Origin of the sequence: Chryseobacterium sp. PvR013 (assembly GCF_017833095.1) — a bacterium.
GTDB classification, from domain to species: Bacteria; Bacteroidota; Bacteroidia; order Flavobacteriales; family Weeksellaceae; genus Chryseobacterium; species Chryseobacterium culicis_A.
Genome location: NZ_JAFIBT010000001.1, coordinates 2,530,684 through 2,646,026, shown reverse-complemented (window position 1 = coordinate 2,646,026; position 115,343 = coordinate 2,530,684). Strand labels below are relative to the sequence as shown.

Annotated in this window: 89 protein-coding genes, 7 tRNA genes, 3 rRNA genes and 1 riboswitch (2 of these 100 only partly in view); of the genes, 61 read left to right on the top strand and 38 right to left on the bottom strand. The window is 36.7% G+C overall.

Going from position 1 to position 115,343, the window contains the following annotated elements:
- The 5 genes from JOE44_RS11895 to JOE44_RS11875 form a co-directional block, all read right to left on the bottom strand.
- Positions 1 to 604, bottom strand: the 5' portion of a protein-coding gene (locus JOE44_RS11895; protein WP_245169767.1) for a response regulator transcription factor. It extends 47 nt beyond the left edge of the window; the window shows 604 of its 651 coding nt (coding positions 1-604); its start codon is at positions 602 to 604; the stop codon falls past the left edge of the window.
- 200 nt (positions 605 to 804) lie between these two features.
- Positions 805 to 1,284 (bottom strand): OsmC family protein, encoded by a 480-nt coding sequence (locus JOE44_RS11890; protein WP_209785751.1) that lies wholly within the window; start codon positions 1,282 to 1,284, stop codon positions 805 to 807.
- Between the two features lie 163 nt (positions 1,285 to 1,447).
- Positions 1,448 to 3,007, bottom strand: a complete 1,560-nt coding sequence (locus JOE44_RS11885) for a ribonuclease E/G (protein WP_105684438.1) — start codon at positions 3,005 to 3,007, stop codon at positions 1,448 to 1,450.
- A gap of 367 nt (positions 3,008 to 3,374) precedes the next feature.
- A complete protein-coding gene (locus JOE44_RS11880) occupies positions 3,375 to 3,665 on the bottom strand; it encodes an HU family DNA-binding protein (RefSeq protein WP_002984212.1) in 291 nt (96 codons plus the stop codon).
- A gap of 317 nt (positions 3,666 to 3,982) precedes the next feature.
- Positions 3,983 to 4,654 (bottom strand): response regulator transcription factor, encoded by a 672-nt coding sequence (locus tag JOE44_RS11875; protein WP_034697153.1) that lies wholly within the window; start codon positions 4,652 to 4,654, stop codon positions 3,983 to 3,985.
- A gap of 179 nt (positions 4,655 to 4,833) precedes the next feature.
- Here JOE44_RS11875 and tssO point away from each other — a divergent pair, with 179 nt between their 5' ends.
- The 15 genes from tssO (at position 4,834) to polA (ending at position 23,750) form a co-directional block, all read left to right on the top strand.
- On the top strand, positions 4,834 to 5,370 hold the full coding sequence (gene tssO / locus JOE44_RS11870; protein ID WP_105684437.1) for a type VI secretion system TssO: 537 nt from the start codon (positions 4,834 to 4,836) through the stop codon (positions 5,368 to 5,370).
- Between the two features lie 11 nt (positions 5,371 to 5,381).
- Positions 5,382 to 5,906 carry a type VI secretion system transmembrane protein TssO gene (locus JOE44_RS11865; protein ID WP_105684436.1) on the top strand — a complete coding sequence of 175 codons (525 nt, stop codon included), beginning with the start codon at positions 5,382 to 5,384 and terminating at the stop codon, positions 5,904 to 5,906.
- A 49-nt stretch (positions 5,907 to 5,955) separates the two neighbouring features.
- Positions 5,956 to 6,867, top strand: a complete 912-nt coding sequence (locus tag JOE44_RS11860) for a PKD domain-containing protein (RefSeq protein WP_105684435.1) — start codon at positions 5,956 to 5,958, stop codon at positions 6,865 to 6,867.
- 47 nt (positions 6,868 to 6,914) lie between these two features.
- On the top strand, positions 6,915 to 9,320 hold the full coding sequence (gene tssR, locus JOE44_RS11855; RefSeq protein WP_209785750.1) for a type VI secretion system protein TssR domain-containing protein: 2,406 nt from the start codon (positions 6,915 to 6,917) through the stop codon (positions 9,318 to 9,320).
- A 392-nt stretch (positions 9,321 to 9,712) separates the two neighbouring features.
- Complete coding sequence (tssD, locus tag JOE44_RS11850) at positions 9,713 to 10,120, top strand: type VI secretion system tube protein TssD (protein WP_034697144.1); 408 nt, start codon at positions 9,713 to 9,715, stop codon at positions 10,118 to 10,120.
- Between the two features lie 171 nt (positions 10,121 to 10,291).
- Positions 10,292 to 12,217, top strand: coding sequence for a phage baseplate assembly protein V (locus JOE44_RS11845; protein ID WP_209785749.1), 1,926 nt, complete (start codon positions 10,292 to 10,294; stop codon positions 12,215 to 12,217).
- 3 nt (positions 12,218 to 12,220) lie between these two features.
- Positions 12,221 to 13,483, top strand: coding sequence for a hypothetical protein (locus JOE44_RS11840; protein WP_209785748.1), 1,263 nt, complete (start codon positions 12,221 to 12,223; stop codon positions 13,481 to 13,483).
- A 74-nt stretch (positions 13,484 to 13,557) separates the two neighbouring features.
- A complete protein-coding gene (locus JOE44_RS11835) occupies positions 13,558 to 13,845 on the top strand; it encodes a hypothetical protein (protein ID WP_209785747.1) in 288 nt (95 codons plus the stop codon).
- Positions 13,846 to 13,936: 91 nt separating this feature from the next.
- Positions 13,937 to 14,557, top strand: coding sequence for a hypothetical protein (locus JOE44_RS11830; RefSeq protein WP_245169766.1), 621 nt, complete (start codon positions 13,937 to 13,939; stop codon positions 14,555 to 14,557).
- A 50-nt stretch (positions 14,558 to 14,607) separates the two neighbouring features.
- Positions 14,608 to 15,279, top strand: coding sequence for a hypothetical protein (locus JOE44_RS11825; RefSeq protein WP_209785746.1), 672 nt, complete (start codon positions 14,608 to 14,610; stop codon positions 15,277 to 15,279).
- A gap of 264 nt (positions 15,280 to 15,543) precedes the next feature.
- Entirely contained in the window at positions 15,544 to 18,042 is a 2,499-nt protein-coding gene (locus JOE44_RS11820) for an ATP-dependent Clp protease ATP-binding subunit (RefSeq protein WP_209785745.1), read from the top strand.
- Between the two features lie 65 nt (positions 18,043 to 18,107).
- The gene (locus tag JOE44_RS11815; protein WP_209785744.1) at positions 18,108 to 18,971 is read left to right on the top strand and encodes a lytic transglycosylase domain-containing protein; all 864 of its coding nucleotides are present in this window, start codon (positions 18,108 to 18,110) and stop codon (positions 18,969 to 18,971) included.
- Between the two features lie 341 nt (positions 18,972 to 19,312).
- The gene (gene tssD / locus JOE44_RS11810; protein ID WP_105684426.1) at positions 19,313 to 19,726 is read left to right on the top strand and encodes a type VI secretion system tube protein TssD; all 414 of its coding nucleotides are present in this window, start codon (positions 19,313 to 19,315) and stop codon (positions 19,724 to 19,726) included.
- Between the two features lie 534 nt (positions 19,727 to 20,260).
- Positions 20,261 to 20,674 carry a type VI secretion system tube protein TssD gene (tssD, locus tag JOE44_RS11805; RefSeq protein ID WP_123276316.1) on the top strand — a complete coding sequence of 138 codons (414 nt, stop codon included), beginning with the start codon at positions 20,261 to 20,263 and terminating at the stop codon, positions 20,672 to 20,674.
- A 241-nt stretch (positions 20,675 to 20,915) separates the two neighbouring features.
- The gene (gene polA, locus JOE44_RS11800) at positions 20,916 to 23,750 is read left to right on the top strand and encodes a DNA polymerase I (RefSeq protein WP_209785743.1); all 2,835 of its coding nucleotides are present in this window, start codon (positions 20,916 to 20,918) and stop codon (positions 23,748 to 23,750) included.
- Between the two features lie 92 nt (positions 23,751 to 23,842).
- On the opposite strand, the gene JOE44_RS11795 is transcribed toward polA, so the two are convergent.
- From JOE44_RS11795 to JOE44_RS11785, 3 genes are all read right to left on the bottom strand, one after another.
- Positions 23,843 to 24,577 carry a protein phosphatase 2C domain-containing protein gene (locus JOE44_RS11795; RefSeq protein ID WP_209785742.1) on the bottom strand — a complete coding sequence of 245 codons (735 nt, stop codon included), beginning with the start codon at positions 24,575 to 24,577 and terminating at the stop codon, positions 23,843 to 23,845.
- Positions 24,578 to 24,710: 133 nt separating this feature from the next.
- Entirely contained in the window at positions 24,711 to 25,109 is a 399-nt protein-coding gene (locus JOE44_RS11790) for an immunity 22 family protein (RefSeq protein ID WP_209785741.1), read from the bottom strand.
- A 15-nt stretch (positions 25,110 to 25,124) separates the two neighbouring features.
- Positions 25,125 to 25,709: a hypothetical protein gene (locus JOE44_RS11785; RefSeq protein WP_209785740.1), complete on the bottom strand. Its 585-nt coding sequence runs from the start codon at positions 25,707 to 25,709 to the stop codon at positions 25,125 to 25,127.
- Between the two features lie 189 nt (positions 25,710 to 25,898).
- Between JOE44_RS11785 and JOE44_RS11780 the strand changes: the two genes are divergently transcribed.
- Positions 25,899 to 26,546 carry an MgtC/SapB family protein gene (locus tag JOE44_RS11780; protein WP_209785739.1) on the top strand — a complete coding sequence of 216 codons (648 nt, stop codon included), beginning with the start codon at positions 25,899 to 25,901 and terminating at the stop codon, positions 26,544 to 26,546.
- Positions 26,547 to 26,587: 41 nt separating this feature from the next.
- On the opposite strand, the gene JOE44_RS11775 is transcribed toward JOE44_RS11780, so the two are convergent.
- The gene (locus tag JOE44_RS11775) at positions 26,588 to 27,073 is read right to left on the bottom strand and encodes a copper resistance protein NlpE (protein WP_245169765.1); all 486 of its coding nucleotides are present in this window, start codon (positions 27,071 to 27,073) and stop codon (positions 26,588 to 26,590) included.
- Between the two features lie 268 nt (positions 27,074 to 27,341).
- Here JOE44_RS11775 and JOE44_RS11770 point away from each other — a divergent pair, with 268 nt between their 5' ends.
- The 3 genes from JOE44_RS11770 (at position 27,342) to JOE44_RS11760 (ending at position 31,624) form a co-directional block, all read left to right on the top strand.
- On the top strand, positions 27,342 to 29,480 hold the full coding sequence (locus JOE44_RS11770) for a S46 family peptidase (RefSeq protein ID WP_209785738.1): 2,139 nt from the start codon (positions 27,342 to 27,344) through the stop codon (positions 29,478 to 29,480).
- 72 nt (positions 29,481 to 29,552) lie between these two features.
- Entirely contained in the window at positions 29,553 to 30,551 is a 999-nt protein-coding gene (locus JOE44_RS11765) for a polysaccharide deacetylase family protein (protein WP_209785737.1), read from the top strand.
- Positions 30,548 to 31,624 carry a GNAT family N-acetyltransferase gene (locus tag JOE44_RS11760; RefSeq protein ID WP_209785736.1) on the top strand — a complete coding sequence of 359 codons (1,077 nt, stop codon included), beginning with the start codon at positions 30,548 to 30,550 and terminating at the stop codon, positions 31,622 to 31,624. The genes JOE44_RS11765 and JOE44_RS11760 overlap by 4 nt, the downstream gene beginning before the upstream one ends.
- Before the next feature lie 94 nt (positions 31,625 to 31,718).
- On the opposite strand, the gene JOE44_RS11755 is transcribed toward JOE44_RS11760, so the two are convergent.
- The gene (locus tag JOE44_RS11755) at positions 31,719 to 34,586 is read right to left on the bottom strand and encodes an insulinase family protein (RefSeq protein WP_209785735.1); all 2,868 of its coding nucleotides are present in this window, start codon (positions 34,584 to 34,586) and stop codon (positions 31,719 to 31,721) included.
- 1,767 nt (positions 34,587 to 36,353) lie between these two features.
- On the opposite strand from JOE44_RS11755, the gene JOE44_RS11750 reads away from it, so the two are divergent.
- The 13 genes from JOE44_RS11750 to JOE44_RS11685 all read left to right on the top strand — a co-directional run bounded on the left by JOE44_RS11750 (position 36,354) and on the right by JOE44_RS11685 (position 52,954).
- Positions 36,354 to 37,870: ribosomal RNA gene (locus JOE44_RS11750) — 16S ribosomal RNA — on the top strand.
- A 213-nt stretch (positions 37,871 to 38,083) separates the two neighbouring features.
- Positions 38,084 to 38,157 (top strand) — tRNA-Ile (locus JOE44_RS11745).
- A 97-nt stretch (positions 38,158 to 38,254) separates the two neighbouring features.
- Positions 38,255 to 38,328, top strand: a tRNA-Ala gene (locus JOE44_RS11740).
- Positions 38,329 to 38,532: 204 nt separating this feature from the next.
- Positions 38,533 to 41,290 (top strand): 23S ribosomal RNA (locus JOE44_RS11735).
- A 140-nt stretch (positions 41,291 to 41,430) separates the two neighbouring features.
- Positions 41,431 to 41,538, top strand: a 5S ribosomal RNA gene (rrf, locus tag JOE44_RS11730).
- Together the 16S, 23S and 5S rRNA genes with 2 tRNA genes alongside form the textbook arrangement of a ribosomal RNA operon.
- A gap of 592 nt (positions 41,539 to 42,130) precedes the next feature.
- Positions 42,131 to 43,453, top strand: a complete 1,323-nt coding sequence (locus JOE44_RS11725) for a sigma-54 dependent transcriptional regulator (RefSeq protein WP_209785734.1) — start codon at positions 42,131 to 42,133, stop codon at positions 43,451 to 43,453.
- Between the two features lie 437 nt (positions 43,454 to 43,890).
- Entirely contained in the window at positions 43,891 to 45,585 is a 1,695-nt protein-coding gene (gene kdpA / locus JOE44_RS11715) for a potassium-transporting ATPase subunit KdpA (RefSeq protein WP_209785733.1), read from the top strand.
- Positions 45,586 to 45,759: 174 nt separating this feature from the next.
- A complete protein-coding gene (gene kdpB, locus JOE44_RS11710; protein ID WP_209785732.1) occupies positions 45,760 to 47,799 on the top strand; it encodes a potassium-transporting ATPase subunit KdpB in 2,040 nt (679 codons plus the stop codon).
- 10 nt (positions 47,800 to 47,809) lie between these two features.
- On the top strand, positions 47,810 to 48,367 hold the full coding sequence (gene kdpC, locus JOE44_RS11705; protein ID WP_209785731.1) for a potassium-transporting ATPase subunit KdpC: 558 nt from the start codon (positions 47,810 to 47,812) through the stop codon (positions 48,365 to 48,367).
- 66 nt (positions 48,368 to 48,433) lie between these two features.
- Positions 48,434 to 49,519 (top strand): porin, encoded by a 1,086-nt coding sequence (locus JOE44_RS11700; protein WP_209785730.1) that lies wholly within the window; start codon positions 48,434 to 48,436, stop codon positions 49,517 to 49,519.
- A gap of 57 nt (positions 49,520 to 49,576) precedes the next feature.
- Positions 49,577 to 50,686: a sensor protein KdpD gene (locus tag JOE44_RS11695; RefSeq protein ID WP_209785729.1), complete on the top strand. Its 1,110-nt coding sequence runs from the start codon at positions 49,577 to 49,579 to the stop codon at positions 50,684 to 50,686.
- A 6-nt stretch (positions 50,687 to 50,692) separates the two neighbouring features.
- On the top strand, positions 50,693 to 52,408 hold the full coding sequence (locus JOE44_RS11690; RefSeq protein WP_209785728.1) for an ATP-binding protein: 1,716 nt from the start codon (positions 50,693 to 50,695) through the stop codon (positions 52,406 to 52,408).
- A gap of 78 nt (positions 52,409 to 52,486) precedes the next feature.
- Positions 52,487 to 52,954: a hypothetical protein gene (locus JOE44_RS11685; protein WP_209785727.1), complete on the top strand. Its 468-nt coding sequence runs from the start codon at positions 52,487 to 52,489 to the stop codon at positions 52,952 to 52,954.
- A 148-nt stretch (positions 52,955 to 53,102) separates the two neighbouring features.
- Here JOE44_RS11685 and JOE44_RS11680 read toward each other — a convergent pair whose 3' ends face one another.
- Positions 53,103 to 53,681 (bottom strand): hypothetical protein, encoded by a 579-nt coding sequence (locus tag JOE44_RS11680; RefSeq protein WP_209785726.1) that lies wholly within the window; start codon positions 53,679 to 53,681, stop codon positions 53,103 to 53,105.
- 23 nt (positions 53,682 to 53,704) lie between these two features.
- The gene (locus JOE44_RS11675) at positions 53,705 to 55,405 is read right to left on the bottom strand and encodes a hypothetical protein (RefSeq protein ID WP_209785725.1); all 1,701 of its coding nucleotides are present in this window, start codon (positions 55,403 to 55,405) and stop codon (positions 53,705 to 53,707) included.
- Positions 55,406 to 55,678: 273 nt separating this feature from the next.
- Between JOE44_RS11675 and JOE44_RS11670 the strand changes: the two genes are divergently transcribed.
- Positions 55,679 to 56,137 (top strand): hypothetical protein, encoded by a 459-nt coding sequence (locus JOE44_RS11670; RefSeq protein ID WP_209785724.1) that lies wholly within the window; start codon positions 55,679 to 55,681, stop codon positions 56,135 to 56,137.
- An 82-nt stretch (positions 56,138 to 56,219) separates the two neighbouring features.
- Here the strand turns inward: JOE44_RS11670 and JOE44_RS11665 are convergent, their stop codons facing one another.
- Positions 56,220 to 58,718: a T9SS type A sorting domain-containing protein gene (locus JOE44_RS11665; protein ID WP_209785723.1), complete on the bottom strand. Its 2,499-nt coding sequence runs from the start codon at positions 58,716 to 58,718 to the stop codon at positions 56,220 to 56,222.
- A gap of 100 nt (positions 58,719 to 58,818) precedes the next feature.
- The gene (ligA, locus tag JOE44_RS11660; RefSeq protein WP_209785722.1) at positions 58,819 to 60,822 is read right to left on the bottom strand and encodes an NAD-dependent DNA ligase LigA; all 2,004 of its coding nucleotides are present in this window, start codon (positions 60,820 to 60,822) and stop codon (positions 58,819 to 58,821) included.
- Positions 60,823 to 61,146: 324 nt separating this feature from the next.
- On the opposite strand from ligA, the gene JOE44_RS11655 reads away from it, so the two are divergent.
- From JOE44_RS11655 to JOE44_RS11615, 9 genes are all read left to right on the top strand, one after another.
- Positions 61,147 to 64,230, top strand: a complete 3,084-nt coding sequence (locus tag JOE44_RS11655; protein WP_209785721.1) for a carboxypeptidase regulatory-like domain-containing protein — start codon at positions 61,147 to 61,149, stop codon at positions 64,228 to 64,230.
- 168 nt (positions 64,231 to 64,398) lie between these two features.
- Entirely contained in the window at positions 64,399 to 65,145 is a 747-nt protein-coding gene (locus JOE44_RS11650) for a glycerophosphodiester phosphodiesterase family protein (protein ID WP_209785720.1), read from the top strand.
- Positions 65,146 to 65,633: 488 nt separating this feature from the next.
- Positions 65,634 to 68,597 (top strand): SusC/RagA family TonB-linked outer membrane protein, encoded by a 2,964-nt coding sequence (locus JOE44_RS11645; protein WP_209785719.1) that lies wholly within the window; start codon positions 65,634 to 65,636, stop codon positions 68,595 to 68,597.
- A gap of 11 nt (positions 68,598 to 68,608) precedes the next feature.
- Positions 68,609 to 70,057 carry a SusD/RagB family nutrient-binding outer membrane lipoprotein gene (locus JOE44_RS11640; protein ID WP_209785718.1) on the top strand — a complete coding sequence of 483 codons (1,449 nt, stop codon included), beginning with the start codon at positions 68,609 to 68,611 and terminating at the stop codon, positions 70,055 to 70,057.
- A gap of 66 nt (positions 70,058 to 70,123) precedes the next feature.
- Positions 70,124 to 71,686, top strand: a complete 1,563-nt coding sequence (locus JOE44_RS11635) for a calcineurin-like phosphoesterase C-terminal domain-containing protein (RefSeq protein ID WP_209789176.1) — start codon at positions 70,124 to 70,126, stop codon at positions 71,684 to 71,686.
- A gap of 383 nt (positions 71,687 to 72,069) precedes the next feature.
- Positions 72,070 to 72,783 carry a 3-ketoacyl-ACP reductase gene (locus JOE44_RS11630; RefSeq protein ID WP_209785717.1) on the top strand — a complete coding sequence of 238 codons (714 nt, stop codon included), beginning with the start codon at positions 72,070 to 72,072 and terminating at the stop codon, positions 72,781 to 72,783.
- Positions 72,784 to 73,367: 584 nt separating this feature from the next.
- The gene (gene prmA, locus JOE44_RS11625; RefSeq protein WP_209785716.1) at positions 73,368 to 74,195 is read left to right on the top strand and encodes a 50S ribosomal protein L11 methyltransferase; all 828 of its coding nucleotides are present in this window, start codon (positions 73,368 to 73,370) and stop codon (positions 74,193 to 74,195) included.
- Between the two features lie 23 nt (positions 74,196 to 74,218).
- Positions 74,219 to 75,058 carry an SH3 domain-containing protein gene (locus tag JOE44_RS11620; protein WP_209785715.1) on the top strand — a complete coding sequence of 280 codons (840 nt, stop codon included), beginning with the start codon at positions 74,219 to 74,221 and terminating at the stop codon, positions 75,056 to 75,058.
- Positions 75,059 to 75,175: 117 nt separating this feature from the next.
- Positions 75,176 to 75,808, top strand: a complete 633-nt coding sequence (locus JOE44_RS11615; RefSeq protein ID WP_209785714.1) for an MgtC/SapB family protein — start codon at positions 75,176 to 75,178, stop codon at positions 75,806 to 75,808.
- A gap of 444 nt (positions 75,809 to 76,252) precedes the next feature.
- On the opposite strand, the gene JOE44_RS11610 is transcribed toward JOE44_RS11615, so the two are convergent.
- The 5 genes from JOE44_RS11610 to JOE44_RS11590 form a co-directional block, all read right to left on the bottom strand.
- Positions 76,253 to 76,486 carry an isochorismatase family protein gene (locus JOE44_RS11610; protein ID WP_209785713.1) on the bottom strand — a complete coding sequence of 78 codons (234 nt, stop codon included), beginning with the start codon at positions 76,484 to 76,486 and terminating at the stop codon, positions 76,253 to 76,255.
- 5 nt (positions 76,487 to 76,491) lie between these two features.
- Complete coding sequence (locus tag JOE44_RS11605; RefSeq protein ID WP_209785712.1) at positions 76,492 to 77,772, bottom strand: MFS transporter; 1,281 nt, start codon at positions 77,770 to 77,772, stop codon at positions 76,492 to 76,494.
- Between the two features lie 61 nt (positions 77,773 to 77,833).
- Positions 77,834 to 78,433 carry a TetR/AcrR family transcriptional regulator gene (locus JOE44_RS11600; protein ID WP_209785711.1) on the bottom strand — a complete coding sequence of 200 codons (600 nt, stop codon included), beginning with the start codon at positions 78,431 to 78,433 and terminating at the stop codon, positions 77,834 to 77,836.
- 276 nt (positions 78,434 to 78,709) lie between these two features.
- Positions 78,710 to 78,783, bottom strand: a tRNA-Arg gene (locus JOE44_RS11595).
- Between the two features lie 32 nt (positions 78,784 to 78,815).
- Positions 78,816 to 78,890, bottom strand: a tRNA-Pro gene (locus tag JOE44_RS11590).
- Between the two features lie 258 nt (positions 78,891 to 79,148).
- Here JOE44_RS11590 and JOE44_RS11585 point away from each other — a divergent pair.
- The 8 genes from JOE44_RS11585 to JOE44_RS11550 all read left to right on the top strand — a co-directional run bounded on the left by JOE44_RS11585 (position 79,149) and on the right by JOE44_RS11550 (position 84,272).
- The gene (locus tag JOE44_RS11585) at positions 79,149 to 79,439 is read left to right on the top strand and encodes a hypothetical protein (protein WP_209785710.1); all 291 of its coding nucleotides are present in this window, start codon (positions 79,149 to 79,151) and stop codon (positions 79,437 to 79,439) included.
- A 25-nt stretch (positions 79,440 to 79,464) separates the two neighbouring features.
- Entirely contained in the window at positions 79,465 to 80,046 is a 582-nt protein-coding gene (locus JOE44_RS11580; RefSeq protein WP_209785709.1) for a hypothetical protein, read from the top strand.
- A 25-nt stretch (positions 80,047 to 80,071) separates the two neighbouring features.
- Complete coding sequence (locus tag JOE44_RS11575; RefSeq protein ID WP_209785708.1) at positions 80,072 to 80,455, top strand: hypothetical protein; 384 nt, start codon at positions 80,072 to 80,074, stop codon at positions 80,453 to 80,455.
- A 2-nt stretch (positions 80,456 to 80,457) separates the two neighbouring features.
- Complete coding sequence (locus tag JOE44_RS11570) at positions 80,458 to 80,796, top strand: hypothetical protein (RefSeq protein WP_209785707.1); 339 nt, start codon at positions 80,458 to 80,460, stop codon at positions 80,794 to 80,796.
- A 46-nt stretch (positions 80,797 to 80,842) separates the two neighbouring features.
- Entirely contained in the window at positions 80,843 to 81,484 is a 642-nt protein-coding gene (locus tag JOE44_RS11565) for a hypothetical protein (protein WP_209785706.1), read from the top strand.
- Positions 81,485 to 81,592: 108 nt separating this feature from the next.
- Entirely contained in the window at positions 81,593 to 82,195 is a 603-nt protein-coding gene (locus tag JOE44_RS11560) for a hypothetical protein (protein ID WP_209785705.1), read from the top strand.
- Positions 82,196 to 82,310: 115 nt separating this feature from the next.
- Positions 82,311 to 82,835 carry a thermonuclease family protein gene (locus JOE44_RS11555; RefSeq protein WP_209785704.1) on the top strand — a complete coding sequence of 175 codons (525 nt, stop codon included), beginning with the start codon at positions 82,311 to 82,313 and terminating at the stop codon, positions 82,833 to 82,835.
- Positions 82,836 to 83,213: 378 nt separating this feature from the next.
- Positions 83,214 to 84,272, top strand: a complete 1,059-nt coding sequence (locus JOE44_RS11550) for a serine hydrolase domain-containing protein (RefSeq protein ID WP_209785703.1) — start codon at positions 83,214 to 83,216, stop codon at positions 84,270 to 84,272.
- A gap of 88 nt (positions 84,273 to 84,360) precedes the next feature.
- Here JOE44_RS11550 and JOE44_RS11545 read toward each other — a convergent pair whose 3' ends face one another.
- The 9 genes from JOE44_RS11545 to prpB form a co-directional block, all read right to left on the bottom strand.
- Positions 84,361 to 85,185, bottom strand: a complete 825-nt coding sequence (locus JOE44_RS11545) for a 5'-nucleotidase, lipoprotein e(P4) family (protein WP_209785702.1) — start codon at positions 85,183 to 85,185, stop codon at positions 84,361 to 84,363.
- Positions 85,186 to 85,324: 139 nt separating this feature from the next.
- Entirely contained in the window at positions 85,325 to 86,107 is a 783-nt protein-coding gene (locus JOE44_RS11540; protein ID WP_209785701.1) for an enoyl-CoA hydratase-related protein, read from the bottom strand.
- 2 nt (positions 86,108 to 86,109) lie between these two features.
- Positions 86,110 to 86,994: a 3-hydroxyisobutyrate dehydrogenase gene (gene mmsB, locus JOE44_RS11535; protein ID WP_209785700.1), complete on the bottom strand. Its 885-nt coding sequence runs from the start codon at positions 86,992 to 86,994 to the stop codon at positions 86,110 to 86,112.
- Between the two features lie 2 nt (positions 86,995 to 86,996).
- Positions 86,997 to 88,106, bottom strand: a complete 1,110-nt coding sequence (locus JOE44_RS11530) for an enoyl-CoA hydratase/isomerase family protein (RefSeq protein ID WP_209785699.1) — start codon at positions 88,104 to 88,106, stop codon at positions 86,997 to 86,999.
- Positions 88,107 to 88,121: 15 nt separating this feature from the next.
- Positions 88,122 to 89,282 carry an acyl-CoA dehydrogenase family protein gene (locus JOE44_RS11525; RefSeq protein ID WP_209785698.1) on the bottom strand — a complete coding sequence of 387 codons (1,161 nt, stop codon included), beginning with the start codon at positions 89,280 to 89,282 and terminating at the stop codon, positions 88,122 to 88,124.
- 7 nt (positions 89,283 to 89,289) lie between these two features.
- Entirely contained in the window at positions 89,290 to 90,786 is a 1,497-nt protein-coding gene (locus JOE44_RS11520) for a CoA-acylating methylmalonate-semialdehyde dehydrogenase (protein WP_209785697.1), read from the bottom strand.
- A 65-nt stretch (positions 90,787 to 90,851) separates the two neighbouring features.
- Entirely contained in the window at positions 90,852 to 92,303 is a 1,452-nt protein-coding gene (locus tag JOE44_RS11515; protein ID WP_209785696.1) for a bifunctional 2-methylcitrate dehydratase/aconitate hydratase, read from the bottom strand.
- Between the two features lie 34 nt (positions 92,304 to 92,337).
- Positions 92,338 to 93,492 carry a 2-methylcitrate synthase gene (prpC, locus tag JOE44_RS11510; RefSeq protein WP_105683787.1) on the bottom strand — a complete coding sequence of 385 codons (1,155 nt, stop codon included), beginning with the start codon at positions 93,490 to 93,492 and terminating at the stop codon, positions 92,338 to 92,340.
- Positions 93,479 to 94,387 carry a methylisocitrate lyase gene (gene prpB / locus JOE44_RS11505; RefSeq protein ID WP_209785695.1) on the bottom strand — a complete coding sequence of 303 codons (909 nt, stop codon included), beginning with the start codon at positions 94,385 to 94,387 and terminating at the stop codon, positions 93,479 to 93,481. Before prpB ends, prpC begins: the two co-directional genes overlap by 14 nt.
- 445 nt (positions 94,388 to 94,832) lie before the next feature.
- Positions 94,833 to 95,026: riboswitch (cobalamin riboswitch) on the bottom strand.
- Between the two features lie 248 nt (positions 95,027 to 95,274).
- Here prpB and JOE44_RS11500 point away from each other — a divergent pair.
- On the top strand, positions 95,275 to 95,838 hold the full coding sequence (locus JOE44_RS11500) for a hypothetical protein (protein ID WP_209785694.1): 564 nt from the start codon (positions 95,275 to 95,277) through the stop codon (positions 95,836 to 95,838).
- A gap of 190 nt (positions 95,839 to 96,028) precedes the next feature.
- Here the strand turns inward: JOE44_RS11500 and JOE44_RS11495 are convergent.
- The 3 genes from JOE44_RS11495 to JOE44_RS11485 form a co-directional block, all read right to left on the bottom strand.
- Positions 96,029 to 96,102 (bottom strand) — tRNA-Arg (locus JOE44_RS11495).
- 32 nt (positions 96,103 to 96,134) lie between these two features.
- Positions 96,135 to 96,209 (bottom strand) — tRNA-Pro (locus JOE44_RS11490).
- A 16-nt stretch (positions 96,210 to 96,225) separates the two neighbouring features.
- A tRNA-Ser gene (locus JOE44_RS11485) sits at positions 96,226 to 96,310 on the bottom strand.
- Between the two features lie 135 nt (positions 96,311 to 96,445).
- Between JOE44_RS11485 and JOE44_RS11480 the strand changes: the two genes are divergently transcribed.
- The 4 genes from JOE44_RS11480 to JOE44_RS11465 all read left to right on the top strand — a co-directional run bounded on the left by JOE44_RS11480 (position 96,446) and on the right by JOE44_RS11465 (position 101,048).
- Positions 96,446 to 97,471, top strand: a complete 1,026-nt coding sequence (locus JOE44_RS11480) for an N-acetylmuramoyl-L-alanine amidase (RefSeq protein WP_209785693.1) — start codon at positions 96,446 to 96,448, stop codon at positions 97,469 to 97,471.
- A 72-nt stretch (positions 97,472 to 97,543) separates the two neighbouring features.
- Complete coding sequence (gene aspA / locus JOE44_RS11475; protein WP_034700201.1) at positions 97,544 to 98,944, top strand: aspartate ammonia-lyase; 1,401 nt, start codon at positions 97,544 to 97,546, stop codon at positions 98,942 to 98,944.
- A 16-nt stretch (positions 98,945 to 98,960) separates the two neighbouring features.
- On the top strand, positions 98,961 to 99,887 hold the full coding sequence (locus JOE44_RS11470; RefSeq protein WP_245169763.1) for a glycosyltransferase family 2 protein: 927 nt from the start codon (positions 98,961 to 98,963) through the stop codon (positions 99,885 to 99,887).
- A gap of 120 nt (positions 99,888 to 100,007) precedes the next feature.
- On the top strand, positions 100,008 to 101,048 hold the full coding sequence (locus tag JOE44_RS11465) for a glycosyltransferase (RefSeq protein WP_209785692.1): 1,041 nt from the start codon (positions 100,008 to 100,010) through the stop codon (positions 101,046 to 101,048).
- Positions 101,049 to 101,069: 21 nt separating this feature from the next.
- Here the strand turns inward: JOE44_RS11465 and JOE44_RS11460 are convergent, their stop codons facing one another.
- The 7 genes from JOE44_RS11460 to JOE44_RS11430 form a co-directional block, all read right to left on the bottom strand.
- A complete protein-coding gene (locus tag JOE44_RS11460) occupies positions 101,070 to 102,569 on the bottom strand; it encodes an oligosaccharide flippase family protein (protein WP_209785691.1) in 1,500 nt (499 codons plus the stop codon).
- Between the two features lie 9 nt (positions 102,570 to 102,578).
- Complete coding sequence (locus JOE44_RS11455) at positions 102,579 to 103,373, bottom strand: FkbM family methyltransferase (protein WP_209785690.1); 795 nt, start codon at positions 103,371 to 103,373, stop codon at positions 102,579 to 102,581.
- 268 nt (positions 103,374 to 103,641) lie between these two features.
- Complete coding sequence (locus JOE44_RS11450; protein ID WP_209785689.1) at positions 103,642 to 104,307, bottom strand: DUF2461 domain-containing protein; 666 nt, start codon at positions 104,305 to 104,307, stop codon at positions 103,642 to 103,644.
- A 104-nt stretch (positions 104,308 to 104,411) separates the two neighbouring features.
- A complete protein-coding gene (locus tag JOE44_RS11445) occupies positions 104,412 to 105,641 on the bottom strand; it encodes an ABC transporter permease (protein ID WP_209785688.1) in 1,230 nt (409 codons plus the stop codon).
- A gap of 20 nt (positions 105,642 to 105,661) precedes the next feature.
- Positions 105,662 to 106,411, bottom strand: a complete 750-nt coding sequence (locus tag JOE44_RS11440) for an ABC transporter ATP-binding protein (protein WP_209785687.1) — start codon at positions 106,409 to 106,411, stop codon at positions 105,662 to 105,664.
- Between the two features lie 86 nt (positions 106,412 to 106,497).
- On the bottom strand, positions 106,498 to 107,763 hold the full coding sequence (locus tag JOE44_RS11435; protein ID WP_209785686.1) for an efflux RND transporter periplasmic adaptor subunit: 1,266 nt from the start codon (positions 107,761 to 107,763) through the stop codon (positions 106,498 to 106,500).
- Positions 107,764 to 107,766: 3 nt separating this feature from the next.
- Entirely contained in the window at positions 107,767 to 109,077 is a 1,311-nt protein-coding gene (locus JOE44_RS11430; protein ID WP_209785685.1) for a TolC family protein, read from the bottom strand.
- Between the two features lie 227 nt (positions 109,078 to 109,304).
- Here JOE44_RS11430 and JOE44_RS11425 point away from each other — a divergent pair, with 227 nt between their 5' ends.
- The 6 genes from JOE44_RS11425 to JOE44_RS11400 all read left to right on the top strand — a co-directional run.
- Positions 109,305 to 111,011, top strand: coding sequence for a DEAD/DEAH box helicase (locus JOE44_RS11425; RefSeq protein WP_209785684.1), 1,707 nt, complete (start codon positions 109,305 to 109,307; stop codon positions 111,009 to 111,011).
- Between the two features lie 151 nt (positions 111,012 to 111,162).
- Positions 111,163 to 111,801, top strand: a complete 639-nt coding sequence (locus tag JOE44_RS11420) for a DUF47 family protein (RefSeq protein WP_027374906.1) — start codon at positions 111,163 to 111,165, stop codon at positions 111,799 to 111,801.
- A gap of 12 nt (positions 111,802 to 111,813) precedes the next feature.
- A complete protein-coding gene (locus JOE44_RS11415) occupies positions 111,814 to 112,956 on the top strand; it encodes an inorganic phosphate transporter (RefSeq protein ID WP_209785683.1) in 1,143 nt (380 codons plus the stop codon).
- A gap of 260 nt (positions 112,957 to 113,216) precedes the next feature.
- Positions 113,217 to 113,480 (top strand): hypothetical protein, encoded by a 264-nt coding sequence (locus JOE44_RS11410; protein WP_209785682.1) that lies wholly within the window; start codon positions 113,217 to 113,219, stop codon positions 113,478 to 113,480.
- Positions 113,481 to 113,528: 48 nt separating this feature from the next.
- Positions 113,529 to 114,302 carry a GLPGLI family protein gene (locus JOE44_RS11405; protein WP_209785681.1) on the top strand — a complete coding sequence of 258 codons (774 nt, stop codon included), beginning with the start codon at positions 113,529 to 113,531 and terminating at the stop codon, positions 114,300 to 114,302.
- An 89-nt stretch (positions 114,303 to 114,391) separates the two neighbouring features.
- Positions 114,392 to 115,343 carry the 5' portion of a polyprenyl synthetase family protein gene (locus JOE44_RS11400; protein ID WP_034697588.1) on the top strand. The gene runs 20 nt beyond the window's last position, so 952 of the gene's 972 nt are visible here — the first part of the coding sequence; the start codon lies at positions 114,392 to 114,394; the stop codon falls past the right edge of the window.

Below are 115,343 nucleotides of genomic sequence, written 5' to 3'. Positions count from 1 at the left end.
AGTTTTTCGCATTGAGTTTCAAAAGAATTCTTTTTCGGTGTGTTTCTACCGTATTGATACTAATAAATAATTTTTCAGAGATATCTTTACTGCTGCATCCGTCACAGATGAGTTTGAGAATTTCCATTTCGCGACGGGTGAGAGGTTCTTTGATGTGAGGATTGGGTTTTCCCTGTTCACTGCTGATAAAATTGATCATTCTTTCCTTGGCATGGTCACAGATATAGATCTCATTAAGAAGTAAAACATTGATGGATTTAAGAAACTCATCATAGGTGCAGTTTTTATCCAGATAAGCTTTAATACCTTTGTTGAAGAGCTTTCGGATATCAATCACATCATAAGAGCTTCCAATAATCGTAATCTTGGTATTTTTATGTTGTGTAATAATACTTTCCACCAACTTGCAGATTTCCGTAAGCATGAGCATGTTGGAGCTCATAACAAGCATTTCCGGAGGTTCTTCTTTTAAATGTTTGGAGAGGTTTTCTAAAGAATTACAAATATCTATTGTGCTGAAAATTTTGCTTTGTGTAAGCAGTCTTGATAAGCCTTCTGTATAGAGCATGGGTTCATCAAAAATGGTCAATCTTGGTTTCATCATGGTCTGTTTTATTTATATAAAAATAGGAAAAAAACTTTACATTTTGAATAAAATTGTTAAAAATTTTCAATTTATTGTGTTTTTATTAATAGTAAAATGTTATTTTTATTGATTTTTTACTAAATAATTCTCTTTTTGTGGAGTTTTTTAGAGTTATTTCTGTTAAAACATAGTGTTCATCATTGTTTTGAATGATAATATTAATGGTTTGTGGATTTAACTAACATCACGGGGATATGCTTTACCGGAAAATTAACTGAATTGGCAATGAAACAATATTCATTCGCTTTATGATGAAGCTGTTCTGCTTTTTCTACCATAGATTCTTCTGCAACAGTTACCATTGGGTGCAAAGTTACCTCTGTAAAATGACCACTTCCATTGGCTGTTTCTGCCATGATACCTGTTGCTTCATCAGTATACTCTGTAACAATAATACCTGCCTCAGAACAGAAATGAAGATACCAAAGCATATGACAGGAAGAAAGGGAGGATAAAAACATCTCTTCAGGATTATGCTTTGTCTTGTCGCCACGGAAAGCAGGATCTGATGAACCTTCGATAACAGCTTTATTTTCTGCTGAAATGGTATGGTTTCTTTCGTAGTCTCTATAACCGCTGGTTCCTGTTCCCTGGTTTCCTGTCCATTGAACGGTGATTTTGTAATGGTGATTTTTCATAGATAAAAGATAAAAGATAAAAGATGTTGCTGTTAAAATTCAATAGGGGTGGGCTTTAGCCCGGCCCACATAAACAAAAAACATCCATTGGCTTTAGCCAAAATTTAACAAGAAAAGATAATAAAAAAAACCTCCAGTACAACTGAAGGTTTTAAATTTTGTCTTAATTAGAAAATTCTATCAATTCTTCTTTTTTGGAATTGTAGATTTTATATTCTAAATATTTAAAAGAATCCCTTGGAACAATGGTTACCCATTTTTTGTATTTGATAAACCATTTCATCTGGATACTTTTGATGCCTTTTGTAAGGTAGGCTTCCACAAATGGGTGTACATGCAGGTAGATTTTTCCTTTTTCTTTCTGCAGAATGTTTCTTAAGGTTTCACCCATTCTTTCCACGATAACAATAGGAGCTACAATTTCTCCGTCTTTGTTCGGGTTTTCTTCTTTGGTGTCGATCTGTTTTTCCGGACGGTTTCTTTGTCTGGTGATCTGGATCAGCCCAAATTTACTTGGAGGAAGGATTTTGTGGCGGGCTTTATCGCGCTTCATTTCCTCTTTAAGATGCTCGTAGAGATCTCTTCGGTGATCAGAATTGGGCATATCTATGAAATCGATAACGATGATTCCTCCCATATCGCGGAGGCGAAGTTGTCTTGCGATTTCAGTAGCGGCCATTTTGTTCACTCTTAGCGCATGTTCTTTGTTGACAGCAGTTCCGGTAGTAATATTGTTTCCGGAGTTGACGTCCACAACGTGAAGTGCTTCTGTGTGTTCAATAACAAGATAGGCTCCTTTAGAACTTGGAATGTTTACGTGTTTTCCGAAGCTCTGTTTAAGCTGTTTTTCAACATTGTAATATTCCAGAAGAGGAATATGAGAATCATAAAACTGGACAATATTTTTCTTTTCAGGAGCAATTACTTCTACGTAATTTTTCATTTCGTTTACCATTTGCTCATCATCGCAGATGATATTCACGAAATCCTGATTAAAATTGTCTCTTAAAATAGCTGAAGCTTTGTCTTCTTCGCTTAAAACTTTAGACGGAACTTTATTTCTCTGGATGTTTTTGAAAGTGCTTTCCCATTTCTGAACCAGCTGGTTCATGTCATTATGAAGGTCGGCTACTTTTTTTCCTTCCGCTACCGTTCTGATAATAACTCCGAATCCTTCAGGCTTAATGCTGTCGATAAGGGTTCTCAGTCTTTCTTTTTCCTCAGAACTTCTGATCTTTTTGGAAATAGAAACTTTGTTGTCGAAAGGAATTAAAACCAGAAAACGTCCTGTTAATGAAATCTGGGTAGAAATTCTTGGACCTTTGGTAGAAATAGGTTCTTTGGTAATTTGTAATAAAACCAGGTCATCCTTGGCAATTACTTTGTCTATAGTTCCGTTTTTGTCTATTTCGGGTTGTATCTCGAAATTCTTTAAGCTCGAAGTGCTTTGTTTTTTAGAAATAGTATCTTTTAAAAACTTTCTGTACGTAAGATACTGAGGTCCCAGATCCTGATAATGCAGAAATGCATCTTTGTCATATCCGATATTGACGAATGCTGCATTCAGATTGGGGGCTAGTTTTTTTACTTTTCCTATAAACAGATCTCCAACTATAAAATCGCTTTTGTCTTCTTGCTCATGAAGTTCACATAGTCTTCCGTCTTCCAGCAGCGCAATCTTTGTAAGATCATCTTCATGCGAAACTATTAGTTCTTTCTTCATTTTTTAATAAGATAAAATTGTTAAGATTATAGGAAGTGGATGTTTTTACTGATTAATTCATCTATTAAATATAAGGATTTTGAATGAAAACCATTATATGTTTATTAAAATAATATTTGAAACCCTCCGTTTTCCGCGGAATCTTATAGTTGCAAACAAAAATATAGTTAGTGAACTTTAGAAATTTAAATCCACCAACTATATTATTATATTGTAAATCTCGAGAAAAAGAGATTATTTTTTCTTATGTCTGTTTGCTCTTCTTCTTTTCTTTCTTTTGTGAGTAGCAACCTTGTGTCTTTTTCTTTTCTTTCCGCTTGGCATAATTTTAATTTTTTAGTAACTAGTTAATATTCAGTTAATGTTCTTATTTTACTGCAACTTTAGTTTTTACTTTCTCAACAAAAGATTTTGAAGGTTTGAAAGCAGGAATGTTATGAGCAGGAATCTCAATTGCAGTGTTTTTAGAAATATTTCTTCCTGTTTTAGCAGCTCTTGTTTTAATGATAAAAGATCCAAAACCTCTTAGATAAACGTTATCCCCATTATACATAGAAGTTCTGATCTCCTGCATAAAAGCTTCTACAACTTTCTGTGTTTCATTCTTTTCTGTTCCCAACTTATTTGAGATGGTGTTTACCAATTCTGCCTTTGTCATTTCCTTATTTTAATTTTAAATTTTAGGTGTGCAAATTTAGTTAAAAAAATTGAATACTAGCAAATTAGTGGCAAAATATTTTTATTCAAAGAGTTGGACTTTTTATGTATACACTATATTAAGGCAGGCTTGTGATAATTTAACAATAAAATAATGTTACCGGATAAAGGTACAAAAATTTGACGAACAAAACTTAATAAAAGCTGATTATAACAGGTTCTGCAGGGTTTTCATGTCTTAACCGTTAACTTTTGAGATCACCTTATCTGTCCTATAAATTATCCAAAATTGAAATTTTTAAGGGAAATCAGAATTTTTTATAAACTGGAATTATAATATCCGTTTTCTACACAGAAACGGATAAGGTGAAGCTTGGTTTTTAGCCCCAGCTTTTCTGTAAGTCTGTTAATGTAAGTATCAATTGTTCTGGTACTCAGATTAAGTTTTTCAGCAATTTCTTTATTGCTGAACCCTTCATAACAGAACCTCATAAGCTGTATCTCCGCCGGTGAAAGCTCTTCCTGTCCTTTCTTCTGTCTGTCCATATATTCCTGAACGGCAAGTGGCTGCTGCTCCCATTCTTTGGAATACGCCTGATAGTCGAAGTCTTCAGAGGCTATGCTTCCTTTAATAATATCTTTTATAATCGTACTTTTTTTCTGACAATAATAGATGTTGGGAATTTTGGAAAGGATTTCGGCCATATCTTCCTGATAAGTACCGGAATAGGTAATGATAGGAGTTTCTGTATTGTTTTTCCTGATGTATTTGATGGCTTCAATTCCACTTAATACCGGCATGAAGAGTTCTATGATGAAAACATCTTCCTGTCTTCTGTAGATTCTGTTTACCAGCTCATGTCCATTGTTACAATCATTCAGAAGCATATAGAAAGGGTTTTCCATAAGGGTTTTGATCATTATTTTTTTAAAATAAAAATCACTGTCTGCAATGGAAAAACGTACGGTATTAGATAATATTTTACTCATTCTTAATATCGATTTGGCGAATGATATTTAAAATTTAGAGGTCTAATTTATGAAAAACTTATCAAAGTGAAAATTAATATTAATTTAATCAGGGTTTTCACGAAACAGGCTTGGGGAAATTACGTATTGTGCATAAAAATTTTTTTTTATATTTTCACAGGCCAAACAAATCGCAAATTATGTCTTCTAACAGGGAAAAAAAATTAAACAAATCTGACGTCAGAACGGGCATTTGGAAGTTTATTCTGTCATTTGTCGTTTTGTCGGTTGTATCTTTTGCTTGCTTATTTCTCTTCTTTAAGAGTTATGATATACAGCGGGAGGGGATTAGCCGCGAAGCTGAAGCCTATAAAGAACTGATGCTTCGAAGTGACGTGCTTAAGGATCACATTGATGATATTTACGACAAAATGAACCAGCTTAGCATTAATAAGGTGGAGAATGAGGTGTTTCTCAGAACCAGTATTATGGATAATGTGAGAGATGCCAAAAATATTATGGGTAAAGACAGCGTGCAGAGCTTTAAACATTATGCTGTACTGATGAAGCAGATTGTACCGATGATGACTTTAAAAGCTAAGATCATTGAAGTGGAATATCAGAAGAAAACGGTTTTGAGAGATCTTGATGAGTGTATGGGAAAAATCAAAGTGACTAATAATGAGCTGAGAAAAGATCCCACAAGAAATTTCACCGGAAGTAAAAGAAGAAGATAAAAAGAAAAGATATGCAAGGACAAATCACATTATCTAAGAAAGAAAGGCATTATCAGTTTTTTTATTTAATACTGATGCTGGTGACTGCAATGTTATTTTTGGGTGTCATCTTTTTAAAAGGATTTGAATCTCCCTTTTCTGATGAAGATGTAAGAGGAATTCAGAATCTTGAACAGAAAGCCGAATTTGAACAGCATCAGAAAGTTGTTCTTCCTATCATGGACAGTACGTATACCATGATTACCAAGCTGACCAATGACGGGCCGCAGCCTTTTATCGAAAATAATATTCAGCTGGGGGTGAATGACCTTAACAGCTATTTTAATAACACGGACGTTGTGGATATCCGTAAAGATGCCTATCCGCAGATCGCCAAATTCTATAAAATGTACTTTGATGACAAAAAAGTCATTTCAACAACCTCTGAAGACATTAAAATTTTCCAGAAGCAGGTAGATGAATGCAGAATCGGATTTAAAGATAAGCAGAATAAGCTCTATCAGCGCGAGCAGGATCTGAAAGCAAGAATGCAGTAAGCAAATAAATACTAGGAATTTTATATAAAACACATCACAATTATTAACTATGAATTATTTTCAAAAGAACAAGAAAAACATTATTATCGGTGTTATTGCAACGTTGCTGATCGCGGCACTGGTTGCTCTGTGGTTGCAGAAAAAAGTAATACACTCAGCCGATGATATTGTTGGGGTGGTTTATCCGTCTTCACTGGCGGTAGGAGACACGCTTTTATTCGAAGATAAAACCCAGTTTGCCAAAACCAAAAGATGGAATTTCGGAGATGGGACAACTTCTGATAAAAACAGTGGTATTCACTTCTATAATAAACCAGGATATTATCAGGTGATTTTGATCGTTGACAATAAGTACACGAAATCTTTCCCTGTAATGGTAGGCGCAAGAAGCGTTCAGAAACCAAAAGATACGGCAATGTCTAAGACCACTATCGAAGCCGTTACTCAGGCGATGCAAAATGAAAATGTAACATTCCGTGCCATTTCTGATGCCAAACAGTTTGCATGGAAATTCGGGGAATCCGGAAATACAGATGCTAAGGATAAATTTACCATCTATTCCTATAAAAAACCTGGAGAATATCTTGTAACGCTGTACACAGAGCAAAGCCAGGATCCTATCTATCACCGCATTAAAATTCTTCCGGCTTATGATGCTCTTGCAGAAGATGAAGTTTCAGTAGAAGACTCTTATGCAAAAGTAGACAACGACTTTAAATATCATTTGCAGCAGATTGCTAACGGGAACAGTTTCAACATGCACTACAATTACCTGTTGAAAACCTATCTGTGTAACAATGAAAATACAGTGGTAAAAGTAAATGACAGCAAAGTAAATAACTTTTACATGTATTGTGCAGGACTTCAGTTTGACAAAAATACGGTGATCCAGACAGTAAAAGTAAACCTGGATGATACGCAGAACTGTGTAACTAAAGTAGATATCAATCAAAGCAAATAATTTCGTCCGGTCTTACGGATGTGCCAATCATAAAAAGATTAAATAGGATGAAAAATAAATTTCCTCTAGCAGCATATTATATAGGGTTAACAGTATTATTGACGAGTTGCCAGGTAAAACTGCCGTCAAAGAAAACCCCGGAGCCTTCACAGTATGGGCAGGTGGATGCTTCCCCTGTCGTTAACGGTTATCCAAAAAAGTCAGTTCCATGGATTGTTATTTCAGACAGATCAAGAAATACGGCTTATCTGGATAAAGATGATGAGAAGTCTTACAAAGAAGTAAAATTCCTTGAACCTTTAATGGTTTTAAAACATAGAGACGGAATGGTAAAAGTAGCGGAGTATGTTCCGGATGCTTTAATGAAAAAGGTTTCATCAAAATCAGTCAAAACATATGGCTGGATTCCGGAATCAGACCTTCTTCTTTGGAATAACGCTTTAAAAAGTGACAAAACAGGTTATCCTGTAAGAGTGGCAGTAGTACCCAATAACAGCGAAGTCATCAGAAGTGCTGAAAGATACTACAAAAATGACTCTATTATGGTGTTTAATTCACCGAGTCTTATTGAAACTGCCAATGTGAAAATTCCTAACGGACAAATTGTATATGTATACAAAATGGCCGAAAACAACAAACGTTTCCTGGTAGGTAAAAAACCGTCTGTTGATATGGACAGTATCAGTAAAGGACTTTACGGTTGGGTAAGTTCAAATGTAATTTCCAGCTGGGGAGAACGTTCCGCTATCAAGCTTAAAAATACAACCGGAATTAATGATTCGGCACTGGGAATTCATGAAGGACATCCTGGCGGATCTGCTTCAGATGCAGATAATAAAACAGCCGTTCTTCTTACCGATGTAAACAAAAGAACACCGCTGGAAAATATCTTCCCTGTAAATCTTCCTTTAGAAGAAGCCCCAACTCCTGATTCCAAGACAAAATATTTCACCAATATTTTAGATTACAGTAAGAACTTTGTCTCCAATGTATTGGGTGAACCCATCTATTTTGACCGTTACAGAGAGATCACCGAAAGAGATAAAAATATCAATATTGTTTTTGCATTAGATGTAAGTGCTGCCAATGCACCTTATGCCCCTATCGTAAAATCTTTATTGCAGGATCTTCAGCTTAGATTTGAAAAACCATCCTATTTTAGCAATGTTAAATATGGAGTGGTTCTATACAAAAACAATCCTTGTGGAGAGAATATTTCAGTATCCAACTTAAGTACAGATTACAGCAAAATCACGTCATTTATTGATCAGAAAACAAATGAAATGAACTGCGCAAGTAACAATGGTTACCAGCCGGTAGGAGAGGCTCTTACTGCAGCAGGAAACCTTCTTTCAAATGTTTCTGATGAAACCAATATTGTAGTCACTGTAGGAACTTCTGCCAACCAAAGCGGAAATATGTACAGTGTAATCAGCTCTCTGACACAGGCTCAGGCAAGGTTGATTATGTTCCAGACCAGCGCAAGATCATCCGATACATACAATGATTTTGTATTGATGGCTGAAAATGTAGTGACCAACACGGCTAAAAATATTGCTGAACTTAAAAAACAAAAGATCATCAATCAATATGATGTTCTTACCAAAAATAATTTTAGCCTTGTGGAAGGTGATGCAGGTTTCTTCTCTTTAGCTTATCCTAAACAGAGTATGTCTCAGGGCTTTGTCATTTTCCCTAAAAAAGGAGATATTACCACTCCGGGATTCCTGAAAAAATCTGTTGACAGTCTTATTGCGCAGGTTACTTTAGACAATCAGACGGTTGATAAATCATTGAATGAATATTTCCATTCATCAGTAGGAGCAGGAAGAACAGATGTAGATTTAAAGTATAAATATCTGTATCCAGGTCTTACCAATCCTGTTTCTGCCGGAATTGCCGCTCAGTTGATCAACTATGGAAGTCCATTCCTTGTGAAAGGGTATATTCCAAAAGAGCTGAAAGAGTTTACACCGGGAATAGAAAAAGGAATTCTTATTTCAGAATCGGAATATGATAACTTAAAAGCTTTCTACTCGGAAGTTTACAGAAATACTCAGGCTGACCGTGCAGACTTTAATCAGGCAAGAGCCGTGAAAGAATATGTGAAGCTGTTGAAGAAATATAATCCTACGATAAAATTCTTAGATAAAGGAGCGCTTTATGAGCTGCCAATGTCTTATGCTATCGGAATGAGTACAGGATTTGATCTTTCTGAAGAAGAACTGATGGCTAAATATAAACTGAAAGGTTGGAAAAAATCTAAAATCGTTCCTAGTGAGACGGTGAAAAATTATTTCCAGCACTATAAAAATTTAGCAGACAGAATGCTTGCCAACAGAAATAACCCTGCTGTAAAAATTCAACAGAACGGGCAAACTTTCTACTGGCTTAATGAATACTTTACCCCATCAAGAATTCCGACAGAACAACCGGAGTACACGAAACACTAAGCAATTCATTTTATGATATCAAAAGCAGGAGTATATACTTCTGCTTTTTTTGTGCTGTAAAGTAAGGCAGTATATATTGATTAATTTTAAACCTTGAACATTAAACCTTAAACCTTAAACTTTGAACTTTGAACATTTTCCTCCATTAATTCTCTTTCATGTGGAAAAATATTTTTTATCTAAAAATAGAGATATAATTTAAAATGCTGTATTAATGGTTGTTATAGTGATGTGTGTAAATCCATTGTCGTAGAATTACGACAATAAATCGTAGAACTACTACAATTTTGCAGATTTATAGGGAAAAGTTTTTTTTAGCAGAAAAGAGCCTCTATATTTGCTAACACAATCACCACATCACAAAATATTACTAACGATTAAATTTACTAATCATGGCCGAAAGAAATTCAAGAGGAATCTTAAAATTTAACAACGGGGAAGGGCAAAAGCTGTTAAAAATGAATTACAGCGTTTCCAGATCTACGGACGTTTCAGGACGTGTAGCATCAGATCCTTCTAACGCACTGATCAAGGTTACAGTAGAAGCTACTGAAAAATCAGATATCCTTGAAAGCTTGTTAAACGGTAAGTACAAGCCTACAGTAGGTGAGATCACTTTCAACAAATCTCACGAAGAAGGAACACTGATTACGCTGAACTGGCAGAACGGATATGTAATTCAGCATCAGGTAGATTTCGATGCCATTGACAGCAACAGTATGCTGATCAGCTTCGTCATCAGTGCTGAAACCATTGACTACGGTACTTCTCAATACGCTGGGCTATGGCCATCCAGCTAAAATTTACACACATTATCAACATTCATAAGAAAGAAGACTGTCCCTATTTAAGACGGTCTTTTTTTGCCTGAATGAAAAAACGATACAAAAGATTTTATTTTATAAAAGGCTTATATAGTGCTTGTTATATAAAATAATATTATCTTTAAAACAAACACAAACACAAAGCATATGAAAACTGAATCGAAACCAAAAGGATCTTCCTTCCGTCCGTCACAGAATGCAGACGGAATATCCGAGAATCATCATGCAGGCATCAACCGCCTGGTTAAGTTGTCACTGGTTATAGAGGGTAAAATTATTAAGTACTATAAACATTTCACTCTTAAACAAAAAGCAAATCATCATCACGAATTCAGTCTTACCCTTGCTCACGATGCATTGGGGGACAGGCAGAGCCATACTCTTGAAGAAGCCAATAAATTTCTTGGAAAACGCCTTACAGCTGTTATGTCTTACAAAGATATAGAGAAGAGCCCGGAAAGAAATTTCATTGGAATCATTACCAAAGTAGGTTTCAGCCAGGAGAAAATGAGTCTTGGGAATATTGTCCTCTCTGGATACAGTCCAACCATTTTACTGGATGGTGCTCCACACATTCAAAGCTTTGGCGGCGGACAGCCCGTTAATATGGGAATCATAGCCAAAGAAGTAATAAAACAGGGAATAGATAAAGAACGATTCGATATAAGAGTTGATACCAATGATTATTCTCAGATCATTTACAGCAGCCAATATAACGAAACCCATTACAATTATTTGGCACGAATGGCAGAAGCTTATGGGGAACAATTCTATTACGATGGAGAAGTATTGCACTTCGGAAAACTTCCGCCACAGAATAAACCTATAAAACTGCTCTACGGAAGCAATGCAGATAACATCAGAGTAGAACTGAAAGCGGTACATACAAAACCTCAATATTATGGCTATAACAGCAGTAAAAACGAAAAGCTGACTTCCGGAGAAACTCCGGTAAATCATTTAGGTGATCTCGCCCGTACAGCGTACAGCCATAACGATAAAATATTTAAAACTCCGGCACTTCAGGTTGCTCCTATTAAAGCCACCACCCATCTGGATGTGGAACATTCCCAAAGAAGCACTTCAGGAAGTGAAGCGGTCAATGTATTTTCAGTTTCCGGTTCTACAACGGTTCCTTTCTTACATCCGGGCTGTGTTGCGGATATTCATATGAGAAAACCCGATAGTAATGAAACTTCCTATTTCACCAAGGTGATGGTAACGGAAGCTGTTCATGAAATTGATACCATCGGTCATTATACAGGAACTTTTGAATCTATTGCTGCAGACACGGGATTTCTGCCCAAACCTGAATTCACTGTACCCGCTGCACAGCCACAAATTGCAACAGTAATTTCTAACACGGATCCGGAAGGACAGGGAAGAGTTCAGGTAAGATTCGACTGGCAGATGAATGATACTACTCACTTTGTTAGGGTGATGAGCCCAGATGCAGGAGGAACAGATCAGATCACTCAAAACAGAGGATATGTAGCTATTCCTGAAGTAGGAGATCAGGTGATGGTGAATTTCGTCCATAGTCATCCCGACAGACCTTTTGTAATGGGAGGAATGTTTCATGGAGGAATAGGCCTTGGTGGCGGTGCAGACAACCGTATAAAATCTATCCAAACGAGAAGCGGCCACCGAATTGTTTTCACAGAAGATGAAAGCATCATTATTACAGATAAAAGCGGTAATGAGATTCATCTGGATACAACGGGCAGCAATATTAATATTACAGCACCGGAAACCATGACCCTGAACTGTAAGAATATGAATATTAATGTAGGGGAGAATATGACAACCACGGTGGGGATGAATAAGTTTGATAGTGTTTCAATGAATCATACGGAAAGCGTGGGAATGATGAAAAATCTTTCTGTAGGCGCCAATTTCATGACGAATGTTGTGGGTAGTTTAATGGAATTTGTTAAAGGAAATAGAGAATCCAAAGCAAAAGAAGTAAAAGAAAATTCTAAAAGAAGAGAAATTATTTCTCAGGAGAATAATGATATTCATGCACAAAAGCAGTTTAATAATAATAGTGGTGAAAATTCAAAAATGCATTAAATCATGTCTATTATACGAATTACTGAAGGTGAAAATATTACAGCAATAGAACAAAATTGGACAGTTTTTACTGATCATTTTGAAGCGTATGCAGGAAATAACAGCCATTTTACAGCTAAGAATGGTACTTTTATCGGGGAGCCGAAAAAAGATAAGTCAGAAGAAAAGAAGTATTTTGTAGAAGGATGGTGGAGTTCCGATGCAAATGGAAAAAATAGAATTATAGAAGCGTTTATTGAAGATACTGTTTATTTTAATATTATTACGCAAAGTATTCCAGATATAGATCCCATTACTAAAAAACCATCAGAAATAGCTATTCAACTATATGATGATGATGGGAGTTGGGGAAATAGCCCTGATCCAATAAATGTACGTGAAGTAAAAAAAGATCCTGTAACAGGAAAAGATATAAAAGGAGATTTAATAACTTCAAAAACAGTTACAGGTAATAGGGTAAGTTATTCATTAACTTTAAATAAAGGCCTTGTAAGCTTTATAGAAGAGGATGCAGGAGATGAAATAGAGCTTTATTTTGAGTGTGGGTATAAAAATGAAAGAAATGTTAAACTTCCTGCTTCAAGTGCAAACTATCTTAAAGTTTTTGAAAAAGAAATTAAAATAACGGTTTTGGTAGAATTGCCACATTCGAAAGAAACAGGTTGGGCAGCAAAAGGATTAGGAGGACATACTGCAATGGCAATTGGAGACAGATATTTTGACTACGGACCTGATAATAGACCTGGAACATATTCTGAAAAAGATTATGACGTAGATTTTAATGGTGATGGAGATAAAGATGATGATGTATTATTAAGAAATCCAAGTTTTGAAAATGCTCCAGGAAGACCTTGGTGGGGAAGAATGGTTGCACAAGGAAAAGGAATTCAACCAGAAGACGTAAAGTTGAACGATGTGCTATCATTTGTATTACAGCACTGGTCAATATGTAATGTATACGGAGAGGTGCATAAAATAGAATTTTACGCAAAGGGAAGTCAGAGTGAAAAAATGATAGAATGGTGGGAAGAAAGATATAAACACCTTAAGATTTATAGTGTATGGCCATGGAAAGGAGAACAATGTACAACAGCTGTTAAAACTGCTTTACAGGAAGGTGGATTTTATATTCCAGATGAAACACAAAAACCAAGTGGTATGTTGTCAGATCTAAAAGGAGTTTTAAGTACAACAAAAAATCATTTCTTAGAACGAGCGCATGAAAGCATAATTAAACCTGAAAGTTCTGATTGGAATCCTAATTAATAAAAGTTATGAAACTTAGAATATTTTTTTTAATTGTTATGTTTTTATTTTTTTCTCAATGTAAAAAAAAGCATATGAATAATACAAATAGAATTTATTATAAAACAGAAGAGTTTACATCTTTTGAAAATAATGCCCAGATAAAATATGATGAGGCCAATGCTATATTTTTGGAATATTTAAAAAAAGAACATATAAAATTGACTCCGGTATTTCTTTTTTGTGAAGGAGAAGATTATCTATTTGGTGTAACAACTGATCCCAGCCAGGATAAGATGAACAGATCCTGGAAACTATATAAATTGAAAGTAAACTCGCAATCGGGAAATACAGAACCAATGCAAGGTCAGGTAAAAGAATAATGTAGTAGATAGCGGGCTTTTATATTAATTTACATAAAATTATTATAGTATTGACAATGAGGAAAAACTGATTTATCTAAAAAAAATTATTATGAATATAATAATAATAATAATAATAATAATATTAGCTGGGTTGGGCTTTTTTACTCAATTCCAATCTCAGGAATTACAAGAGACAATGATCCCCAAAATGAGTAATGAATTTGAAAAGATTACCATACAGAACTCTAAGAAAAAAGATGATGACAGATGTATTGAAACCCCAGAAGGAAGAAAAGAAATCTTTTCTGTTTCTAAAGATGGATATGGATTAAGTATTTACTATGAGAATTCTTTTTATAAATCAGATAAATTCTATTATAAAAATGGGTACATAAAAAATAAATCATTGTCATTTAACATGGGCTCTCCCGTAGGAATATTATATTATTTTGATAAATCTGGTAAGCTTATTAAAGAAGAAAACACGGATGAAGGTTACGGCTTCAAACCTTTAGATATTATTGCATACTGTGAAAAGAATAAAATTGATCTGCCTAAAGGCTACCATGATTCTGGTTACCGGGCTAGAGTATTAAAACAGGATTTTGAAGGCAAAAAAGTATGGAGAATTTCTCATCAAATTGCAGGAGACAAAATAGAAGAAATCATTCTGGACAGTAAAACAGGAAAAGAGCTTCAAAAGAAGACAGTGCCATTTTATAACCCATAATTCTATTGAATATAGATAAAGAAAATAAACTAAATAACCTTAAAACATCAATGAACAAAATCACAGATCATCTGAAATATTTGTCCAAACTATCTGCAGTATTCATCCTTAGTATATTTAAAATTTATGCAATTGGAATCATTTCAACAATTATTGTACTTGTCCTGGGAATCTATATCTTATCAGAAAAGCTGGGGCCGTCATTAGGGCACACTGGTGCTGGAGGATTTTTGATAACCACTATTACTGCTCAACCTGTTTCAGCAAGTATTTTCTACCTGTTGATTATTATCGCCCCGTTTTTTACAATAGTTTTTGCCACAAAATATGCAATGTCTGTAGTCATTAGTAAATTGCTTCAGGACCATTCCAAAACAATTGTAAATCCGTTTATAGATAAGGTCATCAGTACATTTAAAGCCAAACAGCCTACGGTAATCCGAACCAGTGCAGACTTTGCTATTGCAAAAGTTAAACTGTTGAATGAATTCAGAAACAGCTCTGAAAACAGAATTTTGAAAAAGATATTAGGCTATGCCTTACATAAAATCAAGTTTGATGAATTGAACCTCGGTGAGGACAATGCAGACTTCTCCGAAATTATCAAAAAGACCTTGATTGAAAAATTATACGAATTAGCAGAGCCATCAGCCATGCTGTTCTATATCTACATAGGGCTTCAATGGTTCAGTCTGGTTTTATTATATTTTTTGAATATTTAAAACAAAAAGAAGGTTTACAACAGTAATTGGTCACAAAATTCTATTATCGGAACTGTCTCTGGAAACAAAAAAATACGGTTATTACTTCTCTAATTGAAGAATTAACTATCTTTATCTCGTTTAGAATAAAATTTTTAATTTTAGCTGCATAAAAAGAACAACTTTTGACTTCCTGATAAAAGGGATAAGAAATACAGATCAATACCATCAAATCTGAAGAACACTAAAACAGAACACAAATATATTAATATAAGAAAATTATAAATGGGAGTACTAGTAACCAACGAAACCGTAAAGCAACTATTTCATATTGCTCAGTCGATAGCGAAGGAAAATTATAATGGAACCTATGGAGGCCCGCATATTCTGCAGGCATTAATGCATAAAGATATCGGACTTAATGAATTCCTGAAAAGTATAGATAAAGATCCCGGCTATTTCTATGAATGGGCAGATGTCCGTATTGAAGAATATCCTAAAACCAATCACCTGCCGGATGAAGTAGGTCAGGATGATGCTATAGATACACTTATAGAAGAAGCAGATGATATCCGTTTAAAATTAGGATTGGATGAGATTACTCCCATCTGTATTCTTACCGCAATTGTAAAACCACAGGTGGTATTTTCACTTCAGCAGCTGAAATCACTTCCGCTGAGAGAACATGAAATTTTCAATCTGTACAGAAAAGATACACCATTTGCCGTTTCAGAAGACGGAGATTTTTCATCATTATTTTCAAATGGTACATCAGACTATTCAGACTCTTCATTTCCTTCCATTAAAAGCTACTGTGTAGACAGAACAGCACAGGCCAGAAAAGGAGAAATTGAAAATATCATCGGCAGAGATAAAGAATTGAGAATGCTGGTGGAAATACTTTGCCGAAGAAGCAAACCGAATGTGATCATCATTGGAGAGCCTGGAGTAGGGAAAACTGCTTTGGTAGAAGGCTTTGCTACTGAAATTATCAAAGGAAATGTTCCTGAAATGCTTAAAAACGGTACCCTTTTAGAACTGGACACTGGTGCCCTGTTAGCAGGAACTTCTTATAAAGGTGAAATTGAAGACCGTCTGAAAAAAGTTATCAATGAATGTAAAAAAATAGAAAAAGCTATTCTTTTCATTGACGAAATTCATACCCTTTTAGATCCGAAAGGAAGCATCGGAAATGTTGCCAATCTTCTGAAACCTGAACTTGCCAGAGGGGAAATTACCGTAATTGGAGCAACTACTCAGGAAGAATATAGAAAAATTATAGAGCCGGAACAGGCTTTCAACCGTCGTTTTGAAGTGTTAACCGTTCATGAACCGGATGAAAAGACTTGCGTAAAAATGATTGACGTACTTCTTGATGGCTATAAAAAACATCATGGTATTGAAGTCGAAAAAACAGCTATTCCCGAATGTGTACGTCTGGCAAAAAGATATGCAAAAGGCAAAAAATTGCCGGATGCAGCTATTGACTTGTTAGACAGAACAATGGCAGCCATCAAAATGCTTGATGAACTCTCAGAAAAAGAACTTAGCAGCTGGAAAGAAAGCTATGATGCTATTTTAACAGAAGAATATGCAGACAGCAAAGATAAAGCGGATGAACTGATCTGGACTTATAACTTACTAAGAGACAAAATAAGCCCAATCCTATGGGGTTCTTTAAGTGAACAGCCTGCGATTGACAATTCTATGCCGGTAGATCAGATTCAGAAAATCATTGAAGATACGTATGCAGAGCTTCTACAGCATGCTGCCAAAAAGAGAGAAAAAGTAGACAGGCTGGAACTGGCAGCAGTAATGGCCGCTAAAACCAATATCCCAATCGGGAAGATCCAGGCTCAGGAAAAAGAAAAACTCCTGAATATGGAATCCCTTCTACTGAACAGAGTGGTAGGACAGGATCATGCATTAAAAATCCTTTCTGATGCTATCGTGGAAAACCGAAGCGGATTGAATAAACCAGGACAGCCAATCGGGTCTTTCTTCCTTCTGGGGCCTACCGGAACCGGTAAAACAGAGCTGGCCAAATCTATGGCGGAACTGCTTTTCAATGATGAAAAGGCAATGGTACGCTTTGATATGTCAGAATTTAAAGAAGAACATTCCGCTGCGTTATTATATGGAGCGCCTCCGGGATATGTAGGATATGAGGAAGGTGGTATGCTGGTGAACAAAATCAGACAACAGCCTTATACCGTTGTATTATTTGATGAAATTGAAAAAGCCCACCATTCTGTTTTTGACGTATTCCTTCAGATTATGGACGAAGGAAAAGTTCATGACAAATTAGGGAAAGAAGGAGATTTCAGTAATGCCCTGATTCTGTTTACCTCCAATATCGGAAGTGAAGAAATTGTAAAACAGTTTGAAGAAGGAAAAATTCCGGAATCATCTTCACTGATGCAGATTATGTCAAACTCCGGACGATTCAGACCTGAGTTTTTGGCAAGAATTACAGAGATTATTCCTTTCGCACCAATCACAGAATCCATTGCAGAAAGAATCTTTAATATTCAGTTGAAATCACTTCATACCTCATTAACGAGATTAGGAATTGCTTTAAAAATTACTGATGATGCCGTAAGAAATCTTGCATTGGGAGGATTCAGCAGCAAATATGGAGCAAGACAGATCTCAGGAGTAATCCGTGCACAGCTTGCTAGGCCAATCTCCAAAATGATTGTTAGAGAAGAAGTAAAATCCGGACAGACCATTCATGCAGACTGGAATAATGAAGAAGAAAAATTAAGCTGGAAAGTAGATTAAGTATAAAGTAAGAAGGCAGATCTGCGAACCGCGTTTTGCCTTTCTTGCTTATAAATAAAATTAAAATGAAAACGATTGTCAGAAATATCTTTACAGGTTTACTATTATTGGGAACTGTTGTTTTTGTAAACGGACAGTTTCTTGCCGCTTCCGATACTTCGGAAAGCAGTGTGAAAAAGTATAAAGGTATCATTAATGCCAATAAAGATCTGGTAGAATTTATTGAACAGTTACTTCTTCAGAAAGGACTTCCCAAGCATTTGAGAAACCTGGCTCTGATTGAGTCCCATTTTGACAGAAATATTACCTCAGGAGCCGGAGCTGTTGGAGTCTGGCAATTTATGACGGCACATGCCAACCAGTATGGGCTTACAGAACAAGGCCGTACTGATCTTTATAAAAGTACCAAAACAGCGGCCATTTCTTTGAGTAATCTTTATAAAAAGTATAACAACTGGGTGACAGTAGTAGCTGCTTATAACTGTGGTGAAGGAAATATTGCCAAAGCAATGGAAGCCGCAGGTTCCTCGCAGTACCATGAGTTTTATAAATACCTTCCCGGAGAAACCGTTAATCACGTGAAAAAATACCTGAATGCATGCTATGCTACGGGAGAACTTCAAAGTGTATTGAATAACTATAATTCGTCGAGAATCAATAAGATTTTCTTTGAGGGAGACCGAAAAGAGACTGCTGCAGCGCTTTCAGAAACAGAGATCAATGCCGGATTCAATCTGAACATTGTGGCTGCTGAATTAAATGTAGATGTAGAGAAAATTCTTGCCTGGAATCCGGGAATTGTAGAAGAACTCCAGAGAAAAGGAGAAAGTGCTTTCTATCTTCCCATCGATCTTATGCCCGATTTTCTGCTGAGAAAAAATAAAATACTGGTTCGTTCCATAAAAGAAGGAGGAAAGACTCAACAGTAAAATAATGTCAGATAAAAAAAGCAATCAGTGTCACTGGTTGCTTTTTTATGATAGAAATCTGTTAAAGCTATCCTAACTTTATATTAAAGAAATCTTAATATTTCTCACTGAAGTGTAAAATTATTGTTTTTGTTGTTAATTTTCAATCAGTTAAAACCCTTTACTGATGGTCTTTCGACTGAGTTCGTTAAATCCTTTGTCGTAGAATTACTACAAGAAATCGTAGAATTACTACAAATTTTCAGATTTCCCTTCAAAAGCTTTTTTTAGCAGAAAAGAGCATCTATATTTGCTAACACAATCACCGAATCACAAAATATTAACGATCAAAATTTACAATCATGGCCGAAAGAAATTCAAGAGGAATCTTAAAATTCAACAACGGAGAAGGACAGAAGCTGTTAAAAATGAATTACAGCGTTTCAAGATCTACAGACGTTTCAGGACGTGTAGCATCAGACCCTTCTAACGCACTGATCAAAGTTACAGTAGAAGCTACTGAAAAATCAGACATCCTTGAAAGCTTGTTAAATGGTAAATACAAGCCAACAGTAGGAGAAATCACTTTCAACAAATCTCATGAAGAAGGAACATTAATTAATTTGAAATGGGAGAATGGATATGTGATCCAGCACGAAGTAGATTTCGATGCAATAGACAGCAACAGTATGCTGGTAAGCTTCGTCATCAGTGCTGAAACGATTGACTACGGTACTTCTCAGTACGCGGGGCTATGGCCTTCAGCAGGTAAATAAGCCTATTCATCATCTTAGTAAAAATAAAATTGGTACAGAACAGTACACTCTTCCGAGTATACTGTTCTGTTTTTTTGTTTAAAAGAATTTCAGAGACCATTTTCCAAAAAGAAAATGACAAGTGTATAAGGGATTCATCAATAGTTTAATCTCTTTCTAAAATTGAGAAAAGATAAAGTAACCACATTCAGAACAACCGGAAAATAACAAAAATAACCAGACCTTCAAAAGGTCTTTTTTTATATAAATAAGTAAAATCAGACCGTTGTATTTCTCTTAATGGTGTAATAATATATAAATGATTGATGCTTTTTAACGGCTTTTAAAATATTTATTTATAGAGTGTTGTATTTTTATTTAAATCTAATGTCGTAGAATTACGACATGGAATCGTAGAACTACGACACCAAATCGTATAATTACGACACTTTTTCAGATTTCCCTTCAATTGCTTTTTTTTCAAAACCAAGGGCTTTATCTTTGTTATATAATTATTGAATTACAATTTATTACTAACGATTAAAATTTACAATCATGGCAGAAAGAAATTCAAGAGGAATCTTAAAATTCAACAACGGTGAAGGACAGAAACTGTTAAAAATGAACTACAGTGTATCAAGATCTACAGACGTATCAGGACGTGTAGCATCAGATCCTTCTAACGCATTGATCAAGGTTACAGTAGAAGCTACTGAAAAGTCAGACATCCTTGAAAGCTTGTTAAACGGTAAATACAAGCCAACAGTAGGAGAAATCACTTTCAACAAATCTCACGAAGAAGGAACATTAATTACTTTGAAATGGGAAAATGGATATGTAATCCAGCACGAAGTAGATTTCGATGCAATAGACAGCAACAGTATGCTGATCAGTTTCGTAATCAGTGCTGAGACTATCGACTACGGTACTTCTCAGTACGCAGGACTATGGCCTTCTTCAGGTAAATAATCCAATCAACTTAAATAAAAAAAGGAACAGTATACCATCGGTATGCTGTTTTTTGTTTTTATCAGTCACTGAAAACATTTATAAACAAATAGTTTAGAAAAAATTCACAAGCGAAGCGAATTGACTATTCATCATCATACTCTACATCCCATATCTCAGCTCATGAAATTCACCTCCGAAACCCTTCCGCAGACTTCCAGTTTTTACTCCTATTTTCTTATATTTGTTCATTATTCAAAATATGGACGCAACACAAGATAAAAGGCTGTTTCTCATCGATGCCTATGCGATGATCTTTCGTGGTTATCACGCAATGTATAAAAGCCAGCGATTTACAAATTCAGGAATTGAAACCACTGCTATTTTTGGTTTTATGAATTCATTGATTGAATTGATCAGAAAAGAAAAGCCAACGCATTTAGCTGTTGTTTTTGATGTAGGACAGGCAAGTGTTCGAACAAACGATTACGCAGACTATAAGGCCAACAGAAGTGAAACTCCTGAAGCTATCAAGATTGGTGTTCCATATATTCATCGAATTTTAGAAGCGATGCATGTTCCACGTTTGGGAGTTGAAGGATATGAAGCTGATGATGTCATCGGAACTATTGCATGTAAGGCTGAAAAAGAAGGATATACTGTATTTATGGTAACTCCAGATAAAGATTTTGGACAACTGGTTACAGATAATATTAAAATTTATAAGCCTGGTTATAAAGGTGGTGAAATCCAAATACTTGGTGTTGAAGAGATAAAAGCTAAATATGAAATTGAAGATCCTAAGCAGGTTATTGATTTCCTGGCTATGATGGGTGACTCTTCGGATAATATTCCGGGACTGGAAGGAGTAGGAGAGAAAACGGCGATGAAATTCCTGAAAGAATTCGGAAATATCGAAACTTTGCTGGCGAACACAGATAAACTGAAAGGAAAACTGAAAGAAAAGGTAGAAGCTTCCGCAGAACGTGGTATTTTATCTAAAAAACTGGCTACCATTATCTGTGATGCTCCCGTAGAATTCCATCAGGAACAATATGACCTGGAAACTCCGGATTTTGAAAAAGTAAAAGAAGTCTTTGATGAAATAGAATTCAGAAGACTATATGAGAACCTTTACAGAGCCTTTGCTCCGGCTGCTACAGAAACCGTAGTGGTGAGTGAAGTGGAAGTGAAGCAGACTCCGGCAGGAACAGAATTGAAAGGACAGGTTATGCAACTTGATCTTTTTGCCAATTTCGAAGAACTGGAACAGGCTACTTCCACAAAATCTACCATTGAACAGAACGATCATCTTTATCAGTTTATAGATAATCCCAAAGCTCAGAAAAAACTGGTAGATAATCTGCTGCAGCAGAAAGTTGTTTGCTTTGATACGGAAACAACTTCATTAAACGAACTGGAAGCTGAATTGGTAGGAATGAGTTTCTCCTATAAAAAAGGACTTGCCTATTACATTCCTCTTTCTGAAAACAGAGAAGAGGTTTTACAGACTTTGGAGATTTTCAGACCATTTTTTGAAAAAGAAGACCTGTTGAAAATTGCTCATAATCTTAAATACGATTATAAAGTTTTACAACAATACGATATCACCGTTAAAGGGGCTATGTTTGATACCATGATTGCCCATTATCTGCTGAATCCGGACGGAAGACATGGCATGGATTACCTTTCAGAAGTATACCTGAACTACAAACCGGTATCTATTGAAACAATCATTGGGAAAAAAGGTAAAAAACAAGGCAGCTTCAGAGATGCAGATGTAAGAACGCAGACGGATTATGCCGCAGAAGATGCTGACGTAACATTCCAGTTGTATGAGCTTTTTGCACCACAACTGAAAAAAGAAAACCTGGAAGAGCTTTTCTATAATATTGAAATGCCTCTGATGGAAGTGCTGGCAAAAATGGAACTGGCAGGAATTTCTCTGGATGAAAAATGGCTGGCACAGGAAAGTGTTGACCTTGAAAATGATCTGAAACAACTGGAAGCGAAGATTTTTGAACTTTCAGAAGAAGAATTCAATATGAATTCGCCTAAACAGCTGGGAGAGATTCTGTTTGAAAAGTTACAGCTGGATCCAAAAGCTAAGAAAACAAAAACCGGACAATATGCAACCTCAGAAGATGTTCTTCAAAAGTTATCTTCAAAACATGAGATCATCAAATATATTCTGGAATACAGAACGTATCAGAAACTGAAATCAACCTATGTAGACGCTTTGCCTTCACAGATTGAGAAAAAAGATAACAGAGTACATACCAATTTCTCACAAACTACTGCTGCTACAGGCCGTTTGGCGAGTGTAAACCCAAACCTGCAGAATATTCCGATCCGAACGGTGAGAGGACAGCAGATTCGTGGAGCCTTTGTTTCAGGAGAAGGAAAGAAAATTATTTCTGCCGATTATTCTCAGATCGAACTTCGTTTGATTGCTGAAATTTCAGGAGAGGACAATATGATCAAAGCCTTCCAGAATGGAGAAGATATTCACGCTTCCACGGCAGCGAAACTCTTTAAAATTCCATTGGAAGAAGTCTCCAAAACCCAGAGAAGTCAGGCTAAAACCGTAAACTTTGGGATTATTTATGGACAGGGAGCTTTTGCGCTGGCAGAACAAACCGGATTATCGCGTACAGAAGCCAAGCAGATGATTGAAGCTTATTTCGAAACCTATCCAAAGCTGAAGGAATACATGGCAGAACAGGTGAACAAAGCTCGTCAGTTAGGCTATGTAGAAACTATTTTAGGAAGAAAACGTCACTTAAAAGATATCAATTCCAACAACTTTGTGGTAAGAGGTCATGCAGAAAGGAATGCTGTAAATGCTCCGGTTCAGGGAAGTGCCGCAGATGTTGTAAAGCTTGCCATGATTAAAATAGACAGGGAACTTGAAGAACAACAGCTAAAAACAAAAATGCTGCTTCAGGTACATGACGAATTGATATTCGAATCTCCGGTGGATGAGATTGAATCAGCGTCAAAACTGATCAAAACTGAAATGGAAAATGCCTTAAAAACACAGGTTCCGCTATTGGTAGAAATTGGAGTAGGAGATAACTGGCTGGAAGCTCATTAATCAATACTGTAAATCAAACCTTAAATAAAAAACTTCCGTCTTTTGGGCGGAAGTTTTTGTTTTTTTAATGTCAATTGGATTGTTAGAATAGTTTATCTTATCATTCTAATGATAGCCAAATCATCTGTTGGTTTTACCCCATACTGATGTTCCAGCTGTTTAAGTTTTCTGTTGAGCATATCTTCCGTTTCATTATTTTTCTGATCAATCATTAAATATTCCATAAAGTTGATAACTTCATCGGAGTCTGTCTTTTTAATTTTTGAAAAGCTTAAAATACCATCAGTCGCAATTGAAACATCCTTCAAATGATCAAAAAATATTTTCTGAGACTGAGCAGAATACCAATCTTCAAAATTTTCATGAAGATGATAAGCCAAATAATCAGGTTTATTATTACGGTCAAATTCTGTAATACTTCCATTGATACAAACAATTCCATCACCAATTGTTAAAACAATTCCATTGTCTGTTGTGTTTTCGTAAAGTAAGATAGTAAGAGTAGTCAATAGCTCTTTTTCATCCAGCATCAGATGATTTTTAACAAATAGAAGTTCTTTGAATAATCCTCTTATGATTTCTCTGAGTTCCTCTTCCAGACTATCTTGGCTGTCTTTTTTATATAATGCTTTGTATCCAGCTTCAATAATGACTTTACGTAGAATTTTCTTAATAAGTGTTGAAGCAAAATGACTATCCATAGCAGTAGAACAGCCATCCATTATGGCACATACAATTTTATCTGAACCGATTTTTTTGATGAGGAAATCATCTTCACAGTGATTAATATGATAATCCCCGATGTGTAGAGTAGAATATAAATTCATTGGACACTAAATTACTCCTATTTTTCAAGAAATCACCTTATGATTTCCATGCTGGTTATATTATAAAAATGGCAACAAGTGATTTCATAAATCATTTGTTGCCAGTGTTTGTATATCCGTTTTTCTCTAATATTTAGATATCATATTCTAATTCCCCCACATAATGCAGTGCAAAATCGTCATTTTCTACAGAAACAGGATTGGGAATAACAAATCTTGTAGCAAAAATGATCGCATTTATAGGAGTGTCCAGACTGAGTTCATTCAGTTTGTTTTCCAGAATCGGAAGCCATTGATCAGCATAGGAATATTCTGCAAATTTGTCATAAAGACTAAGGCTTTCATCCTCAAAACCATATTCTATAAAGTCATCATCAAACCACTTGATATTCTGTGATTCCGCGAATTTGGAAACATACTGATCGTCACTCTCTTCTTCTATATAATAATTTTCATCCTCTTCTACAAAAGCATAAAAATCTTCTTCATTTTTAAAATATCCTAACCAGAAGTGTGAAATTTCTTTATCCATAATTTTATATAAGTATTATTTTTTGATATTTTTTAGCAGATGGGATTTTTCACCACTGATAAGCATCCCGGTCATGATAGCGAAACCTGCTGCATCTCCTATATTAACATTGATTTTTTCTGAAAATTGCTGAATAAAATCCCCGTTATTAAGATCATAGAGCCTAAATAATGAATTTCCAAAAGTCATTCCCATAGATTGGTTAACATTGAATACAACCGGAAGCAGCAGTAAATCTGCACTGCCGAATTTTTCTTTAATATAATTCATTTCCTCAGTACTGATAATAGTGGTAAGCCTGGGAAAAATTTTTACTTCTTTAGATTTATAATCTTTCTCAGCGACTTTCTTTAAAATATCCATCACTTTTGTATCCATATTAGCGCGCAAAACGGCAACATCATTAAATTTTAATTGAAGAGTATCCTTTAAAATTTTCTTTGTAATGACATCATTGTCTTCAAAATTGTTGATAATAGGTACAAAAGCCACCGTTGACCCATCGCTTTTAAAAGAATAGTTTTCATTAAACACTTTTTGAGCTTGGAAAAATGTTATTCCGGATAGCATCGTAAACAAGGCGAAAATAAGGTTTTTCATAGGGTATTTCTATTACAGTCTCTTTGTTGATTGTCTTTGGTAATTGAGAATGGTTACTATTAAAATGTAATATTACAAAAGTTTTTTCGTGAAATAAATTTTTTGAGGTGACAACACAAATCTGCGCAGCAAAAATAGTTCCTTAATGGTATTTTATTGTAAATTTATTCTCAGTTTAAATTTAAAAAAATGGATTTTCTTCAGGATCATTATGCTATTAAAAATGAATTGCTGCTTATCCTTATTTCTGTTATTTTAGGGCTGTTCATTGGTGCTGAACGGGAATATCGTAATAAATCTGCCGGTCTCAGAACTTTTATTCTGGTATGTTTCGGTGCCTGCCTGTTTACGATACTTTCTATAAAAATAGGGGTTGCCAATCCCGATCGTCTTGCAGCCAATATCATTACGGGAATCGGTTTTCTGGGAGCAGGCGTGATTTTTAAAGGAGATAATAAAATTGAAGGAATTACTACCGCAACAACCATTTGGGCCACAGCTTCTATAGGAATGGCTGTAGGGTCCGGATATGTCTATATTGCCATGCTAGGAACGGCTTTAGTATTAATCATTTTAAGTGCTTTGACTTATTTGCAGAATTTTATTGATAATTATAATAAAGTAAGAGAATACAGAATAGCAGTCTCCAGCTCAGGGGATATTAAATATTGCGAAAATATCTTTAAGGAAAATCATTTGAAATTTCAGATGATCAGACAGCAGTATTCACAGGAAGGTTTTACAGTGATCTGGAGGATTACAGGAAAAAACACTCATCATGAAGGATTAACCAAACGGTTGGTAGATGATCCGAAGATTACCGCCTATCAGTTTTAGATGAGGTATATGCAAAAAAATAAAGGCCTGAGCCTTTATTTTTATTTTTTCTTGAAAATGTAAAGATCCTTGTTGGGACCATCAATCTCTTTTCCTTCCATATCCAGCTGGATCAGTATATTCTCTCCAACCTTATATTTATAATTGGCCGATTTTCCTTTTAACGTAATCATACTTCCTGTAGCATCCCATGCAAAAGTACCTTTATCCTGGTTCTTTGAATTTCTGTCAAGATATTCTTCAGTAATGCTGAATGTTTTATCATTGTTCAATGTTAAAGAAGTCTTGATTCCCGGACAGTCAGCACATGGAACAGTTGCTTCATAAGTACCGGCCCAGTCCAGTGCATTTTCAGAGGTGTCACCCGCTGCTGTAGGCGTTGCTTTGGTAATGCTGTCTGCGGCTACAGGCTGAACTGCTGTTGCAGAATCTGTGTTGGCCGTTGTTTCAGTGGTTTCTTTTTTAGTACATGAAGCTAAGAACAGCGTTGATACCATTCCCAACATGAGCATTTTGCTTTTCATCATAATAAGTAATTTAAGTATGTTTTTAATAATAAAGTTACTTCCAATAAACAAAAATTAAGCCAGAGGGAGGTAGGAGTTTAATGTTTAAAGTTTAATGTTGCTGGTTGATAGTTGTCGGTAGACGGTTCGGGTTTACTTTATATATTAAATGAGTTTCTGTTTTCCCTTCATTAATACATTTTACAAAAACCTGATCTTAACAACTTTTCCGCCCGTTTTATAAAGCCTATTCTTATTTTTCTTCGTAAATTGGGGCAAAATTTTGATTATGACAAAAAAGATACTTTTATCTGTATTTCTTTTGCCGGCTGCAATGGCATTTGCGCAACAATATGGAGGAATGTGGATTCCTACAGAGCTGAATGAAAAGGAAATGAAGGATTTAGGAATGAAAATTTCTGCAAAAGATATTTTCAATCCTCAGAAGCCAAGCATTAAGGATGCGGTAGTACAGTTTAACGGCGGATGTACTGCAGAAATTATTTCGCCTAAAGGACTGCTTTTAACCAACCATCACTGTGGTTTCGGTCAGATTCAGGCACATTCTACAGTTCAGAATGACCTTCTTTCGAACGGATTCTGGGCAAAAAATACAGAAGGAGAGCTTCCTAATCCGGGAGTAAAAGTGGATTTTATTGTAGATATAAAAGAAGTTACTGATCATATTTTAGAAGGAACAGATAATCTTACAGAACCTGAACTTACTAAAAAGATCAACAACAATATTGAGGTGTACAAAAACTCTCAGAAAATTGAATCTTACCAGTCGATCATGGTAAAACCTATGTATTACGGAAACAAATACTATGCGTATACCATCGAAACTTATAAAGATATCCGTCTTGTAGGAGCTCCGCCTCAAAGCATCGGGAAATTCGGAAGTGATACAGACAACTGGGTTTGGCCTAGACATACCGGAGATTTCTCTATGTTCAGAATCTATGCAGATAAGAATAACCGACCTGCAGAATATTCAAAAGACAACGTGCCTTACGTTCCAAAACACTACTTACCTGTTTCTATAAAAGATAAAAACGAGAACGATTTTACTTTTGTATTCGGATTCCCGGGAAGAACTACAGAATATCTTCCTGCAGTAGGGGTAGAGAAAATCATGAAGGATATTGATCCTGCAAGAATTGCGGTACGTGATGTTGCGTTGAAAACATTAGACGAAAAAATGCGTGTAGACAATGAAACACGTATTAAATATGCTTCAAAATATGCTTCAGTAGCGAACTATTGGAAAAAGTGGATCGGTGAAGTAGAAGGATTGAAAAAATCTAATGCTGTAGAAAAGAAAGTAATGTACGAAGGTTCTTTGGTGGCTAAAAACCCGGAGATCAAGACTACTTTGGATCAGTTGAATAAACTGTACAATGATCAGGCTCCTTATGCATTAAACAATGCTTACTATACAGAAGTAATCAGAAATGCGGAGACTTTAAAGCTTGCCGGTGATTATTATGATTTCGTAGCTTCTGTAGAAGCCGGAAGAATGGATGAAAAGGAACTTTCAAAGTTAAAATCAAAATTAACTTCTTTCTATAAGGATTACAGTGCTGAGCTTGATGCAAAAGTAACTGCAAAACTATTGGCTTTATACGTTAATAAAACAGCACCACAGTTTTTACCGGCAGCATTCAATAAATATAAAGATGAGAATGCCAATATTCCTGTAGTAGAAGATATGTCTAAAAACTCTATTATCACAGGAAGAACTGCGGTAAACGGAGGAACACTGACTGCAGATATTGAGAAAGCATTTTCTAATCAGGATAAACTGATCAAAACGTTAAAGAAAGATCCTATTTATCAGCTGTATGTTTCTATGAGAGAAACCTATATGAAAACTGCAGATCCACAGTATACTTCACTTCAGGCAAAAATTGATGCTTTACAGAAGAAGTTCATGGCACAGCAGATGCAGACGGATAAAGACAGAAAGTTCTTCCCGGATGCCAACTCTACGCTTCGTGTAACTTATGGTAAAGTAAAAGGTTCTACTCCTAGAGATGCGGTTTCTTACGGATACCAGACTCACCTTGCCGGAGTAATGGAAAAATATGTTCCTGGAGATTATGAATTTGATGTTCCAAAGAAACTGATTGATCTTTACAACAAAAAAGATTTCGGAATCTATAAAGATAAAACAGGTGATGTTCCTGTAGGGTTTACTGCTACCAACCACACAACCGGAGGAAACTCAGGAAGCCCTGCTCTTGATGCTAACGGAAACCTTGTTGGATTGAATTTCGACAGGCAGTGGGAAGGAACAATGAGTGATATCAACTATGATCCTCGTTTCAGCAGAAACATCATGGTAGACACGAAATATATCCTTTTCATCATCGAAAAGTTCGCTGACTCAAAGTGGCTTGTTGATGAAATGAAGATTATAAAATAATTTTTAAAAGTTATATCTTTAAGAATCTATTTAAACTGAGTTTTAAATAGATTCTTTTTTATTTTAAATAAGATGAAAGATAGGATCATCAATGTACTGGCAGCCTTCGAATCTGAAAATATCGGAAAATCTTTTCCGCTGGATTACTGTCTGCCACTTTATCACAGTGTTTCCGATAAAGAACTTCCTCATTTAAAACATGTGATCCGCTATAAGAATACCAGACAGTTTGAAGAAGATCTGGATCATATGGCAAAGAATTTTCAGTTTGTCGACTGGCAGGAATTCAAGGAATATAAAGCTGGAAATTTTAAACCTGCGAAAAAGATTGCTTTGCTCACCTTTGATGATGGCTTCAGAGAATTTTATGATGTAGCGGTTCCTGTGTTGGAGCGTAAGGGAATTTATGCCTGTAATTTTATCAATCCTGCTTTCATAGACAATAAAGAGATGATGTTCAGGTGCAAAGCGAGCCTGCTTGCGGATGCTGCTGAAAAAATAAAAACCATAGATCCTGAAATTTATTTTATCTTATCGTTGAAAAACGCAGACAGGAGCATTTTACAAAAGAAAATTTTAACAATCAATTATCAGGAAAAAGATATTCTGGATGGGCTTGCAGAAAAATTTGAAATAGATTTTAAAACCTATTCCCAAGAATATAAGCCTTATTTAACCACAGCAGAATTAAAAGAACTTACGCGTAAAGGCTTCGGAATTTCTTCGCACAGCTGGGATCATCCGAAATATGGAGATTTATCTCTGAAAGAACAGATGGAAACAACGGATAAGACTTTTGCTTATTTAAAAGAAAATGGCTTCCTGTACGAAAGTTTTGCATTTCCGTTTACCGATTTTGAAGTAAGGAAAGACTTTTTTGATGAGCTCTATAAAAATGAGGAAATCTACTGCAGCTTTGGATGTGCTGGGATAAAACTGGACAGTGTAAAGAAAAACTTTCAAAGAATTCCCATGGAAATGGGAGAGAGCGGAGCGCAGATATTAAAAAAGGAAATTGCTTATTTCCGACTGAAAAAGCTCATCAATAAAAACATGATTATAAGAAAATGATAACCCTGAAAACATACAACAGAAAAGAACTGGAAGATTTTATATCAACCGGAGATTTTCAGCAATATGATTTTCTTCCCATTACAAAGCATCGTGCACTGTCTCATATTCAGAATCCAAAAGCATCAGACGAGGATACACTTCTTATCCTTGCTTTTTATGAAGAAAAACTGATCGGTTATGTGGGCTGTTTTCCGGATTGTTTTATCATTGATGGAAAAGAAATCCGATATGCGTGGCTCAGTACGCTGTATGCAAACCCCGAGTACAGAAAAAAAAGACCGGCAAAAGCATTGCTTAAAAAAGTTTTTGAAGAATATGAAGGGAGAATTGCCATAACAGAATTTACCAAAGAAGCAGAAGCGCTTTACAATATAATGGGTGTTTTTGAATACATTTTCCCCAAAGAAGGAAAGCGTTATTACTTCAGAACAGATGCTGCTAAAATGATTCCGGAGAAAAAGCCGGAAACCCAGTCATTGAAACCTCTTTTTCAAATCCTTGATGCTACGGCCAACGGACTTATTTCAATAAAGAACCTTATTGTGCCAAAACCCAACTTCAAATATGAAGTTCAGGATAGGATCGACAAAGAAAGTGCTGATTTTATCAATGGATTTTCTGGCCAACGGAATGCTGACGAAATTAATGCCTTTATAGATCATCCCTGGATTTTGGAGGGTGAAAAAGATGAAAAATACCTTTTTTCCAGTTTTGCCGGTACATTTAAATATTTCTGGATTAAAATTTTTGATCAGGATCAGAAAATTAAAGCCTGTCTCTTGTTGCAGCTTCGTGATGGATATCTTAAAATCCCTTACTTTTTCCCGAATGGTGATGCAGATGAGGTTGTCCGGTTTCTGAATTACTTTATTGTTACCCACAAAGTGAAAGGTTTTACCTCTTATCAAACCGTTTTGAACAAGGAAATACAACAATCAAAAGGGTTTTCCCCTATCTACGAACGTAATTTCACAAGAGAGTATCTGTTTCATAAAAATCTTTTGGAATTACTCCCCGATAATTTTAACCCAAACTATCAGGATGGAGACGGAGATTGTATGATGACGTAAAAGAATTGTAAATGATGAGTCATGAATTATAAATTATCATTCACCATTTATAAAAAACAAACCGCCTGATAGTGTTATCAGGCGGTTTGTTTTTTTAATGTCCGAAAATATCTTTCAGGCTTACTTCTTTAAATGTTCCCATTTTATTGACAGCTTCCATATCAAGATTCTCTTTTTTACCGATAATGGCTGTATTAAAATGTATGGATTGGACTTCTGTCTGATAAAACTGTTTGATACCTTCAAACTCCAGGCTCTGGATCTGTTCATAAATATTCTTTCTGTAATCATGATGAATATTGAGCTTCTGCAGTCTTAAGGTATTAAAAAATATATTATTTCGGGTAACCCTTGTCGAAGCAATCTGCTTCAGCGCAGCATTTTTGGCATTCTCAAACTGAATAGGTACTTCAGGAAGTTCGTTCATCAGTTCGTTCAGGGTATCCACTGCAATCATTAGTTTGTCAGGTTGTGTTCCGATATAAGTGGTTACATAGTCAGGGTGCTTCAGCTCAGAGTTGGCTGCATAAGAAACATAGGCTGAGTAGGCAAGACTTTTACTTTCACGCATCTCCTGGAAAACAATTGAAGATAATCCTCTTCCAAAATATTCATTGAAAACATTGATCTTTCCAAAATGAAGCGGGTTCACTTCGTTTCCTTTACCAATCTTGCTCATTTCCATCTGAACCATATCATAGTTGATGAAATTGACATTTCCTCCTGTTGCAGGTTCCGGATATTGCTTGGCTTCCGGTATCTGAAGGCTCTCAGTTTCTATATACTGACCGATATATTCTTTGAAGTTTTCAAAATTTTTACCGTAGAAAAATACCTGGTAAGGATATTTGAAAAGCTTTTTCATTCTGTCTGTGAATACTTCAGGATTGCTGCTTTCAAGCTCTTCCCTGGAAATGACATCTGTAAAACGTGAGTTGCTGCCCAGTTTTGTGTAATTGTTTAAAGCAGTTATAATACGGTTTTTGTCTTTCTTGATCGCCTGGCGGTTTTCCAGTACGGTACCCACAAACTGATTGTAGATTTCCTGATCAGGTTTTACATCCTGCATCCAATGCTGTAAAAGAGCAATTCCTTTTTCTATATTTTCTTCCAGTCCGCTTAGAGATATAATCAACTGGTTGTTTGTTGTTTTAAAATCATTGCTGATTCCTATTTTGAAAAATTCCTTTTTCAAATCTTCCGGTGAATGGGTATCTGTTCCCAAATACTGCAGAAGTTGAGTAGAAATTCCTAGATCTCTGTCGTTATCACTTCCCAAAGGAAAAATAAAATGCAGCTGAGCAATATCGTTATACTTATTCTTTACAAAGCTTAGTTTCTTTCCGTTACGCTGATCCGTGATGATTTCTTTCTGATAATCGATAAACTCAGGTTTAATATCTTCAGTTTTATCCGCTAAAATATCTTTTAAAAACTCAGATTGTGTATCACGGTTGATTTTAACAGGAGTGATTCCCGGGTTGTCAACCCTGATCAATTTGTCATTTACCCCTTTTTCTTTATTGATAACCACATAGTTTTCTTTGAAAAAATCATGGGCAAAATTCACAATATCATCCTTAGTGAAAGAAGCATACTCATCCATTTCATTCAATTCTTCTTCCCAGGTTCTTCCTTTTATATAAGAATCATAGAGTGTGGTAGCAAGACCTTCAGCCGTTTCAAGGCCTTTCATTCTCTGAAGTTTGAAATCATTAATGATGGCGGGCAGCATCCAGTCCGGGAAATCTCCTTTCTTGATCAGTTCAATTTCGTCCAGTACCATATTCTTTGCTTCCTCCAGGGTTTGTGTTTCCTTAGGAACAGCAACGATGGAAAAATATCCATACTGTCTTAATCCCACAGAAAAAGCCTGAGCCCAAAGCATTTTCTGAGTCTGATTAATATGCAGATCCAGTAATCCGGCTTCCCCTCTGTTGCTGAGTATATTCGCTATCACATCCGCCAGCATAGCTTCTCTTGTTCCATAGCTTTCTGTTCTCCATGCCAGCTGAGTGCGTGGAGTAGTAGGGCTTTTCACTGTTCTTGTTACAACTTTTGTAATGGGCTGTTCAATAATTGGTGTCTTCTTAGGAAGTTCCTTATAAGGTAATGTACCGAAATAGTGATCAATTAACTGAATGGTCTTATCAAAATCAAGATCCCCAACCAATACCATGGCATAATTATTAGGAACATAATATTCATCGAAATATTTGTGAATAGCCTTCATTGAAGGATTTTTCAAATGCTCTGGCTTTCCCAGTGTCGTTTGCTGCCCATTAGGATGAGTAGGAAAAAGAGCATCCATCAGTTCAGAACTCACAAGCCTTGTGTCATTGTCCTGCGCCCTGTTGAACTCCTCATATACAGATTCCAGCTCGGTATGGAAAAGACGAAGTACAATTTCAGAAAACCTTTCCTTTTCTATTTTCAGCCATTTTTCAAGCTCGTTGTTCGGAATATTATTTTTGTATACTGTTTCATCAAACCAGGTGTGGGCATTGGTTCCACTTGCTCCCAGAGAAGAAATCGCTTTGTCATATTCATTGGCAATGGCGTATTGACTGGCTTCCTGAGAAACTTCATCAATCTTTTTATAGATTTCCTTTTTCTTTTCAGAATCCTGTTCTGCTTTATGCTCTTCATACAATGCTGAGATCTGGTCGAGGAGTTCCTTTTCCTTTTCCCAGTTCTGAGTTCCAATACGAGAAGTTCCTTTAAACATCATATGCTCCAGATAATGAGCCAGTCCTGTATTATCAGCCGGATCATTATTACTTCCTGTCCTTACGGGAATGAAGGTCTGTATCCTTGGAGCATCAAAATTTTGAGCAAGAAAAACCTTTAATCCATTTTTCAAAGTATAGATTCTGACGTTATTTTCGTCATGTGTTACCGTAATATATTCGTATTGGTTTTTATCCGTATGTACCGTTTCCTTATGTTGTCTGTCTGTCATATATAAAACTCATTTCATTCCTTAGAAAGCGGAATGCACTACAAATGTAAGGAATCAAAAAAAAGTGTTGACTCTTTTTTATCATTATTACATCTATTGTTACAGTTGAAAAGGTGAATCATGAGGCACAAACAGTTTTTACTAATACCGTTTCCTCTTATATCTTATATAATGTACCACCTTTATTATTTATGACTGTCTATAGAAAATGGGCATTTATTTTTTCAGGAGCTATTTCCTGCTATCCATTCATACTCCTCACGCCAGCACGCTCCCACGCTCAGACCCATCCACTCTCCAACCCAAGCTGCGGGGTAACCATTTCTATCAGGGCTAGGGGAGAAGAGGGGAGTGAATTATAAATTATAAATTATAAATTATAAATGATGAATGATGAATGATGAATGATGAATGATGAATGATGAATTCGGGGTTTGGGTTTTGAGTTACATGTTTAGAGTTTCGCATTCTGTTTTTTGATATTTGAGTTTTGTTTTTTCAGGCTTCGTATTATTACGATCCTCATTTTATATTATCCTCATCAGTATTTATATTCCATAAGAACAAGCTTTATCTAGTTTTCATAACACACTTTTTTTGTATACCTATATTATATATTATATCCAGTGTTCTCTGTGCAAGTCTGTGCCATCTGTGGGAAAAAATAACCACGCATCCCAACCAATACCCATTCTCACTACAATCATATTCAATATTAGCGTTGCTTGATCCCGTTTTCATTACACACTTTTTTTGTATACCTATATTATATCCATCATCCTCTGTGCAAATCCGTGCCATCTGTGGGAAAAAATAACCACGCATCCCAACCAATACCCATTCTCACTACAATCATATTCAATATTAGCGTTGCTTGATCCCGTTTTCATTACACACTTTTTTTGTATACTATATTATCCAGTATCCTCTGTGCAAATCTGTGCCACCTGTGGGAAAAAATCACAATGCATCCCAACCAGTACCCATTCCCACTACAATCATATTCAATAGAAACGGGCTTTAGCCCGTTTTATCAAAAATATTCCTTTCCTATGGCTTTAGCCAAAACTTACTCTTTACCTATATATAGTATATAAAAGACATCATACCTTCCATTACCCATTACCCATTACCCATTACCCATTACCCATTACTCATTACTCATTACTCATGATTCCCCCTTTCACGCTCAAACCCTCAAACTCTCCCACCCTTAAACCCTCCCACTCGTAATCCCAAACATTTGTTTAAAATTTTTCTCACTTTGTATCAGTGGCTTATGTTCAAATATTACGAGGATATAACATTTATGTTAAATAAAGTTGTTTTGCGTTGCAATAAGTTGTTATCTTTGCCCCACTGAAAAACGAGAGTAGTTCAGTAGCGCAGAAGAGCTTTTAGCTAAGCAGAAACAATATGATACTTCAAAAAGAGACAAACAAAAAACTTTAATTTTTTTATTAAAAAGAGTTGCGGGTTTAAAAAGAGTTTGTATCTTTGCAGTCCCAATTACAGGGAGCGCAGGAGTAGGATGATTGAGGGTTTGGGAGAGATTAAGGTTACTTAAAAAACTTTAAAATTTTCTTCAAAAACATTTGGTCATTAAGAAATAAATTTTTACTTTTGCACTCGCAAATACGGAGCGACACTGACAGAGAGATTGCTTCGTTACAAAGCGAAAGATATAAAGATCATTGACATACAATATAACAACCAAGTAAGGAAAAACTAAAGCGTTAAAAAACTTTGAGTGAGTCAGACAAACATACAATGGAGAGTTTGATCCTGGCTCAGGATGAACGCTAGCGGGAGGCCTAACACATGCAAGCCGAGCGGTAGAGATCTTTCGGGATCTTGAGAGCGGCGTACGGGTGCGGAACACGTGTGCAACCTGCCTTTATCTGGGGGATAGCCTTTCGAAAGGAAGATTAATACCCCATAATATTTTGAATGGCATCATTTGAAATTGAAAACTCCGGTGGATAGAGATGGGCACGCGCAAGATTAGATAGTTGGTGAGGTAACGGCTCACCAAGTCTGCGATCTTTAGGGGGCCTGAGAGGGTGATCCCCCACACTGGTACTGAGACACGGACCAGACTCCTACGGGAGGCAGCAGTGAGGAATATTGGACAATGGGTGAGAGCCTGATCCAGCCATCCCGCGTGAAGGACGACGGCCCTATGGGTTGTAAACTTCTTTTGTATAGGGATAAACCTTTCCACGTGTGGGAAGCTGAAGGTACTATACGAATAAGCACCGGCTAACTCCGTGCCAGCAGCCGCGGTAATACGGAGGGTGCAAGCGTTATCCGGATTTATTGGGTTTAAAGGGTCCGTAGGCGGATCTGTAAGTCAGTGGTGAAATCTCACAGCTTAACTGTGAAACTGCCATTGATACTGCAGGTCTTGAGTGTTATTGAAGTAGCTGGAATAAGTAGTGTAGCGGTGAAATGCATAGATATTACTTAGAACACCAATTGCGAAGGCAGGTTACTAAGCAACAACTGACGCTGATGGACGAAAGCGTGGGGAGCGAACAGGATTAGATACCCTGGTAGTCCACGCCGTAAACGATGCTAACTCGTTTTTGGGCTTTTGGGCTCAGAGACTAAGCGAAAGTGATAAGTTAGCCACCTGGGGAGTACGTTCGCAAGAATGAAACTCAAAGGAATTGACGGGGGCCCGCACAAGCGGTGGATTATGTGGTTTAATTCGATGATACGCGAGGAACCTTACCAAGGCTTAAATGGGAAATGACAGGTTTAGAAATAGACTTTTCTTCGGACATTTTTCAAGGTGCTGCATGGTTGTCGTCAGCTCGTGCCGTGAGGTGTTAGGTTAAGTCCTGCAACGAGCGCAACCCCTGTCACTAGTTGCCATCATTAAGTTGGGGACTCTAGTGAGACTGCCTACGCAAGTAGAGAGGAAGGTGGGGATGACGTCAAATCATCACGGCCCTTACGCCTTGGGCCACACACGTAATACAATGGCCAGTACAGAGGGCAGCTACACAGCGATGTGATGCAAATCTCGAAAGCTGGTCTCAGTTCGGATTGGAGTCTGCAACTCGACTCTATGAAGCTGGAATCGCTAGTAATCGCGCATCAGCCATGGCGCGGTGAATACGTTCCCGGGCCTTGTACACACCGCCCGTCAAGCCATGGAAGTCTGGGGTACCTGAAGTCGGTGACCGTAACAGGAGCTGCCTAGGGTAAAACAGGTAACTAGGGCTAAGTCGTAACAAGGTAGCCGTACCGGAAGGTGCGGCTGGAACATCTCATTTTAGAGCGTCTTTAGACGATAAACAAAATTAGTATCGTAAGATACAGTACTTACTTAAAGTTCAAGCTTTAGTTTTTTGTTTGGTTGCTATATAAAAATACAAAACCCACTAGAAATTAGTAAAGGGATAGAGAGATTTTAGATTATAAATTATAGATTTTAGATTTAAATAATCATTTAAAATTTTCAATTTAAAATTTAAAATTAATAATGAAGTCTCGTAGCTCAGCTGGTTAGAGCGCTACACTGATAATGTAGAGGTCGGCAGTTCGAGCCTGCCCGAGACTACTAATTGAAGGGATTATAGATTATAAATTATAGATTTTAGATTATAACGCATGTTTCATTTAAAATTTATAATCTAGAATTTACAATTTCTACTAGAGGGGAATTAGCTCAGCTGGCTAGAGCGCCTGCCTTGCACGCAGGAGGTCAAGGGTTCGACTCCCTTATTCTCCACAGTTTTGAAAGCTTAATTTAAAAGTTACGGATAGAGCCAAAAACAATATCTGTTCATTAAGCGGACAAGAAGACATTAAGATCATTGACATTAACGGTAAAGACATCACAAAGAGATAACCGAGCACTTTCGAGTGCCGAGTTTATAAAAATATCGATAGACGAGAGTTTATCAAAAAATACTGAACTAATTTAAATATTAGGAAAGAAATCGTTAAGGGCGTATGGCGGATGCCTAGGCTTTCAGAGGCGACGAAGGACGTGGTAAGCTGCGAAAAGCTGCGGGGATTGGCACACACGAATTGATCCGCAGATGTCCGAATGGGGCAACCCGGCTGGTTGAAGACCAGTCACCTCTTAGGAGGAGCAAACCCGGAGAACTGAAACATCTAAGTACCCGGAGGAAAAGAAATCGAAGAGATTCCGTAAGTAGTGGCGAGCGAAAGCGGATTAGCCCAAAAGTCTTTATATGTTTAGAGGAATGTTCTGGAAAGAACAATCATAGAAGGTGATAATCCTGTACTCGAAAGGCATATTTGGATGATAAATGAGTAGGGCGGGACACGTGAAATCCTGTCTGAATATGGGGGGACCATCCTCCAAGGCTAAATACTCCTGAAAGACCGATAGTGAACAAGTACTGTGAAGGAAAGGTGAAAAGCACTTCGAATAGAAGGGTGAAATAGAACCTGAAACCGTACGCCTACAAGCGGTCGGAGCACCTATATGGTGTGACGGCGTGCCTTTTGCATAATGAGCCTACGAGTTAATTTTACTAGCGAGGTTAAGGTATTAAGTACAGGAGCCGGAGCGAAAGCGAGTCTGAATAGGGCGTATAGTTAGTAGGATTAGACGCGAAACCTTGTGATCTACCCATGGGCAGGTTGAAGCTCTGGTAACACAGAGTGGAGGACCGAACCGGTTGACGTTGAAAAGTCTTCGGATGACCTGTGGGTAGGGGTGAAAGGCCAATCAAACTGGGAGATAGCTCGTACTCTCCGAAATGCATTTAGGTGCAGCGTCGTATATAAGTTTATTAGAGGTAGAGCTACTGATTGGATGCGGGGGTTTCATCGCCTACCAATTCCTGACAAACTCCGAATGCTAATAAATGTTCTACGGCAGTGAGGGCATGGGTGCTAAGGTCCATGTCCGAGAGGGAAAGAACCCAGACCAACAGCTAAGGTCCCAAAATATATGTTAAGTTGAAGCAACGCGGTTGGACTGCATTGACAGCTAGGATGTTGGCTTGGAAGCAGCCATTCATTTAAAGAGTGCGTAACAGCTCACTAGTCGAGCGGTCCGGCATGGATAATAATCGGGCATAAACATATTACCGAAGCTATGGATTTGTATTTTAGATACATCTGGTAGGAGAGCATTCTATTTGCGCCGAAGCAGTACTGTGAGGTATTGTGGAGCGGATAGAAAAGAAAATGTAGGCATAAGTAACGATAAAGCGGGCGAGAAACCCGCTCACCGAAAGACTAAGGTTTCCTCAGCCATGCTAATCAGCTGAGGGTTAGTCGGGACCTAACGCGAACCCGAAAGGGGTAGTGGATGGACAATGGGTTAATATTCCCATACTTGCTCACACTAAAAAGGGGACGGAGTGCCGTACTTACTGGAGACTGACGGAATAGTCAAGGCCTAGCCTTCGGGCGAAGCTGCTGTAGGGAAAGTGCTTCCAAGAAAAGCCGAAGTGAAGCAACCCGTACCAAAACCGACACAGGTAGTCGAGGAGAGAATCCTAAGGTGCTAGAGTGAATCATGGTTAAGGAACTAGGCAAAATAGTCTCGTAACTTCGGGAGAAGAGACGCCATCAGCAATGGTGGCCGCAGTAAAGAGGCCCAGGCGACTGTTTATCAAAAACACAGGACTCTGCAAAATCGAAAGATGCAGTATAGGGTCTGACACCTGCCCGGTGCTGGAAGGTTAAGGAAGGTGCTTAGGGTTAAACCGAAGGCATTGACTGAAGCCCCAGTAAACGGCGGCCGTAACTATAACGGTCCTAAGGTAGCGAAATTCCTTGTCGGGTAAGTTCCGACCTGCACGAATGGTGTAACGATCTGGGCACTGTCTCAACCATGAGCTCTGTGAAATTGTAGTATCGGTGAAGATGCCGATTACCCGCAATGGGACGAAAAGACCCTGTGAACCTTTACTATAACTTCGTATTGACTTTGAGTAAGTAATGTGTAGGATAGGTGGGAGGCTTTGAAGCAGGCACGCTAGTGTTTGTGGAGCCAACGTTGAAATACCACCCTTTACTTACTTGGAGCCTAACTTCTTTTAGAAGGACATTGCGTGGTGGGTAGTTTGACTGGGGTGGTCGCCTCCAAAAGAGTAACGGAGGCTTTCAAAGGTACCCTCAGCACGCTTGGTAACCGTGCGTAGAGTGTAATGGCATAAGGGTGCTTGACTGTGAGACCTACAAGTCGATCAGGTGCGAAAGCAGGACATAGTGATCCGGTGGTTCCGTATGGAAGGGCCATCGCTCATAGGATAAAAGGTACTCCGGGGATAACAGGCTAGTCTCCCCCAAGAGCTCACATCGACGGGGAGGTTCGGCACCTCGATGTCGGCTCGTCACATCCTGGGGCTGGAGAAGGTCCCAAGGGTTGGGCTGTTCGCCCATTAAAGTGGCACGCGAGCTGGGTTCAGAACGTCGTGAGACAGTTCGGTCTCTATCTATTGCGGGCGTTAGATGTTTGAGAGGGCTTGATTCTAGTACGAGAGGACCGAATTGAACAAACCTCTGGTGTATCAGTTGTACCGCCAGGTGCACTGCTGAGTAGCTACGTTTGGAAGAGATAAGCACTGAAAGCATATAAGTGCGAAACTCGCCTCAAGATGAGACATCTTTTAAGGGTCGTTGGAGATGACGACGTTGATAGGCTATAGGTGTAAAGACAGTAATGTCATAGCCAAGTAGTACTAATTACCCGTAGATTTATAGCCTGATATGGCGCACGGAAGTGCAGCAAGGTTACCTCTTTGTGAAAGTTTTTATCGATAAAATAGAAGTTAGAATCTAGATATTAGAAGTTAGTTTTTACTAATCTCTAAGTACTAATCTCTAACCTCTTATATACAACCTTTAGGGTGGTTTTAGCGGTGGGGCTCACCTGTTCCCATTCCGAACACAGAAGTTAAGCCCACCAGCGCCGATGGTACTGCTAACGCGGGAGAGTAGGCCGCCGCCAGTTTTTATTTTATTTTTAAAAATCCTTTATCTGATGATAAAGGATTTTTTTTGTTGTATACTATCCCCATAGCTACCTGCTTACCGTACAAATCCCAACCCAACATAAATAATCAGCAATCAGCAATGAGTAATAAGTAATATCCAACGTATGCTATCATTACTTATTACCTATTACTCATTACTCATCTCTACCCAACACTATTGTCACTCCGTAGAAGTCTAAACAATCCATTTAAAATTCTGTAGTTTATCCTTTGAATTATTCTTTAGACTCTAATAAATGTGGCTAGATTCCTACGGAATGACATAATCGGAACTATTAAAACTCACGATATAAAACTGATCATTCTTAAATCGGATCCCAAAACTCATAATTTATAACTTATAATTCATAATTGACTTTCTCCTAGCCCCGATAGCAATGGTTACCCCGCAGCTTGCGTGGGAGCGTGCAGGCGCGAGGAGTATGAATGAATAGCGGGAAACAGCTCCTGAAATATCTTGTTGTTATTTACCAAACTATTTCCCTGTATAAACGAGTTTTACTGGAATAAATTCAATAAGTTTGTAGGAGTTTTCCAAAAATAATTATAATGTCAGGAAATATTCTGATCATCGATGATGAGATCAAGCTCCTTAAACTCCTAGGAATGATCCTTTCCCAAGAAAATTTTAATGTAAAAGAAGCTTCTACTGCACGTTCTGCTATGACGATGCTGGAGCAGTATGAATTTGATGTTGTTCTGAGCGATGTGCGCCTTCCTGATGCTTTTGGGGTAGAGCTGGTTAAGTCTATTAAAGCCAAATATCCTCAGCTGGAAATTATCCTGATGACAGCATTCGGTAATATTACTGATGCAGTGCAAGCTATGAAGAATGGAGCCTATGACTATCTGGTGAAGGGTGATGATAATGAGAAAATAATTCCATTGGTGTATAAGGCTCTTGACAAGGTAAAAGACAACAAGTCAAGGATGGTTCAGCAGATTGTAACGAAAGGTTTTGACCAGATTATTGGTAAGTCACCTTTAATTTTACAAGCTAAAAAACTGGCAGAAAAAGTGGCTCTAACGGATGCAGCAGTTCTTCTTACAGGAGAAACAGGGACTGGTAAAGAGGTTTTTGCGAGTGCTATTCATGAAGGCAGTGACAGAAAGAAGAATAGTTTTGTGGCCATCAATTGCTCTGCATTTAGTAAAGAGATTCTTGAAAGTGAGCTCTTTGGCCACAAACAGGGGGCTTTTACAGGGGCGATAAAGGATAAAAAAGGATTGATTGAAGAAGCTAACGGAGGGACTTTGTTTTTGGATGAAATTGGTGAAATGCCTATAGAACTTCAGGCGAAGTTACTCAGAGTTTTGGAAACCAAGGAATTCATCAAAATGGGGGAAACAAAAGTTTCAAGATCCGATTTTAGATTAATTGCAGCTACCAACAGGGATCTGGAAGGTGAAATAAAGCAGGGTAATTTTAGAGAAGACCTTTATTTCAGACTGAACGTCTTTGAGATCACTCTTCCGGCTTTAAGAGACAGAAAAGAAGATCTGAAGGCACTTGCGAAGAACTTTGTTGATATTTTTTCACATAAACTTCACCTGTCTTCTGTTCAGGTTGATCCGGATTATTATAAAGCTTTAGAGAAAAATGATTGGAAAGGGAATATCCGTGAGTTGAGAAACGCTGTAGAACGGAGTTTGATTTTAATGGATAACAATATTCTGGATGCAGAAAGTCTTCCTCATTATTCTGAAAAAAATACTAAAGAAAGTGATTCTTTAAGTATCAGATCACTGGAAAAAATACATATACAGAAAGTTTTGCAGTATACAAAAGGGAACAAAGCAGAAGCAGCCCGTCTACTTGAGATTGGTATTGCCACATTATACCGTAAACTGGAAGAATACGGATTAAAATAAATCTTTTATCATTTTAATAAAGAGCCTATCATTTTGATAGGCTTTTTTGTTTTAGCAGATGTTGTGTTTTTGTTGTAAGTGTTTTTATTTCAATTGTTTAAATGTTTTTATTTTAAAGTGGACTTTCTTTTGGCATATAGTCTCTGAATAAAATATTTAAAAATGACAATTTCAAGAAAAACGTTTAAAAAACGGGAGCATTCAACTTTTAGTCTGCTGATTGTATCGTATGTATTACTGACTCTTTTAACCCTAATGATTAAGATATGATGCTTATAAGTTTAATTCTGCTTTTCGCAGTATTGTTTTGGCTTTTATATAAATCAGTTGAATTTTTTGATAGAATATAAATTATGTGGAGTTTATTTTTCCTCTCAATACTTGCCTTTGTGTATATCTGTTATGTTTTAATTAAACCTGAAAAATTTTAATTGGTCATGAATACAGAAATTTTAGGCATTATAGCAATGTTTGCTGTCACGTTAGTTATAGGAATATTTTTAGGTAAATACATAGCTAATGTTTATGGATACAAAAAAACTTTTCTTGATCCGGTTTTTGAACCTGTTGAAAAGTTAATTTATAAAATATCGGGTATTAATCCTACCCGTCAGATGAATTGGAAACAGAATATGTACGCCATGCTGGCCATTAATCTGATCTGGTTCATCATTGGTTTTCTTCTTTTAATGAATCAGGCCTGGCTTCCTTTAAATCCAGATGGAAACCCGAATATGTCGCCCGATCTGACTTTTAATACTACCATTTCATTCTTAGTTAACTGTAATTTACAGCACTATTCAGGAGAAACAGGAGTAAGCTATCTGAGCCAGCTTTATCTGATGTTTTTACAGTTTGTAACGGCAGCAACAGGAATGGCGGCAATGGCGGTTCTTTTCAAAGCTTTTAAAGAAAAAACAAGCACAGAATTAGGGAATTTCTATGATTTTTTCACAAAATCAATGATCAGAATCTTGGTTCCAATAAGTGTAATTGTTGCTTTAATTCTTTCCATCAACGGAAGCCCGATGACTTTCGAAGGGAAAGATCACATCATAACACTGGAAGGTCAGAAAGCTGATGTTTCCAGAGGTCCTGTATCCGCATTTGTTGCGATCAAGCATTTGGGAACCAATGGAGGTGGATTTTTCGGAGCAAACTCGGCACATCCACTTGAAAACCCTAATTATATCACCAATATGACAGAGATGGTTACTCAGATGATCATTCCTTTTGCTTTGGTATTTGCCCTTGGTTTTTATCTGAAGAAAAGAAAACTTTCATGGGTGATTTTTACTGTAATGACCGTTGGTTTCCTGGCGCTTACCATTCCGAATGTTGTGAATGAAACAGCGGGAAATCCTCTGATTACACAAATGGGAACAGACAACAGTCTGGGAGCAATGGAAGGGAAAGAAATACGCTTCGGAAGTGCTTCATCTGGTTATTGGAGTATTGCAACTACAGTTATTTCCACAGGATCTGTGAATTCTATGCATGACAGTACAATGCCGCTTTCAGGGATGAATGAACTGCTTGCGATGATGATCAACTGTTTCTACGGAGGCTGTGGAGTCGGGATTCTGAACTATTTCATCTTTATTATTCTGGCAGTATTCATCAGTGGTCTGATGGTAGGAAGGACTCCTGAATTTATGGGTAAAAAGATTGAAGCCAAAGAGATGAAGATCGCGATGATTGTGGCTTTATTCCATCCTTTCTTAATTCTTGCAGGAACAGCTTTAACAGCTTACTTACCTGAGTTTGGAGCAAAAACACTGAACAATCCTGGCTTCCATGGTTTTAGTGAAATGCTGTACGAATTTACTTCTTCAGCAGCCAATAACGGATCAGGATTCGAAGGACTTGGAGATAATACACCTTGGTGGAATATTTCAACGGGAATTGTACTGTTACTATCCAGATTCATTCCGATTATTGGACCGGTAGCGATTGCAGGACTATTGGCACAGAAGAAATACATCCCTGAAAGTTCCGGAACCCTAAAAACAGATACAGCTACTTTCGGATTTATGACACTGGCAGTGATTCTACTGATTGCAGCACTATCTTTCTTTCCTGCATTGACATTAGGACCTATCGCAGAGCAGATCCAGTATTTCTCAAAATAAATGTGAACATTAAAAATTACAATCAATATTCAACCATTAAGGAAGCTAAAGTTTGAGGAAGCTAGTCTGACACTTACTGAAACGTTCACTTAATATTATCCATATCTATCCTTATTATTTGGCAGACCTTGATGGTGATTATTGATTTACAATGATATAAACTCTTTCAAAAAAATGAAAAATCAGTCACAAACATTGTTTCAAAGAGATTTGGTAAACGAAGCGATCAAACAGTCTTTCGTAAAGCTGAATCCGAAAATTATGTTTAAAAATCCAGTAATGTTCCTGGTGGAAGTCGGAACAGTTGTCATGTTTATCGTGAGCATGTTCAGCCTTACTGGTGATAAAAGCCAGGGAAGCTTTTCCTATAACTTTTTAGTATTTATTATTTTATTTTTCACGGTTCTGTTTGCCAATTTTGCAGAAGCTATTGCAGAGGCAAGAGGAAAAGCACAGGCGGATACCCTAAGAAAAACAAGGGAAGAAACTCCAGCCAAATTAGTGGTTGATAACAAACCCGGATTTCAGGTAGAAACAATGCTGAAAATGTCTGCTGAGATGAAATTAGGGGATATTTTCCTTTGTGAAGCCGGAGATCAGATCCCAATGGATGGTGAGATCATTGAAGGTCTGGCTACCATTGATGAATCTGCAATTACCGGAGAAAGTGCTCCTGTAATCCGTGAAGCCGGAGGAGATAAAAGCTCTGTAACAGGTGGTACAAAAGTACTTTCAGACAGAATTAAAGTAAAAGTGACAACAAGACCCGGAGAATCCTTCTTAGATAAAATGATTGCCCTTGTAGAAGGAGCATCAAGACAGAAAACACCCAACGAAATCGCATTAACTATACTTTTAGCAGGATTTACGCTTACATTTATTATTGTTACCCTCACTTTAAAGCCTTTTGCAGACTACGCGCAGACTCCGATTACCATAGCGGCATTTATATCTCTTTTCGTTTGTCTTATTCCGACAACAATCGGAGGTCTGCTTTCTGCAATCGGGATTGCGGGGATGGACAGAGCACTGAGAGCGAATGTGATTACCAAAAGTGGTAAAGCTGTAGAAACAGCAGGAGATATTGACGTTCTGTTGCTGGATAAAACCGGAACAATCACTATTGGAAACCGTAAGGCAACCCAATTCCATCCAGCTAATGGAATTCAGCTTGAAGATTTCATTAAAGCTTCGGCATTAAGTTCTGTAGCTGATGAAACACCGGAAGGAAAATCAATCATTGAACTGAGCGCTTTGAAATCTGAAGACTTGTTGGTTCCTAATCCTACTTATATTGATTTTACAGCAGAGACCAGAACTTCAGGGATCGATTTTGAAGAAACAAGAATCCGTAAAGGAGCTTATGATACCATAAAAAAACTGACTGAAAAAGCCGGGAATATCTTCCCTCAGGAAACCCAGGACGCAGTAACCAAAATTTCTGAAAATGGCGGAACTCCTCTTGTAGTTGCTGTTAATGAAAAAGTATGGGGCGTTATTGAACTTCAGGATATCATCAAAACAGGAATTCAGGAGCGTTTCCAGAGACTGAGAAAAATGGGCGTGAAAACGGTAATGGTAACCGGAGATAATCCCCTGACTGCCAAATTTATCGCAGAAAAAGCCGGAGTAGATGACTTTATTGCCGAAGCCAAGCCTGAAGATAAAATGAATTACATCAAAAAAGAACAGCAGGAAGGTAAGCTGGTAGCCATGATGGGTGACGGTACCAATGATGCGCCGGCACTGGCACAGGCCGATGTAGGCGTAGCAATGAACAGCGGAACACAGGCAGCGAAAGAAGCCGGTAACATGGTAGACCTTGATAATGACCCGACAAAGCTGATCGAAATTGTGGAAATCGGGAAGCAGCTGCTGATGACAAGAGGAACGTTGACCACTTTCAGTATTGCCAATGACGTTGCAAAGTATTTTGCCATTATTCCTGCGCTCTTCATCACTTTTATTCCTTCCCTTCAGAAGCTGAATATTATGAACCTTCACAGTCCGGAAACCGCCATATTATCGGCTGTTATCTTCAATGCGATCATCATTCCGTTTTTGATTCCGCTGGCGTTGAAAGGCGTGGCTTATAAACCAATTGGTGCAAGTGCTTTATTAAGAAGAAATCTTTTGATCTACGGTTTGGGCGGAGTAATTGTTCCGTTCATTGGAATCAAAATCATTGATCTGGTAATCAGTTTATTTTATTAAAATTTAAAAAATGAAAAATCATATTGTCTCAGCATTCAGATTAACTCTTGTAATGCTGGTGGTTACAGGTATTTATCTGGCTGTTGTATACGGAGGTTCTAAAATACTTCCCAACAAAGGAAACGGAGAAATTGTGTATGATAAAGGGCAGAAGTTTTATGCCAATATCGGACAGGAATTTAAATCTGAAAATTACTTTCATGGCCGACCTTCCTCAGTTAATTATAATGCTGCAGGAAGTGGAGGAAGCAACAAAGGTCCAAGCAATGAAGAATATCTGGAAACGGTACAGAAAAGAATTGACACTTTGAAAATGAACAATCCTGAAATGGGAGGTGTAAAAGTTCCTGTAGAACTGGTGACAGCAAGTGGAAGCGGTCTGGATCCTGATATTTCTGAAGAAGGAGCTTTGTATCAGGCAAAGAGAATTGCAAAAGTGAGAAGCCTTTCTGAAGAGCAGATCAAAAATTTAATCAATAATCAAACTGAAAAGCCATTGTTAGGCCTTTTCGGGCCATCAAAAGTAAATGTTCTGAAGCTTAATATTGCTTTAGACCAATTAAAATAATAAATTTAATAATCAATCATGTCAAGGTTTTAAACCATGACATGATTCACATACCTTACAATAAAAGTGAAAAAATATTTAGCTATAAGTGCACTATTAGGATTATTTTTAACAAAAGCACAGTCATCAGATTCATTGAAAACAGGGAATAAAGTTACATTTTCCGCTTATGCAGAACTCTTTTATACCTACGATTTTAATGAGCCGGGTAATCATATGCGTCAAAACTTTTTATATTCCTATAACAGGCATAATGAAATGAACCTCAATCTGGGATTGGTTAAAGCCAACTATCAGAGTGAAAATCTCCGTGCCAATGTAGCTTTAATGGCCGGAACTTATGCCCAGGATAATATGGCTGCCGAACAAAATGCATTGCGTTATGTAAATGAAGCGAATATCGGAATCAAAATTTCTAAAAATAAAAACCTGTGGATTGATGCAGGGATCATGCCCTCTCATATCGGCTGGGAAAGTGCTATAGGAAAGGATAATATCAACCTGACCAGAAGTTTTGCAGCAGAAAATTCTCCTTATTTTGAAACAGGTGCTAAAATTTCTTATACCTCAGATAACGGGAAATGGTTTTTAAGCGGATTAGTCCTGAATGGTTGGCAACGTATCGCTAAACCGGAAGGAAACCAAAGTATTTCTTTCGGACATCAGGTGACTTATAAACCCAATGATAAAATCACCCTGAACAGCAGCTCGTTCATCGGGAATGATAAAGCAAAGGATGATAAAAGAATGCGTTATTTCCATGATTTGTATGGAAGTTTCCAGCTGACAGAACAGTTTTCAGCGGTATTGGGATTTGATATCGGAGCAGAGCAGAAATCAAAAGGAAGCGAGCAGTATAACATCTGGTACAGCCCGAATGTTCTCATGAAATTCCAGTTTGACAACAAATGGGCACTGGCGGGAAGATTAGAATATTACAATGATAAAAACGGTGTGATTATCAGTACAGAAACTCCCAATGGATTTCAGACTTTCGGATATTCTCTCAATGTAGATTATGCGATCTTTAAAAATGTGGTTTTCCGTACAGAGGCAAGAGGTTTTACTGCGAAAGATGCCATTTTTGCAAAAAATGATGAATTTAAAAAAGGAAATTTCTTCATTACAACAAGCCTTGCAGCCTGGTTTTAGAAATCAGTTTAACCACGATTAAAGGTGTTTAAAGTAAAATTAAAAAGAATAAAATCAATGTCATCAGCAAAAGATTTTTTAGAACTTATCCAGAAATCCCGTAAAGGAAAATTCAAAATTTATATCGGGATGAGTGCAGGTGTAGGAAAGAGTTTCCGTATGCTTCAGGAGGCACATTCTCTTTTGCGAAATGGCATTGATGTAAAGGTTGGGTATATTGAAACCCATGGCCGTGAAGAAACCGAAGCTCTGGTAGAGGGGCTTCCTCAAATTGAAAGAAAATCAGTTTTTTATAAAGGAAAAAATCTTGAAGAAATGGATCTTCAGGCTATCATTAATGAACATCCTGAAGTCGTTTTGGTTGACGAGCTGGCTCATACCAATGTAGAAGGTTCTAAAAATAAAAAAAGATGGCAGGATGTACTGGAAATCCTGGATAATGGGATCAATGTCATCAGTGCCATGAATATCCAGCACATTGAAAGTCTGAATGAAGAGGTAAAGAAAATTACAGGAGTAGAAGTAGCAGAGAGGGTTCCGGATAAAATACTGGCACTCGCCGATGAAGTGGTAAATATTGACCTTACGGCTGATGAACTGCTGACCCGTTTAAAAGAAGGAAAGATTTACAAAAAGGAAAAAATTCAGACTGCTCTCAGTAATTTTTTCCAGAGTGGGCATATTCTCCAGCTTCGTGAGCTGGCTTTAAAAGAAGTAGCTACCCATGTTGAAAGGAAGGTAGAAACTGAGATTAAAACCGAAAATTTTAAACCCATAAAATTCCTTGCCTGTATCAGCAGTAATGAGAAGATTGCCAAAACAATTATCAGGAAAACAGCGAGATTAGCCAGTTACTATAACAGTCCATGGACTGTTTTGTACGTTCAGAAACCTTCAGAAAATCCGGAAAAAATTGCACTCGATAAACAGCGGTATTTAATTAATAATTTTAATTTAGCACAGGAATTAGGGGCAAAAGTAGTCCGGATCAAAGAAAGCAGTGTTCATAACGGAATTCTGGAATATGTGATTGCTCATAATATCACAACGGTCTGCATTGGGAAGCCTCATGCCAGTTTCTGGCAGCGGATGTTGGGGTACAGCTGGATCTATACTCTGATGAACAGATTGAATGAGAGACAGATAGATATTATTATTTTATCTTAAAAAATAATGAAACTTAAAACGAAACTTACCTTAGGCGTTGGCCTTTTATTTCTGCTGATCGTTCTGCTTTCAGTGATAGGTTCTGTATATATTAATAAATTAAAATCCGATACTGAAAAGATCCTTACTGCCAATTACAACAGTCTGGAGTTTTCCAAAAATATGCTTCTGGCACTGGATAATATCAGTACAGACAGTACCGTTGCGGTAGCAGATTTTCAGAAAAATAATAAACTTCAGGAAAAAAATCTTACTGAATTCGGAGAAAAAGAAGCCACTCAGAATCTGAATCTGCATTTCAACAGCTATCTGAAAGCTCCTGATATTCATAAAGAGAAACTCATCCGTGAAGATCTGGCCAAGATTATGTCTTTAAATATGAAAGGGATAGAACGGAAGAGTGATATTGCCATTATTACAGCAGAAAATGCCACGTTCTGGATCGTAAGTTTAGGAACGGTGTGCTTTCTGATTGCTTTTATTTTGCTTTTCAATTTACCACAAACGATTGCAGAGCCAATCAATCAGTTAACCTTCAGTATCAAACAAATTGCTGATAAAAATTATAGTGAAAGAGTTCATTTTAAAGGAAGTGAGGAATTCAACAGCCTGGCAGAATCATTCAACAGTATGGCGGAGAAACTTCAGGAGTATGAGAGCAGTACACTTTCCAAGCAACTAATGGATAAAAAACGGATCGAAACATTGGTTAACAATATGCATGATGCGGTGATTGGCCTGGATGAAAATCATTTTATCTACATGATCAATGATGAAGCTTTGAAGATTACGAACCTTCACAAGGAAGAAATTATTGGAAAAACTGCCCATGAAGTAGCCATCAACAATGATCTGATACGTGAACTGCTGAAAAATATAGACCATCCGGTAAAAGATCCTATCAAGATTGTCCGTGATAATAAAGAAAACTATTTTGAACAGGATGTTATCCCCATCAATATTGTTAAAACCGGCGAAAAGGAAAAAAAATATATTGGAAAGGTAATTTTGCTGAGAAATATTACCCCTTTTAAAGAATTGGATTTCGCTAAAACGAACTTCATTGCAACGATTTCCCATGAATTAAAAACTCCAATTTCAGCAATAAAAATGGGCGTACAGCTTCTGGGAAATCAGAAATTTGGGGAACTGAACGAACAACAGCAGGAATTGTTGAAAAGCATTAATGAAGATGGACAGCGTTTACTGGATATTACAGGTGAGCTGCTTAATCTTTCCCAGGTAGAATCCGGAAATATCAGACTAACAGTGGAAAAATGCTCTCCTAAAGACATTGTACAGACCGCTGTAAAAAATGTTGAAAAGCTTGCCGAACAGAAAAATATCTCCATCAGTACAGAATATCTGCTGGAAGATAGTGATGCTGTGACAGCAGATTTTGATAAAACAGTCTGGGTGATGAATAACTTTCTAACCAATGCCGTAAAGCATTCTTTCCAGGATGAAAATATTAAGATCGTGGTAGAAAAACTGAATTCATTGATTCAGTTCAGTATTATTGATACCGGAAGCGGGATTGATGAAAAATACCACCGCCAGATCTTTGACCGCTATTTTCAGGTTCCCGGAGAACATCAGAATGGAACAGGCTTAGGTTTGGCCATTTCAAAAAACTTCATTGAGAAACAACACGGAGAAATAGGAGTGAAGAGTTCTCTGAATAATGGAAGTACTTTTTACTTCAGACTGCCGGTTTCATAAGGATTATTGTTATATCTTTGATTCAGAAAATATCTGATTTTCTTATTCAAAAACGTGTAATTCTATTCTTTTAAATTCATGGATCCTTTTTTCTATTTGCCATTGGCAGGTATAGCATTTTTTATCATTTCAAGAGTTTTCTTTTATACCCAGAAAAATAAAATTATTGAAAAATATCAGCAGCCGGATGCAGTAATTTTTAAAAATATCCATGGTACCATTGTTTCAGTAAGTAAAGGAAGTCTTAGCTATAGTAAAAAATTTCAATGGTGTAGTTTTGAAATTTTCATGAATCAGAATTCTATATTTTTGTTTCCTAAAGATTTTTACATTGTTCCCGGTAAGTGTATTAATCTGAGATTTGGATCAGATCGCAGAAATACAAGAAAACCGGAAGTCCTGAGAGAGTTTCATATCCATGATAATTATGTGGAATTGATTCTTTATCCTGACTGGATGCCCAATACAAAACGTACCATTTCTTTGGAAGGATTAAACAAGGACGAAATTTTGCTATTTCGGAAAGCTTTGATTAAAGAAGCATAAATCTGATATTGTTGATCGTATTATTACAAAATAAATTACGCAGACAAGTGTTGAAATATCATGATGAGTCCGCTGGAAAATGAGCTAGAAGAAAGCCTTGGCTAAAATAGTCAAGGCTAAATATTTAAAATGTAAAACAATCTTTTATTTACTGTTTAGTAAAAATCAAATCTTTTGTTTCAGGTAGATAAATAGTTGTGTCTAAAGTGGAAGGACATTTACTTTCAGTTGTTGTAATATCATTTGGACGATATTCCCAAGAAAGTTGTGTAGTATTAACTTTTTTTAATATTATTTTACCCCATCCAACATGACAGTTGGTACCAGCAAAGTTAAATAATGCCTTAGTCCCATTCTCAGTAACCCATTGACTGTAAATTGTATGTAATAAATCATCCTGAAATACTTTATTTTTAGTATCTTGGAGAATTACCCCCAATGAATTTTTAACAGTGTAGCGTATGGTGAGAGCATCTATATAAATTTGTTTATCTCCAAAATCAAATAACTTATCATTTTCTTTAGAAATATAGAGAGTGATTTGATTTCCATTATATGAAGCTGAGTATGTGCCTGTAAAGGATTGAAGTTCATTATTTGTATCTTTTAAGTGTGATAAATTAGGAATATCATCTATTGACGTTAATAATGGTAAAATCTGCTGAGCTTTACAAGATATAATATTCAACATTGTTAGGATAAAAGCTATTTTATATACTATTTTCATTTTTTTATTTTTTAAAGGTTAATTTATGGACAAGGGGTTGCTGTAATTAAACCGTTATTATCTTTCGTTACATTATATATTGTCCCGTTAGGCTCTACACGTTGAAGGAGTACTTTGTTGTCAATTCCTATATTTGTCAATGTATCAAAAAACAATTTTTCTAATCCTTTTTCATTCAAATCGCCTGCGCTATTCCTGTAAGTATTTCCATTTAAATTGGTATTGGTTAGTTCATTTGCTTTTCTGAGGTATTTGCTCGTAATTTGAGCCATTTTCGCAGGTGAATATACAAAATTTCCTAATTCTGTACCTGTACCTGCAAAACGTATCACATAATGTATTTCTTTTTTTCCACCAGGGCAAGTATTACACCATTCCGCTGCTATCATTCCAAAATATGCATTTCCCACACCATCATTTACACTTTGTGCTGCTGCAAATCCAAATAAGGTATCAACAATATCAAAGGGTGACAACATGTGTATTCCCGATGCTGTATGATTGTGGTATCCTCCATAGCCGTCCGTTGTATCATTAAATACTACTTGATGAGCTGAGTTTACGTCTGCAGGAACAACTGTTCCATCTTTTTTCTCTTTAAAGCCTATTTCTCCTGTGTTCGTATTGCTGAGAGTTTGTTGTGCCTGTGCTTTTACATTGGTAATACCTTGTTGTACATTTGGTCTATTAAGCATTGTGCTGGTTTTCTCACAAGGTGTAGCCAAAAACTGATTATAAAAATCATCCCAGCTAAGACTTGCATTTTCAGTAAACATATCTACTGCATTATTCAAAATATCAGGTTTTGTACCAAAATAAGTTAAAAGTTTAGACACAGTATATTGGTCTTCGTACTGATAAAGATACAGATAAAACAGCTTGGTTCTTAAAGTTGAAGTAAAGCCATACGTATTAATATGAAAAATGTTACTAAACTGTTGATATTTTGCCAGCATCAAATCACTGTCATCAGAATAAGGAAGTGTTCCATACCCTCCTGTATTACCACCTGGTGAATCAGGGTTGGGATAAGAAGGGATTCCTGTATCTGCTCCACCTGCTCCCCCTGAACATGTATTTACAATTGAAATAATTCCTGGAGCTGATGCTGCCTCACTTCCTGTCATATTGCATGCTTCTCCGTACTGATGCTGGTCGCTGGAACCACAAACTCCTGTTTCCCAAGTGATAACATAACATCCAATAGCTTCTGTGGCTACCCTTTGAGAAAGACTAAGGTTGTTGATATCAAATATTTTTATTTTATTTTTCATGTCAATTTCCTCACCTAAGACAAAAAGGTCCTTTTCTAATGGGGTAATGTCATACTGAATTAATACTCCCGAAAAAGTACCATCGGAATTTTGTTTGAGTACAAGATTTTCTAGTCCAAAACTTTTAGATGCTCTCTTTACAGGAAATGTATAGGTTTTCTGAGTGCCGTTTTCTACAAGTATAACCTTGTCAGTTGAAATAGTAGCCCCATCCAAAATAGAATTGTTTTTTCCCAGTAGATTCTTGGACGAAAATAGTTCTGTTTGTAGTTGTTTGACCTTTTGAACGAGAGGTGTGTTGTTGCTGATTTCGTGAAATCTTAATACGGAAGCTCTAAGGTCTTGTTTTTGTCTTTCATTCTCCTGATACATATCTTCAGTTCTACACGAATGAAAGATGAGATTAAAGGCTGTCAATAATGACAACCACAAAATAAATTTGGTTTTCATTTGATTGTTTTATTTAAAGGTGGTAAAAATAACTTTTTTTATTAACTCTTTTATATTTTGTTTATCAATACAACAAAGATAAACTTGCATTGCGACAAATTATGTCGTTTTATAATTTTGAAAATTTTTTCCTTTTTCTGGAATTTATACTCATTGGAATTAAATGATTTTTGATGAGCTGAAGTGTTGTTATTGCTGTTAGAATAGTTTATAATTAAGAAGTAGGAATAGCTTGATATCATCCTATTCTTTATATTTACGATAAAAATAGAAATGAGAAAGACTTTAGGATTTATATTATTTTCAGTTGTACTGAGTATTCAGATCTCTGCTCAAACCTTCACTTTAGAACAGTTTAAAGGTTTCAATAAACTTAGCATGGATGAGTTTAAAAAGGAAATGAAACAGCAAAAGTTCAAGTTTTATGACAGAACTGAAGGGCTTGGTTTCGCTTTAACCGAATATGAAGCCCCCGATTATACCTCAAAAATTGGGAAATTTGAATATGCTGAAGAAAAGTCAGAAGACAGAATTGAATTTGAGTTTAAAACAAAGAAAGAATATGATCAGTACCTTACACTGATTTTAGCCGACGGATATAAACCAACTGAGAGAGGAAAAATCATTACCAAAGAACCATATGTAGATTACTACAAGGATAAAGAACATATCAGGCTGATTCTGCCAAAGACAGGAGAAAGTTCTCCCTATACTATTATTGTTTTTAAGTAAAATATGAATTTTGAGACAGATTCGAAAAACATAAAAAGGCTGCGAATAATTTTCGCAGCCCTTTTTTATAACATTTACAAGTCTACTCTTTAATAAACTTCTGTACAATTACATTCTCTTTCGTGAAAGCTTTTAGAATATAATTTCCTTTGGAAAGTTCTGAAACAGGGATTGAGTTTCCTATTACGCTTAATGAACGGATAATTCTTCCAGCTGTATCATAGATTTCAGCTTTTACAATTTCATTTTTAGATTGAATATTTAAAATATCCCTTACAGGGTTAGGATAAATCGAAATACTTGTGTTTTCCTTATGGGTTTCTGCTGTTGCCAATATATTTTGAACGCTTGTCGTATAAGTATTGGTAATAATCGGATGGTTGTAATCAAAATAGATTTTAGCTGTATTGCTGAAGCTGTTCCCAATATTTAAGGTAGATTTTGTTTTAATCTTAAATGAAATATATCCGTCATTATTGGCATCATCAAAAGGCAGTTGGATGTTTTCAAAGATGAATTCTACGGTATTCGGATTGGTAATTCTTGTAACAAAATTATGACTTCCGTTTAACGCTACCAGGGAAGAAATATCAAATTTAGTAATGTCGATTTCATCTTTCACCACAATATTCTTTGCATTAGCTGTTCCTGTATTTTCAAATCGGATCAGGTAATGCACATAATCTCCCACCTGAATTTGGGTGATAGAAGTTCCTTCCAGACAGGTTTTATCATTGGGATCAAAAGAGTTAACAACCGTTTGGTTTAAAGTAAAGCTATTGTCAGCAGGTGTTTCATCAGTTGCACCATTGATCTGTGCCGTGTAATGTAGAATATCGTCACCATGTAAAGGTGGAGTTTGTGTTGGGGTATTTAGTTTTAAAACTACCGTGATCTCTTTCAACTCTGAAGGAAGAAGATTGGTGAAATTCCATGTTAAAATGCCTGTAGACTGTGTATTGGGAGAAACTGTTGCATTCAGGAAATTCATAAGGTTATCATCGAAATTGAAAACAATATTTCCTGATTGGGTAACTGTTCCTTTGTTTTTGTAAACAATTTTATATTTTGTGTCAAATCCCGGAATAGCAGCTGTAACAGGGATGATTAAGACTTCAAGATCATTGTGCGTTCCGTTGCCCATTAAACAGAAATTTTGAGTCAATGGGCTTATTTGTGCCGGAAAGTTTACTGTCAAAGTACTTGGAGATATCGTCCAATAGGTCGGGTTCTCTAAAATCGGGGTAATCGTATGAGTTCCTGCCTGTAAAGGAATAGAATAATTTCCTGACGAATCAGCGATCATGTTTCCGGAAGCAGAGCCGCTCGTAATCGAAAATTTTTGAAAAGATTTGTTAACATCATTGGGATCACAGCCATTGTTGTTAATATCATATTTTGTAGTACCATTAACTTTATAATAAGTACCACCCGGTGTGAATGAGCAATAAGAATTTAAGTTTATAGTATTGAGAAAGTTCGAAGATAGATAATTACTAATCGGTGCTAAATCATCATTGTCACAACAGATATATTTAAGATTAGGATTGTTATTATTAATATGAAACCAAGATGTGACGTTCAATACAGTTCCTCCGCTTTTCAGGTTAATATTTTTCAGAAGTGCATTGTCATAGATCGTTATATTTTCCAATAAAGGATTCATACTTAAATCCAGTGTTGTAAGACTATTATTTAAAGTACTAAACTGTCTTAAAGCTGGGAAAATAGAAAGATCTATAGCTGTTAAACCTGTAGACTGTAACCCGAGAGATTCTATGTTCGTTGTACCGACCAGAGATAAGGTGGAAATCGGACTTTGTGAAAGATATACCGTATCTAAATTTTGTAAATTATGTAACTGAAGTGTTGTTAAAGCATTGCAGCTATAAATTCCCAGATTATTCAAATTCGTACAACCGGTCAAATTTATATTATTGGTTGAAGAGCTGTTTCTGATTTGAAGCCATTCCAGATTACTCATATTACTAAAATCTAATGATTGAACATTAGTTTTATTGATCTCCAAAGATTTCAAATTAGGACAAAGACTTACATTAATGGCATTGATAGGCTGAGCAGAATTCAAATTGTTAATGAGCAGACTTTTTAATGAATTGCTCTGCAGGTTGTAGCCCGTAATATTATTATGCTCGGAAGACATCGTTGCTAAAGATGTACAACCTGCAATATTCAGAGAAGTTAATTGTGAATTATAGTTAATTGCTAAAGCAATGAGATTAGTCATCGTACTTACGTCAACCGCAGATACAGAAGTCCCGAATAGATACAGATCTGTTAAATTAGTAAAGCTTTTAATCCCTTCGATAGACTGAATATATACTCTGTTTCCATAATAAAGATCAGACAGCTTTACAATATTATTAGCTTCACTTTGCTGTATAATACCGTCATTATTGGTATCAACGGGAATACTGCTTCCATACTGATCTTTTGCATAGCCATTGCTGTAATCAGCCGCTAATAAAAAGTTTTTGAAAGCCGGATCAGGGATATTCACATTTTGTGCCTGAAACATCGCAAAAATCATCATAGAAATGATGAGGTAGATTTTTTTCATGTATTATTAGTTAATGGTTATTTGTTGTGATTTGAAAACAAAAATAAACCATTAAGAGGAATATCTTAATGGTTTAGTAAATAATTATTAAAAATAATTGTTATTTCTCAATCAGATCTAGAAACTGCTGCTCATCCAAAATCGTAATTGTTCCGATATCCTGAGCTTTTTTCAGCTTGCTTCCGGCTTTTTCACCTACTACAAGATAGTTGAGGTTCTTGGATACAGCAGAAATATTTTTTCCACCGTGCTTTTCTACCATTTCCTCAGCAGATTCTCTGGTGAATAATGATAGTTTTCCGGTGAAAAGGAAAGTTTTTCCTTCCAGAACATTGGATAGTACTTCATTCGTGCTTTCTCCTTTTACAAGCTGCACACCATAGGATTTTAAACGCTCGATCATCAGTATATTTTCAGAATTCTGGAAGAACTCAACAATGCTTACTGCAATCTTGCCCCCGATATCTTCTACCTGGCAAAGCTCTTCAACAGTTGCATTCTTTAATTCCTCAATAGTCGGGAAGTTTTTGACCAGTTTCTTGGCAACTGTTTCTCCCACATGTTTGATCCCGATTCCGTATAATACTTTCTCAAAAGGAATTTCTTTAGATTTTTCAATTCCTGTAATAATATTCTGAGCAGATTTCTCAGCCATTCTTTCCAAAGGAAGAAGCTGTTCTTTCGTTAAAACATAAAAGTCTGCAGGATTCTCAATTAATTTTTCTCTGTAAAGCTGTTCAATAGTTTCGCTCCCCAGATTATCAATATTCAAAGCTTTTCTGGAAACATAATGAATCATTCTTCCCACTACCTGTGGCGGACAGTGAAGTTCATTCGGACAGAAATGAATAGCCTGGTCTTCAATCTTTACCAGCTCAGTACCACATTCAGGACAATGTTTGATGTATTCTATTTCTTTACTTTCTTCTGTTCTTTTATCAGTATTTACGCCTACAATTTTCGGAATAATTTCTCCCCCTTTTTCCACATACACAAAGTCGTTTTCATGAAGATCCAGTTTCTTGATGATATCCTCATTATGGAGAGAGGCTCTTTTTACGATCGTTCCGGCCAGTAAAACAGGCTTAAGGTTGGCAACAGGAGTAATAGCACCCGTTCTTCCCACCTGATAAGATACACTTTGAAGCTCTGTTTCTACCTTTTCTGCTTTAAATTTATAAGCCATTGCCCAACGGGGAGATTTGGCAGTATAACCAAGCTGTCTTTGCTGTTGTAATGAATTAACCTTCAATACAATCCCGTCAATTTCAAAAGGCAGATTATGGCGTTCAGTATCCCAGAATGTAATAAATTCCTGTACCTCAGCCATCGTTTTACATAATTTTGCCTGCTGAGAAGTTTTGAATCCCCAGCTTTGAGCCTTTTGAAGCAGCTCCCAATGGGTTTCTGCCGGAATATCTTCAGAGATAAACTGATACAGTACTGAAGAAAGTCCACGCTTTCTTACCTCAGCACTGTCCTGCATTTTCAGGCTTCCACTGGCGGTATTTCTAGGATTCATGAAAGGATCAAGACCTTCCTCTTCGCGCAGTACATTAAGTTTATCAAAGTTTTTTCTGGTCAGATAAATTTCTCCGCGCATAAAAAACTGAGCAGGGAAATCACCTTTTAAAGTCAGAGGAATGTCTGAAATGGTACGTACATTCGGAGTAATTTCGTCTCCCTGGAAACCATCTCCACGGGTAACAGCCTGTGACAGTTTTCCGTTTTCATAAAGAATAGAAATGGAAGCACCGTCATATTTCAGCTCGGCTACAAATTCTACAGGGTCTTCAATGGTTTTGATAATTCTCTTTTCCCAGTCTTCAAGATCATCAAAATCATAAGAATTATCCAGAGAGTACATTCTGAATTTATGCTGAATGGTAGGGAAAACCTTAGTGACACCACCACCTACACGTACCGTAGGCGAGTTCTCATCATAAAATTCCGGATACTTGGCCTCCAGATCCTGAAGTTCCTGCAGAAGCATGTCGAATTCAAAATCTGTAATGGTGGGAGTATCCAGTTGATAATAGTTGTCGTTATGCTGGTGAAGCTCTTTGCGGAGCTGTTCTATCTTTTGTTGAATGTTTTCAGACATTGCTTTTCTATCTTTTGAGCAAAAATAACCAAAGTAATTGCATTTAAAAAATAACAGAATAAAATAGTACAGGAAAATTAAAAATATGTAACATGCTTTAATAGGTTGATTGTGTTGTAAATAAAACACTTGTTTAAAGTAATTTAACATAACGTTCTGATTTAATTAAAAAAATGTTAAAGCTTTCTTAAACACCCAGCCTTTAAAGTCAAAATACCTTTGCACATCTGATTGAAAGAAACCTCAACGTGATCTATTAACATGAAAATCAAAGAGGTTTCCTGATGAACATCAAAAAATTAATCATAAAGATCTTCGGAAGAAATGAAAAAAGTAAAGATTGTACTGGGATTATTGTTTTTAGGGCTTGGGACAATGGCGTATGCACAGACCACACAGGCTTCTATTGTAGGGAAAGTTACCGGACCGGGAAGTACGGCTCAGGAAAAAGTGAAAGTAACGATTGTGAATGAGTCTACAGGATTCAAAACGGAAACGGAAACAAACTCAAAAGGGGAGTATATTTTTAAGGAAATTCCTCTTGGAGGCCCTTATACAGTTATTGTAAACGATGATAAAAAAGAAGGTTACAATGTGAACTTTGGAGATCAGGTTACTGTAAATATGGATCTTGGCAGCGAGAAACAAATTGAAGAAGTAAAGATTACGGGAAATCTTAAAAACAAGATCGGAAACCTTGGAGCTGCTACAGCAATTTCTGCTAAAAATATCAGTATACTTCCGGTAAACGGACGAAACTTTGCGAATCTTGCCGAATTATCACCATTAAGCGGAAAAGGCGGAAACCTTTCCGGACAGCTTGGATCTTCTACAAACTTTACTATTGATGGAATGACAGCTAAAAACCCTACTTCTGCAGGAGCTACTACCAGCCGAAGTGGTGCACCATTCTCCATCTCCATTGAAGCGGTACGTGAATTCAAAATTACGACCAACCAATATGATGTGACATTGGGAAGAAGCGGAGGAGGAACCGTAAGTGCCGTTACCAAATCAGGAACCAATAAATTTTCAGGAAGTGCCTGGGAATATTTAAGAACCAACTGGCTTTCCAGTCCGTATGATATCAGAGGAAACAAAAGAGATAATGATTTCTCTACTTCTCAGTTCGGGTTTTCATTGGGAGGTCCCATCATTAAAAATAAATTACATTTCTTCGTAGCCTGGGATCACCAGCTGGATTCAAGACCTTTGATCATTGCCGATATCAAATCTCCTGATGATGAGAAGAGGTTCAATACAACAACTCAGACGCTAAATCAGTTTGTGGATATTGCAAGAGCAAAATATGGAGTGGGAAGCGGTCCTCAGTTTGGAAGTTTTGACAAAGTAAGAAACTCAGATGCAGGATTTTTACGTTTAGACTGGCAGATCAATGAGAAGCACTTATTAACATTAAGAAATAACTTCACCTATGACCTTAATAAAAACGGGTTGGCTGATAATACCAATATCAATTTCTTTGAATCTTACGGAAATGACAAAAATCTTGATAACAGTTTATTGTTAACCTTAAGATCAAATCTGAAACCTAATTTAACCAATGAATTAAAGGCTCAGTATCTTTATACTTTCCAGGACAGTTACCAGAACAATCAGCTGGGGAAACCTGTTCCAAGAGCGATTGTTGAAGGAGTAGCTTCAAGTGCCGGATCTACCAATATTCAGATCGGAGGACACCGTTTTGCTCAGGAAAGCTTTAGAAATAATGTATTCCAGATTGTAGATAACTTGTACTATAATACAGATAAGGTAAAATATACTTTCGGAGCTGATTTGATGTATACAACTGCAAAATCGGTCTACGGAAGTGAAGTAAACGGAAGATTCCACTTCCAGGGAATGGGTAACTTTGATGCGATGACTCCTTACAGATTCTATAGAGAAGTTCCTTTGATGGAAGATCCTTCTGTAAGATCAAATATCTGGAATCTCGGTGTCTATGGACAGTTTCAGACGAAAGTGGCAAAAGGTCTTGACTTAATGGCTGGTTTGAGATTAGACTATGGAGGGTATCCTAAAGCAGAATTCAACCAGAAACTGTTTGATGAGATGGGAATCAGAACTGATAATCAGATCAAATCATTTGTGATCCAGCCAAGGTTTCAGTTTGACTGGAATATCAATGAAGGAAATAAAGACTTCCTGAAGTTCGGTGCCGGAATTTTCTCTTCCGATATCAACAATTATATGATCATCAACAACCTTGTATTCGATGGAAAACATTTGGCTACAGTGGATGTAACGGCTAAAGATGTTCCGTTCCCGGATTTTAACAGTTATAGAGATGATTACAATTCGGTTCCTTCACTTTCTCAGAAGCAGATTCCAACCATCAATTATACAGGGAAAGATGCAAAAATTCCAATCGTTTATAAAGCAAATATCTCTTATACCCACTTCTTCAATGAAAGATTCAGAGCAGGAATTGCAGGATACATGGCTTTAGGTAGAAACAACTACTATTATTACGACAGAAACATGGTGGCAAATCCTTTCTTTACATTGGCTAATGAAGGTGGAAGAGGTGTATTTATTCCTACAGGTGCCATTACCAATAATGCCAATAACAGTGTAAGTTTCGACTGGAAACAGGGAAGAATCAATAATAATTTCGGAAGAGTACTGGAATTGGTGAGTGATGGTAAAGTAAACCAGTTCTCATTCGTCATCGATACAAGCTACCGTTACTGGAAAGATGGAGAAATCACTGCAAGTTATACATGGTCTGACATCAAAGACAATACTTCTTACAACGGAAACGTAGCCAACTCTGCAACATTATCTACCATGATTCAAAGTGATCCGAGAGATTTAAGAATGACCTATTCTGATAACCAATTTAGAAATAAAGTAGTAATCTATGGTAACTCTCCAACCATTGCCGGATTTACATTAGGAATCAGATATTCAGGAATCGGAGGAACCCGTTTTTCTGCAACAACAGGAGGAAATATCAATGGTGACTTCGTAGATTCCAACGACCTTGCTTTCATCTTCCCGAATCTTACCAAATCCATTCTGGATGATCCACAGGTAGGGCAGGCTCTGAAAGATTATATCAACGAGTATAATGGTAAAATTGCAGAACGTAATGGAGGTAAAAATGGCTTCTATGGCGTTTGGGATGTACGTGTAGCGAAGAAAATTAAATTTGATAAAGTAGGAGCTTTTGAACTTTCTGTTGATATCTTCAATGTGGCGAACCTGCTTAATAAAGAATGGGGCGTAAACAACTCGTATGGAAATACCTCTCTGTATAAAGTAACCAGGTTTAATAAGGAGACCATGCAGTATGAGTATACCAAAAACGTAAGTGGAGGAGGTTTGGTTCCAATGTCTGGAAATCCATACCAGATTCAGATTGGGGCGAAGTATTCCTTCTAACAATTATCTTGTGTAACCATTGAAGACATAAAAGAAAATGAGGCAGCTGTTGTAAATCTTACTTAGCTGTAGTCTATAAATCTTTTATGTCTTTGTGGTTTTTATTTATTAATAACTACCTTTATCAGGAAGTTTCACAACTTTATTTTTAATAATTTAAATTATATTATGAAAAATTTTATCTTAGGGTTAGCAGTTTTAAGTACAGTTATGATGAAAGCACAAACCCAGATTATTGCCCATAGAGGATATTTCCAGGCTCAGCCTCCTACAACGGAGAATTCACTTCAATCATTAGAGAATGCCCAGAAATTAAAAATATATGGGTCTGAATTTGATGTAAGGATGACAAAAGATGGTGTATTGGTCATCAACCATGATGAGCACCACGGTAAAATGGAAATTTCAGAAATGAACTTCAAAGAATTGGAAGCATTGAAATTATCCAACGGAGAAAACTTTCCTACGTTAAAAGATTATTTAAAGCAAGGAAAAAAAGACAAATCTCTGAAGCTTATTGTTGAGATCAAACCAGCCAAGACTCCTGAAATTGAAAATGAGATCACGCAGAAAACAATCAAAATGATCAAAGATATGAAGCTGGAATCTCAGAGTGAGTTTATTTCATTCAGCCTTAATATCTGTAAAGAGATCAAAAAATTAGCTCCATCATTTAAAGTTCAGTACCTGAACGGAGAACTGTCTCCTGAGCAGATCAAAAAAGAAGGACTGGATGGGATGGATTACCACTACAGCGTTTTCCAGAAAAACCCTACATGGATTGCTGAAGCAAAAGGATTAGGATTAACCACGAATGCCTGGACAGTAAACGATGTTGCTGTTTATGATGAATTAAAAAAACAGGGAATCGGATTCGTAACCACCAATATTCCTGATCAGTTAAAGAATAAATAACCGTTGGAAATTTCTCACAAAGAGTACAACCGAAGGATGAAACATTCCCCTCCTCCGGAGGGGTGGCAAAAATTCAAAGAATTTTTGACGGGGTGGTTTAACGAAATTTTTTAATCATCTCAACAGATAACCAATAATTTACACAGTCTGCCCTTTCAAAGAGGCAGACTGTTTCTTTTTACAGCCTAAGCTCTTCTTTTTAGTGATTGTAAAAGAAGGAGTATCACTAAGATGATGTTTATTTATTGTAAATCAGTTAATTGTGTTTGTTTTGTATTATTATCTCAAGGAAAGACAATAAAGATACATAAATACCGCTGGAGACAGGTATTAAAAATAATTAATTGATTAATTTCTTGATAATTAGTTATTTGTGTAATGTTATTAAGGTTGGATTAATATATGGTTTAATTATTTTTTAAGAAACGTTAAAATTGTGTTAAGACCATCCTTGTAATGTCGTTTTAATTTTGCGCAAACAAAAAGAAATGCGTAAAGAGACACAAAAACTGCTGGTTTTGTCGCTGTTAGGATGTATCAGTGTCAACCTGGCAGCTCAGCAGAAAGTAAAAAAAGATACCGTTAAAGGTCTTGATGAGGTAGTGGTTACTGCTTTGGGGATTAAAAGGCATGACAGAGCTTTGGGATATGTTGCGGAAAAAGTAGATGCCAAAACATTTGAAGAAACCCAGAACAACAACTGGGCACAATCCATGGAAGGAAAAGTGGCGGGTCTTAAAATTCAGACTGCAGGTGCAGGACCGCTTGGGACTTCCAGAATTACGTTGAGAGGTGAAAAATCCATTATGATGGATCATAACTACGCGCTGATCGTTGTGGATGGTGTTCCATTGGGAAATTCTACTACAGGTTCCGGTACGGCAGCGTATGGAGCGGGTTCTGGAGGTGATGTTCCGATTGATCTTGGAAATGGACTGAACAGCATCAATCCCGATGATATTGAATCTGTAACGGTTTTAAAAGGTGCTTCTGCTGCCGCATTATACGGATCACGTGCTGCCAACGGAGCATTAATGATTACCACAAAATCCGGAAAAACAAAAAACGGAAAACTGAGAGTAGCCTTCAATTCTTCCTCCAGCTTTGATTCCGTATTAAAGTGGCCGGACTGGCAGTATGAATACGGGCAGGGAACTCTCGCAACCAATACAGCAGGAAATTTTTACTACTCTTATGGTCTTTCCCCGGATGGCCCAAGTACGGGTGGTACAAGTAGTGCTTTCGGACCTAAATTTGCCGGACAGTATTACTTCCAATACGATCCTAATGTAATGGGACAAAGTAAGGAAAGACAATTGTGGAGACCTTACGAAAATAATATCAAAGGTTTCTGGAGAACAGGTTCTACCTATTCCAACAGTATTTCCGTAGAAAGCTCCAACGAGAAAACAAGCTTCAGATCTTCACTTACCTACCTTAATAACGAGTGGATGATGCCGAATACAGGCTTTGACAGATTCAATTTCGCCTTATCTTTTGCACATCAGCTAACTAAAAAATTAAAAATCTCTACAAAATTTGCCTATAACACTACTTCCAGTGACAACCTTCCTGCGACGGGATACAACAACCAGTCAATTTCTTATTTCATGATCTTCCAAAATCCCAATGTGGATTTGGAATGGTATAAACCGATCTGGAAACCAGGACAGGAACAGGTTGATCAAATCCATCCTTTCAGCTCCTTTATTGACAATCCTTATATGATCGCTTACGAAATGTTGAATGGGGTCAGAAAAAAGACCATTACAGGAAACATTACAGCAGATTATCAATTTAATAAAAATTTCAGTTTAATGCTGAGGTCAGGTATTGAAATTCTGAATGAAAAAAGAACAACCAAAAGACCATGGAGTTCTGCAAATTACCTGAAAGGTTTCTACAGAGAACAGTTCATCAAAAATCAGGAATATAACAATGACGTTTTATTCTCTTACAAAGGAGATTGGAATAAATTCAGTATTTCTGCCTCAGCAGGAGGAAGTATCCGTTATAATGAATACCTGATGACAGATTATCAGGCAATCGGATTGAAAACGGCCGGAGAATACAGCCTTACCAATGCACTTTCTATTCCGGTTAAATATCCGGCACCAAGAGACAAACATGTAGACAGTGTTTATGGATTATTAACGCTGGGATATGACAATAAAATATTTGTGGACGTTACCGGAAGAAATGACTGGAGTTCTACGCTTCCAAAACAAAACAGATCTTTCTTTTATCCTTCAGTAAGTACCAGTTTCATTCTTTCAGACATTTTTAATCTGAAAAGTAATAACCTGAACTTATGGAAGCTAAGAGCTTCATGGGCGAAAGTAGGAATAGACAGTGATCCTTATCTTTTGGATAACTACTATACAGCAAGTAATATCACTGGAAGTGTAATAGCGCCTACAACTTTTAATAATCCTTCCCTTAAACCTGAAAAAAATACCAATATAGAAGCCGGTATGGATTTCAGCCTTTTCAAAAACAGATTGAACCTTAATCTTACCGCTTACCAGAATTTCAGTGAAAACCAGATTGTCCCGGTATCATTACCCACTGAAACCGGATATTCCAAAAGGATAATCAATGCCGGAAAAATCCGAAACAGAGGTCTTGAACTTTCAGCCGATATCTTAGCGGTAAAAAGCAAAGACTTCTCCTGGAAAGTAGGGGGAAACTGGTCTACCAACGAAAACAGAGTGATGACGTTACCTGAAGGATTTGATGGTATCGTTTCCAATGTGGGAGATGTGGTATTCTATAAAATGGAAGTAGGAGGTTCGCTGGGAGATATGTATGGATTTAAATTATTAAGAACTCCGGACGGAAAAGTAATTTATGGAGACAACGGACTTCCGGGAAGACCTGCAGATATTGAAAAAGTAGGAAATGCCTTCCCGAAATGGAGAGCTGGTCTTCAGAATGATTTCAGAATTAAAAACTTTACCATCAGTTTCTCATTTGACGGACAATATGGTGGTATCGCTTATTCACAGTCACATCACAAAATGTCCGAGCAAGGTAAGCTGAAATCCACACTTCCGGGAAGAGACAATCCAGGTGGAATGATTGTGGGAGACGGTGTTGTTCAGAATCCTGACGGATCTTTCAGCCCGAATATAAAAGGAGTACTGGTATCTTCTTATTATGGAGATTATTATAGAAGAGCCAATGTAGAAACCAACAGCTTCAGTACAGATTTTATTAAACTGAGAGCTGCCAGAATTGCCTATTCTTTCCCGAAAGAAACCATAAAATCTATAGGTCTGGATGATCTTACGATTGCCATTTTCGGAAAGAACCTGTGGATGTGGACAAAGTTCCCGCTTTTTGATCCTGAAGTCGCTACGCTGGATAATGCAACCATTACTCCGGGAGTGGAAATGGGGCAGCTTCCAACCGCAAGAACCGTTGGATTTCAGTTAAATCTTAAATTCTAAAATCTTTAAAAATGAAAAAAATAATCATACATCTGACATTGGTCGCTTCTGTTTTCATGCTTCAGTCCTGTGACAGAACATTCGATGAAATGAATACAGATACCAGTAAGGTTAAAAATCCGTCAGTAGGAAGTCTTCTTGCTCCCATCCAGTATGAAATGGGAAGCTATGGCTATAACAGAGCCGATGATTTTACTTTTGATATCATGCAGATCGCTTTAGACTTTCCCAATGAAGGAAATTCCTACAGCAGATACTATATGGATGAAAAAAGTGGAAATGGTTACTGGAATACTTCTTACAGATGGCTTAAGCAGGTCAGTGACCTGAAAAAATATGCAGCCAAAGAACAGAATAATAATTACCTGGCTATTTCAATGGTTCTGAATGCGTGGATTGCCTCCAATCTTACTGATGCTTTCGGTGATATACCTTTATCTGAAGCAGTGAGAGTTGAAGAAAATATTTTGAAACCAAAATATGATAAGCAAAAAGAGATCTATATCCAGCTGTTAAATGATCTGAAAACAGCCAATTCACTATTCAATACCAACCAGGCATTAGCGGAAACAGATTTGTTTTACAATGCCAATACCAACAGCCAGACCGGTATCTTAGGATGGAAAAAATTCTGTAACTCCTTATCATTAAGATTACTGACCAGAATTCTAAGCAGAAACGGAGAAGTGAATGTGTATGAAAGAATTCAGGAAATTGTCAATAATCCTGCTCAATACCCTATTTTCCAGAATAATACAGACAGTGCTGTACTGCCACTTTCGGGAATATCCCCATACTTACCACCAATTGCCCGCCCTCAGGATTTTACTGCTTACAGAGCAGCAGGCGAGTTTTTTGTAAATGCGATGAAAGATAATAACGACCCAAGGCTGAGCATGTTTTTTACGAAAGCGAAGGCCACATCGGGAGAAGATCTTGGTTATAAAGGAGCTCCATCGGGATATGCTTTGGGAACCGCTTTCAACTATCAGCCTTCTAACCTTAACCAAAATCTTGCAAAAGCACCTTTAAAAATTTTAATCATGACCTATTCTGAAGTTCAGTTTATTCTGGCAGAATTGGTGAACAAAGGAATCATCGCAGGAAACCAGCAGACCTACTACGAAACCGGAGTAAAGTCAATTATTGAACAATGGGGAGCAACAGTTCCTGCCAATTATTTCAGTAATACCAAAGTGGCTTATGACGGCTCTCTGGAAAAAATTATGCTTCAGAAATACATTTCCCTGTTTTTTGTAGACCATCAGCAATGGTATGAATACAGACGTACAAAACTGCCTGTGCTTCCTAATAACGGAGGTCTTCAGAACGGAGGGCAGATGCCTGTGAGATTCATGTATCCTACCGCTACAAAAGTGATGAATACGGATAATTATAATGCCGCTGTACAATCCATGGGAGGAGACAATATCAATGTCAAAATGTGGTGGAATAAATAATTTGAGATTTAAAGATTAAAATAATTTAAAAATTAAAATATCATGAGTATCAATATAAAATTTTTAATGCCTTGTGTATTGGGTTCAGCAATGGCGTTTTCACAAGCTTCTGTTTCCGGATATGTATACGAAGACAGCAATAAAAATCAAAAGAAAGAAAACCGCGAAAAAGGAATTGAAGGTGTAGCCGTTTCCAATGGTGTTCAGGTAGTTCTTACGGATAAAAATGGACGATACAGCCTGCCGGTTCAGGAAGATCAGACTATTTTTGTGATCAAACCTTCAGGATATCAGACCGCTTTGAATGCGAATAACTTACCTCAGTTTTATTACCATCATAAACCCAAAGGTTCTCCGGCGGATTTCAAATACAAAGGCGTTGCTCCTACAGGAGATCTTCCCAAAGAATTGAGCTTTCCGCTTTATAAACAAAATGAAAACAAAAATTTTGATATTCTTGTTTTCGGTGATCCACAGCCTTACACAGAAAAAGAACTGGATTACTTCAAAAGAGGAATTGTAAATGAAGTGAAGAGCACCAAGAAAAATGCTGTGTTGGGAATCAGTCTGGGAGATTTGGTAGGAGACAATCTAAGCCTTCAGAAGCCTTATGCAGATGTGATGAAAGAAGTCGGGCTGCCTTGGTATAATGTAATGGGAAATCATGATATGAACTATGATGCGAAGGAAGATAACCTTTCCGATGAAACATTCGAGTCTAATTTTGGTCCTGCTAATTACTCTTTCAACTATGGTAATGTACATTTCATCATTCTGGATGATATTCTTTATCCGGATCCGAGAGATGGAAAAGGATATTGGGGAGGATTCCGTGAAGATCAACTCCAGTTCATTGAAAACGATCTGAAACTGGTTGATAAGAATAAGCTGATCGTTATTTCTTTCCATATTCCGTTGGAGCATAAAAATGAAGACAGCTTCAGAAATGCGGACCGTCAGAAATTATTTGATTTCTTACATCCTTTCCAGAGTGTATTGCTTTTGTCAGCACATACCCATATCCAACAACAGATTTTCTATGGAAAAAAAGCAGGCTGGAACGGTATTAAAGAATTACACGAATATAACGTAGGAACTACTTGTGGCGATTGGTATTCAGGAACACCGGATGATGCCGGACTTCCTACTTCAACGATGAGAGACGGAACAGCCAAAGGATATTCATTCATCAGCTTTACAGACAATCAATATAAAGTTAAATACAAAACAGCCGGAAAACCGGAAGACTATCAAATTAAATTATATATTCCAAAAGTGATTCCTTCTTCAAGAACATCAGCAAAAATATTGGCTAATTTCTTTATGGGAAGCAAAAAAGACAAAGTAGAATACAGAATCGATGGCGGTAAATGGGAAGAAATGGAATATGATGAAACCATAGACCCGAATTTTGCCCTTTCTGTTTTCAAATGGGATTCTACGGAGAACATTCTTCCGGGAAGAAGACCTTCCAATCCTGAAATGTCAAAGCATATCTGGGAAGCAGACTTTCCTAAAAAATTATCATTAGGAAAGCACAAAGTTGAGGTGAAAGCTGTAGACATGTACGGAAATGAATTCTCATCTTCAGAAGAGTTTGAAGTGCAGAATTCAATTCAGATTCCTTAAGCTTTTTATTTTTTTTACTATACCTTTTTTAGATTTTGAAGCCGATCCAACAGATCGGCTTCTATTTTTGCTGAAGTTCTTGGAAACCACAAAAGCCACAAAAGGTTATTAATGGTTAGAATAATTTAAAAGTGTAATGATCCTGCATAAAAGTTTATATAAAATGAAATCTACGATTTTCATAAAACTTAAGTGTACTTCTTATACTTAAAGCTAATAGCTTAAAAAACTTAAGTGTCTAAAAACTTTTGTGACTTTTGTGGTTTAAGAAAATATAAGTTTTAATTGCCCTTCCCAATCATTAAAAAACTATTAAATCCGTGTTTTCACCATTTCATAAAAATGTTCTTTCGTAACTTTGTATAAAGAAAAGTATTACTACTATGAATATAAACGGAAAAAATGCCATCGTAACAGGTGGTGGAAGAGGATTAGGAAAAGCTGTAGCATTAGCTTTGGCCAATGAAGGAGTAAACGTTGCCATTACAGGAAGAAATGAGGAAAACCTAAAAATGACGGTTGAAGAGATCAAAAAACTGGGCGTAAACTCAGCATACGCAGTTTTTTCTGTAGACAATGAAATTCAGGTAAAAGCGGGAATAGAATCTTTAGCAGAACAATTGGGAGGTATTGATATCCTGATCAACAATGCCGGAATCGGAGACTTCGGAAGTATCGAAGAAATGCCTTCTGAAACATGGGAGCAGGTGATTAAAACGAATCTGTTTGGGGTATATTATGCAGCCAAAGCAGTTCATCCATTTATGAAAGCTAAAGGGGAAGGTGATATTGTAAACGTAGCTTCCACAGCAGGTCTTAAAGGAGGTCCGAATATGTCAGCATACGCCGCTTCAAAAGCAGCTGTAGTATCTCTTTCTCAATCTATGATGGCAGAATGGAGAAAACAAAATATCCGTGTGATCACTTTGACTCCAAGTACCATTGCTTCAGATATGAGCATCCAGGGTGGACTTACAGACGGAAATCCTGATAAAGTATTACAGCCGGAAGACTTTGCAGAATGGGTTAGAGATATCCTGAAAATGAACAGAAGAGCGCTGATTGCAAACGGTTCTATTTTCTCTACAAATCCTTAAGAGTTTAAAAATTTAAAGTTCAAGGTTTAAAGTTTACAGTTGTCAGCAAAGAACTGTTAATCTTCCATGAACAATAAAATTCAATAGGAGCGGGCTTTAGCCCGCTTCTTCTTTTTCCAATCTTAGTGGCTTTAGCCAAAACTTACAATTTCTCTGAAATTCAAAAATCTGTGTCATCTGTGCCATCCGTGGGATAAAAAATCATAACTTAAACTTTCCATATCATATTCATTAATAGAAGCGGGCTTTAGCCCGCTTTCTTTTTTACGTTTCTATTTAGGCTTTAGCCCAAACCTGGAATTTCTTGCATTTCAAAAAATCTGGGAATTTATTTCCAGGTCTCTAATGATAGGTTTTGGCTAAAGCCAATGGTATTGTAATAATTTTGTAGACGGGCTAAAGCCCGCCCCTATTGAATATATGATGGGCAATAATCTGTGCAATCTGTGGGATAAAAATTCCACAAATAAAACTTTCCTATCTTATCCCTTCAAAAAAAATAAAAATCCCCGGTTTCAGCCAAAAATCACAACTTCATTTTTTTAACCGTAATAACATTAGTATTTTTGCAGCAAATTAGTCACATGCAAAATTATTTAGAATTCAATTTCAAAATTTCTCCATTACAGCCTTGGAATGAGATTTTAATGGCGGAACTTATAGAAATAGGTTTCGACAGCTTTACAGAAGAAATTGACGGAATTTTAGGATATATTCAGACAGATTTGTTTCAGGAAGAGCAGTTGAAAGCACTTCCGATCTTTGAAAACGAAAATGTAAAAATTGAATATTCTTTCGAAGAAATGCCGAATATCAATTGGAATGAAGAATGGGAAAAGAATTTTTCTCCCATCAATATTGATGATAAGGTATTGATCAGAGCAGAGTTCCATGAATCTGTACCAGGAATGCATGAAATTATCATTCAGCCTAAAATGTCTTTTGGAACCGGGCATCACCCTACCACCCATTTGATGATCCAGCAAATGATGGATATTGATTTTAATGGTAAAAAAGTATTGGATATGGGATGCGGAACTTCTGTATTGGCTATTTATGCAAAACAGCAGGGAGCAGGCGATACAAAAGCCATTGATATTGATGAGTGGTCTGTGGAAAATTCAAAAGAAAATGCTGCAAGAAACAATGTAGAATTGGATATTGAACAAGGAACTGCCGAAAACTTAGGAAAAGAGAATTATGATATTATCCTGGCCAATATCAACAGAAATATCCTTATTTCAGATATCCCGACTTATGTTTCAGTATTGAACAACAGAGGAAAACTATTGCTTTCAGGATTATGTTTCTTTGATGTGGATGATATTCTGGAAGTATGCAAAGAAAGCGGCCTTGAACTTAAAAAGAAATTACAGCGTGAAGAATGGGTAAGTCTTCTGCTTGAAAAATAACACACAAAAAACAAAATACGAATATGAAAACTTTATGGACAGCTTTATTTTTACTGATGCTGCAGTTTTTTACCGCGCAGGAAAATGAAGTATATGCAGATGGAATCTTTGGTTTTGAAGAAAATAAAACGCAGAAAATCTTTACAGACTGGACCCGCGTGAGGTTGGATCCGGGAGTCAATGCTCAGATTATAGACTCATTGCAGGCCAACCAGCAGATCATGATTCTTAAAAAAGAAGATGGGGTTTTAAAGCTGGGCGAAAGAGCTGCTAATTGGTATAAAATCTCTTATCAGAAGGGAGAAAATACAATGGAAGGATATATCTGGGGTGGCAATCTTTCTGTAGGATATCGTAACAAAAATGGCTATGATTTCCTTTTTGGGCTTTCCAAAACGATAGACAGGAAGAATAAAGAATATAATGAGATCCAAAAACAGAATATTGCCGGAATAAAGGTAATGGAAGGAAATACACTCATTGATGAGGTGTATTTTGATACAGGAAGAGGAGAAGAACTGAGTTCAGCATCTTTCAATGTTGAAAGCAATCACAAGCTTCAAAATGTAGAATTCACTCTTAAGGCAATGGTTTCTGGAGAAGCCTGCGGAATTGCAAGCTACGATCAGTATGTTCTTTTTAAAGATAAAAAACTGATTACACTTCCACAATTAACGAACGTAGGGGACGCAGGAGCTTTTTATCACAGTGAAGAATATGTTTTTCCGAATGATAAAGGAGGAATTCCCAACGCATTTATCCTAAAAGTGGAAGATATGGAAGTGGATGAAAAAGACAGAGAGAAAAAGAAAAGCGCTTCCAAAACTTATCTTTGGAACGGAAGTTCCTATAAACTGAAATAATAGTCTGTATTTCCAATAAATTAAACCGTTGTATCCACAGCGGTTTTTTTGTATAAAGATGGGAAGACTCTTTTACAGTTGGAAAAAATCGAATACATTTAGAAGATAAAAAAGCAAATGGACATACTTGAAGATTTACTTCCCATTCTATTTTCAGTTTTTGTAGGCGGTATCATTGGAATTGAAAGAGAATACCAGTTGAAGTCAGCCGGATTACGAACCATGATTCTGGTGACACTGGGAGCCTGTATTTTTACCATGCTATCCATGAGTTTGGGCGGACCCGGAAGTCCTGACCGTATTGCTGCCAATATTATCACAGGAATAGGATTCGTTGGAGCGGGAGTTATTTTTAAAGAAGAAAACAGGGTTTCTGGTCTTACAACTGCGGTTACCATTTGGATTTGTGCTTCTCTGGGTATGACAATAGGAGCCGGATATTATCAGGAAGCGATTATAGGTTCTGTAGTTGTTTTTCTGTTGCTTATTATGTTCAAATATGTTCAGGATATTATTGACAGAATAAGTGTGCGTTATACCTATCAGATTACACTTCCTTATGAAGATGGAGTAGTGGAGAAATATGAGTCCATTTTCAAAGAACATGGCCTGAAATCGATCCGAGGAAAACAGGTAAGAAGCGGAGAAAAATACACTATTATCTGGCGTGTTCAGGGAGCAGCAAGAAAACACGAAGTTTGTACCAAAATCTTACTTAACGATCTGTCCATTGAAGAATTCCGATTTTAATTTAATATTAAAATAAATCCATCCTATCTGCAAACATCTGTGAAAATCCGTGCAATCTGTGGGAAAAAACAGATTCAAAAAATCATTTAAAAACAAAAAATAGGACTGGAATAATCCAATCCTACCCAAACATGATTAAGTGTATAGTTGAGCCATCAATGGCTATAAGGAATTAAAGCACAAAAAGATTTTTATTGATCCTTAATCAATGTTCCTTACTACTAATTAAACTAACTAAGTGACCTTTCGGCAACGTTTACCATGTAAAAGTAGCGTGTCTTCTCATCCATTGACGTAAAAGATAAACTGATTCAGCGAAATAGATCCATGAAACGGAATTTTAATCCAATGAAACGGATAGGGAAGAGGGAAATTGTTTTCTGCTTTTGTTAATTTTTGTTTTGCTGTACGATCCAGTCATTAGCCTTAGTAACATCCATTCTTTCATATTACATTCGCCATATGTTGTTTAAGACCTGAAAATGCTTTGTTATGAGCGCTTATTTCCGGCATTCCTTGTCTGAACCCGATGATAACATAAATAACCGGAATTTGGTAGTGTTTTGCGGCTTTAATAACCTTTTTAACGTTTGAGACCACCTGTTCAGGATCAGTTAAGCTGCTTACTATTGACGACTGCATGTCCATCACCAACAATGCTGTTTTTGTATTTTCCATTTTAATTATACTTTATTGATGAATTGTTCCTCCGATTCTTCCAAGAGCTGGGGATTGACAGCTTCAGTCTTATTTTTCTTAAACAATAAACGTCTAAAGACAATCACAATTAAAATTCCTGAAATCCCTTCCAGTAATAATGTTTTGGGTGCTCCTATTTTCTCGGAGATAAATCCAATAAGTACACTTCCCAAAGGCAGCATTCCAAATATAGCGGTCAATAAGATGCTTATTGCTCTTGAACGCATTTCAGGAATCACTTCAGACTGCACAATAATGTTACATGTGGTAAATTGCGCCACACCTCCCAATCCCGTTAATGCTGCAAAGAACATGGACCAGTAGAAATTGGTAGCATAAGAAAAACATATCAGCCCAATACTCAGAATAGCTGTACTCAGAATCAGAATGTTTCTCATAGAGGCTCCTTTCTTCAGTGAAGCCAGAAATACAGTTCCGAGTACCGCTCCAATCCCAATGAAGCTTGAAATATAACCGAATGTTTTAGCATCCCCTTTAAAAATTTCCTTTGCATAAACAGGAATTAAAGTATCGTAGGGTAAGATCAACAGACCTGTAATACTCAGCATAATGATGACCAGACTGATAGAAGGTTCTTTTTTCAGGTATCTGAAACCCTCTGCCAGTTCTGTGAAAGTTCCTTTTTTAGTCGGTTTTTTAGGGATGATTTTTATTTTCATCAGCGAAATGGAAAGCATTACTGCGGCAAAGCTGGCTGCATTAATGAGAAAACAGGTTCCGGCTCCGAACTTTTGAAGGATAATTCCGGACAGGGCAGGACCTGCCAGTTTTGCAATACTTGCCATGGCTGCACTTAGAGAAAGGGCGCTGGGAAGATCTTCATCATCTGTTACCACTTCATTGATCATAGCCTGCCTTGCCGGAATATCATAGGCATTGATAATTCCGAGGAAAACACTAAGTACAATAAAGCTCCAGATATTCTGATGTCCGGTCATTACCAGGAATGCCAGTAAAGATGCCTGAATTAATGATAAAATTTGAGTGATCTGTATAATTTTATAGCGATTGTACCGGTCTGCAGCCACACCACCAAAAGCTGAAAATAAAAATGAAGGGAATTGTTCTGCAAAAATGGTGAGCCCCAGCATAAAAGCAGACTGCGTCATGCTGTATACAACCCATACCACGGCTGTACGCTGCATCCATGTCCCAAATTGTGAGACAGAACGCCCGAAAAAATACAAAGTATAATTGGTGCTTTTGAAAGCCCGGAATGTACTGATATTACTTAGTTTGTTCATTTTTTTTGAAATAGACTATTTGACAAATAATGTAAAAGTGTCAAAATTTGGATAAAAAATTTTAACTGATATGCTTAATAACCATAGAAGTCAAAGTATTCACGGTATTGTGTAAGCTTTCAAAATTGTTTTTTAGGCTCATTTCACGCCTTATTCCTCTGATACTGCTCTGTAGAATGAAGATTATGGTTTCCTGCTCTTCAATGGCAACTTCCGGAATTGAACCTTTGGTAATGCCTGTTGAAAATAAATTGAGCAGAAGATTTCTTTCCGCTTCCATCATTCGGTTGTGGGCATCGGTAATATGCTTTGATTTTTCTTCATGATCCATTCCTGCTTCAATAGCTCTGAAAAATGAAGATCTTTCTTCTGAGGTCTTCACTTTAGCAAGACAAAACTCCTGAATCTTTCCTTCGAAAGTTCTTTTCTTCCTCATCCTGGAATCAATCTCAGAAATCACTTCTTTGATCAGGTTTTCCAGAACAGCCTGGAACACTTCCTCACGATTTTTATAATAGTAATAAATTGATGTTCTGCTTTTACCAACTGCTTTTGAAATGTCATCCATTGTCACTTTCTTTAAACCATACTTCAGATACAGCCCTGAAGCGGTATCCAGTATTTGTTGGGAAAGCTGATCTTGTTCTGTGTGAGATGACATTGTCTGAAAATTGTCTGAAATACGAGTACAAAAATAAAATATTTTTGACAAAAAAAACAAATTTTGTCAAATTGTATAGTAGGATATTTCAATAAACGTAAGGGTAAAAACAAAAAAGACTCACTGTTTCCAGTAAGTCTTTAAGTGAGCGCGAAAGGATTCGAACCTTTGCCGTCCCGATTATAAATCGGGATGCTCTATTTTGTGAGCTATAAAAAGATTTTTGATTAAGAGTAAACACAAAAAAAGACTCACTGTTTCCAGTAAGTCTTTAAGTGAGCGCGAAAGGATTCGAACCTTTGACCGTCTGCTTAGAAGGCAGATGCTCTATCCAGCTGAGCTACGCACCCATTGAGTAATTTTGAGAAAACTACTAAAACAGTCGGGGCGGCAGGATTCGAACCTGCGACCTCCTGGTCCCAAACCAGGCGCGATGACCGGACTACGCTACGCCCCGAGGGTGTCATCAGTAACGATATTTACTTCGTTTTTGCGGTTGCAAAGGTACAATACTTTTTCAAATAAAAAAATAAAATGAAGAATAATTTTAAATTAATTTTTCGTGAAAACTTTTTTGTTACCTTTACCAGACTAATAACCATTGACTTATCTTGTTTTAAAAATGATGAAAAAATTTTCATTTTTTTTCTCCTTTATTTCATTTTTAAGACCTGAACCGTTTGTTTATGGGAGTTCGTTTTTAAGATAACAGGAAATGAAAAAAGAAGAATTTTATCAAATTTATATCCCCGTATTGGAAAAGGCTTTTCAAAATGATTCCATTAATTTGGGTTTTTATGTGAAATCTCCAGAAAATTATCTGGATGATGAACTTGCTGGTAAAGTTGAACAATACTTAGAAGAGCATGAAGATACATTTCTTGAAAAAGTTGCTTATTATTTTGATGCAAAATCTCACAACTTTCCTTCTGTGCAAGGAGTTAAAATTGATTTATATAAAGCTGACCTGGTAGATGAAATGGTAAAGATTAAAAAAAGTTTTTGATTCATTGAAACAGAATCCTATTATCATGAAATATAAAAATATATATGTAAAAGTTGAATATAATTTTTTGCTGTTGGTTTGCCTTTTGGTCATATTATCTTCCTGCTGTGAAAATCAAAAACTTATTAAGCATGAAATTGCTAATGTGTCAATGAGCTTGCCTGAATCATTTATCATTAAGAAAGAACCGGCCGAAGACTCAAAAGTATTTAGTATCAATACCGGAAATAATAAGCGTATAGGTTATATTTATTATGGTGATTATAAGCCATTTGAGGAAGATTCTTTTTTCATTACTGATGATAAAGAATTATATGAAAAATATAAAAACAGAGAGTTAAAAGCTTATTTCTCAAAAAATACTGAAAGAGATAGTAAAAATGGTATTTTTAATGTTAATTATTATTACTACGATACAATCAATAAATACAGAGCACAAATTATGATGCCGAAAAAAGCAAATAAAGGACTTATCGGGATCCATTTTGACAGCGTAGATATTTACAAAAATAAAATGGCAATTATTGTGAATGATTTGAGTGAAGAAAATAAAGAACTGTTTTTAAAGGTCTTTAAAAGTATTAAAATCAATTCTGCTCAGCATTAATGTTGATAAAAAAATAAAATACAAAGTGATCATTACTCAATTACATATACTAGACTGGTACGATGATATTATAACATCAGTTACTTTATTTGAAAATGATGTGTATGTTTTTAATTGCATTCAAAAAGATTTTAATAATGGAGAGAAAACATATTACTGTGTAAAAATAGATGAAATATCATCTCAGCAAATTCGGGATGTAATAGAGAAAAAGAAACTTACTACAAGTGATTGGAATATTATCAATTTGATTTTTGAAAAGAATAATAAAAATGACCATGTTTTTTTACTGAAAACAGAATCATTATCCATTGGCTCTGATATTATTTTTAAGAAAATAAAAAAAACGGATATCAGATCTATTAAGCTTCCTTTTGATATTTCAACTTTACATACTACAGCAAAATAATAATGAAGGATATATTTGAGTTTAAAATTGTGATTCATGAAAATCTGCCGGATACTTTTATTATCGAAAAATTTATTGTTTTTCTTGAAGAGCGTTCGGTGTATTGGGGTGGAGGCGGTTCTGATAATCAAATAAACGGAAGTCTATATACTGATGAGAATGTGATGATTACTATTAATGATTTTATAAAAGAGTTTGTTACATTTTTCATCAATCTTAAAATTGAGATCAGTAAAATTGAAATTAATATTGAAGATTATTATTTTCACTCTTTTGAATATGATGATTTTGTGAAGACCCATTTATCATTGCCTATACACATTAGCCGTTGGAAGATATAAAAAGCCAAAGTATATAAGCATTTATCGAAAATTCCACTAAATTTTTATGAAAAAATATACAGATACCAATACCTATTACCTGTCAAATTTTTTAAGCAGCGATGAGGTGCATTATGAAAATCTTTGGTTGTTTTATAGTCGTGGAGACAGATTTCAGCTGGGTGATTTTTTTCATGATCAAAAAAAAGTTTATTCTTTTTTATGGGAATATGGAGATGCAGATATTTTAATGAAAATTGATGAATGGAAAAGAGCTTTCAGGAGAAATAATATTGAAATTTTACAGGAATCTAAGTTTCATAGCCGGAACTACTTGTCATCTGGACAAAAGGTATATCTGGACTGCCTTGAAACCGATTTTATCACTTCTGATGAAAAATTTAATGACATTACAGCGTATGATATCGGACAACGCTTTGTTCAAATTGTGACAGATGAAGATATTTCTTTTGAAGATTTCGACTTAAGTTTTCTGGAATTGTCTGATAAAGTGGATACGTTTAAAGCTTTAATCAGGATTTTAGATATAAATGGTATCTGCGCATTAATCTTAAATGGCTATCATCACCGTGGAGAATTGCTTAAAGTCTGTATTGTTAAAAATGATGAGGCATGTTTGGAAACAGCAGAGATTTTACCTTTACCTATCTTTGAAAATACTTATGTTGCGATGCCATTTAATTGGTGAAGGTAAAGTTTTTCTTATATAAGTATTTGATCTTACAATATTTTGTACTTTAAAAATGTTCATCATCATTTGATAAGAGCTATATTTATGACTAATTCTAAGTAAGTGATGAAAAAAGTATTTATTGTTCTGTTTTTTTTGTTAGGTATTACAATAGTTTTTGGACAAGCGGCTATTGGAAATACTCAATATGAAAAATTACAAACCTTTTTAAAAAAAGATAGTTTAGCATTTCAACAGTTTTTAATTGCTAAAAAGTGTTTTTGCAGAGAGAATTTTTTGACTCTTGATGAGCTTAGATTGGGAAAAAAATCTAATAATTCAACTAAAGATTTATATGAATTATTTCAACCGTTAAAAAAAGAAGGGTATTTATTCTTTGTAGCCATTGATGTTCAAAAACTAGCCTCATTTTTTAATCGTAAATTGATCAATGAATATGCTTCAAGTAGAGGACGTATGAGTGATGATGTGAATAGAATTGATCATAAAAATATAATATGTGAAACCATTTCTTCACAAACTAAATATAACTATAGTGAATACGTTAGTTTCATTAATAATTTAGATAATTATGCCATCCCAATGAATAAAGGAACGGCTTTTCTTAAAGAGGAAACATATTTGGATGAGTTATACTATTATTATCCCGGTAAAATAGAAAGGTGGTATAACTTTGGCGATGTTCATAAAATCATGGATGTTGAATAATGCTGCAGGGTCTTGCTCTTTGCGGAAAAAATAAAACAAAAGCTTTTAAAGCTAAAACCTCGCAAAATGTGAGGTTTTTGTATTAACAAGAACCGCTAATTCCTATCTTTGCCGCATGAAAAGATTAATGTTGATGTATGTACTTTTCCCTGTATTTCTATTCTCACAGACTACCGGAAAAGTGATCAAAATTTCAGACGGAGATACCATTACTTTATTGTTAAAAGGAAACCTACAAAAAAAGCTCAGACTGGCCGAAGTTGATTGTCCGGAAAGTGGGCAGGCCTTCGGGAAAAATGCGAAACAATTCACTTCAGCTCAGGTATTTGGGAAAACGGTAAGTTTTGTGGAAACGAATACGGACCGCTATGGAAGATCCATTGCAAAAGTGTATTATGATGACGGAAAATACCTTTCCAAAGAGCTTATCAAAGCAGGGATGGGATGGTGGTATTTTTCCTATTCAAAAGATGCTTCATTGGGGAAAATTCAGGAAAATGCCAAAAGTAAAAAGATGGGTCTTTGGCAGGATATTAATGCCGTTGCTCCATGGGATTACCGTAAAATGAAACGTGAGCTTAGGAATAATAAGAAAATTGAGGCTGCTAAAACCGGAACAAAAGCAAAAGCTGTGGCGTAAATATTCGGTCATGAAGCTGGAAGTTATTCAGTGGAAGATAAGGATGATTTTGTGAAAACTTATCGAGTTGAATATGCTTTGTTTTTTTTAAAAGACAACACAAAAAGTAAAGTAACCGTTCTTGAAATTCGATATGAAAAGGATTTTAATTCAAAATATTTCTTCCATTTAGCTTAAAAAAACATAGAGGAAAAACATTGGCTGGGTGTTGTAATTGGTTGTTTTATAGTGTTTTGTAATTACTCGTACTTCTTTTAAGAATAATCCGTACTCATTTTTTAAGATCAATAAGACAGAATACGTTTATTCGGTCGCATAGGTTTTTTTACTTTTTCAAATTTGTATCGAAATAATTGTTAAACATTAAACAACGATACAATGAAAAACTCATTCACACTTTTAGCGGTTCTATTATTAATCAGCACTTTTTCTTTCGGACAGAATTTTTCGCAAAAGATAGATTCTATTATAAAAGATAATTATCAGAAAAATCCGGATGTGGGAATCAGTGTTGGTTTTATCAGTAATAATAAAGAATATTACACAGCATATGGCAAACTGAGCAAAGAAAGTTCAATGAATATAGACAAGAGTTCCTTATTCGAAATTGCTTCTATTACAAAAATTCTGACTTCAAATTTAATAGCACAAGCTGTTATCGATAAGAAATTAAAACTGGAGGATTATATTGACAATTACCTGCCAAAAGGGTATCATCTCCATGAAAATCTTAAGAATAAAATTAAAATTTCGGATCTGGCTTCTCATCAGTCAGGCTTACCTGATATAGATTTTGGGAAGTTGATAGAACTGAATCCTCAGCAGCCGGTAAGTAGTGTTACTGAAGAGTCATTAATCTCTATGATCAATAACTGCAGTGAGCTTATTGACTATGGCAAGTACCGCTATTCTACAATGGGCTATACATTACTGGGGCAGATATTGGAAAAGGTTTATGGCAAGAGCTATGATGAAATCATTCATAAAAAAATAATCGGTCCTTTGAAAATGACGAATACCTTTACAAAAGAATTCAATGTAAAAAATAAAACAACAGGTTACAATCCCAATGGTGGAGCTCAGGAGTTTTTCAAATGGAATATTACTGCATCCGCCGGATTGGTTAAATCCAATGCTTCTAATATGGTTACGTATCTGAGAGCGATTCTTACGAAAGGAAATCCAGTTTCAAATGCCGCGTTAATTACAGAAAACATCTATTATAAAGATGAAAAAAGAGAAATGGGCTTAGGGCTTAACATCAGTACGGATGACCAGAATACAATCTATTTAAAGTCTGGCGATTCCATGGGAGAATCTTCAATCATCTGCTACAACAGAGCTAAAAATTGGGGATTTATCATCCTTCTGAATAAAAGAGACTCTAAAATGAGACAAAACCTGTTGAATGAAATCTACGAGAAAGTCTTGAAGTAAACAGGAAAAAAATCATAATACATGAAACTAAAAACCTCACAATTTTGTTGTGAGGTTTTTAAATTTATATCTAAGGTTTAGATTTTATTTAAGGATTAGATTTCACTGCATCATACATCATAGAGTTTTTCTGCTGATCAGTATAATCGTATTTGTAATGGTAGAATGAGGATTCCCAGTCTCCATACCCTACATTGGGAATAATAATGAATTTTTTACCAAAATCATCAGCTGAATTTTTCACGGCAGCAGAACGATCTGTTTCTGATTTTTTATCAAATATATCTGAGAAATCAGCAAGGTTATCGCCTAGCAGCAAAACAATATTGTAATTTTTAGCAATATCTTTTCGTCGGTTTTCTTTACTGCTTTCTTTTGATCTTAAGATAAGGCTGGCATCGCTTTGAAGCGGGAAATTATATTTTTTTAAATTCTTCAAAGTTCCTTCGCGCTCCGCTTCGGCACGGTTGGTCACATAAAAAACCTGAATTCCCTTACTGGCTGCATACTGATAAAATTTTTGAGAACCTGTAAGTGGGGTAGCAATACCTTTTGCAGTCCATTCTTCCCATGTTTTCTGGTCATAATTCTTTCCCATTTTTGAGCGCTCCACAGCGTAATAAGAATTGTCTAAAAAGGTCTCATCAATATCGGAAACGATGGCTAAAGGTTTGTCGGATTTCTGCGCTAACGCTTCATCCAAACGGAGGGTCGCAATATTATAAGCCTGAAGACATAATGCTTCATATTCAGCAGCTCTTTGCTGGTAAAAAGCTGCATATATTTTTCCGTCACGTCCAAGGTTTTGATAAGGTGTATCCTGGATGGAATTTTTTGAAACCGGTGCTGCTGTTGTACACGATATAACTGAAGCCAACAAACAGTTTGCGATAATGAGATTTAAATTTTTCATTGAATTTGAATAGGAAGAACAAAATTATGACAATTTGATTGTATGACAAGGATTTTTGGGAAGTAAAAAAAGGAGACCGGTAACAAAAACAGACCAGCCTCCTAAAAATCAAATATATCTTTTAAAATTATTTTATCTTTTATTCTCCTTTAAAATCAGGGTTTCTTTTTTCTATAAATGCGCCAATACCTTCCTGATGATCTTTCGTGTCGAATAATTCCCCGAATAAAGCTGCCTCCTGTTGCAAACCTTCTGTAATAGGTAAATCTACACCTGTGTTCAACGATTGTTTTGCTTTCGCTATGGCTACCGGACCTCTTGAGGCTATTGTTGCCGCTAATTTCCGGGCTTCATTCCATAATTCTGCAGGAGCAATCACACGGTTTACAAAACCTAATTCTTTACAGGCTTCTGCTGAGTAAAATTCGCCGGAAAATACCATTTCTCTTGCTTTGTACAATCCAATTGCTCTCGGTAAGCGTTGTGTTCCTCCAAAACAGGGTAATAATCCAAGCGTTACTTCCGGTAATCCGAATTTTGCTTTTTCACTTGCCAGAATGAGGTCACAGGACAAAGCCAGTTCACATCCGCCACCTAACGCAAAACCGTTGACCGCTGCGATCACTGCAAATGGTAATGCTTCAATGGAATTGAAAGCGGCTTGAGCCATGGTAGAAAAATCTGTAGCTTCTTGGGGCGTCATCCCTTGCATTGCTTTGATGTCAGCTCCCGCAACAAAAGCTTTTTCCCCGGATCCGGTAATGATTAAAACACGAATGTCTTTGTGGGATCGGATCTGTTCTGCAAATGATTTCAGTTCTTTTAAAACAGTTTCATTCAAAGCATTTAAAGCTTCAGGGCGGTTAATGGTTAAGGTACCAATATATCCTTCCTGTTGGTATAATAATGTTTCAAAATTCATGATTACTGATGTTTGTTTAAGAATTGAATAATACTTGAAAAATCGCTGGTACCATTTCCGGCTTCACTCCAGATTCTATACAGATTTAAAGCGGCGTTTCCCAATGGAGTTGAGGTTCTGGTTTCCAGTCCTGCTTCTGCAGCCAATCCCAAATCTTTTGTCATTAAATCTACGGCAAAACCTCCCGAATAGGCTCTTGATGAAGGGGTATTTTCCATCACTCCCGGATAGGGATTATATACTTCCAGCGACCAGTTTCTACCGGAGCTTTTCTGCATGATCTCACTTAATATTTTAGGTTCTAAACCGTGACGGACTCCTAAATTGATGGCTTCAGAAGTACCGATCATATGGATGGCTAAAAGCATATTGTTACAAATCTTTGCCACCTGTCCCGCACCGGAGTCTCCTGCATGAAAAATATTCTGTCCCATACATTTTAGAATAGGTCTTGCCTTTTCATAGTCTTTGGTTTGGCCGCCTACAATAAAGGTTAATGTTCCTGCCTGTGCTCCTGCAGTACCGCCGGAAACGGGAGCATCAATCATTTTACATCCTTTTGAAGCGGCCAGCTCAGCAACAGAACGGGCGGTCACTGCATCAATAGTACTGCTGTCAATGATTAATGTATCAGGTTTCAATTGGCTGATGAATTCTTCAGAATAAAGTTCTGCAACATGTTTGCCTGATGGAAGCATTGAGATGACCACATCAGCATCCTTAGCAGCTGTTATAGCTGAATCTGAGGTTTGTCCGCCTGCAGAAAGCAGTGCTTCTAAAGCGGAATGGGAAAGATCAAATCCGATAACGTGATGACCTTTCTTTACAAGGTTGATGGCCATAGGCCCACCCATATTTCCTAATCCTATAAATGCTATATTTGACATATTTAATCTTTTTTTCCTAAGTTTTTTAATGGATGTTTTTCATGAGCCCAAAGCGGAGTAAAATAGCTGTCTACCCATTCTTTGGTAATATCATGTAAGGTAGCAGGCTGCCATTTCGGGGAAAGGTCTTTATCTACCAGCAATGCTCTTACACCTTCTGCGAAATCAGGATGAATGCAGCATTGGCAGGAAAGATTTAATTCAGATTGAAAAACTTCTTCAAGGCTTAGATTTTCACCTTCTTTCAATTGTCTGAAAATGATGTGTGCTGAACTTGGAGAGCCTGTTTCAAAGCTTTTTATTCCTGTATTGATCCATTCGTCCTTATCCGGATGCTGTATCAAAATTTCTCTGAACTCTTCTAAAGAATTTGCCCCTTCAAACTGTGCGATGAATGAATGATGTATCTGTGCCTGTGATTCGGGTGTGGAGGTTTCTTTAGATATATTTTCCAGAATTGCAGAAACTGTCTGATGGTTATTTCCATTCCATTGGGCATGATCAAGAGCATCTAATAAAGCCACTTTTGAACTGGAAGAAATATAGTAATCTGCCAGCCCTAAAAACTTACAGTCGGCTCCATCTAATCTTGCCCCCGTTAATCCTAGATAAATTCCATAAGCAGAAGGCATTTTATTTAAAAACCAGGTACCGCCAACATCGGGATATAAGCCAATAGTAATTTCTGGCATTGCCAGTTTGCTTCTTTCAGTAACAATACGATGAGAGGCTCCCACCATAATTCCGATTCCGCCACCCATTACAATTCCGTGTCCCCAAACAATGACAGGCTTCGGATAGGTATGAATGAGGTAATCTACCTGGTATTCCTTTGAAAAGAAATCGAAACACTGCTGAGGGACTTTTGTACCGTCAATGCTTTGCTGCTCTATAATGGCATCATGTAGTTTTCTTACGTCTCCTCCGGCACAGAGCGCTTTTTCACCTGCTCCCTGAAGAAATATACAGGCGACTTCACCAGAGATCTTCCAGTATTCCAGAACAGCTTTCAGTTCTTCAATCATTTCTAATGAAAGCGAATTGAGTGTTTTTTCGGAATTCAGGGTGATGATCCCGACTTTATTTTTTATTTCTGTTAGTATTAAACTCATTTTTACTCTTTTGAATTAACGGATTTGTATCATAGCTCCTTCTTCTAAAATCTTTCTTGAAATTACCAGTTTCATAATTTCATTGGTTCCTTCCACCACCTGATGTACTCTGGCATCACGCATAAGACGTTCCACAGGAAAGTCTTGTGTACATCCATAACCTCCTAATATTTGTATTGCTTCATTGCATATATTAAAGCACATGTCGGTTGCCAGACGTTTTGCCATGGCACAGTAAGTAGTAGCATTTATATCATTTGAATCCAACTTGAAAGCTGCTAAATGTACCATCTGGCGGGCTGCCACCAGTTCTGTTGCCATATCAGCGATTTTAAACTGAAGCGATTGAAACTGTGCTAATGATTTCCCAAACTGGAGCCTTTCATGCATATATTTTTGGGCCTGGCTGATAGCTCCCTGTGCAGCTCCTACAGAGCAGGTGCCAATATTAATACGTCCGCCATCCAGTCCTTTTAATGCTATTTTAAATCCTTGTCCCAACTCACCTAAAAGATATTTTTCATCTACTTCTACATGATCAAAGAAAACAAATCGGGTCGGCTGGGTATTCCAACCGAGTTTTTTTTCTTTTTCTCCAAAACTGATCCCTTCAGAATTAGCCGGTACTATAAAAGCACTGATTCCTTTTGGGCTAGAATCTCCGGTACGAGCCATTACAATGAGTATATCACTTTCGCCTGCTCCGGAGATGAACGCTTTTGTTCCGTTAATAATGTATTTATTGTCTTTTTTCACTGCCGTTGTTTTTAAGGCTGCTGCATCTGACCCTGAGCCAGGTTCTGTAAGACAATAGGATCCTAATAATACTCCTGATGACAAATCCGGACATAATTGCTTTCTGATTTCATCATTCCCAAATTCATCAATCATCCAGGAGACCATGTTGTGTATGGTAATGTAGGCAGTAGTGGAAGGGCAGGCTGCAGCCAGTTCTTCAAATATAATGGCAGCGTCCAGCCGTGATAGCCCCAGACCTCCGGCATCTTCTCTGGTGTAAACGCCACAAAAACCCAGTTCTCCGGCTTTTGCGATAGCTTCTCTCGGAAATATCTTCTGAGCATCCCATTCCGAAGCATAAGGAGCCAGTTCTTTTTCGGCAAATCTTCTTGCGGCATCCTGAAATGCCCGTTGATCTTCATTTAGGTTGAATTCCATAGAAAGGTTATTTTAAACTGATCGTCATATTCAGATCGCCTGCAGGAATATCTTCTTCAAACCAACGTGCTGTAATCGTTTTGGTTTCTGTGTAAAAACGAATACCTTGTTTTCCGTAAGAATGCAGGTCGCCAAAGAATGATTTTCTCCATCCTGTAAAAGAGAAAAACGGTAATGGAACGGGAATCGGAATGTTTACACCGATTTGTCCCACTTCAATTTCATGCTGGAATTTTCTTGCCGCTGCTCCTGAATTGGTAAAGATGGAGGTTCCGTTCCCATAAGGATTGGCATTAATGATTTTAATGGCTTCATCCAATGTTTCCGCCTTTAATAATAATAAAGCAGGGCCAAAAATTTCTTCTTTGTAAATGTCCATATCTGTTGATACGTTATTGAATAACGTTGCTCCTACAAAGTATCCGTTTTCATAGCCTTCCACTTTACAGTCGCTGCCATCCAGTAATACCTCAGCTCCCTGATCATAGGCACTTTTAATCAATCTTAAAACCTTGTCTTTTGATTGTTGGTTTATCAGAGGCCCAAAGGCAGCAGATTCATCAGACCATACTCCGGGTTTAATGGTGCTTAGAGCTTTTTTGATATCGTCCACCCAGTTTTGAGCTTCACCTACCAAAACAGCTACGCTGATGGCCATACAACGCTGACCGGCCGCTCCGCAGGAAGCACCTACAAGATTGTTAACAACCTGTTCTTTATTGGCATCCGGCATGACTACCATATGATTTTTTGCTCCGCCAAAAGCCTGAACTCTTTTCAGATTATCGGTTCCTGTACGGTAAACATGTTCTGCTACAGGAACAGAACCAACAAATGAAATGGCTTTGATTTCCGGATGGTTCAGAATATGATTCACCTGATCTTTGGAGCCGTGAACAATGTTCAGAACTCCTTTAGGAAAACCAGCTTCTAAAAATAGCTCAGCCATTTTCATAGAGGTCATGGGAGTTTGTTCTGAAGGTTTTAAAATAAAGGTGTTTCCACAGGCAATGGCCATGGGGAACATCCATAAAGGGATCATTGCAGGAAAATTGAAGGGTGTAATTCCTGCACATACTCCAAGTGGCTGGATATAGCTGTAGGTGTCAACACCTCTTGCTACATTTTCTACTGTTTCTCCCATCATGAGGGTAGGAATGTTGCAGGCATGTTCTACCACTTCAATTCCGCGCCATACATCTCCCATGGCATCCGGGAATGTTTTTCCGTTTTCTTTGGAAAGGATTTCAGCAATTTCTTTTTGGTTTTCTTTTAAAAGCTGCTGGTATTTTAAGAATAATCTGGCTCTTTCCGGAGTAGCTACTTCTTTCCATGTTTTGAAAGCTTCCTGAGCAGCTTCTATGGCTTGATCTATTTCAGCCAGTTCCGTGAGTGGAACTTCTGCAAGGGTTTCCTGTGTTGCAGGATTTTCTACGCGAAGATGTTCTGTCGCTTTACTTTCTGTAAAATTTCCGTTGATTAATATTTTTACTTTTTGTGACATGATGTTTAGATTGAGAGTGAAAAGTTGAGAGTGAAATGAATATTTACTCTCAACTTTTTATTACATTATATTACCAGCAAATCAACAAATTCGTTGACATCTAAGTTGACAAGAGTATCATATTCTAAAGAGTTTTCTAATACAATTCTCTGTTGTTTTTCCGGGAATATTCTGGCAAGGTTTACTTTATATTTCTTGATCAGTTCAGGAATTCCTTCGTCTCTTCTGCGTTTGTGGCCGATTGGATATTCTACAACAATTTCGTCTAAAACAGTTCCGTCGTTTAATTCTACCGTTAAAGCATTGGCAATGGAACGTTTTTCAGGATCATGGTAATCTGTAGTGAACTGTACATCTTCTACACATTCAATTTTATCACGAAGAATGTCGATTCTTGGGTCTGTTGCTATATTGTCTTCATAATCAGCAGCTGTTAACCTTCCGAAGATCAGTGGAACTGCTACCATGTACTGAATAGCGTGGTCGCGGTCAGCAGGGTTGTTCAACGGTCCTTTTTTATCAATGATACGAATACATGCTTCGTGGGTACGGATTGTTATTTTTTTTATGTCTTCAGCAGATTTTCCTGATTTTTTTAACTGATGATGTAAGGTCATAGCTGCTTCTACAGCCGTTTGAGAGTGGAATTCTGCAGGGAATGAAATTTTGAACAATACATTTTCCATCACATAAGAACCGTATTCTCTCTGGAATTTGAATTCATTTCCTTTAAAAGACACATCATAGAATCCCCAGGTTTTTGCTGTTAATACGGATGGATAACCCATTTCCCCTGTTTTAGCAATAAGGGCTAAACGTACTGCTCTTGAAGTAGCATCTCCGGCAGCCCAGGATTTACGGCTTCCGGTATTGGGAGCATGGCGGTAGGTTCTTAAAGACTGTCCGTCTACAAATGCTAATGAAACGGCATTGATTAGTTCATCACGGGTTAAGCCGATCAGTTTTCCGACAACGGCTGTAGAGGCTAATTTTACCAATAATACATGGTCTAAACCTACTTTGTTGAATGAATTTTCCAATGCGATAACTCCTTGAATTTCATGGGCAATGATCATCGCTTCCAGAACCTGTTTCATTTTAAGCGGAGCTTTTCCTTCTGCAATATTTGTTCTTGAAAGCCAGTCTGCTGTTGCTAAAATTCCGCCCAGGTTATCTGAAGGATGTCCCCATTCAGCGGCCAGCCAGGTATCATTGAAATCTAGCCAACGGATAATTGCTCCGATGTTGAAAGCAGCCTGTACGGGATCCAGCTGAAATTGTGTACCCGGAACTTTAGCTCCATTCGGAACTATGGTACCTTTTACAATGGGTCCTAAAAGTTTGGTACATGCAGGATAGGTAAGTGCTTCCAGTCCACAACCTATCGTGTCTAATAAACAGTAGTGGGCTGTTTTCCATGCTAAATCATTTTTGATTTCATAGTGTAATACATAATCTGCAATATCTGTTAATACCTGATCCGGCTGTGGCCTTTCGTTTGAAATGTGTGATGACATCTTTATTTTTTAGTTTAATTATGAATTGATTTTTTTATTTTCTGTTTTCGATGGATACAAAGTCTTTATTTTCGGGACCTGTATAATTGGCACTTGGACGGATAATTTTCCCATCCTGTCTTTGTTCGATAATGTGTGCGCTCCATCCTGTGACTCTTGAAATCACAAATAGCGGAGTGAACATCAGGGTAGGAACTCCCATCAGGTGATAAGATACTGCGGAGAACCAGTCCAGATTAGGGAACATTTTCTTTTCTTCCCACATCACAGTTTCCAGCCTTTCAGCGATATTGTACAGCAGCATATCTCCGGCTTCTTCGGAAAGTTCTTTCGCTACTTTTTTGATGACTACATTTCTTGGGTCTGACAGGGTATAAACAGGATGTCCGAATCCTATAATTACTTCTTTGTTGGCAATACGTTTTCTGATATCTTCTTCTGCCTCATCAGGAGAATTGTATCGGCTCTGGATCTCAAAAGCCACTTCATTGGCTCCGCCATGTTTAGGGCCTCTCAAAGCTCCGATAGCCCCTGTGATACATGAATAAAAGTCTGATGAGGTTCCGGCAATGACACGCGCGGTAAAAGTAGAAGCATTAAACTCATGTTCGGCATACAGATTAAGGGAAATTTCCATTGCTTTCACCCATGAATCAGGAGCTTTTTTACCATGTAAAAGGTGAAGGAAATGTCCGCCAATAGTATCATCATCAGTCTCTACATTGATTTCTTTACCATTGTGGGTATAGTGATACCAGTATAAAAGCCCTGAACTGAATGATGCTAATAATTTATCTGCAATATCTCTTGCTCCGGCTACATTGTGATCATCTTTTTCCGGCTGAATACTTCCAATTGCTGAAACCATTGAACGCATGACATCCATTGGGTGGGCAGCTGCCGGAATACTTTTTAAAATATTTCTTACAGAGTGAGGAAGGCCTCTCAATGATTTTAATTTTGCTTTATAGTTTTTGAGTTGAGCTTCAGTGGGCAGCTGACCATAAATAAGCAGGTAAGCAACTTCTTCAAATTGTGCTCTCTCTGCAAGATCCAATATATCATAACCTCTGTAATGGAGATCATTTCCACTTTTCCCTACACTGCAAAGAGCGGTATTACCTGCTGTCACTCCGGAAAGTGCTACGCTTTTTTTAGGCTTAAATGTTGGTTCGCTATTCGTTGACATGAGTATTTTGTTTAAAAAGGTTATCTAATTTTTGTTCATAATCGTGGTAGCCAATACTTTGATAGAGTTCTTCTCTTGTCTGCATTGTATCTAGCACATTGGCTTGTGTTCCGTCTTTACGGATATGTTGGTATACATTCTGTGCAGCTTTATTGGCAGCTCTGAAGGCAGAAAGAGGGTAGAGGACGAGTCCTACACCTGCATTTTTCAGTTCTTCTACAGTGTACATTTTGATCATTCCAAATTCCGTGATATTGGCTAGTACAAGAATCCCAGTAGCATCAACAAATTTTTGATAAAAGCTTAAATCAGGAACTGCTTCAGCAAAAATGAAATCTGCACCGGCTTCTTTATAAGCGATGGCTCTTTCTAGCGTTTTTTCCAGTCCTTCACTGGCAAAAGCATCTGTTCTGGCTCCGATCACAAAATTTTCATCGGTACGGGCATCTGCTGCGGCTTTAAGCCGGTCCACCATTTCCTCTTTGCTTACGATTTCTTTTCCGGGGCGGTGTCCGCAACGTTTTGCTCCCACCTGATCTTCAATGTGAATGGCAGCAGCTCCGGCTTTGATTAATGATTTTATCGTTCGGGCAACATTAAAAGCGGAAGGTCCAAATCCTGTATCAATATCTACCAAAAGTGGTAAATCACAAATATTAGTAATACGCTGAACATCTATGAGTATATCATCCAGAGTTGTAATTCCTAAATCAGGAATTCCTAAAGACCCTGCAGCAACACCTCCTCCTGAAAGATAGATGGCATTAAAACCAGCCTGCTGTGCCAATAATGCATGGTTTGCATTGATGGCTCCAACAATCTGAAGGGGATTTTCTTTTTCCATAGCCTCCCGGAATTTTAAGCCGGGCGACTTCCAATTTTCATTTTTGATCATTATAATATTTATTGTTGAGTTGAAATTTGTTTGTCATTAAAGAAGCGGAAGAGCTGTAAAGACATCGCTTTTGAGTAAAAAGTAAAAAGTAGGAAAGGAGTTGGGGAATCTTCCCATTGTGCAGATGTCGGGAATTTTGAGAACCTCTGATTGTACAGGTTTGTAAAATAAACCTGTTGGAACTCCACGAATAATTAAAATTGCTTTGGTACACCTTATCCCTTTTTACATTGATTAAAATCCTATAAAAAGTTCTCTGTAAACTTCGCGGTGCTTTATTAAGAAAGAAAAATTACGGAAAGGGGATACGAATGAGCTACAGAATCATGAGAAGTACACAACGTACGCTCATATTCATCTCAAAAAATAACACAGTTTGATAAAAAAATTATCGTACTATATCCATATCGCATCATACCTGACTGTAAGCTTCAAATCGCGAAAGCATCGTCAATACGAAATAGGCAGGTCTCCTGACTTGTAACTGTTTTTATCATCCTTCCCATATAAAAAATATACAGTGGATATCAATTGATAAAAACTTTTTGTATGTTACTTACAGTTGCGCGACAGTTCGTGATTTACACACGATTCCCTTTTAATACACAGCTAAGTGTAACCAGTTTCGGTTGATAAAGAAGGTTTTAAGAACTCCTTGGTGGTAAATATAAGTATTTTATAATAACGAAAAAGATATTTTATGTAATCAATAGTTTTTTTAATTTAATGTATTGAAAATGTTTTAGTTGTAATCTGTGTTTTGGGAGTAGAACAGCTTGTTTGTGTTGTTAAATTAATATAAAACATGACCATAAAATTAAAGATAGTTAATAAATTTGCTGTTCTATTTTTATTTTACAAATCTTATTAACCGAATATAATTGACCATGGTAGAAATTACAAAATTTAAACAAAACTTGAATCTGCAGGAAATTCCGGTAGAACTGGAAAAACTGATCTACTTTCAGAATACTATTTCCTCGTATGAAAATTATTCACAAGGTTTTGGTGTTTTAATTGATGATAAATCCGGATTGAAAAGCTGGAGTGAGGACGAAAATTTTCTGAATAATTTACTGCCTTTTGCACAGGCGAATGGTTCCGGTTCCTTCTATGCCATTTGGAATAACGGAGTAGAGCAGCCTTTAAATAAAATGCCTGTGGTAGTTTTTGGGGATGAAGGCGGTGTTCACATTGTGGCTGAAAATATACTGCAGTTTTTGCATCTGCTCACTTTTGACAATGAAATTTCAGTAGGGCTTGATGAAGCTTATTTTTATAAAGAGGAAGATGATTATGAAGAGAGTGAAGGATTAAGTGAATATTTAGCCTGGATGAAAGGAGATTATGGGCTAAGCCAGATTGAAGAACCTGACTTATTGATTAAAGCTGCTCAGGATAAGCATAAAGAACATTTTGATGAATGGTTGGGGCAATATTTCGAATTATAAATTTTATGATAGCTCCAATAAACAAAAAACCTCACAATAAAAATTGTGAGGTTTTTTTGTGAGCGCGAAAGGATTCGAACCTTTGCCGTCCCGATTAAAAATCGGGATGCTCTATTTTGTGAGCTATAAAAAGATTTTTGATTAAGAGTAAACACAAAAAAAGACTCACTGTTTCCAGTAAGTCTTTAAGTGAGCGCGAAAGGATTCGAACCTTTGACCGTCTGCTTAGAAGGCAGATGCTCTATCCAGCTGAGCTACGCACCCATTGAGTAGTTTTGAGAAAACTACTAAAACAGTCGGGGCGGCAGGATTCGAACCTGCGACCTCCTGGTCCCAAACCAGGCGCGATGACCGGACTACGCTACGCCCCGAATATATAAAAAACAGCGGAGGGTAAGGGATTCGAACCCTTGCGACACTTTCGCGTCGACAGTTTAGCAAACTGCTCCATTAACCACTCTGGCAACCCTCCTTTTTGTTTATTTTTTAATGATCGTTGTTCCGTTATTGCGAGTGCAAATATAGAACAGATTTCTTTATTTACCAAATAAAATTCAAGAAAATTTTGTGTATTTTTGAAGTAATAAATCATTCAAAAACCAAACTGATGCGTAAGACATTATATATCATCGGATTAAGCACATTCGTTTTTTCTTGTACTTCTCAACAAAATGTAAAAAAAAATACATACAAACCGAAAACCCCAATAACACAGGCGAAACCAACGGTTAAGGTAACCCCTCCGGTGGCTCCAAAACCAAAAGTAGTTTCTGATCATGGAGTAGATTTTTTTACTACTAATATAGCAGACCCAACAAAAAATGATAATACGATAAGTTATGGTTCTATTGTATCTGCAAAACCAGGTGGCTATAAAGTGGTAAAGACTTATTTTCCTGCGGTTGCTCAAAATTTCAGGCAACGTTATCTGATATTACATTATACCGCAATTCCGGATGATAAATCTATTACCGTTCTTACCCAGCAGGCGGTGAGCGCTCATTATCTCGTAAATAATACAGGAGATAATGAAATCTATCAGTTGGTAGATGAAAACAAAAGAGCATACCATGCAGGAGTAAGTTCATGGAGAAATGACAAAAATCTTAATGATACTTCTATTGGGATTGAAATTGTAAATGCCGGCTATACTACAGATGCTACAGGAAAAAGAACTTTTGCTCCTTTTAGTGATGAACAGATAAGAAAAGTGGCAGCACTGGTTAAAGATATTGTAACGAGATATCAGATTCAGCCTAATTATGTACTTGCTCATTCAGATATTGCTCCTACAAGAAAACAGGATCCGGGACCTATGTTCCCATGGAAAAAGTTATATGACGAATACCAGATTGGGATGTGGTATGATGAAGCAGCCAAGCAAACTTATCTTGAGGCAGCACAGGCAGACATCACGGCAAGATATAATGAATCCAGCTTTATTTTCCTTATTCAGACTTCATTGCAGAAATTTGGATACGGATTGGAGCCTAACGGAACCTGGGATGATGCGACTAAGAAAACCATTGAAGCATTCCAGTACCACTTCCGTCCACAAAATTATGACGGAATCATGGATGCGGAAACATGGGCAACACTGCAAGCTTTAAATCAAAAATATCCCGTAAAATAATTCAAATTAAAGCGCATCGGTTAGATGCGTTTTTGCTATCTTTAAACGATCAAAAACAGTAAAATATCTGTAATGGAAAATTTCAGAAAAGAAAGTGATTTATTAGGCGAACTGAATGTGCCTTTAGATGCTTATTATGGGGTTCAGACACAAAGAGCTATCAACAATTTTAAAATTTCAGGACAGCTTTTGTCTTCTTATCCGGATTTCATAAAAGGATTGGCGTTTGTAAAAAAAGCAGCTGCTAAAACCAATTATGAACTAGGGCTTCTAGACGAAAACCTGTATTTTAAAATAGCAGAAGCATGTGATGAAATTGTAGAAGGGAAATATCATGAGCAGTTTCCGGTAGATATGATTCAGGGTGGAGCAGGAACTTCCATCAACATGAATGCCAATGAAGTGATTGCCAATATCGTATTGGAAAAATTAGGAAAAAATAAAGGAGAATACGAATTCTGTTCACCTAATGATCATATCAATCTTTCTCAGTCTACCAATGATGCTTACCCTACAGCAATCAAAATGGGATTGCTTCAGATGAATATCGGACTGGTAGAAAAACTAGAAAGGATTATTACCGCTTTCCGCGCCAAGGGACAGGAGTTTCATGATGTTATCAAAATGGGACGTACGCAGCTTCAAGATGCCGTTCCAATGACTTTGGGACAGGAGTTTGAAGCCTATGCTGCTACTTTGGAAGAGGATATTTCCAAGCTCAATAACAATGCAAACCTTTTTGTAGAAGTGAATATGGGAGCAACGGCTATCGGAACAGGATTAAACGCTCCGGTAGGATATGCCACTCTTTGTGCTAAAAACTTAGCTCAGATTACAGGATTCCCGATTGTTTCAGCTCCGGATTTAGTAGAAGCTACTCCTGATACAGGATCTTATGTTATCTACTCTTCAGCAACAAAACGTCTTGCCGTGAAATTATCAAAAATATGCAACGATTTAAGATTACTTTCATCAGGTCCAAGAGCAGGTCTTTTTGAAATCAATCTTCCACCAATGCAGCCTGGATCTTCTATCATGCCAGGTAAAGTAAATCCGGTGATTCCGGAAGTGGTAAACCAGGTTTGTTTCAAAGTATTCGGAAATGATCTTACCGTAACTTTCGCTGCAGAAGCAGGACAATTACAGCTGAATGTAATGGAACCGGTACTTTCTCATGCCATCATGGAAAATATCAACTTCCTTTGCAATGCCTTAGATACCCTTCGTGACAAGTGTGTAGTAGGAATTACTGCCAATAAAGAAATTTGCCTGAATATGGTGAAACACAGCATCGGTATTGTAACAGCATTGAACCCTTATATCGGGTACAAACAGTCTACACAGATTGCAAAAGAAGCACTGGAAACCGGAAAAAGCGTTTACAACCTTGTTCTTGAAAAAGGAATTCTTTCTCAGGAAAAACTGGATGAAATCCTTGATCCGAAAAACATGCTGAAACCGCATAACAAATAAATCCTATCAACGATGAATGATCAATGATAACGGATATCCTAAAAAGCTTCTTATCATTGATCACTCATCATTAATCATTTATAATTCCGTGAGGTTTTTAATTATAATTCCTGCCCATAACGAAGAAGACAACCTCCCGTGTACTCTTGATTCTTTACAACAGCAAAGCTGTAAAGATTTTAAAGTAGTGGTGGTAAACGATGGTTCTACAGACAAAACACCTGAAATCATCCGGAAATATACCGAAACTGATTCCCGTTTTGAAACCGTTAACCTTCAGAAATCTGAACATCAGCCGGGATCTAAAGTGGTTCATGCTTTTAAAAACGGACTTCAGACCCAATCTATGGCTGAGTTTGATATCATCTGTAAATTTGATGCCGATATCATCCTTCCGGAAAATTATCTGACAGCAGTAGAAACTGCTTTCGCCAAGAACCCTGAATATGGGCTGGTAGGAGGACTTCTGTATATTGAAAAAGACGGAAACTGGGTGTACGAAGGGAATTCCAATAAACATCACGTAAGAGGTCCTATGAAAGCTTACCGAAAAGAATGTTTTGTTCAGATCGGTGGTTTAAGGGAAACGTTGGGCTGGGATAATATTGATTCCATATTACTTGATAATCTGGGATGGAAAGAAGTGGTGCTTCCGGAGCTTCATGTGAAACTGATTAAAGTAAAAGGAGCTGATTACACCATACGTCCGGCAGATTATTATGGAAGGTATTTTTATTTCCTGGGACTGAACAGGTTTCTGGCTTATATTGCCTCTTCCAAAGAAGCCATGAAAAGCAAATCTGCTTCATTTTTCTTCGATATTATCAAATCTTATGAGAGTTGCAGATCAAAGAAGCTGGAGCTTAAAATTACTAAAGAAGAACAAAAAGCGGTTAATGATCAACGTTGGAAAATGTTGAAAAAGAAATGGCTGAAGATGTAGAAGATGATTTTTTATACGTTGTAAATGCTCATCAATAGAAACGGTTTTTAACTCGTTTAACAAAAAAATAAAGATTCCATTGGCTTTAGCCAAAACCTAAGATATAACTCTCACCAACCTGTGAAAAAAATAGCTTACATAGAAATAGACACGCACGCAGAAATTGCTCAGGCTTTCATGAATATTATGAAAGGGGCTCAGGATTTTGCGGTAGACTATTATTTTTCAAAAAGAATCAAAGATCAGATCAGTCATAATGATGAAGCGGTGTTTTTATCAGACAGTTCTATGATTCTTGATCAGCTGAAAGGGAAGGGATATGATCTGGTGGTAATAGGTACAGTTCATCGCTATTTCAATACATTTTTAGCCATAACCAGAAAGTACAACACGGCAGTCATTGCTCATAATCTTAATTTTATAAAAGCTTCAAAGCTGGATCTGATGAAAAGTGTTTTCAAAGGAGATGTTATTTTCAGACTGAAATTATGGCTGAAGGAAGGACTATTCTACAAAACCAAAGTTTATCAGGCATCAAGATCTCTTTTCGTACTGGATGATGCTTTGATTTCAGAGAGATATCAGCTTTTACCTCTGTTCTATACCAGAGATTTTGACAAGAAAAAAAATGAAAATCTTGTCGTGGTAATTCCTGGTGGCGTTTCACAGAAAAGAAGAGATTATGCTTATATTTTTGAAACAATTCAGAATCTGCATACAGATCAATCTTGTAAATTTATATTCCTGGGAAAAGCCAGCGGACATGAATTAAAACAACTTGAAAATCTGTCTAAAAAATGCCCTGAAAATATTGATATTACCTATTTTTCTGAAAGAGTTTCTTCTGAAGACTTTGAGAAATGGATGCAGAAAGCAGATGTTTTGTGGTGCCCGATTCAGCAGGATACAGAGTTTTTCAGCATGAAAGAAGCTTATGGGCAGACTAAAATGACGGGAAACCTGGGTGATGCCATAGCGTATGGAAAACTGGCTGTTTTCCCAAAAAATTACCCTTCAAAAACTGACTTTATTATTCCTGAAAAAGAAAATATTCTTGAGCAGTTAAAGACACTTTCAGACACTCCGTTTGATTTTTATACAACCTATAGCAAGAAAGAAGTTCAACAGAAAATGGAACAATTCTTACAGGGGCTAATCTGATCTTCTTTGCCTTAAAATGCCCTATTTAATCTTAAATACACTCTTAATAAACCTCATATTCAGATAGTCTTCAATCGGGAATATTTTTGTGAAATAATTTCCTACATAAATGAGTATCAGGACAACAGCTGGTTTGTAAACGAGATTCAGCAGATTACTGTCGAAGTTCGGAAGGACAATAGCTACTGTAATGGCCAGCGTGCAGATAATAGAGACAAAAATCATTTCAATACTTAAAGGAGAAACTTTAAATACAATATAATTGAAAATGATTTTTACAACATTGTAAATGGTAAGGGAAATCGCTGTAGATAAAGCAATTCCAATCAATTTAAGATCTGTATTCTTAATGAAGTAATAGTTAAGTCCGATAGTAAGTCCGGCCAGTAAAAGCATGACCAGAATATTGAATCTGTAATATTTTGAAAGCGAAATAATATTCCCGTTAAATCCTGTTGCAAGGTCTATCAATACTGCAGAACCCCAGATCCAGACTACAGGCTCATATTCTCTCAGCATGATTCCGTTCTTTGGCATGAATTGCGTCAGGTAAGGGAATCCTACCATGATACAGGAGAATAAAACGGCTCCAAGGAAATACAGGGTTAAAGATGTTTTTTTGTGGAATCTGTCCAGCTCTACCATATCTCCGTCTGCCAGCGTTTTGTTGATGATAGGTGCCGAAATATTAAATAATCCAAGTTGTGGAATAGAAATCAATGAGATCAAAGCATACAGAACAGAATAAATTCCTACTTCTTCCATTCCCATAAATTCTCCAATCATAAAGCTGTTGATCGCCAGATAATTTCCAAAAGTTCCCAGAAATCCAAAGAAACTGTAATTGAAAAAATCTTTCCAGAAGTTATTTTTTTTGAAGTAATCTGTATTGAAATCCAGCTGAATCTTTTCCAGTTTGTTCGTGTAATAGATATACCCCAAAAGCATTAAAAAGAAGATTCCAAAAAAGAAAGCATATGCAATGGTCTGTGATGTAGCAGCTGTAATATTCTGCGATAAAGCAAAGAAAAAGAGACAAAATGCTCCCAGATTGGCTATTTTCGGAAACAGATTATCGAAAATATTGGAAACCACAATTCTTTTATAATTGGATGTATATTTATTGAAAATGGCACAAAATGAAAGAATTAAAATCAGTGGAAGAATCATTTCTTTGATCTTCCATGCCTCAGAATGCCTGAACTTTGGATAAAAATAAGGAAGTATGAAAAATACAACGGTGAAAATAAGAAAGTTGATAAAAACCGTCAGCAGTGACAATGACAGCATATTCTGTTTTTTACCATCCTTTTCCACGGTGTGAAAAAACTTTACATTCGAATAGGAAATACCCAATACAACAAAGGGAACCAGCATCTCAGCCGTCGGAAGAATGTAGCGCAGCTTTCCGTAAAATTCAAAATCATTCGGAAATATGAATATTGCGGAAACGGTGCCCAGCAAAAAACCAATATAACCGATAATGGAATATTTGAAGCCTTGTCTCGCTACTACACTCATAAAGTCGTTTTAATTGTTTTTAGGTATAAAAATAATATTGTTGATGTACTGAGTTTTATTTTTTTCGTCGTTTGTATTTTGTGTAATGATATCTTCTGTAAGATTTTCCAGGGTAAAGCTGTTTCTGTTCAGATATTTGGGATCATATCCCCAGCTCATCACTTCAGAAATCTCATTCCATATAGGGGTTTGGTGGTGTCTTTGTTCCATTTCGACCATTAAAGTTGGCTTAAATTGTCTGATGGTTTCTCTCGCCCCGACAAGGGTTTTTATTTCGTTTCCCTCAACGTCTATTTTGATAAAGTCTAATCTGTTGAAGTGTTCCAGTGCAGCCCATTCATCCAGTTTTATCACTTTTACTTTCTCTGTGTAACTTTTCTCTTCTCCTTTTTCTTTGTAAGAAGTGTTTAATGTACCGCGGGAAGCAATTGTTTTTCCGTTAATAATCGGTACTTTGAATTCTGCTATTCTGTTTTCATCAGAAAGAGCCAGAGGAAAGATGTGCATTGCCGGAAACAGCCTTTTCAATCGTCGGTAAAGCTTTTTATTAGGTTCAAAACCATAAATATGATCGTGGTTCAATGTATTTTCCAGCTGATAAAGGAAAGTTCCTACATTCGCACCAATATCCAGAATTACAGCATTTTTAGAAAGGTATTGTTTAATCCATACCAGTTCCGGTTCTACATTACGTTCCGAAAAATTATTTTTATTAAGATTATTTAAAGTTTTAAAATATCTTTTTTTGTAAAAATTCGGGCTTATGTATTGTAGTTTCTCTGCAATTTTTTGGTATAAAGACATTGTAAGCTTTTTGGCGAACAGCAAAGATACGTAAAAATGTAAAACTTTTCTTAAAAAAATGTTAATTATAATGCGCTGATTTTCAACAAATATCCTTCGTTTCTGTTTTTGTAACCGGTTGATTTTTAATTATTTTAAATTTGTCATATAGACATCTCTATAGTCTGAACGCCATGTTAAAACATCCAATAAAGATGCAGAGCACAAAGAATATTATAGATCATCTGTGAAAATCTATGTTATCTGTGGGGGAAATTGATCCTGTGCATTAAAGAAAAGGAGTATTCAGGAAGTCATTTAAAGGTTTCATGAGTTTGAAAACTTTGCTCATATTTTTCACTGCATTTTTGTCCAGTATTTCCTCATCTTTCAATGAATATACCACAATGAAATTTTTAAGCTTAAGATATTCTCCCATAGGATCCTCCTTTTCAAAACCTTGAGGAATTTTCTTCAGCTTATCGTCCTGATCAAGCTCAGGAAAATGTTTTTTAAAATCTTTATGGTTGAGAATTTTAAGAAAATCATCTCCGTATAACGAAATCTCTTTACGCACTTCTTTCAGAACAGAAGATTCGGGCATGTAAATTCCTCCTGCTAAAAAGGATTTCCCGGGTTCCATGTGAAGATAATAGCCTCCTTTCTGATTGCCTTTTCCCATTCCCAGAGAAGCTCCGAAATTGGTTTTATAAGGAGATTTGTCTTTTGAAAAACGGGTGTCTCTGTAAATTCTGAACAGGGCTTTTTTACTGTCTATTTTTGCAAGTTCTTCATCAAAACCGGACATCTCTTTAATCAGTTCATCTAAAAATGAAATCACATTTTGCTGAGATTCTGTGTACAGGTTTTTGTTTTCAGTAAACCATTCGCGGTTATTGTTTTCAGTTAATTTTTTTAAAAAATCAAATGTTTTTGAAGAAATGCTTGCAGACATATTGTGTGAGGTGTTTTTGGTTGTTCAGTGAGATTGATAAAGGCTTCTCAACCCCAGATCCCGAAACCTCGCAACCCGAATCTCACAAATCAAATGTACAAAAACTATTCATATCTCAATGCTTCAATAGGATCAAGTTTTGATGCTTTCAACGCAGGATAATATCCGAAAAATACACCGGTCACCGCACAGACAATGAAGGAAACTATAATTGAAGATTCTGTAATAAAAGTTGGCCATGAGAGGAAAAAAGTGACCAGTTCTGAAGATAATATCCCTAAAAGTACTCCAAGGATTCCTCCAGTGATACTGATGAGTACCGCTTCAATAAGAAACTGGTATAAAATATCTTTTCCTCTTGCGCCAATAGACATTCTCAGCCCTATTTCTTTGGTTCGTTCCGTTACTGAGACATACATGATATTCATGATTCCGATGCCTCCTACAATAAGGGAAATGCCTGCGATTGCCGATAAAAGTACGGTCAGTAGCTGGCTGGTAGAGCTCATGGTAGAGATAAGTTCAGCCTGGGTTCTTACACTGAAATCATCATTGCTTCCGTCAGCAGGAAGTTTATGCTGTTTTCTTAAAATCTCAGAAACCTGGTCTGTAGCCTGTTGTGAAGTATTTTCATTCGAAGAAGCGGCATAAATAGTTTGAACATACGTGATTCCTAAAAATCTTCTCTGAACGGTATTGAACGGAGCGATGATCACATCATCCTGATCCTGCCCGAATGCATTGGAACCTTTTGAAGCCAGAATTCCGATCACTTTCATAGGAACTTTATTAAATCTGATGATACTTCCTACGGCATCTTCCCCGTTGGGAAATAAATTATTATAAACAGTTTGCCCTAAAAGACAGACTTTGTTAGAAGATGTTACATCCTTTTTGGTGAAAAGATTACCTTCTGCAATGCTCCAGTCTCTGATGCTGAAATATTCTTCGTTCACTCCCTGTAATTGAGTCGGCCAGTTGTTTGCTCCGTTGATAGACTGTCCGTTGGTTTGTACTGCAGGGGAGACGTAGGAAATATCTGGAGCTCCTTTTGAAATGGCATCTGCATCCTGAGGTCTCAGGGTTTGTAATCCCGATGCACCAATTCTTGCTCCACCGGAAACATTTATATTACTGGAAGGGCGTATGGTGATCATATTCGAGCCCATAGAAGAAAGCTGGTCACTGATACTTTTTTTTGAACCTTCTCCAATAGCGGTCATTGCAATCACTGAAGCCACCCCGATAATAATACCGAGCATGGTTAAAAATGCACGAAGCTTATTCCGTAAAAGGGCTTTCCAGGCAATTCTGAAGAGGTTGGAGAGGTTCATTGTACTACGTTTTTAGTTAACTAATTATAATCATCATTTACGGGAAGGTTTTCCAGGGCTTCTTTGGCAGACTTTATATGATCATTTTTGACATCTTTGATGACTTTTCCATCCCGAAGGGTTACTGTTCTGCTGCTGAAAGTGGCAATGTCAGGTTCGTGGGTAACAAAAACGATCGTTCGTCCCTGATGGTGCAGATCCTGCATCAGAGCCATAATTTCATAAGAAGTTCTGGTATCCAGATTTCCTGTAGCTTCATCAGCCAGAATCATTACAGGTTCATTTACCAAAGCTCTGGCAATAGCGACTCTTTGCTGCTGCCCTCCGGACATCTGATTGGGAAGGTGATCAATCCTGCTCTCAAGTTTTACAGATGTCAAAGCCTGTATTGCTCTTTTGTGGCGCTCTTCTGTAGATATTTTTGAATTGTAGAGAAGCGGCAGTTCTACATTTTCTTTGGCTGTAGTTCTGGGAAGAAGATTATAAGACTGAAACACAAAACCTATTTTTTGATTTCTGAGAACAGCAAGTTCATCACGGTCAAGATTTTTAATATTAACCCCATCCAGAATATAATCTCCGCCAGAAGGTTTATCCAGGCAGCCAATGATATTAAGTAACGTAGATTTTCCGGAGCCGCTGCTTCCCATAATAGTCACAAATTCTCCTCTCTCTACCGTAAATGTTACACCTTTCAGAGCATGAACAATTTCTTCGCCCATCCTGAATTCTCTTTTCAGATCTGTAATCTCCAGAATTTTCTCCGTCATGACTTTTGTTTTTAGGTTTGCTAGTTGCTAGTTGCTAGTTGCTAGTTGCTAGTTGCTGGTTGTTAGTCGTTTAGGTTTGATTTGGATTATCTCGGTCCGCCACCACCGCCGCTGTTTCTGTTGTTTCCACTACCTCTTCTTTGAGGCATGAATGGGCTTTTGGTTTGTCCTCCGGAAGATTTTTTAGACAAAACTTTGTAGCCGGTAATGATATTGTCATTTTTATTTAACCCTGAAACAACCTGTATTTCGGTGTCATTATCCATTCCTGTTTTTATCTTTTTACGGGAGATTGTGCTGTCTTTCGCAATGATCCAAACTGCCGCTTCGTTCTTGTTCTCACTTCCTTTATTTTGTTTCTTCCCTTGTCCTTTTTCATGTTTTTTACCATTGGCAAACGGAGAATTTACTTTATACTTTTTGATGACCAGGCTGTCCGGTCTGAAACTGGTAGCAGCTACCGGAATCTTCATGGAATTATTTAAAACCTCAGTGTAAATAGTAATATTGGCGGTCATTCCCGGCTTTAGCTTTAAACTGGAGTTGTCAGCGTTGATAATGGTGGTGTAATTCACAACATTCGATGAAACGGTAGGATGAAGACGAACTTCTGAAACCTCACCGTCAAAAGTCTCATCCGGAAAAGCATCCACTGTAAATGTGGCTTTCTGGCCTACTTTTACATTTCCGATATCAGCCTCATCTACTGAGGCACGCACCCTCATTTTGGTAAGATCCTTGGCAATACTGAAGAGGGTAGGAGTACTGAAGCTTGAAGCTACTGTTTGCCCTTCACTCACATTCCGGTTGAGTACAGTTCCGTCAATTGGAGAATAAATATTGGTAAGAGAAAGGTTTTTGTTGGCTGTGGAAAGCTGAGCTGTTACGGAACCTACCTGCGCCTTTGCAGCATTGTATTGATTGGTGGCAACGTCATAATCCGCTTTGCTGATTGCACCCACTTTGTACAGTTGTGACTGTCTGTTGATATTGATTTCGTTATAAGCCAGATTACTTTTTGCGTTTTGCAGATTGGCTTTGATCTGCTGTGACTGGTACTGAAGTAAATCCGGATCTAAAGTAGCCAGTAATTCCCCTTTTTTCACAGTAGAATTGAAATCCACATAAATATTTTTAATGATTCCCGATACCTGAGTACCCACTGCCACTGTATCTACAGGCTGAATGGTTCCGGTAGCCGTAATTGAATTTGAGATTTCTCCCATTTCAGGGTTTACTGTTTCCAGCTGAATTTTTACTTCTTTTTCTCTGATGAAGAAAAACCAGACTGCTCCAAGGGTAATAATACCACCCACAACCCAGTACAACCATTTTTTATTCTTTGTTTTCATAGCTTACTTTAGATTTATAGGGTTACCTGCGTAAAATTCGTAGATCTGTTTATTGAGAACTGCGGTGTATTTCGCCTGAAGAAAATTCTGAACAGACTGAATATAAAGCAGTCGTTGTTGCTGAAGCTGCACATAATCAATGCTTCCGATTTTCATCTGGGCATTTACAATATCATAACTCTGTTGGCTGATGTCCATTTGTGTTTTAGCAGAGTCATACTGTGAAAGGGCATTCTGAAGATTGATATAAGATTGTTCTATCTGTTGATTAAGAATTGTTTTGGTATTTTGTAAATCAAGATTGGCCTGTTCTATAGCAATTTTTGATTTCTCAATCTGTGTTTTATAGATTCTGTTATTGTAAATCGGAATTCCAAGGCTTAAACCAATAGGCATGTAAAAATTGTTTCCCAGCTGGTTAAAATAATTTCCGTTTCCGTTGGAATAATTGGTGGAAATATTTCCTGACAGGCTTAAAGTAGGCTGGATGGATGCCTTAGCCATTTTCAGATTGGTATTGGAATTTTCAACATTCAGTTCGCTGTATTTTATTTCCGGACGCTGATTTTGTGCCAGATTCTGGACATCTTCAAGGGTTTTCAATTGATTGTCTACGATAATACTGTCGGGTTTTACAATCTGGAAATCATAATTTGAAGGCAGCTGCAGGATTTGTTTTAAATTCACCGTATTGGTCCGCAGGTTATTTTGAGCTGCTGTCAGATTGTACTGATCCTGGGCTACCTGAGACTGAATCTGAAGATAATTTAATTTGGAAAGGCTTCCTGCTTTGTAGAGCTGATCTGCTTGCTTTAATTGTGTTTGGGTTGTTTTCAAGACATTTTCAAGAGAAATGATATTTTCCTGATTCATCAGAATATTCAGATAGGCCTGAGTGATATTCAGGGTGATATTGTTTTCGGATTCCTGTACAGACAGATCGGCCATCTGTACCAGGAGATTCTTTGAAGTTTCGTTATTTTTAATGTAGTCAGCATGATAAAGGGTCATAGAAGAATTGGCTCCGATGCTTTGAGAGGGTGCTCCCGTCATGTGAAGGCCGTCACTTCCGTTGAGAGCAAAAAGTCCTTGTGAAACAGTTCCGTTTAAGCTGGGGTATTTTGCTTCTTTTGCCTGAAGGAGATCCTGGTAGGTAGAATTTTTTGAAAGTCTGAGAGAATGAATAGAAATATTATTCTCCTTTGCATATGCAATGCAATTTTCCAGAGTCCAAGTATTGGGATAATTGGGCGTTTGGGCAAATATTTCAATGACTATGCATGAGAATATCAAAAAGAAAAATTTGCTTTTCATGGTTTTATTTTTGAAAATTCATAAATAACACAGAAAAAATTAATCCAATTTAATAAAAAAAAATAATGTTTAACAACTTTTTAACCTAAGGCTTGTTTTTTTAGATTAAATTTTCCAAAAATTAAAAATATATTAAAGGATTGTGAATTTAAGTTTGGATATTTAAAAATTTGTTCAAAAACAAATCAAATATTTATTGTATCTTTGCAAAAATTTTAAAATAGTTAATGAATTTATTTACGGAAACCAATTTAAGTCCTGATATCCTTAAGGCAATTGGCGAACTGGGCTACGAAAGCCCAACAGAAATCCAAAAACAGACTATCCCTTTTATTCTTTCAGATATTCGCGACTTGATCGCACTTGCGCAGACAGGGACAGGCAAAACAGCAGCGTTTTCGCTTCCGATTTTGGATATGATTGACGATACGAGTCGCAAAATCCAATTATTGGTGCTTTGTCCGACACGGGAATTATGTCTTCAGATTTCGAAGGACATAAAGAATTACTCTAAGTATATGAAAGACATCAAAACTACTGCGGTTTATGGTGGAAGTAGTATCGTAGAGCAAATGAGATCTTTGAAGGATAAACCACAAATCATTGTGGGAACTCCAGGTAGAGTAATTGATCTTATTAACAGAAAGGCATTAGACTTTTCTGCCATTCATTGGTTAGTATTAGACGAAGCTGATGAAATGCTTTCTATGGGATTCAAGGATGAATTGGAAACCATCCTAAGCGAAACTCCGGAAACGAAACAAACTTTCTTATTCTCCGCAACGATGAATAAAGAAGTGGAAAGAATTTCCAAAAATTATCTTACAAAACCACACCGTATTTCAGTAGGTTCTATCAACGAAGTGAAGAAGAACATTACTCACGAATATTATGTGGTAGGATACCGTCAGAAAAAAGAAGCATTAAAAAGATTAATTGATGCTAACCCTAATCAGTACTCCATTATCTTCTGTAGAACGAGAATGGAAACTCAGGAGGTAGCAGATTTCTTAATGCAGAACGGGTATGCAGCTGATGCTCTTCATGGTGATCTTTCTCAGGCGCAGAGAGATACGGTAATGAAGAAATTCAGACTGAAAAACATTGATATTCTTGTAGCTACAGATGTGGCAGCAAGAGGATTGGATGTAAACTCCCTTACTCACGTTATCCACTTCTCTTTACCAGATGATCCTGAAGTATTCGTTCACAGAAGCGGAAGAACAGGTAGAGCTGGAAAAGATGGTATTTCTATGGCGTTAATCAAGCCTGAAGAAAGCAGAAAACTGAAACAGATCAAATCTGCGACTAAAATCGAAATTAACGAAAAATTCATTCCTACAGGTGAAGATATTATCAAAGCTCAGGTAGGGGGTGTATTCGAAAAATTATTGACGGAGCACGAAGATCTTTTCGAATTTGACGATAGCTTAATCCCGGATCTAAGCAACTTTACAAAAGAAGAATTGGTGCACCAGTTGCTACAGTTCCAGTTGAAAGACCTTGCTTTATACTACAAAGATAAGCATGATCTTGCTGAGCAGAAATTAAGCAGCAGAGATGATGATTTCTCAAGAAGAGACCGTGGACGTGATAGAGACAGAGATAGAGACAGAGGTCGTGATAGAGACAGAGGAGAACGCGGAAGAGACAGAGAGCGTAGTGGAAAGCCAAGAAGAAGAGATGAAAACATGGTAAGATTCTTCTTCAACCTTGGTAAAAAAGACCATTTGAAGAAGCTTGATGTTTTAGATATTATCAATAAAGCAACTGCTGGCGGAAAAAGCAAGAAAAGAGCTGAAATCGGTGATATTGAAATCCTGGAGAAGTTCTCTTTCTTCGAAGTTGAAAAATCGTTCAAAGACAATGTTTTGAGCAATATTCAATCCATGAAGTTCAAAGGAAAAGATATGAGAGCTGAAGTAGCAAACTAATCTTTCCTTATACCATACAAAACCGGCCTCAAGGCCGGTTTTTTTATTTGATAATCAACGGGTAAGCGAATGTTAACAAAACTTAATGTTATATAGTTTCACGTGCAATCCTTTTTTAAGAAATTTGCACACGAATTATAAATACTAAAAAATGGGAATTGGTAATATTTTCCACGCTTTTCAACCAAAAGATAAAATCTTCTTTGTACTTTTCGAAAAAGTAACTGAAAATCTAGTTGCGATGTCAGAAGAATTCAACACAGGAATCAAGGATTTCGATCTTAACGACGATTCAATGTTGAAGAAAATGAGCGACTTCGAACACAAGAATGATGAACTTACTCACGAAATCTTCGTAGAACTAGGCAAAAACTTCATTACACCTTTTGACCGTGAGGATATCCACACACTGGCAACAGGACTGGATGATATTGCTGATTATATCTACGCATCCACAAAATATATTTTCCTGTACAAATCACCTGAGATGAAGGCATATTCTGACTTCTCTTTATTGATCCACAAGGCATGTCTGGAAATTCAGAATGCGATGAAGAACCTTAAAGGGTTCAAAAACATGGAACAGGTGAAAGAAGCTTGTATTAAAGTGAACTCTATTGAGAATATTGCTGACGATTTGCTTTCCAATTCAATGGTAGAATTATTTGAAACCAATGATGCCATCAACATTATTAAAGTTTCATCAGTATTGAACTACCTTGAAATTGTAACGGACAAAGCAGAAGATGTTGCCAATACAATCGAGAACATCATGATTAAATACGCCTAATACATAGCAAAAATGGAATTTCCGATTTTACTTATAGTTATTATTGCGCTGGCTCTGATCTTCGATTATATCAATGGTTTCCATGATGCTGCCAACTCAATTGCAACTATAGTTTCTACAAAAGTTTTAACTCCATTCCAGGCTGTACTTTGGGCGGCACTTTGGAACTTTGCAGCGTTCTTTATTGCTGCTTACATCATTGGAGAATTCAAAATTGGTAATACAATTGCCAAAACAGTTAATGAGAATTTTATCACTCTTGAGGTTATATTTTCCGGTTTGATAGCTGCTATTGCCTGGAACCTTTTAACATGGTGGTTTGGAATTCCTTCATCATCATCACATACGCTGATCGGAGGTTTCTTAGGAGCTGCTCTTATGCACGCTTTCATGATGGATTATCATGATGTAGCTGCAGCACAACCGGAGCTTGGAATGTGGGAAACCATTAAAGAAGCTTTCAACCAGGTAACACAACAGGGTGTGGTAAAGTTTGATAAAGTAATTCCTATCTTCCTGTTCATTTTCATGGCACCCATTATAGGGATGATTATCTCCATCATTATCACATTGATTATTGTACACCTTTATAAAAGATCAAACCCTCACAAAGCAGACAAATCTTTCAAAAGACTACAGCTGGCTTCATCAGCACTGTTTAGTTTAGGACACGGTTTGAACGATGCTCAGAAAGTAATGGGAATCATTGGAGCAGCGGTAATTTATTACCACGTTAATATGCTTCAGGATACACAATATTTGAATATTCCTTCTGCGGAACGTTTTGATTATTTTGCACAGCATTATATCTGGGTTCCTTTAGTATCATTTATTGCCATTGCGTTAGGAACAATGAGTGGTGGTTGGAAGATCATCAAAACAATGGGTACGAAGATCACGAAAGTAACTTCATTAGAAGGCGTAAGTGCAGAAACTGCAGGTGCTATTACCTTATTCATCACAGACCACTTCGGTATTCCTGTATCTACTACCCATACGATCACAGGTTCTATTATCGGGGTAGGATTAACGAAAAGAATTTCAGCAGTAAGATGGGGGATTACAGTAAGCCTGCTTTGGGCTTGGGTTCTAACCATTCCAATCTCTGCAATAGTAGCAGCAATTACCTATCTTACGGTAACCTTCCTGTTCTAAAAAAACAAATCATATAATTATATAAACTTTGTCCGTTTGGGCAAAGTTTTTTGTTTTTATCCTATCGAAACTTAAATCATTAATTAAAAAACAAGATATTTATTGTTATGATGAATGTGTTTATATTTTGTTTAGTATAAATTTCGTATTGTTATGATTTTCATTGCTTTATGTTTTGATTATTTTATAAATTCAACAAAAGTTTTGTGAATTTTTTTGACATTAAACAATATTACTAATTTAAAAACTTAAAAAACAAAATGAAAAAAATTATTTTATTAGCTGCATTTGGAATTACTGGATGGGTAAGTGCCAAAAGCTTAGAAATTAAAAAAGTAGAAGAACATATTGAAAACGTGAAGGCTTTTACCCGTTATTTAATAACGTTAAAAACTATTTGTGGAACTACTTATCAAACTATTCTTGACACTGATTTTGATACATATGATTGTGTAAATAATGAATGGGAAATGTATAATCAGCAGGATTGTGGACATACTAGTTATGAAAATCCACCTGTTTAATATGATCTAAACTAAAGTAGTTTAGGAGATCTTTTTACACTATTATTTATGAAAAGAAGTTTCAATATATTTTTTTGTTTTCTTTTAATTCTTTTTAAAAGTCAGACTCCAAAGCAAGAGAAAAACCTCTCTATCTTAGAAGTCAAATATAACTTCTCCTATTTAGAAGATACTTTAAACGTCAAGAACCTTATTTCAGAGCCTATGATACTGCTTACTAATGGTAAGAAGTCTCTTTACTACAGTGAAAATTATAAAGCCTTTTCAGATGGTTTTAAAAAACAATTAGATGCTGCAATAAAGACAGGAAGTATTGTGGAGCCTGGCAAATTATTACAATCAAAAGTAAGGCATTCTGTTTATAAGGATAATGATTCTCTTTATATATCGAATTATTTGGGTAGAGATTTTTATACAATCTATGTAGGAGGTATTCATTGGAAGATTGATAACTTGACAAATAAAATTATTCAAGGATATAAATGTACAAAAGCTGTGGCAAAAGTGGGTAGGAGAACATATATTGCATGGTTTACTTATGATGTACCCATAAATGATGGTCCTTACAAATTTAAAGGTCTTCCAGGATTAATTTTGAAGGTCAATGATGAAAGTCAATACTTTAATTTTGAACTTCTTTCTATAACTAAAATAAATTTACCTATATCCTATAAAAAAGGACTATTAATTACTAAAGATCAATACTTGGCAAAACGTAAAGAATATAGTAATGATCCTTCTCAAGGTAAAATTAATACTCCTGCATATAGAAAAAGGATTAATGAAAATAAGAATAAGTTTAATAATTTTTTAGAAGAGTAGATAATGATAAAAATCCTCATCAAAACGATGAGGATTTTTGTTTTATAAAGCCCCGAAAAATCGTATTTTTGTTCAAATTATAAGATTTTATGGAATTTTTAGACAGATACCAGCAGATTGTTGCAGATGCCATCACTAAATATACTTTTAAAGATAAACCTTCGGAGCTCTATGATCCGATGAATTATATTATTTCCCATGGTGGAAAGCGTCTTCGTCCCATTATGGTGCTAATGGCTTGTGATATGTTCGGTGGAGATCTAAAGCAGGCAATCAAACCGGCATTGGCTATTGAATTCTTCCATAACTTCACCCTAATCCATGATGATATTATGGATGAAGCTCCTTTAAGAAGAAATAAACCTACCATTCATACTTTACATGGTCTTAATGTAGGAATTCTTTCCGGAGACGGACTGATGCTGAAAGCGTATAAGTTTTTTGAAGATCTTGAACCTGAAATTTTCAAAGCATGTATCAGAATATTTACCCACACCGGACTTCTTTTATGTGAAGGACAGCAGTATGATATCAATTTTGAAACTCAGAAGGATGTTACTTTTGACGATTATATCAGAATGATTACTTACAAAACAGGAGTTCTAAGTGCGTCTTCATTTGAAATCGGAGCTCTGATTGCAAGAGCAGATTTTAAAGATGCCAAAGCTATTTTCAACTTCGGAAAGCATATCGGGATTGCATTCCAGATCATGGATGATTATCTTGATGTATTCGGAGATCAGGCTCAGTTTGGAAAAAAGCATGCCGGAGATATTTATGAAAATAAGAAAACTGTTCTATATCTATTAGCAAGAGAACATGCTACGGATGAAGAAAGAAAAGAACTGGATTACTGGTACTCTAAGAAGACTGAAAATGTGGATAAGGTGTATGGAGTAGAAAAGATTTTCAGAAGAACCAAAGTAGATGAAAAAGCGTTACGTCTGATTGAAAAACATAATGAAATTGGACAAAGCTATCTTCAGAAAATAGATGTTCCGGAAGAAAAGAAAAAACCTTTTATCGAACTGGCAAATTATT

Coding starts and splice junctions, on each gene's coding strand:
- JOE44_RS11890 (WP_209785751.1), bottom strand. CDS start 1,284: ATGAAAAATCACCATTACAAAATCACCGTTCAATGGACAGGAAACCAG.
- JOE44_RS11885 (WP_105684438.1), bottom strand. CDS start 3,007: ATGAAGAAAGAACTAATAGTTTCGCATGAAGATGATCTTACAAAGATT.
- JOE44_RS11880 (WP_002984212.1), bottom strand. CDS start 3,665: ATGACAAAGGCAGAATTGGTAAACACCATCTCAAATAAGTTGGGAACA.
- JOE44_RS11875 (WP_034697153.1), bottom strand. CDS start 4,654: ATGAGTAAAATATTATCTAATACCGTACGTTTTTCCATTGCAGACAGT.
- tssO (WP_105684437.1), top strand. CDS start 4,834: ATGTCTTCTAACAGGGAAAAAAAATTAAACAAATCTGACGTCAGAACG.
- JOE44_RS11865 (WP_105684436.1), top strand. CDS start 5,382: ATGCAAGGACAAATCACATTATCTAAGAAAGAAAGGCATTATCAGTTT.
- JOE44_RS11860 (WP_105684435.1), top strand. CDS start 5,956: ATGAATTATTTTCAAAAGAACAAGAAAAACATTATTATCGGTGTTATT.
- tssR (WP_209785750.1), top strand. CDS start 6,915: ATGAAAAATAAATTTCCTCTAGCAGCATATTATATAGGGTTAACAGTA.
- tssD (WP_034697144.1), top strand. CDS start 9,713: ATGGCCGAAAGAAATTCAAGAGGAATCTTAAAATTTAACAACGGGGAA.
- JOE44_RS11845 (WP_209785749.1), top strand. CDS start 10,292: ATGAAAACTGAATCGAAACCAAAAGGATCTTCCTTCCGTCCGTCACAG.
- JOE44_RS11840 (WP_209785748.1), top strand. CDS start 12,221: ATGTCTATTATACGAATTACTGAAGGTGAAAATATTACAGCAATAGAA.
- JOE44_RS11835 (WP_209785747.1), top strand. CDS start 13,558: ATGAATAATACAAATAGAATTTATTATAAAACAGAAGAGTTTACATCT.
- JOE44_RS11830 (WP_245169766.1), top strand. CDS start 13,937: ATGAATATAATAATAATAATAATAATAATAATATTAGCTGGGTTGGGC.
- JOE44_RS11825 (WP_209785746.1), top strand. CDS start 14,608: ATGAACAAAATCACAGATCATCTGAAATATTTGTCCAAACTATCTGCA.
- JOE44_RS11820 (WP_209785745.1), top strand. CDS start 15,544: ATGGGAGTACTAGTAACCAACGAAACCGTAAAGCAACTATTTCATATT.
- JOE44_RS11815 (WP_209785744.1), top strand. CDS start 18,108: ATGAAAACGATTGTCAGAAATATCTTTACAGGTTTACTATTATTGGGA.
- tssD (WP_105684426.1), top strand. CDS start 19,313: ATGGCCGAAAGAAATTCAAGAGGAATCTTAAAATTCAACAACGGAGAA.
- tssD (WP_123276316.1), top strand. CDS start 20,261: ATGGCAGAAAGAAATTCAAGAGGAATCTTAAAATTCAACAACGGTGAA.
- polA (WP_209785743.1), top strand. CDS start 20,916: ATGGACGCAACACAAGATAAAAGGCTGTTTCTCATCGATGCCTATGCG.
- JOE44_RS11795 (WP_209785742.1), bottom strand. CDS start 24,577: ATGAATTTATATTCTACTCTACACATCGGGGATTATCATATTAATCAC.
- JOE44_RS11790 (WP_209785741.1), bottom strand. CDS start 25,109: ATGGATAAAGAAATTTCACACTTCTGGTTAGGATATTTTAAAAATGAA.
- JOE44_RS11785 (WP_209785740.1), bottom strand. CDS start 25,709: ATGAAAAACCTTATTTTCGCCTTGTTTACGATGCTATCCGGAATAACA.
- JOE44_RS11780 (WP_209785739.1), top strand. CDS start 25,899: ATGGATTTTCTTCAGGATCATTATGCTATTAAAAATGAATTGCTGCTT.
- JOE44_RS11775 (WP_245169765.1), bottom strand. CDS start 27,073: ATGATGAAAAGCAAAATGCTCATGTTGGGAATGGTATCAACGCTGTTC.
- JOE44_RS11770 (WP_209785738.1), top strand. CDS start 27,342: ATGACAAAAAAGATACTTTTATCTGTATTTCTTTTGCCGGCTGCAATG.
- JOE44_RS11765 (WP_209785737.1), top strand. CDS start 29,553: ATGAAAGATAGGATCATCAATGTACTGGCAGCCTTCGAATCTGAAAAT.
- JOE44_RS11760 (WP_209785736.1), top strand. CDS start 30,548: ATGATAACCCTGAAAACATACAACAGAAAAGAACTGGAAGATTTTATA.
- JOE44_RS11755 (WP_209785735.1), bottom strand. CDS start 34,586: ATGACAGACAGACAACATAAGGAAACGGTACATACGGATAAAAACCAA.
- JOE44_RS11725 (WP_209785734.1), top strand. CDS start 42,131: ATGTCAGGAAATATTCTGATCATCGATGATGAGATCAAGCTCCTTAAA.
- kdpA (WP_209785733.1), top strand. CDS start 43,891: ATGAATACAGAAATTTTAGGCATTATAGCAATGTTTGCTGTCACGTTA.
- kdpB (WP_209785732.1), top strand. CDS start 45,760: ATGAAAAATCAGTCACAAACATTGTTTCAAAGAGATTTGGTAAACGAA.
- kdpC (WP_209785731.1), top strand. CDS start 47,810: ATGAAAAATCATATTGTCTCAGCATTCAGATTAACTCTTGTAATGCTG.
- JOE44_RS11695 (WP_209785729.1), top strand. CDS start 49,577: ATGTCATCAGCAAAAGATTTTTTAGAACTTATCCAGAAATCCCGTAAA.
- JOE44_RS11690 (WP_209785728.1), top strand. CDS start 50,693: ATGAAACTTAAAACGAAACTTACCTTAGGCGTTGGCCTTTTATTTCTG.
- JOE44_RS11685 (WP_209785727.1), top strand. CDS start 52,487: ATGGATCCTTTTTTCTATTTGCCATTGGCAGGTATAGCATTTTTTATC.
- JOE44_RS11680 (WP_209785726.1), bottom strand. CDS start 53,681: ATGAAAATAGTATATAAAATAGCTTTTATCCTAACAATGTTGAATATT.
- JOE44_RS11675 (WP_209785725.1), bottom strand. CDS start 55,405: ATGAAAACCAAATTTATTTTGTGGTTGTCATTATTGACAGCCTTTAAT.
- JOE44_RS11670 (WP_209785724.1), top strand. CDS start 55,679: ATGAGAAAGACTTTAGGATTTATATTATTTTCAGTTGTACTGAGTATT.
- JOE44_RS11665 (WP_209785723.1), bottom strand. CDS start 58,718: ATGAAAAAAATCTACCTCATCATTTCTATGATGATTTTTGCGATGTTT.
- ligA (WP_209785722.1), bottom strand. CDS start 60,822: ATGTCTGAAAACATTCAACAAAAGATAGAACAGCTCCGCAAAGAGCTT.
- JOE44_RS11655 (WP_209785721.1), top strand. CDS start 61,147: ATGAAAAAAGTAAAGATTGTACTGGGATTATTGTTTTTAGGGCTTGGG.
- JOE44_RS11650 (WP_209785720.1), top strand. CDS start 64,399: ATGAAAAATTTTATCTTAGGGTTAGCAGTTTTAAGTACAGTTATGATG.
- JOE44_RS11645 (WP_209785719.1), top strand. CDS start 65,634: ATGCGTAAAGAGACACAAAAACTGCTGGTTTTGTCGCTGTTAGGATGT.
- JOE44_RS11640 (WP_209785718.1), top strand. CDS start 68,609: ATGAAAAAAATAATCATACATCTGACATTGGTCGCTTCTGTTTTCATG.
- JOE44_RS11635 (WP_209789176.1), top strand. CDS start 70,124: ATGCCTTGTGTATTGGGTTCAGCAATGGCGTTTTCACAAGCTTCTGTT.
- JOE44_RS11630 (WP_209785717.1), top strand. CDS start 72,070: ATGAATATAAACGGAAAAAATGCCATCGTAACAGGTGGTGGAAGAGGA.
- prmA (WP_209785716.1), top strand. CDS start 73,368: ATGCAAAATTATTTAGAATTCAATTTCAAAATTTCTCCATTACAGCCT.
- JOE44_RS11620 (WP_209785715.1), top strand. CDS start 74,219: ATGAAAACTTTATGGACAGCTTTATTTTTACTGATGCTGCAGTTTTTT.
- JOE44_RS11615 (WP_209785714.1), top strand. CDS start 75,176: ATGGACATACTTGAAGATTTACTTCCCATTCTATTTTCAGTTTTTGTA.
- JOE44_RS11610 (WP_209785713.1), bottom strand. CDS start 76,486: ATGGAAAATACAAAAACAGCATTGTTGGTGATGGACATGCAGTCGTCA.
- JOE44_RS11605 (WP_209785712.1), bottom strand. CDS start 77,772: ATGAACAAACTAAGTAATATCAGTACATTCCGGGCTTTCAAAAGCACC.
- JOE44_RS11600 (WP_209785711.1), bottom strand. CDS start 78,433: ATGTCATCTCACACAGAACAAGATCAGCTTTCCCAACAAATACTGGAT.
- JOE44_RS11585 (WP_209785710.1), top strand. CDS start 79,149: ATGAAAAAAGAAGAATTTTATCAAATTTATATCCCCGTATTGGAAAAG.
- JOE44_RS11580 (WP_209785709.1), top strand. CDS start 79,465: ATGAAATATAAAAATATATATGTAAAAGTTGAATATAATTTTTTGCTG.
- JOE44_RS11570 (WP_209785707.1), top strand. CDS start 80,458: ATGAAGGATATATTTGAGTTTAAAATTGTGATTCATGAAAATCTGCCG.
- JOE44_RS11565 (WP_209785706.1), top strand. CDS start 80,843: ATGAAAAAATATACAGATACCAATACCTATTACCTGTCAAATTTTTTA.
- JOE44_RS11560 (WP_209785705.1), top strand. CDS start 81,593: ATGAAAAAAGTATTTATTGTTCTGTTTTTTTTGTTAGGTATTACAATA.
- JOE44_RS11555 (WP_209785704.1), top strand. CDS start 82,311: ATGAAAAGATTAATGTTGATGTATGTACTTTTCCCTGTATTTCTATTC.
- JOE44_RS11550 (WP_209785703.1), top strand. CDS start 83,214: ATGAAAAACTCATTCACACTTTTAGCGGTTCTATTATTAATCAGCACT.
- JOE44_RS11545 (WP_209785702.1), bottom strand. CDS start 85,185: ATGAAAAATTTAAATCTCATTATCGCAAACTGTTTGTTGGCTTCAGTT.
- JOE44_RS11540 (WP_209785701.1), bottom strand. CDS start 86,107: ATGAATTTTGAAACATTATTATACCAACAGGAAGGATATATTGGTACC.
- mmsB (WP_209785700.1), bottom strand. CDS start 86,994: ATGTCAAATATAGCATTTATAGGATTAGGAAATATGGGTGGGCCTATG.
- JOE44_RS11530 (WP_209785699.1), bottom strand. CDS start 88,106: ATGAGTTTAATACTAACAGAAATAAAAAATAAAGTCGGGATCATCACC.
- JOE44_RS11525 (WP_209785698.1), bottom strand. CDS start 89,282: ATGGAATTCAACCTAAATGAAGATCAACGGGCATTTCAGGATGCCGCA.
- JOE44_RS11520 (WP_209785697.1), bottom strand. CDS start 90,786: ATGTCACAAAAAGTAAAAATATTAATCAACGGAAATTTTACAGAAAGT.
- JOE44_RS11515 (WP_209785696.1), bottom strand. CDS start 92,303: ATGTCATCACACATTTCAAACGAAAGGCCACAGCCGGATCAGGTATTA.
- prpC (WP_105683787.1), bottom strand. CDS start 93,492: ATGTCAACGAATAGCGAACCAACATTTAAGCCTAAAAAAAGCGTAGCA.
- prpB (WP_209785695.1), bottom strand. CDS start 94,387: ATGATCAAAAATGAAAATTGGAAGTCGCCCGGCTTAAAATTCCGGGAG.
- JOE44_RS11500 (WP_209785694.1), top strand. CDS start 95,275: ATGGTAGAAATTACAAAATTTAAACAAAACTTGAATCTGCAGGAAATT.
- JOE44_RS11480 (WP_209785693.1), top strand. CDS start 96,446: ATGCGTAAGACATTATATATCATCGGATTAAGCACATTCGTTTTTTCT.
- aspA (WP_034700201.1), top strand. CDS start 97,544: ATGGAAAATTTCAGAAAAGAAAGTGATTTATTAGGCGAACTGAATGTG.
- JOE44_RS11470 (WP_245169763.1), top strand. CDS start 98,961: ATGATCAATGATAACGGATATCCTAAAAAGCTTCTTATCATTGATCAC.
- JOE44_RS11460 (WP_209785691.1), bottom strand. CDS start 102,569: ATGAGTGTAGTAGCGAGACAAGGCTTCAAATATTCCATTATCGGTTAT.
- JOE44_RS11455 (WP_209785690.1), bottom strand. CDS start 103,373: ATGTCTTTATACCAAAAAATTGCAGAGAAACTACAATACATAAGCCCG.
- JOE44_RS11450 (WP_209785689.1), bottom strand. CDS start 104,307: ATGTCTGCAAGCATTTCTTCAAAAACATTTGATTTTTTAAAAAAATTA.
- JOE44_RS11445 (WP_209785688.1), bottom strand. CDS start 105,641: ATGAACCTCTCCAACCTCTTCAGAATTGCCTGGAAAGCCCTTTTACGG.
- JOE44_RS11440 (WP_209785687.1), bottom strand. CDS start 106,411: ATGACGGAGAAAATTCTGGAGATTACAGATCTGAAAAGAGAATTCAGG.
- JOE44_RS11435 (WP_209785686.1), bottom strand. CDS start 107,763: ATGAAAACAAAGAATAAAAAATGGTTGTACTGGGTTGTGGGTGGTATT.
- JOE44_RS11430 (WP_209785685.1), bottom strand. CDS start 109,077: ATGAAAAGCAAATTTTTCTTTTTGATATTCTCATGCATAGTCATTGAA.
- JOE44_RS11425 (WP_209785684.1), top strand. CDS start 109,305: ATGAATTTATTTACGGAAACCAATTTAAGTCCTGATATCCTTAAGGCA.
- JOE44_RS11420 (WP_027374906.1), top strand. CDS start 111,163: ATGGGAATTGGTAATATTTTCCACGCTTTTCAACCAAAAGATAAAATC.
- JOE44_RS11415 (WP_209785683.1), top strand. CDS start 111,814: ATGGAATTTCCGATTTTACTTATAGTTATTATTGCGCTGGCTCTGATC.
- JOE44_RS11410 (WP_209785682.1), top strand. CDS start 113,217: ATGAAAAAAATTATTTTATTAGCTGCATTTGGAATTACTGGATGGGTA.
- JOE44_RS11405 (WP_209785681.1), top strand. CDS start 113,529: ATGAAAAGAAGTTTCAATATATTTTTTTGTTTTCTTTTAATTCTTTTT.